109 protein-coding genes and 4 pseudogenes (1 of these 113 cut by a window edge) are annotated in these 113,938 nt (G+C 69.7%); 64 read left to right on the top strand and 49 right to left on the bottom strand.

The window, feature by feature from the left end:
* Positions 1–217, top strand: partial view of a DUF4352 domain-containing protein gene (locus CLV67_RS43560; RefSeq protein ID WP_106329518.1) — the 3' portion only. 437 nt of this gene lie to the left of the window's left edge; 217 of the gene's 654 nt are visible here — the last part of the coding sequence; the start codon falls outside the window, past its left edge; its stop codon occupies positions 215–217.
* Positions 218–373: 156 nt separating this feature from the next.
* Positions 374–1,141 (top strand): CAP domain-containing protein, encoded by a 768-nt coding sequence (locus tag CLV67_RS51455; protein ID WP_146169534.1) that lies wholly within the window; start codon positions 374–376, stop codon positions 1,139–1,141.
* A gap of 80 nt (positions 1,142–1,221) precedes the next feature.
* Here the strand turns inward: CLV67_RS51455 and CLV67_RS43545 are convergent, their stop codons facing one another.
* Both CLV67_RS43545 and CLV67_RS43540 read right to left on the bottom strand, forming a co-directional pair.
* Positions 1,222–2,556, bottom strand: a complete 1,335-nt coding sequence (locus CLV67_RS43545; RefSeq protein WP_146169533.1) for a hypothetical protein — start codon at positions 2,554–2,556, stop codon at positions 1,222–1,224.
* 58 nt (positions 2,557–2,614) lie between these two features.
* Positions 2,615–4,072 carry a cellulase family glycosylhydrolase gene (locus CLV67_RS43540; RefSeq protein ID WP_106329512.1) on the bottom strand — a complete coding sequence of 486 codons (1,458 nt, stop codon included), beginning with the start codon at positions 4,070–4,072 and terminating at the stop codon, positions 2,615–2,617.
* A 214-nt stretch (positions 4,073–4,286) separates the two neighbouring features.
* Between CLV67_RS43540 and CLV67_RS43535 the strand changes: the two genes are divergently transcribed.
* Positions 4,287–5,045 (top strand): DUF723 domain-containing protein, encoded by a 759-nt coding sequence (locus CLV67_RS43535; RefSeq protein WP_106329510.1) that lies wholly within the window; start codon positions 4,287–4,289, stop codon positions 5,043–5,045.
* 71 nt (positions 5,046–5,116) lie between these two features.
* Complete coding sequence (locus CLV67_RS43530) at positions 5,117–6,235, top strand: DUF723 domain-containing protein (protein ID WP_106329508.1); 1,119 nt, start codon at positions 5,117–5,119, stop codon at positions 6,233–6,235.
* Between the two features lie 45 nt (positions 6,236–6,280).
* Here CLV67_RS43530 and CLV67_RS43525 read toward each other — a convergent pair whose 3' ends face one another.
* Positions 6,281–6,988, bottom strand: coding sequence for a VIT1/CCC1 transporter family protein (locus tag CLV67_RS43525; RefSeq protein WP_106329506.1), 708 nt, complete (start codon positions 6,986–6,988; stop codon positions 6,281–6,283).
* Positions 6,989–7,184: 196 nt separating this feature from the next.
* Between CLV67_RS43525 and CLV67_RS43520 the strand changes: the two genes are divergently transcribed.
* Entirely contained in the window at positions 7,185–8,222 is a 1,038-nt protein-coding gene (locus CLV67_RS43520; protein WP_239166831.1) for a glycoside hydrolase family 26 protein, read from the top strand.
* Positions 8,223–8,288: 66 nt separating this feature from the next.
* Here CLV67_RS43520 and CLV67_RS43515 read toward each other — a convergent pair whose 3' ends face one another.
* On the bottom strand, positions 8,289–8,663 hold the full coding sequence (locus tag CLV67_RS43515) for a nuclear transport factor 2 family protein (RefSeq protein ID WP_106329504.1): 375 nt from the start codon (positions 8,661–8,663) through the stop codon (positions 8,289–8,291).
* A 38-nt stretch (positions 8,664–8,701) separates the two neighbouring features.
* Between CLV67_RS43515 and CLV67_RS43510 the strand changes: the two genes are divergently transcribed.
* A complete protein-coding gene (locus tag CLV67_RS43510) occupies positions 8,702–9,280 on the top strand; it encodes a TetR/AcrR family transcriptional regulator (RefSeq protein ID WP_203737697.1) in 579 nt (192 codons plus the stop codon).
* 22 nt (positions 9,281–9,302) lie between these two features.
* On the opposite strand, the gene CLV67_RS43505 is transcribed toward CLV67_RS43510, so the two are convergent.
* The 3 genes from CLV67_RS43505 to CLV67_RS43495 form a co-directional block, all read right to left on the bottom strand.
* On the bottom strand, positions 9,303–10,058 hold the full coding sequence (locus CLV67_RS43505; RefSeq protein WP_106329563.1) for a class I SAM-dependent methyltransferase: 756 nt from the start codon (positions 10,056–10,058) through the stop codon (positions 9,303–9,305).
* Positions 10,059–10,078: 20 nt separating this feature from the next.
* Complete coding sequence (locus tag CLV67_RS43500; RefSeq protein WP_106329500.1) at positions 10,079–10,498, bottom strand: response regulator; 420 nt, start codon at positions 10,496–10,498, stop codon at positions 10,079–10,081.
* 163 nt (positions 10,499–10,661) lie between these two features.
* A complete protein-coding gene (locus CLV67_RS43495) occupies positions 10,662–11,201 on the bottom strand; it encodes a GNAT family N-acetyltransferase (protein WP_106329498.1) in 540 nt (179 codons plus the stop codon).
* A gap of 48 nt (positions 11,202–11,249) precedes the next feature.
* Between CLV67_RS43495 and CLV67_RS43490 the strand changes: the two genes are divergently transcribed.
* Positions 11,250–11,819: a CGNR zinc finger domain-containing protein gene (locus CLV67_RS43490; RefSeq protein WP_106329496.1), complete on the top strand. Its 570-nt coding sequence runs from the start codon at positions 11,250–11,252 to the stop codon at positions 11,817–11,819.
* 15 nt (positions 11,820–11,834) lie between these two features.
* Here the strand turns inward: CLV67_RS43490 and CLV67_RS43485 are convergent, their stop codons facing one another.
* Positions 11,835–12,029 carry an HAD family hydrolase gene (locus CLV67_RS43485; RefSeq protein ID WP_203737695.1) on the bottom strand — a complete coding sequence of 65 codons (195 nt, stop codon included), beginning with the start codon at positions 12,027–12,029 and terminating at the stop codon, positions 11,835–11,837.
* Positions 12,030–12,079: 50 nt separating this feature from the next.
* Between CLV67_RS43485 and CLV67_RS43480 the strand changes: the two genes are divergently transcribed.
* From CLV67_RS43480 to CLV67_RS43465, 4 genes are all read left to right on the top strand, one after another.
* A complete protein-coding gene (locus tag CLV67_RS43480) occupies positions 12,080–12,460 on the top strand; it encodes a hypothetical protein (protein WP_146169532.1) in 381 nt (126 codons plus the stop codon).
* Positions 12,461–12,708: 248 nt separating this feature from the next.
* On the top strand, positions 12,709–13,350 hold the full coding sequence (locus CLV67_RS43475; protein WP_106329492.1) for a DsbA family protein: 642 nt from the start codon (positions 12,709–12,711) through the stop codon (positions 13,348–13,350).
* Complete coding sequence (locus tag CLV67_RS43470) at positions 13,347–13,934, top strand: vitamin K epoxide reductase family protein (RefSeq protein ID WP_106329490.1); 588 nt, start codon at positions 13,347–13,349, stop codon at positions 13,932–13,934. Before CLV67_RS43475 ends, CLV67_RS43470 begins: the two co-directional genes overlap by 4 nt.
* A 40-nt stretch (positions 13,935–13,974) precedes the next feature.
* Positions 13,975–16,137, top strand: coding sequence for a bifunctional copper resistance protein CopD/cytochrome c oxidase assembly protein (locus CLV67_RS43465; RefSeq protein ID WP_373873209.1), 2,163 nt, complete (start codon positions 13,975–13,977; stop codon positions 16,135–16,137).
* 27 nt (positions 16,138–16,164) lie between these two features.
* On the opposite strand, the pseudogene CLV67_RS53975 reads toward CLV67_RS43465, so the two are convergent.
* The 3 genes and pseudogenes from CLV67_RS53975 to CLV67_RS43450 all read right to left on the bottom strand — a co-directional run.
* Positions 16,165–16,353: pseudogene (locus CLV67_RS53975) on the bottom strand (CCA tRNA nucleotidyltransferase); the annotation flags it as partial.
* Positions 16,354–17,250: 897 nt separating this feature from the next.
* The gene (locus CLV67_RS43455; protein ID WP_106329488.1) at positions 17,251–18,174 is read right to left on the bottom strand and encodes a cation diffusion facilitator family transporter; all 924 of its coding nucleotides are present in this window, start codon (positions 18,172–18,174) and stop codon (positions 17,251–17,253) included.
* Between the two features lie 69 nt (positions 18,175–18,243).
* A complete protein-coding gene (locus CLV67_RS43450) occupies positions 18,244–19,551 on the bottom strand; it encodes a hypothetical protein (RefSeq protein ID WP_106329486.1) in 1,308 nt (435 codons plus the stop codon).
* A 249-nt stretch (positions 19,552–19,800) separates the two neighbouring features.
* Here CLV67_RS43450 and CLV67_RS43445 point away from each other — a divergent pair, with 249 nt between their 5' ends.
* Complete coding sequence (locus CLV67_RS43445; RefSeq protein WP_203737690.1) at positions 19,801–21,342, top strand: sensor histidine kinase; 1,542 nt, start codon at positions 19,801–19,803, stop codon at positions 21,340–21,342.
* On the opposite strand, the gene CLV67_RS43440 is transcribed toward CLV67_RS43445, so the two are convergent.
* Positions 21,337–23,133: a thiamine pyrophosphate-requiring protein gene (locus CLV67_RS43440; protein ID WP_106329484.1), complete on the bottom strand. Its 1,797-nt coding sequence runs from the start codon at positions 23,131–23,133 to the stop codon at positions 21,337–21,339. The genes CLV67_RS43445 and CLV67_RS43440 overlap by 6 nt on opposite strands.
* Before the next feature lie 183 nt (positions 23,134–23,316).
* Between CLV67_RS43440 and CLV67_RS43435 the strand changes: the two genes are divergently transcribed.
* From CLV67_RS43435 to CLV67_RS43420, 4 genes are read left to right on the top strand one after another with little or no spacing between them, the layout of a single operon-like run.
* Positions 23,317–24,459, top strand: a complete 1,143-nt coding sequence (locus tag CLV67_RS43435) for a DegT/DnrJ/EryC1/StrS family aminotransferase (RefSeq protein ID WP_106329482.1) — start codon at positions 23,317–23,319, stop codon at positions 24,457–24,459.
* A complete protein-coding gene (locus tag CLV67_RS43430) occupies positions 24,456–25,103 on the top strand; it encodes a sugar transferase (RefSeq protein WP_275414975.1) in 648 nt (215 codons plus the stop codon). Before CLV67_RS43435 ends, CLV67_RS43430 begins: the two co-directional genes overlap by 4 nt.
* Entirely contained in the window at positions 25,096–25,728 is a 633-nt protein-coding gene (locus CLV67_RS43425) for an acetyltransferase (protein ID WP_106329557.1), read from the top strand. Before CLV67_RS43430 ends, CLV67_RS43425 begins: the two co-directional genes overlap by 8 nt.
* 13 nt (positions 25,729–25,741) lie before the next feature.
* Positions 25,742–27,025: a glycosyltransferase family 4 protein gene (locus tag CLV67_RS43420; protein WP_170154230.1), complete on the top strand. Its 1,284-nt coding sequence runs from the start codon at positions 25,742–25,744 to the stop codon at positions 27,023–27,025.
* On the opposite strand, the gene CLV67_RS43415 is transcribed toward CLV67_RS43420, so the two are convergent.
* From CLV67_RS43415 to CLV67_RS43405, 3 genes are read right to left on the bottom strand one after another with little or no spacing between them, the layout of a single operon-like run.
* Positions 26,944–28,137 carry an O-antigen ligase family protein gene (locus CLV67_RS43415; RefSeq protein ID WP_106329480.1) on the bottom strand — a complete coding sequence of 398 codons (1,194 nt, stop codon included), beginning with the start codon at positions 28,135–28,137 and terminating at the stop codon, positions 26,944–26,946. The two genes, CLV67_RS43420 and CLV67_RS43415, sit on opposite strands and share 82 nt — an antisense overlap.
* Complete coding sequence (locus CLV67_RS43410; RefSeq protein ID WP_106329478.1) at positions 28,134–29,423, bottom strand: lipopolysaccharide biosynthesis protein; 1,290 nt, start codon at positions 29,421–29,423, stop codon at positions 28,134–28,136. Before CLV67_RS43410 ends, CLV67_RS43415 begins: the two co-directional genes overlap by 4 nt.
* Before the next feature lie 27 nt (positions 29,424–29,450).
* Complete coding sequence (locus tag CLV67_RS43405) at positions 29,451–30,830, bottom strand: tyrosine-protein kinase domain-containing protein (protein WP_106329476.1); 1,380 nt, start codon at positions 30,828–30,830, stop codon at positions 29,451–29,453.
* A 115-nt stretch (positions 30,831–30,945) separates the two neighbouring features.
* Between CLV67_RS43405 and CLV67_RS43400 the strand changes: the two genes are divergently transcribed.
* The 7 genes from CLV67_RS43400 to CLV67_RS43370 all read left to right on the top strand — a co-directional run bounded on the left by CLV67_RS43400 (position 30,946) and on the right by CLV67_RS43370 (position 41,815).
* Complete coding sequence (locus CLV67_RS43400) at positions 30,946–32,799, top strand: polysaccharide biosynthesis protein (protein WP_106329474.1); 1,854 nt, start codon at positions 30,946–30,948, stop codon at positions 32,797–32,799.
* A gap of 29 nt (positions 32,800–32,828) precedes the next feature.
* Positions 32,829–37,676 (top strand): DUF4011 domain-containing protein, encoded by a 4,848-nt coding sequence (locus CLV67_RS43395; RefSeq protein WP_106329472.1) that lies wholly within the window; start codon positions 32,829–32,831, stop codon positions 37,674–37,676.
* 150 nt (positions 37,677–37,826) lie between these two features.
* On the top strand, positions 37,827–38,039 hold the full coding sequence (locus tag CLV67_RS53965; RefSeq protein WP_239166829.1) for a hypothetical protein: 213 nt from the start codon (positions 37,827–37,829) through the stop codon (positions 38,037–38,039).
* A gap of 873 nt (positions 38,040–38,912) precedes the next feature.
* Positions 38,913–39,284 (top strand): hypothetical protein, encoded by a 372-nt coding sequence (locus CLV67_RS43385; RefSeq protein ID WP_106329470.1) that lies wholly within the window; start codon positions 38,913–38,915, stop codon positions 39,282–39,284.
* Positions 39,274–40,488 carry a GAF domain-containing sensor histidine kinase gene (locus CLV67_RS43380; protein WP_106329468.1) on the top strand — a complete coding sequence of 405 codons (1,215 nt, stop codon included), beginning with the start codon at positions 39,274–39,276 and terminating at the stop codon, positions 40,486–40,488. Before CLV67_RS43385 ends, CLV67_RS43380 begins: the two co-directional genes overlap by 11 nt.
* Positions 40,481–41,116, top strand: coding sequence for a response regulator (locus CLV67_RS43375; protein WP_106329466.1), 636 nt, complete (start codon positions 40,481–40,483; stop codon positions 41,114–41,116). Before CLV67_RS43380 ends, CLV67_RS43375 begins: the two co-directional genes overlap by 8 nt.
* Before the next feature lie 90 nt (positions 41,117–41,206).
* A complete protein-coding gene (locus CLV67_RS43370) occupies positions 41,207–41,815 on the top strand; it encodes a SoxR reducing system RseC family protein (protein ID WP_146169530.1) in 609 nt (202 codons plus the stop codon).
* 163 nt (positions 41,816–41,978) lie between these two features.
* Here CLV67_RS43370 and CLV67_RS43365 read toward each other — a convergent pair whose 3' ends face one another.
* On the bottom strand, positions 41,979–42,593 hold the full coding sequence (locus CLV67_RS43365) for a class I SAM-dependent DNA methyltransferase (RefSeq protein ID WP_239166828.1): 615 nt from the start codon (positions 42,591–42,593) through the stop codon (positions 41,979–41,981).
* A 303-nt stretch (positions 42,594–42,896) separates the two neighbouring features.
* Here CLV67_RS43365 and CLV67_RS43360 point away from each other — a divergent pair, with 303 nt between their 5' ends.
* Positions 42,897–43,841, top strand: a complete 945-nt coding sequence (locus CLV67_RS43360) for a tyrosine-type recombinase/integrase (RefSeq protein ID WP_203737686.1) — start codon at positions 42,897–42,899, stop codon at positions 43,839–43,841.
* Between the two features lie 143 nt (positions 43,842–43,984).
* The gene (locus tag CLV67_RS54625) at positions 43,985–44,911 is read left to right on the top strand and encodes a pentapeptide repeat-containing protein (protein ID WP_106329462.1); all 927 of its coding nucleotides are present in this window, start codon (positions 43,985–43,987) and stop codon (positions 44,909–44,911) included.
* 477 nt (positions 44,912–45,388) lie between these two features.
* Here CLV67_RS54625 and CLV67_RS43350 read toward each other — a convergent pair whose 3' ends face one another.
* Positions 45,389–46,648: a hypothetical protein gene (locus tag CLV67_RS43350; protein ID WP_146169529.1), complete on the bottom strand. Its 1,260-nt coding sequence runs from the start codon at positions 46,646–46,648 to the stop codon at positions 45,389–45,391.
* A gap of 157 nt (positions 46,649–46,805) precedes the next feature.
* Between CLV67_RS43350 and CLV67_RS43345 the strand changes: the two genes are divergently transcribed.
* Positions 46,806–47,954, top strand: coding sequence for a sensor histidine kinase (locus CLV67_RS43345; protein WP_106329458.1), 1,149 nt, complete (start codon positions 46,806–46,808; stop codon positions 47,952–47,954).
* On the top strand, positions 47,951–48,616 hold the full coding sequence (locus tag CLV67_RS43340) for a response regulator (RefSeq protein ID WP_106329456.1): 666 nt from the start codon (positions 47,951–47,953) through the stop codon (positions 48,614–48,616). The genes CLV67_RS43345 and CLV67_RS43340 overlap by 4 nt, the downstream gene beginning before the upstream one ends.
* Positions 48,617–48,853: 237 nt before the next feature.
* Here CLV67_RS43340 and CLV67_RS43335 read toward each other — a convergent pair whose 3' ends face one another.
* Positions 48,854–52,762, bottom strand: a complete 3,909-nt coding sequence (locus CLV67_RS43335; RefSeq protein ID WP_170154229.1) for a tetratricopeptide repeat protein — start codon at positions 52,760–52,762, stop codon at positions 48,854–48,856.
* Positions 52,763–52,985: 223 nt separating this feature from the next.
* On the bottom strand, positions 52,986–53,756 hold the full coding sequence (locus CLV67_RS43330; RefSeq protein ID WP_146169528.1) for a CHAT domain-containing protein: 771 nt from the start codon (positions 53,754–53,756) through the stop codon (positions 52,986–52,988).
* A gap of 253 nt (positions 53,757–54,009) precedes the next feature.
* Here CLV67_RS43330 and CLV67_RS43325 point away from each other — a divergent pair, with 253 nt between their 5' ends.
* The 5 genes from CLV67_RS43325 to CLV67_RS43305 all read left to right on the top strand — a co-directional run bounded on the left by CLV67_RS43325 (position 54,010) and on the right by CLV67_RS43305 (position 60,285).
* Positions 54,010–57,213, top strand: coding sequence for a tetratricopeptide repeat protein (locus CLV67_RS43325; RefSeq protein WP_170154228.1), 3,204 nt, complete (start codon positions 54,010–54,012; stop codon positions 57,211–57,213).
* Between the two features lie 265 nt (positions 57,214–57,478).
* Entirely contained in the window at positions 57,479–57,853 is a 375-nt protein-coding gene (locus CLV67_RS43320; protein WP_106329446.1) for a hypothetical protein, read from the top strand.
* Positions 57,850–58,095: a hypothetical protein gene (locus CLV67_RS43315; RefSeq protein ID WP_106329444.1), complete on the top strand. Its 246-nt coding sequence runs from the start codon at positions 57,850–57,852 to the stop codon at positions 58,093–58,095. Before CLV67_RS43320 ends, CLV67_RS43315 begins: the two co-directional genes overlap by 4 nt.
* Positions 58,096–58,105: 10 nt before the next feature.
* A complete protein-coding gene (locus CLV67_RS43310) occupies positions 58,106–59,608 on the top strand; it encodes a sensor histidine kinase (protein ID WP_106329442.1) in 1,503 nt (500 codons plus the stop codon).
* Positions 59,605–60,285: a response regulator gene (locus CLV67_RS43305; RefSeq protein ID WP_428839499.1), complete on the top strand. Its 681-nt coding sequence runs from the start codon at positions 59,605–59,607 to the stop codon at positions 60,283–60,285. Before CLV67_RS43310 ends, CLV67_RS43305 begins: the two co-directional genes overlap by 4 nt.
* Positions 60,286–60,321: 36 nt before the next feature.
* On the opposite strand, the gene CLV67_RS43300 is transcribed toward CLV67_RS43305, so the two are convergent.
* Both CLV67_RS43300 and CLV67_RS53955 read right to left on the bottom strand, forming a co-directional pair.
* Positions 60,322–60,864 carry an RICIN domain-containing protein gene (locus CLV67_RS43300; RefSeq protein ID WP_106329438.1) on the bottom strand — a complete coding sequence of 181 codons (543 nt, stop codon included), beginning with the start codon at positions 60,862–60,864 and terminating at the stop codon, positions 60,322–60,324.
* Positions 60,865–61,070: 206 nt separating this feature from the next.
* Complete coding sequence (locus CLV67_RS53955) at positions 61,071–61,226, bottom strand: PNPOx family protein (protein WP_239166827.1); 156 nt, start codon at positions 61,224–61,226, stop codon at positions 61,071–61,073.
* A 392-nt stretch (positions 61,227–61,618) separates the two neighbouring features.
* On the opposite strand from CLV67_RS53955, the gene CLV67_RS43290 reads away from it, so the two are divergent.
* Positions 61,619–62,398 carry a S1 family peptidase gene (locus CLV67_RS43290; RefSeq protein WP_307833901.1) on the top strand — a complete coding sequence of 260 codons (780 nt, stop codon included), beginning with the start codon at positions 61,619–61,621 and terminating at the stop codon, positions 62,396–62,398.
* Positions 62,399–62,964: 566 nt separating this feature from the next.
* On the opposite strand, the gene CLV67_RS43285 is transcribed toward CLV67_RS43290, so the two are convergent.
* Genes CLV67_RS43285 through CLV67_RS43275 form a run of 3 tightly spaced genes read right to left on the bottom strand, consistent with a single transcriptional unit; the run spans position 62,965 to position 64,957 of the window.
* Positions 62,965–63,720 (bottom strand): SDR family NAD(P)-dependent oxidoreductase, encoded by a 756-nt coding sequence (locus CLV67_RS43285; protein ID WP_106329434.1) that lies wholly within the window; start codon positions 63,718–63,720, stop codon positions 62,965–62,967.
* Positions 63,721–63,722: 2 nt separating this feature from the next.
* Positions 63,723–64,652 carry an alpha/beta hydrolase gene (locus CLV67_RS43280; RefSeq protein WP_106329432.1) on the bottom strand — a complete coding sequence of 310 codons (930 nt, stop codon included), beginning with the start codon at positions 64,650–64,652 and terminating at the stop codon, positions 63,723–63,725.
* Positions 64,652–64,957: a putative quinol monooxygenase gene (locus tag CLV67_RS43275; protein ID WP_106329430.1), complete on the bottom strand. Its 306-nt coding sequence runs from the start codon at positions 64,955–64,957 to the stop codon at positions 64,652–64,654. Before CLV67_RS43275 ends, CLV67_RS43280 begins: the two co-directional genes overlap by 1 nt.
* 122 nt (positions 64,958–65,079) lie before the next feature.
* Between CLV67_RS43275 and CLV67_RS43270 the strand changes: the two genes are divergently transcribed.
* Complete coding sequence (locus CLV67_RS43270; protein WP_106329428.1) at positions 65,080–65,952, top strand: AraC family transcriptional regulator; 873 nt, start codon at positions 65,080–65,082, stop codon at positions 65,950–65,952.
* Between the two features lie 13 nt (positions 65,953–65,965).
* Here the strand turns inward: CLV67_RS43270 and CLV67_RS43265 are convergent, their stop codons facing one another.
* On the bottom strand, positions 65,966–66,877 hold the full coding sequence (locus CLV67_RS43265) for an NmrA/HSCARG family protein (protein ID WP_106329426.1): 912 nt from the start codon (positions 66,875–66,877) through the stop codon (positions 65,966–65,968).
* A 97-nt stretch (positions 66,878–66,974) separates the two neighbouring features.
* Here CLV67_RS43265 and CLV67_RS43260 point away from each other — a divergent pair, with 97 nt between their 5' ends.
* On the top strand, positions 66,975–67,547 hold the full coding sequence (locus tag CLV67_RS43260) for a TetR/AcrR family transcriptional regulator (protein ID WP_106329424.1): 573 nt from the start codon (positions 66,975–66,977) through the stop codon (positions 67,545–67,547).
* A 99-nt stretch (positions 67,548–67,646) separates the two neighbouring features.
* On the opposite strand, the gene CLV67_RS43255 is transcribed toward CLV67_RS43260, so the two are convergent.
* Positions 67,647–68,495, bottom strand: a complete 849-nt coding sequence (locus CLV67_RS43255) for a CE1 family esterase (protein ID WP_239166833.1) — start codon at positions 68,493–68,495, stop codon at positions 67,647–67,649.
* A 129-nt stretch (positions 68,496–68,624) separates the two neighbouring features.
* Here CLV67_RS43255 and CLV67_RS43250 point away from each other — a divergent pair, with 129 nt between their 5' ends.
* The 3 genes from CLV67_RS43250 to CLV67_RS43240 all read left to right on the top strand — a co-directional run bounded on the left by CLV67_RS43250 (position 68,625) and on the right by CLV67_RS43240 (position 70,845).
* Complete coding sequence (locus tag CLV67_RS43250; protein ID WP_106329548.1) at positions 68,625–69,581, top strand: ArsR family transcriptional regulator; 957 nt, start codon at positions 68,625–68,627, stop codon at positions 69,579–69,581.
* Positions 69,582–69,704: 123 nt separating this feature from the next.
* Positions 69,705–70,436, top strand: a complete 732-nt coding sequence (locus CLV67_RS43245) for an STAS domain-containing protein (protein ID WP_203737683.1) — start codon at positions 69,705–69,707, stop codon at positions 70,434–70,436.
* 64 nt (positions 70,437–70,500) lie between these two features.
* Positions 70,501–70,845 carry an STAS domain-containing protein gene (locus CLV67_RS43240; RefSeq protein ID WP_106329422.1) on the top strand — a complete coding sequence of 115 codons (345 nt, stop codon included), beginning with the start codon at positions 70,501–70,503 and terminating at the stop codon, positions 70,843–70,845.
* Between the two features lie 61 nt (positions 70,846–70,906).
* Here the strand turns inward: CLV67_RS43240 and CLV67_RS43235 are convergent, their stop codons facing one another.
* The 4 genes from CLV67_RS43235 to CLV67_RS43220 form a co-directional block, all read right to left on the bottom strand.
* A complete protein-coding gene (locus tag CLV67_RS43235) occupies positions 70,907–71,269 on the bottom strand; it encodes an ATP-binding protein (RefSeq protein ID WP_106329420.1) in 363 nt (120 codons plus the stop codon).
* Between the two features lie 31 nt (positions 71,270–71,300).
* Entirely contained in the window at positions 71,301–71,657 is a 357-nt protein-coding gene (locus tag CLV67_RS43230) for an STAS domain-containing protein (protein ID WP_106329418.1), read from the bottom strand.
* Positions 71,658–71,738: 81 nt separating this feature from the next.
* A complete protein-coding gene (locus tag CLV67_RS43225) occupies positions 71,739–73,760 on the bottom strand; it encodes a SpoIIE family protein phosphatase (RefSeq protein ID WP_106329416.1) in 2,022 nt (673 codons plus the stop codon).
* Between the two features lie 66 nt (positions 73,761–73,826).
* A complete protein-coding gene (locus CLV67_RS43220) occupies positions 73,827–76,349 on the bottom strand; it encodes a putative bifunctional diguanylate cyclase/phosphodiesterase (RefSeq protein ID WP_146169527.1) in 2,523 nt (840 codons plus the stop codon).
* 160 nt (positions 76,350–76,509) lie between these two features.
* On the opposite strand from CLV67_RS43220, the gene CLV67_RS43215 reads away from it, so the two are divergent.
* Positions 76,510–78,153, top strand: a complete 1,644-nt coding sequence (locus tag CLV67_RS43215) for a S8 family serine peptidase (RefSeq protein WP_106329412.1) — start codon at positions 76,510–76,512, stop codon at positions 78,151–78,153.
* 19 nt (positions 78,154–78,172) lie between these two features.
* On the opposite strand, the gene CLV67_RS43210 is transcribed toward CLV67_RS43215, so the two are convergent.
* On the bottom strand, positions 78,173–79,123 hold the full coding sequence (locus tag CLV67_RS43210) for an ArsR/SmtB family transcription factor (RefSeq protein WP_106329410.1): 951 nt from the start codon (positions 79,121–79,123) through the stop codon (positions 78,173–78,175).
* A 67-nt stretch (positions 79,124–79,190) separates the two neighbouring features.
* On the opposite strand from CLV67_RS43210, the gene CLV67_RS43205 reads away from it, so the two are divergent.
* The 3 genes from CLV67_RS43205 (at position 79,191) to CLV67_RS43195 (ending at position 82,325) form a co-directional block, all read left to right on the top strand.
* Positions 79,191–80,399: an MFS transporter gene (locus CLV67_RS43205; RefSeq protein WP_239166826.1), complete on the top strand. Its 1,209-nt coding sequence runs from the start codon at positions 79,191–79,193 to the stop codon at positions 80,397–80,399.
* 62 nt (positions 80,400–80,461) lie between these two features.
* Positions 80,462–81,049: an MOSC domain-containing protein gene (locus CLV67_RS43200; RefSeq protein WP_106329406.1), complete on the top strand. Its 588-nt coding sequence runs from the start codon at positions 80,462–80,464 to the stop codon at positions 81,047–81,049.
* A 67-nt stretch (positions 81,050–81,116) separates the two neighbouring features.
* A complete protein-coding gene (locus tag CLV67_RS43195; protein WP_106329404.1) occupies positions 81,117–82,325 on the top strand; it encodes a helix-turn-helix domain-containing protein in 1,209 nt (402 codons plus the stop codon).
* A gap of 33 nt (positions 82,326–82,358) precedes the next feature.
* Here the strand turns inward: CLV67_RS43195 and CLV67_RS51445 are convergent, their stop codons facing one another.
* Entirely contained in the window at positions 82,359–82,625 is a 267-nt protein-coding gene (locus CLV67_RS51445) for a hypothetical protein (protein ID WP_146169526.1), read from the bottom strand.
* Positions 82,626–82,649: 24 nt separating this feature from the next.
* A complete protein-coding gene (locus tag CLV67_RS43190) occupies positions 82,650–82,850 on the bottom strand; it encodes a hypothetical protein (protein WP_106329402.1) in 201 nt (66 codons plus the stop codon).
* Between the two features lie 141 nt (positions 82,851–82,991).
* Between CLV67_RS43190 and CLV67_RS43185 the strand changes: the two genes are divergently transcribed.
* Positions 82,992–83,912, top strand: coding sequence for an NUDIX hydrolase (locus tag CLV67_RS43185; protein ID WP_106329400.1), 921 nt, complete (start codon positions 82,992–82,994; stop codon positions 83,910–83,912).
* A gap of 7 nt (positions 83,913–83,919) precedes the next feature.
* Here the strand turns inward: CLV67_RS43185 and CLV67_RS43180 are convergent, their stop codons facing one another.
* Positions 83,920–84,270 carry a hypothetical protein gene (locus tag CLV67_RS43180; protein ID WP_106329398.1) on the bottom strand — a complete coding sequence of 117 codons (351 nt, stop codon included), beginning with the start codon at positions 84,268–84,270 and terminating at the stop codon, positions 83,920–83,922.
* A 71-nt stretch (positions 84,271–84,341) separates the two neighbouring features.
* On the bottom strand, positions 84,342–85,334 hold the full coding sequence (locus tag CLV67_RS43175) for a cellulose binding domain-containing protein (RefSeq protein ID WP_170154227.1): 993 nt from the start codon (positions 85,332–85,334) through the stop codon (positions 84,342–84,344).
* A gap of 160 nt (positions 85,335–85,494) precedes the next feature.
* Here CLV67_RS43175 and CLV67_RS43170 point away from each other — a divergent pair, with 160 nt between their 5' ends.
* Positions 85,495–85,881, top strand: a complete 387-nt coding sequence (locus CLV67_RS43170) for a VOC family protein (RefSeq protein WP_146169525.1) — start codon at positions 85,495–85,497, stop codon at positions 85,879–85,881.
* Positions 85,882–85,968: 87 nt separating this feature from the next.
* A complete protein-coding gene (locus CLV67_RS43165) occupies positions 85,969–87,111 on the top strand; it encodes a hypothetical protein (protein WP_106329392.1) in 1,143 nt (380 codons plus the stop codon).
* On the opposite strand, the gene CLV67_RS43160 is transcribed toward CLV67_RS43165, so the two are convergent.
* Both CLV67_RS43160 and CLV67_RS43155 read right to left on the bottom strand, forming a co-directional pair.
* The gene (locus CLV67_RS43160; RefSeq protein ID WP_106329390.1) at positions 87,096–88,073 is read right to left on the bottom strand and encodes a hypothetical protein; all 978 of its coding nucleotides are present in this window, start codon (positions 88,071–88,073) and stop codon (positions 87,096–87,098) included. The two genes, CLV67_RS43165 and CLV67_RS43160, sit on opposite strands and share 16 nt — an antisense overlap.
* Before the next feature lie 5 nt (positions 88,074–88,078).
* A complete protein-coding gene (locus CLV67_RS43155) occupies positions 88,079–89,716 on the bottom strand; it encodes a GGDEF domain-containing protein (RefSeq protein ID WP_170154226.1) in 1,638 nt (545 codons plus the stop codon).
* 39 nt (positions 89,717–89,755) lie between these two features.
* Between CLV67_RS43155 and CLV67_RS43150 the strand changes: the two genes are divergently transcribed.
* Positions 89,756–91,822 carry a WD40 repeat domain-containing serine/threonine protein kinase gene (locus CLV67_RS43150; RefSeq protein WP_170154225.1) on the top strand — a complete coding sequence of 689 codons (2,067 nt, stop codon included), beginning with the start codon at positions 89,756–89,758 and terminating at the stop codon, positions 91,820–91,822.
* Here CLV67_RS43150 and CLV67_RS54900 read toward each other — a convergent pair.
* Entirely contained in the window at positions 91,803–91,931 is a 129-nt protein-coding gene (locus CLV67_RS54900) for a DUF397 domain-containing protein (protein WP_170154224.1), read from the bottom strand. The genes CLV67_RS43150 and CLV67_RS54900 overlap by 20 nt on opposite strands.
* Here CLV67_RS54900 and CLV67_RS52385 point away from each other — a divergent pair.
* Positions 91,921–92,058 carry a hypothetical protein gene (locus CLV67_RS52385; RefSeq protein WP_170154223.1) on the top strand — a complete coding sequence of 46 codons (138 nt, stop codon included), beginning with the start codon at positions 91,921–91,923 and terminating at the stop codon, positions 92,056–92,058. The two genes, CLV67_RS54900 and CLV67_RS52385, sit on opposite strands and share 11 nt — an antisense overlap.
* A 194-nt stretch (positions 92,059–92,252) precedes the next feature.
* Here the strand turns inward: CLV67_RS52385 and CLV67_RS43140 are convergent, their stop codons facing one another.
* On the bottom strand, positions 92,253–92,456 hold the full coding sequence (locus tag CLV67_RS43140) for a DUF397 domain-containing protein (RefSeq protein WP_106329382.1): 204 nt from the start codon (positions 92,454–92,456) through the stop codon (positions 92,253–92,255).
* A 19-nt stretch (positions 92,457–92,475) separates the two neighbouring features.
* Positions 92,476–93,351 (bottom strand): helix-turn-helix domain-containing protein, encoded by an 876-nt coding sequence (locus tag CLV67_RS43135; RefSeq protein ID WP_106329380.1) that lies wholly within the window; start codon positions 93,349–93,351, stop codon positions 92,476–92,478.
* 279 nt (positions 93,352–93,630) lie between these two features.
* Between CLV67_RS43135 and CLV67_RS43130 the strand changes: the two genes are divergently transcribed.
* From CLV67_RS43130 to CLV67_RS52380, 3 genes are read left to right on the top strand one after another with little or no spacing between them, the layout of a single operon-like run.
* A complete protein-coding gene (locus CLV67_RS43130) occupies positions 93,631–93,876 on the top strand; it encodes a hypothetical protein (RefSeq protein ID WP_239166825.1) in 246 nt (81 codons plus the stop codon).
* 24 nt (positions 93,877–93,900) lie between these two features.
* Positions 93,901–94,101, top strand: a complete 201-nt coding sequence (locus tag CLV67_RS43125) for a DUF397 domain-containing protein (protein ID WP_249037986.1) — start codon at positions 93,901–93,903, stop codon at positions 94,099–94,101.
* Positions 94,098–94,271, top strand: coding sequence for a hypothetical protein (locus tag CLV67_RS52380; protein ID WP_170154222.1), 174 nt, complete (start codon positions 94,098–94,100; stop codon positions 94,269–94,271). Before CLV67_RS43125 ends, CLV67_RS52380 begins: the two co-directional genes overlap by 4 nt.
* A 379-nt stretch (positions 94,272–94,650) precedes the next feature.
* Here the strand turns inward: CLV67_RS52380 and CLV67_RS43120 are convergent, their stop codons facing one another.
* Together CLV67_RS43120 and CLV67_RS43115 are read right to left on the bottom strand one after the other, a co-directional pair.
* A complete protein-coding gene (locus tag CLV67_RS43120) occupies positions 94,651–95,379 on the bottom strand; it encodes an ATP-binding protein (RefSeq protein ID WP_106329378.1) in 729 nt (242 codons plus the stop codon).
* A gap of 47 nt (positions 95,380–95,426) precedes the next feature.
* Positions 95,427–95,735, bottom strand: a complete 309-nt coding sequence (locus CLV67_RS43115) for a hypothetical protein (RefSeq protein ID WP_106329376.1) — start codon at positions 95,733–95,735, stop codon at positions 95,427–95,429.
* 99 nt (positions 95,736–95,834) lie between these two features.
* Here CLV67_RS43115 and CLV67_RS43110 point away from each other — a divergent pair, with 99 nt between their 5' ends.
* Positions 95,835–97,088 (top strand): PP2C family protein-serine/threonine phosphatase, encoded by a 1,254-nt coding sequence (locus CLV67_RS43110; RefSeq protein ID WP_106329375.1) that lies wholly within the window; start codon positions 95,835–95,837, stop codon positions 97,086–97,088.
* A gap of 14 nt (positions 97,089–97,102) precedes the next feature.
* Here CLV67_RS43110 and CLV67_RS43105 read toward each other — a convergent pair whose 3' ends face one another.
* Positions 97,103–97,456 (bottom strand): STAS domain-containing protein, encoded by a 354-nt coding sequence (locus CLV67_RS43105; RefSeq protein WP_106329373.1) that lies wholly within the window; start codon positions 97,454–97,456, stop codon positions 97,103–97,105.
* A gap of 167 nt (positions 97,457–97,623) precedes the next feature.
* Positions 97,624–98,016: a MerR family transcriptional regulator gene (locus tag CLV67_RS43100; protein ID WP_203737679.1), complete on the bottom strand. Its 393-nt coding sequence runs from the start codon at positions 98,014–98,016 to the stop codon at positions 97,624–97,626.
* Between the two features lie 158 nt (positions 98,017–98,174).
* Here CLV67_RS43100 and CLV67_RS43095 point away from each other — a divergent pair, with 158 nt between their 5' ends.
* The 5 genes from CLV67_RS43095 to CLV67_RS52375 all read left to right on the top strand — a co-directional run bounded on the left by CLV67_RS43095 (position 98,175) and on the right by CLV67_RS52375 (position 102,526).
* Positions 98,175–99,539 (top strand): hemolysin family protein, encoded by a 1,365-nt coding sequence (locus tag CLV67_RS43095; RefSeq protein ID WP_106329371.1) that lies wholly within the window; start codon positions 98,175–98,177, stop codon positions 99,537–99,539.
* A complete protein-coding gene (locus tag CLV67_RS43090; protein ID WP_106329369.1) occupies positions 99,536–100,612 on the top strand; it encodes a hemolysin family protein in 1,077 nt (358 codons plus the stop codon). The genes CLV67_RS43095 and CLV67_RS43090 overlap by 4 nt, the downstream gene beginning before the upstream one ends.
* Before the next feature lie 55 nt (positions 100,613–100,667).
* Positions 100,668–101,453, top strand: coding sequence for a sporulation protein (locus tag CLV67_RS43085; protein WP_307833900.1), 786 nt, complete (start codon positions 100,668–100,670; stop codon positions 101,451–101,453).
* A 61-nt stretch (positions 101,454–101,514) separates the two neighbouring features.
* A complete protein-coding gene (locus tag CLV67_RS43080) occupies positions 101,515–102,243 on the top strand; it encodes a hypothetical protein (RefSeq protein ID WP_106329365.1) in 729 nt (242 codons plus the stop codon).
* A 106-nt stretch (positions 102,244–102,349) separates the two neighbouring features.
* Positions 102,350–102,526 carry a hypothetical protein gene (locus CLV67_RS52375; RefSeq protein ID WP_170154221.1) on the top strand — a complete coding sequence of 59 codons (177 nt, stop codon included), beginning with the start codon at positions 102,350–102,352 and terminating at the stop codon, positions 102,524–102,526.
* A 78-nt stretch (positions 102,527–102,604) separates the two neighbouring features.
* Here CLV67_RS52375 and CLV67_RS43075 read toward each other — a convergent pair whose 3' ends face one another.
* Complete coding sequence (locus CLV67_RS43075; protein WP_239166824.1) at positions 102,605–103,894, bottom strand: serine hydrolase domain-containing protein; 1,290 nt, start codon at positions 103,892–103,894, stop codon at positions 102,605–102,607.
* A 245-nt stretch (positions 103,895–104,139) separates the two neighbouring features.
* Between CLV67_RS43075 and CLV67_RS43070 the strand changes: the two genes are divergently transcribed.
* The 4 genes and pseudogenes from CLV67_RS43070 to CLV67_RS53950 all read left to right on the top strand — a co-directional run.
* On the top strand, positions 104,140–104,649 hold the full coding sequence (locus CLV67_RS43070) for a Chromate resistance protein ChrB (RefSeq protein ID WP_203737678.1): 510 nt from the start codon (positions 104,140–104,142) through the stop codon (positions 104,647–104,649).
* Positions 104,646–105,077, top strand: coding sequence for a chromate resistance protein ChrB domain-containing protein (locus CLV67_RS43065; RefSeq protein ID WP_106329361.1), 432 nt, complete (start codon positions 104,646–104,648; stop codon positions 105,075–105,077). Before CLV67_RS43070 ends, CLV67_RS43065 begins: the two co-directional genes overlap by 4 nt.
* 19 nt (positions 105,078–105,096) lie before the next feature.
* Positions 105,097–106,473, top strand: a complete 1,377-nt coding sequence (chrA, locus tag CLV67_RS43060) for a chromate efflux transporter (RefSeq protein ID WP_106329359.1) — start codon at positions 105,097–105,099, stop codon at positions 106,471–106,473.
* A 124-nt stretch (positions 106,474–106,597) separates the two neighbouring features.
* Positions 106,598–106,756 (top strand): annotated as a pseudogene (locus CLV67_RS53950) (PadR family transcriptional regulator); the annotation flags it as partial.
* Between the two features lie 299 nt (positions 106,757–107,055).
* Here the strand turns inward: CLV67_RS53950 and CLV67_RS43050 are convergent.
* Positions 107,056–107,940, bottom strand: coding sequence for a phosphatidylinositol mannoside acyltransferase (locus CLV67_RS43050; RefSeq protein WP_203737677.1), 885 nt, complete (start codon positions 107,938–107,940; stop codon positions 107,056–107,058).
* A 151-nt stretch (positions 107,941–108,091) separates the two neighbouring features.
* On the opposite strand from CLV67_RS43050, the gene CLV67_RS43045 reads away from it, so the two are divergent.
* The gene (locus tag CLV67_RS43045; protein WP_106329355.1) at positions 108,092–110,188 is read left to right on the top strand and encodes a glycoside hydrolase family 99 protein; all 2,097 of its coding nucleotides are present in this window, start codon (positions 108,092–108,094) and stop codon (positions 110,186–110,188) included.
* A gap of 89 nt (positions 110,189–110,277) precedes the next feature.
* Here CLV67_RS43045 and CLV67_RS43040 read toward each other — a convergent pair whose 3' ends face one another.
* The gene (locus CLV67_RS43040; RefSeq protein ID WP_170154219.1) at positions 110,278–111,216 is read right to left on the bottom strand and encodes a hypothetical protein; all 939 of its coding nucleotides are present in this window, start codon (positions 111,214–111,216) and stop codon (positions 110,278–110,280) included.
* Between CLV67_RS43040 and CLV67_RS54895 the strand changes: the two genes are divergently transcribed.
* On the top strand, positions 111,100–111,348 hold the full coding sequence (locus tag CLV67_RS54895) for an HNH endonuclease (RefSeq protein ID WP_373873208.1): 249 nt from the start codon (positions 111,100–111,102) through the stop codon (positions 111,346–111,348). The two genes, CLV67_RS43040 and CLV67_RS54895, sit on opposite strands and share 117 nt — an antisense overlap.
* Before the next feature lie 350 nt (positions 111,349–111,698).
* On the top strand, positions 111,699–112,370 hold the full coding sequence (locus tag CLV67_RS51440; RefSeq protein WP_146169522.1) for a hypothetical protein: 672 nt from the start codon (positions 111,699–111,701) through the stop codon (positions 112,368–112,370).
* A 158-nt stretch (positions 112,371–112,528) separates the two neighbouring features.
* Here CLV67_RS51440 and CLV67_RS43030 read toward each other — a convergent pair.
* Positions 112,529–112,813 (bottom strand): annotated as a pseudogene (locus CLV67_RS43030) (IS701 family transposase); the annotation flags it as partial.
* Positions 112,814–113,309: 496 nt separating this feature from the next.
* Here CLV67_RS43030 and CLV67_RS43025 point away from each other — a divergent pair.
* Complete coding sequence (locus CLV67_RS43025) at positions 113,310–113,846, top strand: hypothetical protein (RefSeq protein WP_146169521.1); 537 nt, start codon at positions 113,310–113,312, stop codon at positions 113,844–113,846.
* 7 nt (positions 113,847–113,853) lie between these two features.
* Here CLV67_RS43025 and CLV67_RS43020 read toward each other — a convergent pair.
* Positions 113,854–113,938 (bottom strand): annotated as a pseudogene (locus CLV67_RS43020) (IS5/IS1182 family transposase); the annotation flags it as partial.

Here is a 113,938-nt window from a genome sequence, read left to right as displayed (position 1 = left end):
CACCTCCGGTGCCACCTACGACAGCGACGAACTGGCCGGCCTGTACGTCAACGGCGGCGCCGAAGCGTTCCTGCAGAAACTCGGCCCCGGCGAGAAGGTGTCCGGCAAGCTCGTCTTCGACGTGCCCGAGCGGGTACAACTGGACAGTCTCGAGCTTCACGACTCGCCGCTGTCCGGCGGCGTGAAGGCTCCGCTCCGGGACCGCCACGGCCGTTGAGAGCGCGGACCGTTAGCTTTGGCTGAGTCGAGCCTTAAGGCTTCCTTAGAAAAGATCTTTCGTCGCGGTGGGCATGAATAGTGAGTCGGCTGGAACTTTCGGAACCCGGGAGTCCGGCGCGATCGCTGTCAGACGAGTCGACGAGGTGAATAGTTCGTGCCGAGCCCTTCCAACCGGCGGACCCGCTACATCCTGACGACCATCGGGGCCCTGGGGCTGATCGGAGCCGGCTCGGCGACGATCATTGCGGGCACCGGCTCCGGGGACCGGGAGATCAGTCTCGCCTCGACCACCCCCGACACCAGCATCACGGCCGACGCCGTCACGGACGCCGACACCACCGACACGTCGGCGACCGAGTCGCCGTCCGCCCCGACATCGCCCTCGGCCAGCGCATCGGCATCAGCGTCACCGAAAGCGAGCGCCACCCCGAGCCGTACGCAGTCGAAGCCGGCCTCGTCGACGGCCAAGCGGCGCACCACCGCGCCGACCAGGACCACCCAGGCGCCGTCCGGTGGCGGTTCCACTCCCGGCTCGTCCACGGCTGCCGGTGAGGTGCTGCGACTGGTCAACGTCGAACGGGCGAAGGCCGGCTGCTCGGCGCTCAGCAGCGAGTCGAATCTCGTGGAGGCGGCGCAGAAGCACACCGACCTGCAGGCGGACCAGAACACCATGTCGCACCAGCTGCCCGGCGAGGCGAGCATGGGTGACCGGGTCACCGCGGCGGGCTACAAGTGGCGGGGGCTCGGTGAGAACGTCGCCGCCGGCTACACCAGCGCGGCCAGTGTCATGGACGGCTGGATGAACAGCCCCGGCCACAAGGCCAACATCCTCAACTGCGGCTTCGAGGAGATCGGCGTCGGTATCGCCAAGTCGTCCTCGGGCACCCAGTACTGGACCCAGGTGTTCGCCACCCCCGCCTGACATTCACGGACCGCAAAACGGCCCGGTGGTGCGGCGATTCGCCGTACGACCGGGCCGTTCTGCTTCGGTCCTTGGTCTTGTCAGTCCGGGAACGAGTCGGGGTCGACTTCGGACGATCGCACGTTCCCGCCGAGGCGCGTCTTCAGGCCGATCTCCCAGATCGTGTACTGCCGGGATGTGGTGGTGAACTTCATGTTCGAGTCGAACTTGCTGAACTGGCAGTTGCGTGCGAACCGCTTGCCGTCCCAGTCGGCGCCCGACGAGGTGAACACCTGGTAGGTGCCGTCCTTGATGCGGCCGGTCGTGACCTTCTTGGTGCCTCGCACGTAGACCGAGACCGCCGGCTTCTTGGACCCCACCTTCACCAGCTTGACCACGGTGTCGACGTTGTTGCCGTTGTCGATCTTGAGCTGGCCGCTGCCGCCGGTCGTGCGGGTGATGTAGCTGCCGTTGGCCTTGCGGCGGTTCTGGTCCTTGGTCGGCCCCGGAAGGAACGACCCGAACTTGAACTTCGCGGCCGGGTCGGCGGCGGCGAGTGCCCCGATCGCGGTCCGCAGATCGGCGGCGCCCTCGGTCCGGCTGAGTTCGGCGCTCGCGGAGCCACCGGTGCAGACGTTGCGGCTGTCGGCGGAGCTGGACACCGCCGTCATGTCGTCCTCGAAGGCAGACAGGGCGTCGACGAGGTCGCGGTGCGCCGTGGCGGCGCCCTCCGGCGGCGTCATCGCCGACAGCGACGACGCCTGGGAGCTGACCGTGAGGGCGAGGTCGTCGGCGGCAGCGGACACCGCCTTGGGCGTGGTGGCCTGCCGCAGCTTGTTGATGCCGTCGGTCAGCTGCTGGTTGGCCGCGTCGAGCGCGCTCTGGAACGACGCCGGATCCAGCGGTGGGCTGGTGACGACGGCCTCCGCGGTCGGATCGGCCGCGGCCGTGGTCGTCGTGGTGCTGCTCCCGGTGGTCTTGGCGTCGCTGCCCCGGAACAGGGTCGGCACCAGGCACAGGCCGCCGATGAGGACGATGCCCAGAGCACCGGCGATGACCCGGGCGCGGGTGCCGAACCGCGGCTGGGCGGGCGCGGCGAAGCCGGGCGGGGGATAGCCGGGCTGGGCGTAGCCGGGCGGCGCATATCCGGGAGGACCGGGCGGCGGGCCGTACGGCGGGAGCGGACCGCCGGGAACGACCCGGATCAACACCGACACGGTCCGGGTGGTCGCCGATCCGGTGGCCGGGTCGACCCACGGCAGGTCGACGTTCTGCACCATGCCGTCCTGGGCGCCCGGCGGGAAATAGATCATGACGGGCTCGCCGTTCGGCGGCGTGATCGTCTTTGGAGTACCGGACGCGGCTTCGGCTGCGGTCAGCTCGACGACGACATCCGCGGGTCCCTCGGCGGAGCTACCCCCCGTATTCACATCCATCCCTAGAGTATTGGATGGCAGCGCAAGTTAGTCTATCAATAATGATCAACTGAGATCATCACGAGATCGCGACGTCGTCGAAGTAGACGGTCCCGGTGTTGTCGCCCGACTTCAGGTGCAGTTGGACACTCGTCGCCGTGGCCGGGGCGACGGCGTCCACCGACAACAGGGTCCAGCTCGAGTTCCCGACCGGCAGGCGGTTCGAGGTGTTCTGGCTGATCCAGGCGCCGTTGATGTCGAACCAGCTCAGCGCGATCTCGGTGATCCCGGTGGCGGAGACCCCGCGGGCGTACGCCTCCGCGTGCCACTGATGACCGCCCTGAACCGGCGTGACCGGCGAGGTGAGCAGTGACGGCAGGTTGCTGCCGTTACGGGTCGTGCCGTGGAACCGGGCCGACTTGCTGCCGGTACGCGACGACTCCGACGTGATCGCGGCGGTGCCTGCGGCAGGCTGGTAGTTGCGCCACGGCGAGTCGATCAGCGGCAACTCGAAGCCCAGGTTCAGCACGCTGTTCGAGGTGGTCCCGGTCGTCCACGCGGTACCGGTGACCGACGCGCTGCTCTTCGCGGTCGTGTCGGTGCGGTACAGGCCGAACTTGTACTGGGCGGGCATGGTGGACACCGCCGAGTTCGGCGGGATCGCGCCCGCGGCGAAGTCGTTGAGCGTCCACGGCGCCACCGAGCCGACACCGGCCTCGAAGGACGCGCGGAACACCCGGGCCAGATAGGCGGACTGTTCGCCCTCGGTGCCGGTGTGGGTGCTGACGCCGGTCTCACCGATCACGATCGGGTCGGGGGCCACCGCGTTCTGGGCGCGGCGGATCTCGGCCAGGGAGCGTTCCGAGGCGCCGTAGAAGTGGAAGTCGTAGTAGTCCAGCGGAGTGGTGGCCAGCTGCGACCTGATGCTCGCCATCCCGGTGGCGCCGGTGCCTCCGTCGACGGACAGGGTCAACGGCATGGCAGGAGCGACGGTACGGATCGCCGGGATGACCTGACGGACCCAGGTGACCGCGGCGGCGTCACCGGGCTGGAACTCGTTCTTCACCTCGACGGCGATCACGCGCGGATCCGTGGCGTACGGCGTCACCAGGGACTGCGCCCAGGTGATGCTGTTCGCCACGTCGGAGTAGCCGGACCACCAGTCGAACAGCGTCAGCTTGACGCTCAGGCCGTGCGTGTCCGCGATGCCGATGAACTGGCTGAGCTTCTGGGCGTACGCCGGAGCCGGTGTGGGATATCCGAAGGTCTGCGGGAAGATGATCGCCCGCACGTTGGTGGCGCCGAGCGCGGCGGCCCTGGTCAGGTCCGCGTCGATGCGGACCGGGTCGAAATTGGTCCACATGAACGTCCACCCGGCGTTGGACGGGTAGTAGTTGATCGTCTTCGCGGACTGGACCGCGGCCATCCGGCTCGCCATGGTCGGCGGGGTGGCGTGGGCGGGGGAGACCGGCGGCAGCACCATGCTCAGCAGCAGGGAACCGGCCAGGACGAGGGCGCGCAGGGGGAGACGGCGCATGGGGGACCAGGCCTTCCAGGGGGATCATCTCGGAGGGCTTCGCGGTGTGGTCACGCGGAAGCATCTATCGATGACGGTATGTCGCTGATGGCCGGTCGACAACGGTTGCGATGTGCCACACATCGTCCCGCCCGTGGCTCCTGTGCCCGGTTCTGGGGCTTCACCGGCGGTCACCGGTCATGACCGCCGGGCCCGGGGTCCGTACGGTGGTGCGGTGGCGCAACGACTCACCGCTGTCGAGTTCGTCGCCCGGGCCCGGGAGAGGCACGGCGACCGGTACGACTACTCGCAGACCCTCTATGTGAACAGCCAGGTCAAGGTGACGATCATCTGCCCTGAACACGGCGGCTTCCAGCAGACACCGGCTAAACACCTGTTCGGCCAGGGCTGCGCCTCCTGCGGTGGCCGGGTGAGGCTGACCAGCGACCTCTTCATCGACAGGTCCCGCCGGGTCCACGGCGACCGGTACGACTACTCAAGGGTCGAATACGTCAACAACCGGACCGGCGTCACGATCGTCTGCGGCGATCACGGGCCGTTCCTCCAGGTGCCCGACGGCCACATGTCCGGGGCAGGGTGTCCGCGATGCGCTGACCGGGAACGAGGTCTCGCTCGCAGGGGAAGTACGGACGAGTTCCTCGCCGCGGCGGCCGAGGCGCACGGTGACCGCTACTCGTACGCCGAAGTCCGGTACGTCGACAGTCAGACCGATGTGACGATCGTCTGCGGGGACCACGGGCCGTTCGAGCAGCTTCCCGGTAGCCACCTCAGAGGCTCCGGCTGCCCGGCGTGCGCCAACGTGGCGCGCTCCCGGAGCCACACCAGCTCGACCGGGGAGTTCGTGCGCAAGGCCAGGACGGTTCACGGCGACACCTACGACTACTCGATGGTCGAGTATGTGCGGGCGCAGCGTGAGGTGGTGATCGTCTGTCCCGCCCACGGCGGGTTCCGCAGACGCCGAACGGTCATCTGAACGGTCAGGGCTGTCCTGATTGCGCGCGGGAGAGCAACGCCCGCGGGCGCGCCGACACCGTCGAGGCGTTCATGACGAAGGCGCTACGCGTGCACGGCGAACGGTACGACTACTCGCGGGTCGAGTACCACCGCAGCCAGAACAAGGTGACGATCGTCTGCACCGAGCACGGGCCGTTCGAGCAGGTCCCGTCCAGCCACCTGGCCGGGTGCGGCTGCCCGGTCTGCGGTAACCGCGCCATCGGCGAATCCAAAGCGGGCACGACGGCGTCGTTCGTGGGCAAGGCCCGCGACGTGCACGGTGACACGTACGACTACTCACGGGTCGACTACACGCGCAGCCATGTCGCGGTCACGATCGTCTGCACCGAGCACGGCCCGTTCCGCCAGGCTCCCAACGCGCATCTGGGCGGTCAGGGTTGTCCCGAGTGCGGATTCCGCCGCATCTCCGTCGCGCGGGCAGGGAACCTCGAGGCCTTCCTCGAACGAGCCTTCGTCGTTCACGGCAGCAGGTTCGACTACGGCGGCACGGTGTTCGCCGGGTCGCATGTCAAGGTGACGATCCTCTGCCGGGAACACGGTGAGTTCCAGCAGACGCCGGCCAGCCACCTCAACGGATCCGGTTGCCCGTCGTGTGGGGTGCAGGCACGACGGATCGCGATCGCCGGCACCACGGATCTGTTCGTCACCCGGTCTCGTGTCGTGCACGGAGACACCTACGACTATTCGAGCGTCGACTACCGCAACGCGATGACGCGGGTCGCCATCGGCTGCCCCCGGCACGGCCGGTTCCTTCAGGTTCCACCCGTGCATCTCGCCGGCAGCGGATGCCCACGTTGCTCGACCTCGAAAGGCGAGAGCGCGGTCGCCCGTCATCTGAGCGCGCTCGGCCTGCGCTACGAGCATCAGTGGCGGGACCACGACTGCCGGGACATCCGGCCTCTGGCGTTCGACTTCGCGCTCGTCGAGCAACGCCTGCTCATCGAGTTCGACGGCATTCAGCACAGCCGCCCGGTCAGGTGGGGATCGATGTCGCAGGAGGTGGCCGACGCGCTGTTCGACGGGGTACGGCGTCGCGACCGGATCAAGGACGAATGGGCGGCGAGGAACGGCTGGACGCTGCTCCGCCTGACCGATGCCACCACCATCGAGGAGAGGCTGCTCGCCGTGGTGACGGGCCAGAGCGACTGAGCCGGGGGCACGAGGCGAGCTCGCCAACCGGCGAACGACGTCCGCTCACATGGCCGTGCTGCCGACCAGCGCGCCGACGCCGAAGGTCACCGCCATGGCCAGCGCGCCTCCGCACACCAGGCGCAGCACCGCCCGCAGCGGGCGGGCCCCGCCGAGGCGGGCGCTGAGATATCCGGTCCCGGCCAGCGCGGCGACCACCACGGCGAACGTCACGGGCACCCGCAGGCCCGTTGGCGGCATCAGGATCGCCACCAGTGGGAGCAGCGCACCCGTGGTGAACGCGATCGCCGACGCGATCGCGGCCTGCCAGGGGCTGGTCAGCTCGTCCGGCGTCAGGTGCAGCTCGGCGTCGGCGTGTGCGGCGAAGGCGTCGCGGGCGGTCAGCTCGATCGCCACCTGCCGGGCGGTGCCGGGACTCAGGCCCTTCTGCTCGTACAGCGCGATGAGTTCCTCGAGCTCCTGTTCGGGGAACTCGGCCAGCTCGCGGCGCTCCTTGTCCAGCAGTGCCTTCTCGGTGTCGCGCTGGCTGCTCACCGACACGTACTCGCCGAGCGCCATCGACACCGCACCGGCGACCAGGCCCGCGATGCCGGCGGTCAGGATCGGGCCGGCCGCGGTGGTGGCGCCGGCGACGCCGACGACCAGGCCGGCGGTCGACACGATGCCGTCGTTCGCGCCCAGTACCCCGGCGCGCAACCAGTTCAGGCGTCCGGCGACGGATTCGTCGTGCGGCTCGTCCGGGTGCGTGGCCATGCTGCCTCCTCGCGCTTCCACAAGACCGTAAACCCCGCCTTCAGGTGGCCGATCACCCGTGGCGAGTCGCTCGCCCCGGGGGCTGGAAACGCGCAACCGTGCGGCACCGGCACGGGCACTGGTCCCGCACCCCACGACCTGGAATCTCTTTCCCATGCCCGGCGGACATGCGCCGGACAAACCGGGGGAGAGTTTTTTGCGACGTGCCAAGCTGCCGATGTTCCTGACAGCTCTGACCGCCGTAATCGCGGGTATCACCAACGTTGTGGCGCCGACCGCGGCCGCCGCAGCAGCAGGATCCTGCACCACCGATGCCAAGCTCGTGCCGTCCTGTGGCGTGATGTGGGGTGGCGCCGCTGGTGGCTTCACCAGCAAGCCGCGCGACGTGGAGCACAAGAACTGGGAGAAGCTGAGCGGCCGGACCGCGACGATCTTCCACACGTACCACAAGGGTGACGAGCCGTTCCCGACCAAGGCCGAGATCGCCATGACCAAGGACCCGGCCAAGCCCCGGGTGCTGCTGCTCAACTGGAAGATCGCGTACGGCTCGAACTGGGCCAAGGTCGCCAAGGGTGAGCAGAACAGGCGCATCGACGCCTTCGCTCAGCGCATCAAGGCGTACGACAAGAAGGTCTTCCTGGTTCTCAACCACGAGCCGGAGAACGATGTCGTGGCCAAGCGCGGCTCCGGCTGGGAGGCGAAGGACTTCGCCGCCATGTACCGGCACACGATCAAGCGGCTGCGGGCCCAGGGCGCCGGCAACGTCGTGAACGTCATGGCCTACATGGGCAACGAGAAGTGGATGGCGCAGTCCTGGTGGAAGGACCTCTACCCGGGCGACGACGTCGTGGACTGGATCGGCCTGGACTCGTACGTCTCGGTCGAGAAGGGTTACTACCACTACGGCACCTTCGGTGACCTGCTGGACCGTAAGCCCAAGGGCGGCGGCCTCGGCTTCTACGAGTGGGCGACCACCAAGCACGCCGGCAAGCCGATCATGATCGCCGAGTGGGGCGGTTACCACCGCATCGGCCGGACCACCGACAAGTCCGCGGTGTACAACAGCGTCATCCCGCAGCTGACCAAGCGGCCCGCGATCAAGGCGATCGTGCACTTCGACACGAAGAACGACGACGAGGGCAACCGGGACATCAGCATCGACAGCACCAAGGCCGGCCTGGCCGCGTTCCGCAAGCTGGCCGCCAACCCGATCTTCAACGTGAAGCTCGGCTGACCCACCGGCACCGTACGTGAGCCGCCATCCCATCGGGGTGGCGGCTCACTCGTCGTCGCCGGTGAGTCACTCGGCCGGGAGTGCCCGCGTCGCCTGCACCGCACGGCGCAACCGGCCGTCCGCGGCCATCTCTCCGAACATGTAGATCTCCGTGGCGATCGTCCGCCCGTTGCGCATCTGCGCGACGAGCCGGGTACGGGCGGCGACCTGGTCACCGTCGACCAGTGCCTGATCCACCTCGACGCGGACGGCGGCAACCCGCTTGCGGGTCGGGGTGATGTGGTCGAGCAGCCGCTGCCGGTCCAGCAGCACGCCATCGTTGATCAGCTCGAAGTCCGGCGTGTGGTAACGGTCCAGAACGGCGGCCGGCTCCTCGTCGGTGAGCCCGGCCTCCTGCGGATAGCGCACCAGAATGTCCATCAGGCGATCTATCTTTGACATGCTGTCAAGGATAACGGCCGCCATGTAAATTGGACAACGTGTCAGAGGTAAGGCGGCGGCGCCGATCGGACGCCGAACGAAGCGCCGCCGCGGTGCTGGAGGCCGCGGTGCGGGTGCTCGGCCGCCATCCGGAGGCGACGGTGGAGGAGGTCGCCGCAGCGGCGGGCGTCACCCGGCAGACCGTGTACGCGCACTACCCGTCTCGTCCGCTGCTGGTCGCCGCCGTCATCGACCGCATCACCGCCGAAGCCGTCGCCGCCCTGGACGCCGCCGTCGCCGGAAGCGACACCGTCACCGACGCGCTGCTCTCGTGGCTGGACGTCACGTGGCAACTGTCCGACCGCTACCCGCTGACGCGGCACCCATCGGCCGCCGTCGCGGGCCCGGCCGACTCCGAACGGCAGCACGAGCCGGTCGTCGCACGCCTGGAGCCGCTGATCCGGCGCGGCCAGGACGCCGGCGAGATCGACGACACCGTCAGCGCGGCGTGGCTGGTGTCGGCAACCGTCGCCCTCGGCCACGCGGCCGCCGCGGAGGTCACGGCCGGCCGCATGACCGGCGACGCCGCGGCCGCCGTACTGCGGCACAGCATCCTGCGCCTGCTCGGCCGCCCTTGAGGGGAGCCGGGACCCGTACGTCCTAGACGCGCCCGGCCGCCGCCCACGCCGCGGCGGTGACATCGAACGGCCCCCGTACGCCGAAGGCCGCCGCGCACCGGTCGCGCAACGCCTCCCGGCGGGCCGGGTCGAGGCCGCGAACGTAGTCACCGGCCGGACCGACGCCGAACGTGTACGGCTCCCACCATTCCTCGAAGCCGGCGAACCGGGTGGTGACCGTCAGCACGGTGGAGGTCACGTCGCGCAGCCCGGCGGCGGTCAACAGCTCGTTGAGCTCGCCCTGACGGGTGCCGGCCAGCCGTGACTCGTCGCGGGCATCCGGGTCGAGGTCGCGGACGGCCCGCCAGAACGGCGACAGCGGACCGTGGCCGCCGGCGTGGTCCCATACGCAGGCGGCCACCGTACCGCCGGGTCGGGTGACCCTGGCCATCTCGCGGAGTCCCGCCACCGGGTCGGTCATGAAGTGCACCACGAGCTGCGCCAGCGCGCAGTCGAAGGCGTCGTCGCCGAACGGCAGGTCCTCCGCCGAGCCGAGCCGGATGTCGACGCCGGGGAACCGTGCCCGGCTCGCCGCGACGAACGCCTCCGAGGGATCGATCCCCGTGACAGTCCCGCCCCGCCGGATCAGTTCCGCCGTCAGCGCTCCCGGTCCACAGCCGACATCGAGCGCCCGTCGTGCCGGGCCGATGCCGGCGAGATCGGCGAACGTCGCGGCCAGCGGTTCGGAGAAGCGGCCCATGAACTTCCCGTACGCCTCAGCGGCGACCTCGAAACCCATGGTGGCGAGCGTAGCCTCGGTCAGATCGTGGCGGCGTCCTTGCCGCAGACGCACGGCGCCTGCCCGGGCTCATGACCGTCGGCAAGAGCCGCGCGGAGGCATCGCAGGAGTTCGGCCGACCGGAACGGTTTCGGCAGCAGGGCGGTTGCCTGCACCTGCTGTGGTCGCTGGTCACCCGGCATGAGGCTGCCGCTCACCAGGATCACCGGCAGGCACGATCGCTCCCGGTCGGCTCGGATGCTGCGGCACAGCTCCAGGCCTGACATCTGTGGCATGTCGATGTCCGTCACGACGGCGTCGACGCCGGGCCGCGCCAGAATCTCCCGCAGCGCCGTCTCGCCGTTGTCGGCGGCGATCACGGTGTGGCCGTCGCGCCGGAGCAGGCGCGACAGCACCTCCCGGATGTCGGTGTCGTCGTCAGCCACTACGAGCAATGCCATGACCATCTCCCTGCAACGGGCCTCAGCCTCGCCGGCAACCGGAACGTCGCATGCTGGATCGGCCACGTCGCCCCACCGCTTAGCGCCAGGACGCCACTGGTGTTCAAGGCAACGAACCGCCTGTCACCCGGTACCTCGCGGGTGGGACTTTTCGCTGCGCCCGTCAGCTCGTGGGCCGATCCGTCCGGTAGACGTAATGGCGCCGGTCGTCGATCGGGTTGTCCGGGGCGATCTCGCCGTGGGCGACGCGGGTCAGGCCCGCCTTCTCCAGCGCCCGCCACGACCGGGGGTTGTCGGCGTGCACCGCCACGATCACACACTCGGCGTCCTTGTGGTCGGCCCAGATCTGTTCGAGCGCCGAGCGGATCATCCGGGTGCCGATGCCGCGGCCGATGTCTGCCGCGTCGCCGATCAGATAGTCGATCGTCATCGCGCGGGGCGGCACCGCGGTGAGCGGCGCCAAGTCGTCGAGGTACTCGGGATAGTCGTGCAGGAACGAGCGTTGCAGCAGTCCGACCGGTATGCCGCCGAGAAACGCGAGAAGGTCCTCGTTCGGTTCCTCGCGGCGGGCGGAGGGCCCGAAGTCGCGTTCCACGGCGGCCGCGGACGTCTCGTGGTTCCACCAGCGGGCCACGTGTGGCTGCGCCAGCCAGCGCGCGAGCAGCGGGAAGTCGTCGGGGGTGACGTGTCGCCAGGCCATCATGCGGCTGACGGTAACATGCCCCTCATACCGTCAGCATAGAATAAGCGGGTGGATGACGTAGAGCTGCCGATCCTGGGCACCGAACCGCTGGTCGTGGAGTTCGCCAACACGCTGTACGGCGGCGAGGACCTCCTCGGCACGACCGAACTGGCCACACTGTGGTTCACCACGGCCGGCACGCACCCGGCGCGGGACACGGCGGCGGCCAGGACCTTGCGCGACAGCGTCCACAACCTGTTCACGGCGACTGTCGCCGGCACAGAGCCACCCGCGGCCGCGATCATGCACGTCAACGAGGTTGCCGCAGAGGCGCCGACGTCCCCGCAGATGATCTGGCGGTCCACCGGGGCGCTCGCCGCGGACAGCCGCAGAGGCACCGCAACCGGTGACGCCGCGCTCCTCGGGGGCCTGGCCTCCGCCTGCATCGAACTGCTCACCGAGGGCCAGGCGCGATTGCTCCGCCGCTGCGAGGCCCCCGACTGCTGCCTGTTCTTCGTGCAGCACCATCCGCGCCGACGGTACTGTCACGAGTCCTGCGCCCACCGCGACCGCCAGGCCAGGTACTACCGCCGACGTGTCACGGCCGCGGCATCGGCTACCCGGCCGGCGCGCGGATGATGTCGTTCAGGCCGGTCAGAGTCTTGATCCGATAGGTGGCCGGTGAGAAGTCCTGGGCCAGGTGCCCGACCCGTCGGTCATGTCCCGCAGGTGCCGCTCCCTGTCCAGGGTGAAGCCGATGTCCGCCAGGGCGCGCTCGCCGGCCTTGAAGTACCAGAACTCGGTGTCCACCAGAACGCCGCCATGATCGAAGAGGATGTACCTCTTCACTCCCGGGATCCTTCCCCGTGGCGACGGCGGCCGGGTTGTAGTCTTCCAGCATGCCCGCGCGTCCACATCGCCCCGGCCACCGGCCGTCCGCGATCGTGGCCGCGGTCATGGCGGTGTTCCTGCTCGCGGTGAGCCTGCTGTCGCCGCCCGGCAACTTCGGCGCTGACGTCGAGAGCCCGGTCGTCGCCGTCATGCAGGCTTCGTGCGGGCATGGCCATCCGGTTGATCCGGCACCCTCGCACGAGCAGCGCCAAGGTGACACCTGGACCACGGCCGCGCAGCCGCGGCTGCGTCCGCCCGTCGAGATGACCGGTTTCATCCTGCCCGTCGTGCTGACCGCACCGGGTCTCGTCGCCGTGCCGCTCCCGGCCGCCGACTGTGTCACCGCCACCGATGCGGTGCCTGCCCGGCCGGGCGTTCTGCGCATATAGCAAACCTCTGATCCGGCACCGCACGCCGCACCGCGTCTGTTCGCGGGCGGCCTGAACCTGTCGCCGGAATCTGCCTGGGCGGAAGTCCGCACCGGAACATCAACGCATCTCGATCACCTTGTGATCCCCTCAAGGACTTTGTCATCCCCTCAAGGAAGGAAGGACCAGCCATGTCGTCGAGCAGGACCGGAACGAAACCGTCGCGGAGGGCGGGCAAGGCCGCCCGGCAGCTGACCAGGAGACCGGGCATGAGCACCAACCTGAAGGTCACCCTGAGCGTGCTCGGCGCCGCCCTCGCCGTGCTGCTGCTGATCGTGGCCGTCGACCTCACCGAACCGAAACCGCCGGCAGGTGCCGCCGAGGTCGTGCGCGAGGACAGCCACCGGCTCTCCACCGCGGCCGACGGCAAGGTAACCGTCGTCGAGTTCCTCGACTTCGAGTGCGAGGCCTGCGGCGCGGCGTACCCCGGCGTGGAGAAGCTGCGGGCCGAGTACGGCGACCGGATCACCTACGTGGTGCGATACTTCCCGATCGCGAGCCACCCCAACGCCTACAACTCCGCGCATGCCGCCGAGGCCGCCGCGCGGCAGGGCAAATTCGAGCAGATGTACGTCAAACTCTTCGACAACCAGGCGGCGTGGGGCCACACCGAGGAGTCCCGGGCGCCGGTCTTCGAGGGATACGCCGCCGAGCTCGGGCTGGACATGGCGAAGTTCAAGGTCGACGTGGCCAGCGCGGAGGTCGCCGAGCGGGTCAGGTCGGACGCCGCCGACGGTGCCGCGCTCGGGGTGCAGGGCACGCCGACGTTCTTCGTCAACGGCGAGCGGTTCACCGACGCGCCCACCTACGAGGCGCTCAAGGCGGCCGTCGACAAGGGGCTCGGCGAATGAGGCCGGTCCTCTCCGACCGGCTGATCGGCTGGATCCTCACCGTCGGTGGGCTGATCGGGGCGCTGGCCGCTTTCGTGCTGACGGTCGAGAAGATCGCGCTGCTCAAGGATCCGTCCTACACGCCGTCGTGCTCGATCAACCCGATCCTGTCCTGCGGTTCGGTCATGACGACCGCGCAGGCGGAGGTGTTCGGCTTTCCGAATCCGCTGATCGGTGTGGCCGCGTTCCCGGTGGTCGCGGCGACCGGTGTCGCCGTCCTGGCCGGGGCTCGGCTGCCGCGCTGGTGGTGGCTGTCACTGCAGGCCGGGGCGCTGTTCGGGGTCGTCTTCGTGCACTGGCTGTTCGTGCAGAGCCTTTACCGGATCGGTGCGCTCTGCCCGTACTGCATGGTGGTGTGGGTAGTCATGATCTTGATTTTCTCGTATCTGACGCTGCACAACGCCGAACGTGGACACCTGCCGGCGCCGCGCCGTCTCACCGGCTTGCTGCTGGCGGTGCACAGCACCGTACCGCTGGTCTGGTTGCTGATTCTGATCAGTCTCATCGGCGTCCAGTTCCGGGACTACTGGAGCACCCTGATCTGAGTCGCGGGAACTTTCCCGGCTCGTGGAACGACGATCTGGAGTGATATCTGTGAGCGGGACACTGCCGCGGCGCTTGGCGACGGTCGCGGTCCTCGCGGCCGTCGCCGTCGGTCTGCTGATAATTCTCCTGTGGTACGGCGGAGGCGCGACCAGCGAAGTCATCCCGGGACTGCCCGATCCGGGATGGACGACCTGGTTGCTGCCGACCGCCGAGCTGATCGGTGAGCTGTCCGCGATCGGCACCGTCGGACTGCTGCTGGCCGCCGTGGCGTTGTCGCCCCGGCACGGCCGGCAGCTGTCCGCCGACGCCTACCGTCGCATCCGCGCGGCCCGCCGGACGGCGCTGCTGTGGGCGGCGGCCACCGTGGCACAGATCTGCCTGACCGTTTCGGATCTGCTCGGCAGGCCGGTCGCGGAGATCGTGACACCGACGACCGTCGGCAACTTCGTCACTTCGCTGACCCTCGGTCAGGCGCTGCTGCTCACCACGGTGCTGGCAGGCGTCACCGCGGTGATCTGCCTGCGGACGCTGACGTACGGCGGAAGCGTCCTCGCCCTGATCGCGGCGGTCCTCGCGGTCGTGCCGCCGATCTTCACCGGCCACGCGGCCGCCGGCGGCAATCACCAGGTCGCCGTCTCGGGCCTGCTGATCCACGTCCTCGCGGTCGTGCTGTGGGCCGGCGGGCTCGGCGCGCTGCTGCTCAGCGGCCGGACGCCGGCGGTCGCGGTGCGCCGGTTCTCGCCGCTGGCCACCTGGTGTGCCGTCGCCGTGATCGGGTCCGGCCTGATCTCCGCCTGGATCCGCGTGCCCGGCCCCGGCGCTCTCGTGACCAGCGGCTACGGGCAGTTGATGCTGTTCAAGGCGGTCGTCCTGGCCGGGCTCGTGTTGCTCGGCCTGCTGCAGCGGCGGCTCGCCATGCCGGCCCTCGAGCGCGGTGACCGCCGCCGTTTCGCGCTGGTGGCCACGGGAGAGATCCTGCTGTTCGCCGTGGCGATGGGCGCCGCCGTGGCGCTGTCCCGGACCCCGCCGGCGATCATCGAGCAGGAGGAGACCCCGGCGCAGGCGCTGCTCGGCTTCCCGATGCCCGGGCCGGTCAGCGCCGGGGCGTTTTTCGGCGACTGGCTGCCCGAGCCGCTGTACCTGAGCGTCGCCATGGTCGCTGCCGGGCTCTACCTGGCCGGTGCCGTCCGGCTGCACCGTCGTGGGGACGCGTGGCCCGTACACCGCATCCTGCTCTTTCTCGCCGGATGCGCCGTGCTGGCGGTGGCCACCAGCAGTGGGCTGGCCCGATATGCGCCGGTGCTGTTCAGCGTCCACATGTTCCAGCATCTGCTGCTCAACATGGTCGTGCCGATCCTGCTGGTGCTGGCCGCACCCGTCACCCTCGCCCTGCGCGCGCTGCGCCCGGCCGCCGACCCGGCCTGGCCCGGCCCCCGCGAATGGCTGCTCGCGGCCCTGCACTCGCGGCCCGCGCGGATCGTCGCGCATCCGCTGGTCGTGTTCGTGCTCTACGTCGGCAGCATGTACGCGATGTACTTCACCGGCCTGTACGAGCTGGCGCTGCGCTCGCACGCCGCCCACCTGGCGATGGTCGGCCATTTCCTCGCCACCGGGTTCCTGTTCTTCTCCTGCGTCATCGGCGTCGACCCCGGCCCGCGCCGCCCGATCCACCCGCTGCGCGTCGTGATGGTGTTCGCGGCCATGGCGCTGCACGCCTTCCTCGGCATCGCGCTGATGTCGACGACCCGGCTGCTGGCCGCCGACTGGTACGACTCGCTGGCCCGCCCCTGGGGTGTGTCACCGCTCGCCGACCAGCACACCGGCGGCGGCATCGCCTGGTCGTTCGGGGAACTGCCGATGGCCGTCGTGCTCGGTGCGCTGCTGGTGCAGTGGATGCGCGCCGACGACCGTGAGGCCCGCCGCCGTGACCGGGCAGCCGACCGTGCCGAGGCGGCCGGTGGTGAGGATCCCGAGCTGGCCGCCTACAACGCCATGCTCGCGGAACTCGCCCGGCGCTCAGGCGTCGTCGACGTGCCCCGTGGCGGGGTCGACGGCGGCCAGGAAGGCGCGGATGCTCGCCCGGTGCCCGTCGACGGTCAGGCCGGTGGTGGCGGCACTGCTGGTGAACCCGTAGCCGGGGTCGGGTCCGTCGAGCCACGTGTAGTCGGTACCGCCGGAGGCGTTCGCGCGGACGGCGAATAGGTGCCCGTCGACGTCGAGCGTCCGGCGGATGCCCTGCTCGAAGGCCCATTCGCGCAGCTCGGACTCGGCCTCCTCGCGGGGGAGTGGGCCGCGTTCGAGGCGCAGTTGCCGTAACCGGCGGGTCGCCGCGCCGACCGACGGCCCGGGCGGGATGTCCAGCAGTGCCATGATCGCCCGGCCGTCGAGGTCGGCGGGAGTTCGTGCCAGCTCGCGTTCCCGGGCCTGTGCCTCGAGGTGTTCCGGTGTCAGACCGGCACGGGCGTAGGCCAGCCAATCGGCCACGTCCCGCTCGATGCCGAGGCCGACCTGGTCGAAAAGGTCCCTGGGCCCGCCGCTGGGCCGCACCCCGAGTTGTGCGAGAGCGGCGTTGATCGGCCACTGCTCCCGCGGACCGTCGAACCTGTCGTCGACGACGGGGCCCCAGGCCAATGCTCCGTCGCGCCACACCGTCGCCGTCTGGTGCCCGTCGCCGCCGAAGAAGTCGGCCTCCACGAAGGCGAGCACGCCGGCCGTGGACCATTCGGCCAGCCGCTCTTCGACGAGCGCGCGGTCCGGTTCGTTCACCGGCACCATGGCCAGGCCGCATCGCAGGACGGCGAGCACTCCGTGGCTCAGTTCGGTCACGCGTTCCCGGAGCAGGCCGGCTTCGGCGATGACAGCGGTCAGCCGATACACGCGCAGCAGTTTAATCCCGGTGCGGTCCCGGCATGGCGCGAGAGTTCAGTCAAGATCATGGGCCGATTGCCTGCTGACACGGCAGCGGCGAGCGCACATGCAGCGGCCAGCGGTGCTTGCGGCCGTCGCACTCGCAGCGACCGGCTCACACACAGCGGCACCGTTTGCTCCGATCGTCGCCAGGACGACCATGCGCGTCCACGGATCCGCAGCGTGTGCTCCCGCCGTCGCCGCCCACGACTGAACAGTCGCCGCCACGACGTCACACGCACATGGAAAGCGCCCGCGTGCGCCCAACGGCGCGGAAGGCCCGACGGCGCAGGAAAGCCCGACGACACCCGGTAAGCCGGCAGCGTCGGCAGCGCACCCGGCGATCGCACGACCGGCCATCACAGCCTCCGGGTCCAGCATGATCACGAACGACGGCGCCGGCGGAACCTAGCCGTGAGTGGCGTGCTCGTGCCCCGCGTGGCCGGCCGGCTCCAGCTGGAACGTGGAGTGCTCGACGTCGAAGTGCCCGGCCAGGCACGCCTGGAGGGCGTCGAGCAGCTGCGGCGCGTGCCCGTCGTGGAAGCAGGAGTCGTCGACCACGACGTGCGCGGTCAGCACCGGCAGGCCCGAGGTGACGGTGTAGACGTGTAGGTCGTGGACCCCGGACACGTGGTCGAGGCCGGTGATGTGCCGCCGCACGTTCTCGAGGTCGACGTCCTCGGGGGCGGCTTCGAGCAGGACGTTGACCGCCTCACGCAGCAGCCGGACCGCGCGCGGGGCGATGACCAGGCCGATCAGGATCGACACGATCGCGTCGGCGCGGGTGTAACCGGTCAGCGCGATCACCGCGGCGGCGGCCAGGACGCCCACCGACGTGACGGCGTCGGTGGCGACCTCCAGGAACGCGCCGCGCATGTTGAGGCTGGCCTCGCGGGCCCGGTAGAGCAGCGCCACACCGATCAGGTTGCCGACCAGGCCGATCACACCGAACACGGCCATCCCGCCGGCGTCGACGTGGGCGGGTTCGAACAGCCGCCGGATGCCCTCGACGAAGACGTAGACGCCCATGCCGGACAGGATCAGGCCGTTGACGGCGGCGGCCAGGATCTCCGCGCGGGCCCAGCCGAAGGTGTGCCGGCCGGACGCGGGCCGGGCGGCCAGCAGGGTGGCGCCCAGGGCGAGCGCGACGCCGCCCGCGTCGGCGAGAACGTGCCCGGCGTCGGCGAGCAGGGCGAGGCTGCCGGTGATCAGGGCGCCGGCCACCTCGATCAGGAAGATGGCCACCGAGATCGCCAGGGTGCCGATGAGCACGCCGCGGTGCCGCCCGGTCGCCGTGGCGGGGCCGTGGTCGTGGCTGTGTCCGTGTCCCATCGGCTGTTCTCTCCCCGTCGGCCATCCCATGCATACATGCGCACAGTAGCATGTGTTGTGCACGCCGGGTCAGGCGCCGGAGTGAGTGATCCAGACCTGGGGGGCGGAGTCCGCGTTCAGCCAGCGGAGCATGTCGTCGGCGAGTCGGCGCAGCTCGTGCGGGTCGAACTCGTCGGCCGGCACGCCGAACACCTCGTGGACGATGGCCAGCACCCGCCACGGCAGGCCGGTTCCGGAACGGCGGACCAGCGCCAGCTCGCCGCCGTCGCCGAGTGCCCACACGGTTCCGGGGGCCTGGGCGATGACGACCTCACCGATGTACGCGGTGACGAGCTCGACCGTAACCCGGTACCACGGATCGCGGGGAGCGGCGGCCGCGTTGGTGCCACCGGCGAGGACGCCGTAGGACGACATCGGGAGCGCCGGTCGCGTGTCGGCGAACGCGGCCCGGAGCTGCTCGCGCGCATCGCGCAGCCACGCCCAGAGTTCGTCGAGCGATCCCCGCGTCCCGTCCAGGCGCAGGCCGCTGAGCTGCCGCAACCGGTCGGTCAGCGGCAGCGTGCTGGTGTGCCACGCGGCCAGCGTCGCCGCCTCACCGACGCTCAGCCGCGGATCCGCTGCCGTGGTCAGCGGCGGCACCCCCAGGTCGGCGAGACTCCGCAGCAGGTACGGGCGATGGCGCGGCTGGGTCCGGTCGAACTCGATCTGATACACGTCGCGGGCCTCGTCGAGACGCCCCAGCGACACCAGGACACGGCCGCGCAACTGGATCTCCGGCAGCTTCCGGGTTCCCCACCGATCCAGCAGCGCGTCCACCGACGTCAGCGGTTCAAGAGCGGGCAGCACCCGGCCGGTGACGGCCTCGCGGAGCTGCCCGGCGTCGCCCAGGTCACCGACGTGACGCAGGACCTCGTGGTGATGACGATCGGGGAGCGCCAGCCGGACGTACGCCGTGATCGTGACGGAATGCTCGCCGGGTTCGCGGCCGAACCCGTGGTCGAGCGTGATGAGGTGGCTCAGCCCGTCGTCGACGACCCGGGTCAGCTGCCAGCCGTCGCGTTCGAAGCCGGTGAGCTCCCACACCGTCCGGGCCGCGCGGTCCATCGCGGCCATCCACGCCGGCCGCTGCTTCCTGGCCTTCTCCCACCGGCGGCGTACGAGCGCCGACAGCCGACCGGCCGGTACGCCCTCGGCCGTGATCAGCACGGCCTCGCGGTCGGCGTGCTCGACCGCGGTCACACCCCGCACCGTGCGCAGGAACTCGACGATCCCGGCGACCAGGTCCTCGCGTTCGCCGGCGACCTCCTCGACGAAGACCAGCTCGTGCGTGAACCCGTGCCCGTACCCGGTCGGCCCGAGCCGCCATTCGTCATCCACGGCGGTCAGTATGCCGACCGGTAGCTCACTCGGCGAGGACGTCGTGCGTCGAGAGCGACCTCGCCCTGGTCGACGAGATGCAGGACGAGGATCGCGGTGTAGACCTTGGTCAAAGATCTCCTGGGCCTTGCGAATCTGTTCCATCGCGGCGCTGATCGTGAACGCTCGACCAGGTCGAGGGTCAAGCCGCCGGAACCGCGGCGTGAACGGTGAAGCGAATCTGTCTGACCGATCGCGTACGGTGCCCCTGTGACATCGAGCAACCTCACCCGGCGGTGGACGAGTCAGACGTGGTTCGGCTGCGTCCTGGCCGGCATGGTCGTGCTGATCCTGGCCGGCGCCGGACTGGGGACGCAGGTCCTGGCCGACACCACCGCGGTGTCGAATCGCCTCAACGATCACATCTCCCCGGCGAGGACCACGGTCGTGCAGCTGGACGGCGCTCTCGGCGATCAGGTCTCGGGCCTGCGCGCCTTCGCGGTCAGCGGGCGGCCGGAGCTGCTCGAGCCGTATCGCACCGGCATCACCGGCGAACTGGCGGCCACCGCGCGGCTGCACGAGTTGCTCGCCGACGAGGCCGGGCTGCTGGCGGAGCTCGACGAACTGGAACGGCTCGCGGCACAGTGGCGGCGTGACTCCGCCGAGCCGTTGATCGCCGCCCGGCAGATCTCCCCGGCCGTTTCTCAACCTTCGGACGCTTTCGCGGCGGTACGGGCACAGCTGACCGATTTCGACGCGGCGCTGCTCGACGAGCGCACGCGGGGCCGGCAGGCGCTCGACGACTCCCGGCAGGTCCGCAACATCGTCTTCCTCGGCCTCGCCGCCCTGCTGCTCGCGGCCGTCGCCGCGATCGCGGTCCTGCTGCGTCTGATCGTGCTGCGCCCGCTGACACGGCTCAGCGCCGCGGTCCGGACCGTCGCCGCCGGCGACTTCGGCCACCGCCTGTCCCCGCACGGACCGAGCGACATCGCCGCCCTCGGCCACGACGTGGACGCCATGCGGGAACGGCTCGTGCAGGCTCTGGTCGCCGCGAGCGAGACCCGTGACGCGCTGGCCCGCTCCAACGCCGACCTCGAGCAGTTCGCCTATGTCGCCTCCCACGACCTGCAGGAACCACTGCGCAAGGTGGCGTCGTTCTGCCAGATGCTCCAGCGCCGCTACGCCGGCTCCCTCGACGACCGCGCCCAGCAGTACATCGCCTTCGCCGTCGACGGCGCCACCCGCATGCAGCGTCTGATCACCGACCTGCTGACGTTCTCCCGGATCGGCCGCGTCTACGACAGCAGCAAGCCGGTCGACCTCGGCAGCCTTGTGGACCAGGTCGAACAGACGCTCGCCGCCACGATCGAGGAGACCGGCGCCCGCATCGACCGGCCCGACCTGCCGACCGTGCAGGGCGACGCCACCCTGCTGGCGATGCTGTGGCAGAACCTGATCGGCAACGCCCTCAAGTTCCGGCACCCCGACCGGCCGCCGCACGTGACGATCAGCGCCGCCTCCGTGGCAGACGAGTGGAGCTTCACCGTCAGCGACAACGGCATCGGTGTCGACGCCGAGTTCGCCGACAAGATCTTCGTCATCTTCCAGCGGCTGCATCCGCGCGAGAAGTACTCCGGCACCGGCATCGGCCTGGCCATCTGCAAGCGTGTCGTCGAGCACCACGGCGGCGCCATCAGCGTCGACACCACCCGGACCGACGGCACCACGTTCGCCTTCACCATCGCCAAGCACATCCGCCGCCTCACCCCGGAGGCACCGGATGTGAGCGACCGGGCCCTCGTGGCGTCATAGCCCCGGGTCGTCGTAGCCCTCGTCGGCTCGTTCGCGGCGCAGGTGGGCCTCGGCTCGGCGGGCCAGGTCGCCGGGTTCGGCGGCCAGGCCCTCGTACATGCCCTTCACCTGCTCGTACGGGCGGCCGGGCGGCAGCAGCGGGATCGCCGGGTCGGTCAGCGCCTCGATCAGGACCGGCCGGTCGGCGGCCAGCGCCGTTTCCCACGCCTTCGCCATCTCGTCCGGATCCGTGACGCGCATTCCCTGCAGACCCAGAAGTTCGGCATACCGGGCGTACGGCACGTCGGGCAGATCCTGCGACGTCGCGAACCGCGGCTCGCCCTCGGACTCTCGCTGCTCCCAGCTGACTTCGGCGAGGTCGCGGTTGTTGAGCACGCAGATCACGAACCTCGGGTCGGCCCAGTCGCGCCAGCGGGCCGCCACCGTGACGAGTTCCGCCAGGCCGGTCATCTGCATGGCACCGTCGCCGGTGAGCACCACGACCGGACGCCGCGGTGCGGCGAGTTTCGCGGCCAGCCCGTACGGCAGCCCGCACCCCATCGACGCCAGGGTGCTGGACAGATGGGCGGGGACTCCGGACGGCAGGCGCAGGTGCCGGGCGTACCAGTAGACGACCGAGCCGACGTCGACGGCGACCTGCGCGTCGCCGGGCAGCCGGCCGTTCAGGGACCGGACCACGTGCTGGGGGTTGAGCGGCTCGGCGGGCGCGGCCGCGCGGGCCTCCGCGATGCCGTGCCAGCGCCGGACCGAGTCCTCGACCTGCCCGCTCCACGCGGTGCCCGGCCGGTCCGGGATGAGTTCCAGCAGCTCCCGCAGCGTTTCGGCGGCATCACCGAGCAGCGGCACTTCCACCGGATAACGTACGCCCAGACGCCTGCCGTCGATGTCGATCTGCACGGCCCGCGCCTGTCCGGGTTTCGGATAGAACTCGGTCCACGGGTCGTTCGTGCCGACCAGCAGCAGGGTGTCGCAGTCGCGCATCAACTCCTCGCTGGCCGTCGTGCCCAGGTGGCCCATGACGCCGGTGTGGCGGGGGAGTGTCTCGTCGAGCACCGGCTTGCCGAGCAGGGACGCGGTGATGCCCGCGCCGAGGCGTTCGGCCAAATCACGGATCTCCTGCCGGGCCCCGTAGGCGCCCTGCCCGACCATGATGGCCACGCGCTCGCCGGCGGTCAGGACGCCGGCGGCCTCGCGCAGGTCCTCGGGGCGCGGCACGAGCCGGGCGGGACGCAGTCCGGGGCTGGTCACCAGCACGCCGTGCTTCTGCTCGGCCGGGTCGGGAGCGGGCGCCGACTGCACGTCGTGCGGCAGGATCACGCAGGTGGGGCTGCGGGTCGCCAGGGCGGTCCGGAAGGCGCGGTCGAGCAGCATGGGCACCTGCTCGGGGGTGTACGCGGCCTGCACGAACTGGGCGCAGACGTCGGCGAACAGCCGTACCAGATCGATCTCCTGTTGATAGGCACTGCCCAGCACGGTGGTCATCTGCTGTCCGACGATCGCGACGACCGGCTGGGAGTCCAGTTTCGCGTCGTAGAGACCGTTGAGCAGGTGCACCGCGCCGGGGCCCTGGGTCGACAGGCAGACACCGGCGCGGCCGGTGTACTTGGCGTGCCCGACCGCCATGAACGCCGCCGCCTCCTCGTGCCGGGCCTGCACGAACGCGGGCTCACCGGATCGGCGCAGCGCGCCCATCACGCCGTCGATGCCGTCACCGGAGTACCCGAAGACGCGGTCGGTTCCCCAGGCGAGGATCCGTTCCACCACCAGATCCGAAACTGTCCGCTCGGTCATTGCAGTCCTCTCGGTCGATCTGGCGGTGACTACCCGCGCCCTGGTGGCTCAACCTCCGGCTCGAGTGCTCGTCATGCGGTTGCCGGAGTTGCCTCCGCGGCAACCGGCGCGGGCTAGCATGGCGGGCGAAAGGTCTTGCCGATCAATCCCCCCTCGGCGCCGGTCCCGGATGGGTGGTGGGGGATGCACGTCGACGATCAGGCCGTTCTGCTGTCCGCTCCCGACATCGGCGATCTGGAGCAGGAGTACGTGCTGGCGGCGCTGCGCTCGGGCTGGGTCGCGCCGGCCGGACCCGATCTGGACCTGTTCGAGCGGGAGATCGCCGCCCGGGCCGGGGTGCCGCACGCGGTCGCGGTGAGCTCCGGGACCGCCGCGTTGCACCTGGCCATGCTCGGTGTCGGTGCCGCCACGGGCGACGTGGTCATCGTGCCCACACTCACGTTCGCGGCCACGGCGAACGCCGTCGTGTACACCGGCGCGACGCCGATCTTCGTCGACGGTGACGCGGCCACCGGCAACATCGACCCGGACCTGCTGTCCGGACTGCTCGCCGACCTGGACGCCGAGGGCGTGCGGGCCCGGGCTGTGGCGACGGTCGACGTCTATGGAGCGTGCGCCGACTACGGGCGGATCCTGCCGCTGTGCGAGCGGTACGGCGTTCCCGTCGTCGAGGACGCCGCCGAAGCGCTCGGTTCGGCGTACGCCGGCCGGCCCGCGGGCTCGTTCGGGCTGGCTGCGGCGTTCTCGTTCAACGGCAACAAGATCCTGACGACGTCGGGTGGCGGCATGCTGGTCACCGCCGACGCGGGCCTGGCCGATCGGGCCCGGTATCTGGCCGGTCAGGCGCGGCTGCCGGCGGAGCATTACGAGCACACCGACGTCGGCTACAACTACCGGCTGAGCAACGTGCTGGCCGCGCTGGGCCGCGCTCAGCTGTGCCGGCTGGACGAGATGATCGAACGCCGCCGGGCGGTCCGCGACGGCTACGCCAAGGTCTTCGCCCGTCTCGACGGGGTACGTCTGCTCGGTGGCGACGACATGGCGGCCAACTGCTGGCTGACCGCTGTCGTGGTCGAAGCGGAGCGGACCGGCTGGCGGGCCCGTGATCTGGCCGCGTACCTGGCGGCGCGTCACGTGGAGACCCGGCCGGTGTTCAAGCCCATGCATCGGCAGCCCGTCTTCGCGGGAGCCCGCGCCGTGCTCAACGGCACCGCGGACCGCCTGTTCGCCGACGGTCTCGTCCTGCCCAGCGGGTCGGTCATCGGCGACGACCGGATGCGCCGGGTCTTCGACGACATCGCCGCGTTCCTGGACGACCCGCGGTGAGGCGGTCGGCGCGGGTCACCGATGTGGTGCAGCGGGCGATCGACGTCGTCGTCGCCGGTGGGGCACTGGCCGCCGGTTCGCCGTTGATCGCCGGGGTCGCCGTGGCGGTCGGGGCCGGGCTGGGCCGGCCGGTGTTGTTCCGTCAGCAGCGGCCCGGCCTGAACGGGCGGCCGTTCACCCTGATCAAGTTCCGCACGATGCGGGACGTGGACGAGAGGGGTGGCCTCGTGACCGACGCGCAACGGCTCACCGGTCTGGGCCGGGCACTGCGTGCCTGGAGCCTGGACGAGTTGCCGACGCTGTGGAACGTGCTGCGCGGCGACATGAGCCTGGTCGGGCCGCGTCCGCTGCTCATGCAGTACCTCGACGTGTACACCCCGGAACAGGCGCGCCGTCACCTGGTCCGGCCGGGGATCACCGGGCTGTCCCAGGTGAGCGGCCGCAACGGGCAGACCTGGGAGGAGCGGCTGGCGATGGACGTCTGGTACGTCGATCACCGCTCGCTGGCGCTGAACGCGCGGATCCTGCTGCGCACGCTGCTGACGCTGCTGCGGCGCGACGGGATCTCAGCGCCCGGGGAGTCGACGATGCCGCTGTTCACCGGCTCGCCGCGAGCTCGGCCGGAGGCCGGTGGCGATGCCTGAGCCGATCGTCATCGTCGGGTGCGGCGGCTACGGCAGGGAGATGCTCGTCGTCATCGCCGCCGTCAACGCCGTCAGCGACTCGTGGAAGGTTACCGGCTTCCTCGACGACACCCCGGCCGAGACGAACCTGCGCCGCCTGGACCGGCTCGGCGCGGCCTGGCTCGGCCCGAACGAGACGCTGGGGCAACTGGACGCCCACTACGTCATCGGTATCGGCGACCCGCGGATCCGGGCCCTGGTCGCTGCCCGGCTGGAACCGTTCGGCCGGCCGGCGGCCACCCTCGTGCACCCGGCGGCCACGATGGGGCCGGACAACCACCTGTCCGACGGTGTGGTCCTGTGTGCCGGGGCCCAGGTCACGACGAACGTCACGCTGGGCCGGCACAGCCACCTCAATCTGAACGCGACGGTGGGTCACGACTCGGTGCTCGGCGAACATGTGCAGGTCAATCCCCTCGCTGCCGTGTCGGGTGACTGCGACATCGGGCGGGAGGTGCTGATCGGCACCGGTGCCGTGGTGCTGCAGGGCCGGTCGGTCGGCGACGGAGCGACGGTGGGTGCGAGCGCCTGCGTGGTCCGCGACGTCGACGCCGGGCGGATCGTCAAGGGTGTGCCGGCCAGATAGGGGAGGTGGCAGCGTGCGGATCACCTACATCCACCAGTACTTCAAGACTCCGGCGATGTCCGGCGGGACGCGGTCGTACGAGTTCGCGCGGCGGCTGGTCGAGCGGGGTCACGAGGTGCACATGATCACCGGTGATCCGGACGGCGTCCGGCCCAGGATCAGCAACGAGGCCGGGATCGTGGTGCATTGGCTTCCCGTGCCGTACAGCAACGCGATGTCGTACCGGCGCAGGCTCCTGGCTTTTGCCGGGTTCGTCGGCCGGTCGGCGGTGGAGGCCGGTCGTCTGCGCCACGATCTCGTTGTCGCCACCAGCACACCGCTGACGGTCGCGATCCCCGGCGCGTGGGCGGCGCTGCGCCGGCGGGTGCCGATGGTGCTGGAGGTGCGCGACGTGTGGCCCCAGCTGCCGATCGCGCTGGGTGTGCTGCGGTCGCCGTTCAGCCGGTGGGCGGCCGGGCGGCTGGAGGCGTGGGCGTACCACAGGTCGGCCCACGTCATCGCCCTGTCGCCGGGCATGGCCGCGAGCATCCGGCGGCGGTTCCCCGGCATCGCGGTCACCGTCGTGCCGAACAGCTGCGATCGGGGTCTGTTCGCCGGCGCCGCCCCTGCGGGTGCGGCGCTGCGCGCGCGCACGCCGTGGCTGGGGGACCGGCCGCTCGTGCTGTATGCGGGGGCGCTCGGCCCGGCCAACGGCGTGGATTATCTGGTACGGATGGCGGCCCGGCTCGCCGATGTCGACCCCGAGGTGCGTGTCGCGATCGTCGGTGACGGCCGGATGCGGGCGCAGGTCCGGGAGCTGGCCGCCGAGCTGGGTGTGCTGGACCGGAACCTGTTCCTGCTGGGTCCGGTCAGCAAGGCGGAGGTGGTGGCGCTGTTCGGGGCGTGCGATCTGGCGGCGTCGGTGTTCGTCGACGTCCCCGAGCTGGGCGACAACTCGCCGAACAAGGTCTTCGACGCCTTCGCCGCCGGCCGGCCGGTCGCGGTGAACCACGGCGGGTGGATCGCCGATCTGATCACGGCGAGCGGCGCCGGGCTGGTCCTGCCGGCCGACGACACCGCGGCCGCGGCCGCCGCGGTGGCCGGTTTCGTCCGCGACCAGGCGGGATGTGCGTCCGCGCGGTCGGCGGCGCACGATCTGGCCCGCGACCGGTTCGACCGTGATCTGCTGTTCGAGGACTTCGAGCGGGTCCTGAGTGCGGCGGTCGTTCCCGCCGGTCACCGCGGTGGTGTGTCCGGGTCGCGGGCGGGGCGTACCGCGGCCAGGAGCAGGAAGATCCACATCAGCCGGGCGTCGTAGTAGTCGCCGGAGAACAGGCTGGTGGCACCGATGAAGATGCCGCAGTAGGCCGCCGTGCGGGCCTCGAGGCTCCGTTCGCCCGCTGGTGTTGCCGTGTAGCCGTGCCACAGGCCCAGCCAGGCCACCAGCAGCAGCATGAGTCCGGTGAACCCGCCCTCGGCCGCGATCGACAGCGGCAGGTTGTGCACGTACTGCTCGCCGAGTCCCATGTCGTTGACGATGTTGAAGCCGTTGATGCCGGTGCCGAGGATCGGCCGCTGCAGGAAGATCCGTAACGCCATCTGGAACAGCACGTCACGCGACGACGCGTACCCCTGCCCGATGGTCGCCTCGACGAACCGTTGCTGCACGTATCCGGCGATGGACGGCCCGGCCACGATCACCAGGACGGTGCCGACGACCGCCACCAGAGCGAGCGGTTTGGCGATCCGTTCCGGGTCGATGCGGGGCCGGATGGCGAGCAGGGCGACGGCGATGGTGACGGCCAGTGCCACGATGCCGCCCCGGGAGCCGGAGGCCACCGCCCCGAACAGGAACGCCGGGATCGGCATGAGCCAGATCAGCCGCTCGCCGCTGCGGAGGTAGAGGTAGAGCGAGGTGATCACGCCGAGGATCATGATGCGGACGAAGACGTTCGGGCCGCCGCCGAGCGCCGCCCAGCGGCCGTTGGAGTAGTGGCCCTGGCCGGACGCGGCGGCCAGGAAGTAGACCCAGGCCGCGGCGTGGAACAGTTTCAGGGTCGTGGCGGTCACCCGGTCGCGGTCCCAGGCGGCCAGGTTGAAGTAGACCAGTAGCAGGCCGGCGATCGCGCACAGGTCGCCCACCGCCGGGCCGGTGACCGTGCCAGGCGGCACCCACAGCACCGACAGGCCCTGGTAGCCGAGCAGCGCCAGGATGCCGAGCAGGGCGAATCCGCCCTCGACCGGGCGCGGGCCGATGTGGTGCGCCTCGAGGACCAGGGCCAGCAGCAGTACCAGGAACAGGGGTACGCGCACGTCGTTGACGACGGGGACGTCGAGGCCGACCCGTTCCAGGGTGAAGCGGCCGGAGAGCGACACCACGAAGGCCATCAGGACGACGAGCCCCGGCCGGGGTGCTGCCGTGGTGTTCATCGCCGCTGCTGGCGCAGGGCGTACGTGCTGAGCCCCGCGGCGTTGAGTCCCAGCGTGACCGCCGCCGCCAGCAGTCCCAGCATGGCCGCGTACGGCGGGGTGAAGAACAGTGTCCCGATGCCGGTCGCGGCCAGTTCCACACCGAGGCAGGCCAGCAGCAGCCGGCTCATGACCTTGGCGTCGAGCAGGGTGTCCAGCGTCGGGCGCGCCGCGTAGAACATGGCGAGCGGGATCGACGCCAGCACGCCGAGCCGTAGTACCGGTACCGCGGCGGAGAACTCGGGGCCGAGGAATCCCCGGGTCATCGCCGGGGCGAACAGCATGATCACTATCGCGGGGACGGCGGCGGCCACGGCGGCCAGCAGGGGCAGGGTGGCGAGCAGCTGCCGTACGCCGCCCTGTTCCTCGGGCCGCTGGAACAGCCGGCTGAGCCGGGGCATCAGGACCGGCGTGAGCATGGCGAACATCGAGCAGATCAGGGTGACGGCCGAGGTGGTGAATCCGACGTATCCGGCTTCGCCGCTGCCGGGCATCGTCACGGCCACCGCCAGGGTGGGGACGGTGTAGAGCGCGGGCAGGGCCAGTTCCCCGGGCATCCTGCGTACGCCGTACGCGATCAGGGTCTTGATGCCGGGTTCCGGTACCGCGGCGGCCGTGACCGGCGCCGGCCGGACCACCAGCGTGCCCCACACGCCGACCAGTGCGGCCCCGATGCCTTGGAAGACCAGGAAGTCCTCGATCTTCTCGGTCAGCGCGAACGCGAACAGTGGGATCAGTCCGAATCCGAGCCCGAGCGCCAGGTTCGAGTCGATGACCTGCTGGCTTCCGCGCAGCGCGGCCAGCGAGACGGTGCACAGGCAGTTGCCTGCGAGCATGATCAGGACGGCGGTCACCGCGGACTGCCCACCGGGCAGTCCGAGCACCGCGGCGATGTCGTCTCCGGCCGCGATGGCGGCCAGTGTGACCGCGGTGACGGCGGCGGCCTCGATGTAGAGCGCGTGCCGGGCGAGCCGGCGGCCGGTGTGCTCGGCGCGGGGCAGGTAGCGGTACAGGCCGACGCCGAGTCCCAGCAGCAGAGCCGGCTGGAGCGTGCTCACCGCGCTGCGGGCGATCTGGTAGAACGTGAAGCCGTCGACGCTGCCGCGCCGGGCGACGAGGTGGAACAGCAGCAGTCCCACGGCGAGGACGAAGTTCTGGACGACCAGGGTGGCGACATAGTCGCGTCGCACGGCTGCGGGCACGAGTCGCAGCAGTGATCGGAGCCGGAGATGGTTACCGCCGAGCATGCGGTGGCTGGGATGGGTGGCAGGTCATCACGCGGCCTGCTGCTTCCAGCGGCCCTGGTCGCCTCGCGGCCGTTTCGGGCCCGACAGGTAGGTGTCGTAGTTGGGCACGGCGTCCGGGCCCTTGGTGGCGACCATGTTCAGCACGCAGCCCAGCAGTGTCGCGTTGACCGCGTGCAGGACCCGGGCCGCAGCGGTGACCTGCGCCGACGTCGTCTTGCGGGCTCGTACGACGAGTAGTGTGCCGTCCGTGCGGGCGGCCACGACGCCGGCGTCGGTGACGGGCAGCAGCGGCGGGCAGTCGAAGATCACCACGTCGAACTTCTTGCGCGCCTCGTCGACCAGCTCGGTCATCCGCGGTGAGCTGAGCAGCTCGCTGGGATTGGGCGGGGTCCGGCCGCTCGGCAGCAGCCACAGGCCGGCGCCCCACGGCTGCAGCACCTGCTCCAGTACCGCGGTGCCGTCCAGGATCGTGCTCAGCCCGGCCTGATCCTCCCGGCCGAGGAACGCGGCGAGCCGGGGGTGGCGCAGTTCGGCGTCGACGACGAGGACTCGCTGGCCGGCCTCGGCGAACAGCAGCGCCAGCCCGCAGGCGGTGGCCGATCTGCCCTCGCCGGGCACCGCGCTGGTCACGGCCAGGGTCTTCACCGAGCCGGCGGCGGCGGCGCACTGCACCTGGGTGCGGATACCGCGCAGCGCCTCGGTGCGTGGCGAGGCGCTCGGCGAGACGAACGGCCCGCCGGGGTCCATCGGCACCCGGGCCAGCACCGGCGCGGAGGCGAGGATCTGCAGGGCCTCCGCGGTGCGGACGGTGTGGTCGGAGATCTCCCGGCCGACCGAGCCGACGGCGCCGACGACCAGGCCGACGACCGCGGCGAGGGCGAGGTTGTTGAGCACGTTGGGTGAGACCGGATCCTCGTCGAGGGCGGGGCCGGAGACGACGGTGACCTTGACGGTCGACGGCTGGGACGGTGTGGGCCGCTCCAGTTCCTCGACGGCGGTGGTGAAGCGGCGGGCGATCCGGGTGAGCAGCAGCAGGGCCCGGTTGCGGTCCCGGTCCTCGACGCTGACCTCCATCATCACCGTGTCGGCGACCGTCTCGGCGGCGATCGCCTCGCGGACCTCCTCCGGGTTCAGGTCGACGCCGGGTGTCCCGGCGATCGGGGTGGCGACCTCGTCGCTGGTGAGCAGCTTCGCGTAGGTGGCCAGGCGGCTGACATTGAACATGCTGGCGGGGTAGAGGTCCGAGGCGCCGGCGATCGGTGTCGAGAAGAAGAACGTGACGCGGGCGGCGTACCTCGGTGTGGTGTTGAAGTTGATGATCAACGCCACGCCGAGGGCGGCCATCACGGAGGCGGCCAGCAACCACCAGTGCCGCCTGGCGACACGGAGGTATTCGCGCAGGCCCACCCAGACCTCCCCGTACCTTCACTACCGCCCAAGCTAACGGGTCAAAAAGGATGTATAGCTCGAATAGCCGAGAACACAAATTTATCATGATTTAGATTCTGATACGCTGCCTAACATGAGGGGCGCTCGCCTGCTGCCGCTACTCGTGGACGGCGCCGCCTGGGTGATTGGCCTGTTCGCCGCCGTCCTCACCAGGTATGACTTCGCCCCGGGCCACCGCCCTCTGATCGGCGCCACGGCCATGATCGGTGCCGCCGCGCTCCTGCACGCCGTCCTCGACCGTGCCCGGCAGCGCATCGTGGGGATCTACCGCTTCGCCAGCTTCGAAGAGGCCAACGCGGTCGCCATCACCACCACCATGGTCGGATGCCTGCTGACCGCCACGGTCGTGATCATGTCCCGGCCGCCGGTGCCGGTCGGTGTCCCCGCCATCGGTGCCACCGCGGCGCTGGCCCTGATGCTCGGCATCCGCTACGCCTGGCGGGCCCGCCTGATCCGCCGGCTGCGCCCGGACCACCGCACCGCCGCTCCCGTCGTCCTGTTCGGCGCGGGCTCGGCGGCGGCCGTGCTGCTCGACTCGATGCTGCACGACCCGAAAGGCCGCTACCTGCCCGCCGGGCTGCTCGACGACGACCCGGGCAAGCGCCGTCTGCGCCTGCAGGGCGTTCCCGTGCTGGGCGGCCGGGACGACATCGCTCGGGCGCTCGCCGGCACCGGCGCCGAGCTGCTGATCTTCGCGGTCGCCAACGCCGACGCGGTCCTGGTCCGCGAGATCCGTGACCTCACGCTCGCCGCCGGCGCCGCGTTCAAGGTGGTGCCGTCGGTCAGCGAGCTGATGGAGCAGCCCGTGGAGGTCGGTGACATCCGCGAGGTCCAGGTCACCGACCTGCTGGGACGCCACCAGATCGACATGGACCTGAGCACGATCGGCGGCTACCTGACCGGCAAGCGGGTCCTGGTGACCGGTGCGGGCGGATCGATCGGATCGGAACTGTGCCGGCAGATCCACCACTTCCGGCCCGCCGAACTGATGATGCTGGACCGCGACGAGACGTCCCTGCTCGCCGTGCAGCTGTCGATCGACCCGCGGGCCCGCCTGGACGACCCGTCGGTGATCCTGGCCGACGTCCGCGACGGCAGGCGCATCCGGGAGATCTTCCAGGAGCGGCGCCCGCAGGTGGTCTTCCACGCGGCCGCCCTCAAGCACCTCGCGCTGCTGCAGAAGTACCCGGCCGAGGCGGTCAAGACCAACGTGCTCGGCACGCTCAACGTCCTGGAGGCCGCCGACTCCGTGGAACGGTTCGTCAACATCTCCACCGACAAGGCGGCGGACCCGTCCAGCGTGCTCGGCTACTCCAAGCGCATCACCGAACGCCTGACGGCATGGACAGCCCGGCGCAGCGGAGGAACGTTCCTGAGTGTCCGCTTCGGCAACGTCCTGGGCAGCCGCGGCTCGGTCTTCACCACGTTCAGCAGCCAGATCGCCGACGGCGGGCCGGTCACGGTGACCCATCCCGACGTGACCCGCTACTTCATGACCACCCAGGAGGCGGTCAGCCTGGTCATCCAGGCCGCGGCCATCGGCACCGACGGCGAGGCCCTGGTCCTGGAGATGGGCGCCCCGGTCCGCATCGCCGAGGTGGCGAGGCAGATGGTCGCGCTGTCCCGTAAGTCCGTGCAGATCGTCCACACCGGTCTGCGTCAAGGCGAGAAGCTGGCCGAGACACTGTTCGGTGTCGGCGAAACCGACCGGCGGCCCTTCCATCCGCTGATCTCGCACGTGGAGGTCCCGCCGCTCGGCCCGGCCGAACTCCACCTGATCCAGCCGGCGGCCGACACCGGGGTGCTCATCAACCGCCTGGCCGAAACCTGCCACCTGCCCCCACCCGGGTATCACCGCCCGGCGAACGCCGCCACAAGGGTCCACCACGAATACGACAAAGGCGAAGAAGCCGAATCTCCAGCATGAAAGGGTTTCGTTCTGCTGCAATCAGGATCATGGGAACCCGGCGGGACGACGACCGGCCCGAGCCGGGACCGGCACGGGCCGGGGTGCACGCGGCCGTGCGGGCCTGGCGCGACAGCCTGATCGACCTCGGCGACAACAACCGGCTGATCAACTTCACCGGGGGTGGCGGCGACCTGCTCGCGATCACCTCGCCGGACGCCGACCAGGTGGTCAACGCGCTGACCCGCGGCGGCCAGTGCACCCTGACCGGCCCGGACGGCGGTGAAGGCCAGCAGGCCACCGCCTTCCGGACCGAACTTTCGCAACGCTCCCTCGGACCGCTGCTCCGGCGGATGATGCGCCGCGCGCAGCAGGAACACCTCGACCGCGGCGTCGCCGTGCTGCACCTCGCCCTCGGGCTGCTGCACTGGCGCCTCGCCGAGGACGCCGAGGACCCGGAGAGTGAGTTCGCCAGCTACGCCAGCCCGCTGCTGCTGCTTCCGGTCGAGCTCGTCACCGGCGAGCAGGGCGAGCCGCCCGAACTGCGGCTGCGCGACGCCGACCCGGTGTTCAACCCCGCCCTCGCCCTGCGGCTGCGTCAGAGCGGCATCAGCGTTCCGGCGCCGGACCCGGGCGCCGACCTCGACGTGTCCCGGTTCTGGACCGACTTCGCCGACACCGTCGCCCGCCGGCACGGATGGCACATCGAACCCGCCGTGATCCTCGCCTGCCTCACCTTCCACAAGGAGGCGATCTACCGGGACCTGCAGGACAACGAGGAACGCATCCTGGCGCACCCGGTCGTGCGCGCCCTCGCCGTCACCGACCAGCGGCGCCAGACCGGCCAGTTCCGGTTCACCCCGATCCGGCCCGAGGACGTGGACCGGCTCGCGCCACCCGAGGACGTGCCGCTGGTCCTCGACGCCGACTCGTCCCAGCGAGCCTGCGTCGCCGCGGCGCTGGCCGGGCACAGCTTCGTGATGGACGGCCCGCCCGGCACCGGCAAGTCGCAGACCGTCGCCAACATGATCGGGGCGCTGCTGCACGCCGGCAAACGGGTGCTGTTCGTCTCCGAGAAGGTGGCCGCGCTCGACGTGGTCCGCAACCGGCTCGCCGAGGTGGGACTCGACCGGTACCTGCTGGAACTGCACGGTCAGAAGGCCGGCCGGCGAGAGGTCGCGACCCTGCTGGCCGCTGCCGTCGACGAGAAACCGGTGGCCCCCGCCGCGGCGCCGGCCGTCGACCGTGTCACCCTGCGCGAGACGCGCCAGCGGCTCACCGCCTTCGCCGCCGCCATGAACGAGACCAGGCAGCCCTTCGGAGCCAGCCTCTACACGATCATCGGGCGCTGTGCCGTGCTGTCCGGTCTGCCCGCCGCACCGGTTCCCGCGATCGTCCCGGACGACCTCACCCCCGACATCGTGCACCGCATCCGCGAGGCCACCGACCAGCTGTCCCGCTCGTGGCGGGCCATGTCCGGCAGCACCGACCTGCTGTGGCGCGACGTCACCACCCGCGAGCCCCTCGACCCTGCCCTGAGCCGCGCAGAGAAGGCCCTCGCCGCACTGATCCGCACCGCCCGGACCGCCGACGCGCCCGCCAGGGTGTTCGGGCTGCACCGGCCGTCCGGCGCGGACGTCCTGGCCAGGCTCGCCGACCACGCCGGCGCCCGGCCGGCGCAGGTCCCCGACTCCTGGCTCACCGCCGCCGACCTCGACCCGATCCGCAAGGCCGCCGAACGACACGGTATCGAGCTCGCGGTCGCCGCCCGGGCCGCCACGGCGGTCAAACAGCGCGCCGGGGTGCCCTGGACCGTGCTGCCGGACCCCGGCGACCTCCCCGAGGTTCCCTCCGTGGAAGACCTGCACGCACCGGTCGACCTCGGCACCCTCACCGCCACCGACGCCGACGAGCTGGCCCGCTCCTTCACCCGGGCCGCCGAACAGCTCGAACAGCACCGCCGCGCCGTCGACCGGGTCACCACCCGGCTCGGCCTGCCCCCGGTGACCACCATCAGGGACATCTCCCGCGTCGCCACCGTCGTGGAGCTCGGCGACCGGCCGCACAAGCCCGAGCGGTTCTGGTTCCGGCCGGGCACCCTCACGGCGGTGCAGACCGGGGCCAGCGTGCTGCGCCGGGCACTGGAGGTCCTGGTCGGCGCGGAGATCCAGGCACGGCCGTACTTCTCCGAGGCGATCCTCGCGCAACCGGTCGAGGAACTCGCCGAACGGTTCACCAACGTGCACCGGGGATGGCGGAAGCTGACCGCCGCCTACCGGCACGACAAGCGGCAGGTCGCCGGATTCGTGCTGCCCAGCGCGTACCTCGGCGACGCGATCAACCGGCTCGGCACCGCCGTCGCGTGGAAAAGAGCACTGCAGGACCTCGCCGCGGCCGAGCACTCGTACGCGACATCGCTCGGCCGGTACTGGCAGGGCCGCGGCACCGACTTCGCCGCACTCGACGACGCGATCGCGGTCGCCGCCACGGCCCTCACCGCCGTCCCGCCGGGCGGGCAGGAGGCGGTGCTCGGCTACCTCTGCGCGCCCGAGAACGACCCGGCGCCGATCCAGGTGGTCACCGAGGCGCGCGACGCCCTGCTGCGCTGGCAGGCGACACTGCGCCCGGCTCCCAGCCCGGCCGCCCGGCCGGAACTCGTGACCGGGACGATCGACGACGCGGTCGCCTGGCTGACCGCGCACAGCGCGGCGCTGCACGCGGCGGCGGAGACGGTCCGCGCCTACGACGCGGCGACCGGGCGGTCTCTCGACTACGCCGAGACCGTACGGCTGGCGGAACTGCGCGCCGCGGCGCAACACGCCGAGGAGGCGGCCGCGGACCGTACCGAAGAAATGCCCGAAGTCGACCCCGCCACGCTCACCGCGACCGTCACCTGGGCCGAGACGGCTCGCGACCTCGCCGGCGGGCCGCTCACCGAGGAACAGGCCGCCGCCCTCGGCGACCTGCGGCCGATCCCGGGACTGGCCGACCGCGCCCGGGAATGGGCCGAGGCGAGCCAGGCGGTCCTCGCCGGGTTCACCGCCACCCGGCAGGCCGGCCTGCGCGAACACTTCGACGACTACCGGCGGGCCGGCGCCGTGCTGCGGCAGCTCCGCGACGACAGCAGCGGCCAGGAGGAGTGGTTCGCCTGCGTCGACGCGCGTGACGTGCTCACCACGTACGGCCTCGACGCGGCCGTCGAGTTCTGCGCCGACCAGCGCCTCGACCGGGCCGAGGTGCCCCGCGTCCTGGAGCGGGCGCTGCTGCACGGCTGGGTGGACGCGGTGGTCCGCACCGACGACCGGTTGCGCCCCTGGCGCGGCGAGGACCGCGACCGCCTGATCGCCGAGTTCCGCCAGGCCGACGAGAACCTCGCGCTGCTCGCGGCGCGCGAGATCACCGCCGCGATAGAGGCCCGCCGCCCGGCCGCCGACAGCACCGCGGCCGGCCTGCTGCGGCGCGAGGCCATGAAGTCCGACCGGCAGCTTCCGGTCCGGGACCTGATCGCCAACGCCCGCGACGCCGTGCTGTCGGTCCGCCCCTGCGTGCTCGCCTCACCTCTGACCGTCAGCCAGTCACTGCCGCCGGACGTCGTCTTCGACACCGTCATCTTCGACGAGGCCTCGCAGGTCACCCCCGCCGAGGCGGTCAACTGCATCTACCGCGGACGGTCCCTGATCACCGCCGGCGACGACCGTCAGCTGCCACCGACGTCGTTCTTCGACCGCTCCTTCTCGGCCGTCGGCCAGGACAGCGAAGTCCTCGACTACCAGTCGGTTCTCGAGCTGTCCAAGGCCTGCGGCGCCTTCCTGGGCATGAGCCTCACCTGGCACTACCGCAGCCGGCACCAGGCACTGGTCGAGTTCGCCAACGAGGCGTTCTACCAGGGCAGGCTCAACACGTTCCCCGCCCCCGTCGACGGCGGGCCCGACACCGGCGTCGAGATGTTCCCGGTCGCGGGCGTCTACCGCCGCGCCGGCGGCCGCGACAACCCGGTCGAGGCAGCACGCGTCGCCGAGCGCATCGTGCACCACTTCACCGCCCGCCCCGGCAGCACCCTCGGCGTGGTCACGTTCTCCGTCACCCAGGCCGAAGCCATCGAACGCGCCCTCGAGAAGATCACCGACCGGCCGCAGGCCCTGGAACAGGCGATCACCGACGACCGGCTGCACGGCCTGTTCGTCAAGAGCCTGGAATCCGTCCAGGGCGACGAACGCGACGTGATGATCTTCTCGATCGGTTACGGGTACGACGAGTCCGGCCGCATCAGCGCCAACTTCGGCGCCCTGAACCGGCCCAACGGCTGGCGTCGGCTCAACGTGGCCATCACCCGGGCCCGGCGCCGCGTGGAGATCGTCACGTCGATCCTGGCCCGCGACATCCCCGAGTCGGACAACGAGGGGGTACGGCAGCTCGCGGCCTACCTCGACTACGTGCAGCACGAGTCCGGCCGCGACGGCGCCGACCCGTCCGGTACGACCAGCGAGTTCGTCACCTCGGTGCTGGAGACCGTACGGTCCTGGGGCTACCCGGCACAGGCCGGCCTCGGCGCGGCCGGCGGGCGCGTCGACATCGCGGTGCGCCACCCGGACGACCCGGCCGGCGACTACCTGCTCGGCGTGCGCTGCGACGGCCCCGCCTACCGCGACTGCCCCGCGACCCGCGACCGGGACCGCCTCAACGACCAGGTGCTCATCGGCCTGGGGTGGCGGTTGCACCGGGCATGGGCGCTGGCGTGGTACCGCGATCGGGCGGTCGAGGAGCAGCGCCTGAAAGCGGCGCTGGACCGTGCCGCCGCCGCACACCGTGGCCGCACCGGCGCGGTCGAGGCGGCGACGTTCGATCGCGCACCGAACAGCCGGCCTCGAGTTTTACGCGCCGAACCGGCCCGCAAATGACCACGTGCTTCGACTCGGATTCACCCTGACCGGCCGATCCCGGATTCGCTCTCGGCAGCGATCGCGCCGGACGTCCCGGCTGTCGTACCAGGGCCGCGAGGCCGTTGATGGATCCGCCGGTCGGGCCTGCCGCCACGCTGATATCACCGGGTGATCGCGGTCGACGGCAAGACCCTGCGAGGCGCCCGCCTCGGCGACGGCCGTCAGATTCATCTGCTGTCCGCCCTCGGCACCACCACCGGGATCGCGATTGCCCAGGTCACGGTGGACAAACAGTCGAACGAGATCACGTCGTTCACACCGCTGGTCGACGCCGTGGAGAAGGTGCTCGACACCCTGATCGGGGGTGCTGATCAACGCTGACGCCCTGCACACTCGGACCGGGCACGCCGACGAGGTCACCGCCCGTGGCGCGCACCTGGTCGTGCAACAGCTTGCCTGGGCACAGATCCCAGTCGGCGACCGAACCCGCGGTCTCTGGCCGGCCGCCAGTTCGACTACGCCGGCTGCGTCACCGCACTCGCCGTCGCCCGGCTGCCACGGGTGAGGCGCTTGACGCTCGGCGTCTTCGAACCGCTCACGAACTCGCACGCCGTGTACGGACGGCTGGGCGACATCACCGGGATGTCGGCGGCGTCATCCGTCGAAGGGCTGGAGCTGTACGGGCCATTCTACGCTTTCCACGCCCCTCGACCTGCCCGCTCTACAGCGTCTGTGGGTGGTGCGCGACGACCGCATGGTCACAAGCCCGCTGACCCGGACCGCCTGGCTGATCATCGACGACTGAACGTCCGTAACGTCAGCTCCGACGTCGAAGCGGCGTTTGCGCTTCAGCCGACCAACGCCCCCCCAATCACTGATCGGGCACCCCCAACTGGCACTGTGCGCGTCCGGCGAGCACCGCCGTCACGGCTGCGGGCCAGCGTCTCGTCGTGCCGAATTGAGTGCATTGCGAGAATGATTGAAGAGCGGTTGATCCGGATCCGCGCCTGCGCGCCCGGGGCGCCACGTTACGTGCTGGTCGCCACCAGAATCAGTGGCTGACGCGTGGCCTGGATCCCACGCTCAAATCCGCACGTGCCTCCATCCGAAGGGTCACCTCGGCCGTCCGGTGACTTGACGTCCCATGAGCGTGTCCCACCAGATGAGGACATCTGCCTCGTGACCGAGGGGTCGGCGACCTCCTAGCGTCAATGCCCTCGACAGCCGACACCTGGAGGATCTCTGATGGTAACCATGACCCGGTCCACCGCGCTGAAGACCGCGGCCGTCCTGTCCGTGCTGGTGGCACTCATCGGCATCGGGTTGTACGACCTGCCCAATCTGGTGCTCGGCGCACGCGACAGCGACGGCCCGTTCGCGCTCGTGCTCGGCAGCTTCACCTCCGACGTGCTGGCGCTCGTGGCGGCGTACGGCGCCTGGCGAAGCCAGAAGTGGGGTGCGGTCCTGCTGATCGCGGTCAACGCGTTCTGGATCATCCAGGCGATCAGCTCGCTGCTCTTCGATGCGACCGTGGCGGAGCTGACTTTCGCCGCGGTGATGCTCGTGCACCACGTCGTCGTCATCACCCTGTGCCTATGGCGGGAACGGGTCGTCAGTGCGGCCTGAGCGCAGCCGATGGCTGTACCAGTTGTTCGTCCCCTTCCTGATGATCTGGTACGTTTTCGTCGTCGCCGGCCTGGTGGCGGTGGTGGTCACGTTTCCGTCCCGGCCGATCGGCTCGCTCGCCGAGATCCCATGGTGGTCGCACGCAGTCGCGTTCGCCATCGTGGTGGCGACCTGGTCGCCGGTGGCGTCACGCGTCGAACGCGGCGTTCACCAGCTTGCGTACGGGCAGCGTGACAATACGTACGAGGTCGCCGACCAGGTCTACCGGCAACTGCAGGCAGACCCGCACATCGACGGGTTGCTACCGGCGGTCGCGGCGCTGCTCGCCGACACGCTCGCCCTGCCGTACGTCGAGATCGAGGCCGACGGCCGTGTCATCACCTCGCACGGAGCGGTGCCGGAGGGCGCGGCCGTCGTCGCCATCCCACTGACGTACCACCATCTGACACTCGGCACGCTGCGGGCGAGCGCACGCCGCCGCCGGGACTGGCTGTCCGCTGCCGATGTACGTCTTCTTGAGGACCTGGCGCGCCACGTCGCGATCACCCTGCACGCCGCCCAGCTCACCGCCGCGGTGCAGCACTCACGCGAACAACTCGTCACGGCACGCGAGGAGGAACGCCGGCGCATCCGCCGCGATCTGCACGACGGCCTCGCGCCCACGCTTGCCTCACTGGGTTTGCAGCTCGGCGTCCTGCAACGCACCCTGCGAACCGACCCGGCGGCGGCCGAACTCCTGGCCGGGGAATTGCGCAGCGGCATCCGGCAGGCAACAGCGGAGATCAGACGCCTGGTGTACGCGCTGAGACCGCCGATGCTTGACGAGTTCGGCCTGGTCGACGCCCTGCGCAACCTCAATCCGACCGATGGACTGGCCCGAACGGTCTCGGTGCCGGCGCCGATGCCGGTCCTGCCCGCGGCCGTCGAGGTCGCCATCTACCGGATAGCCGCTGAGGCGCTGCACAACGCCGCCCGGCACGCCAACGCGACCCGGTGCGCGGTCGAGCTCACCACCTCCGGTGACGAGGTGGTCTTCACCGTCACCGATGACGGACGGGGACTGCCCGAGACGTACCTCGCGGGGGTCGGTCACCTCTCCATGCGTGAACGCAGCATCGAGCTGGGTGGCACGATCGACATCGGCACCGCGCCAGGCGGCGGAACCCGGGTAGCCGTCACCTTTCCGATGAGGACTCATGACTGAGCCGATCACCGTCCTGCTCGCCGACGACCACCCGATGTTCCGCAGAGGTCTGCGGGCGCTGCTGGCGACGATGCCCGGCATCGAGGTGGTCGGCGAGGCCGCCGACGGCAACGAGGCCGTACGCCTGGCGCAAAGCCTCGATCCGCGTCTGATCCTGCTGGACCTGCAGATGCCCGGCGGCGACGGCCTCACCGCCATCCGCAAGCTGACCGGCAGCGATCCACACCCGCACATCCTGGTGGTGACAATGTTCGAGGACGACGATTCGGTCTTCGCGGCCCTGCGCGCCGGCGCCCGGGGCTACGTCCTCAAGGACACCGAGGACGAAGAGATGACCAGGGCGATCCTGGCGGTGGGGCACGGCGAGGCCATCTACAGCCCCGCGATAGCCACCCGGATCATGGCATTCTTCGCCGGCCGTACGACCGAGCCGTTCCCCGCCCTGAGTGAAAGCGAGCGCAACGTCCTGCGCCTGATGACGCGCGGCCTCGCGAACGACGACATCGCCATCAGCCTGAGCCTGAGTCCCAAAACGGTGCGCAACTATGTGAGCAACGTCTTCAGCAAGCTCCACGTGGCAAGCCGGGCCCAGGCGATAGTCCGCGCCCGCGACGCCGGCATCAACTGACCCTGCCGTGTCACACGAGAAGCCATCCGGCTCACCAGCGCCGCGGGGTCATGCACGTCGCCATTCTTCAAGATGCGCCGGTAACCGGCATTGGCCTGCGACCACGGCTCGGGCTGTGATCATTCGGCTGATCCGAGGACGAGCCGGGCTGCGGATACTTCCCTGATGGCCACCGTTGATCTCATCCCCGCCCCAGCCGGCGACGCGGTGACATTCCGTCTGCGCCGGTCGCGGCTGTGGCTGCGGATGGCACTGATCTTCATTCCCGTGTTTCTGCTGGTCCGCGGGATCGTGATCGGCCTCTCGCTGGGGGAGTGGGACTTCACTGAAACGGTGATCTGGGTGCTGCTGACGGCGATCGCCGGAGCAACCGGAGCCGTCCTCGGTGCCGGCCGCAATCTCGGATGGATACGCACATCGGCCGCCGGCTTGGAGTTCGCGGCCACCCGCCGCCACCCGGTGTTCTTGCCGTGGTCGGCGGTTCAGTCGGTCGGGCTGCGCTTCACCGGCCCGTTGACCGAACTGCTGGTAACTCCCACGAGCCTGAACGCCGCTACCGTCGCCGCCGTGTCGGCGTGGACACCACGGGTACGCCGGCGCTCGGGCGCCCCCGCGTTCATCGTCGACGTCGGCCTGATGACGCCCGGACCGTCGGCGCTGCTCGCCGAGCTGAATCGACGGCTTGTCGCCCATCGTTGAGGCGGGCCACCCTGGTGTGAGATCTTCCGTGCTTCCCGCTCGGCGGCCGTCCTCTTCTGCCGCCGGTCGGGGCGGCACTTCCGTCGAGACCGGGGCTCAGTGGCTGGTTCCCGGTAACGAGATCGGTTGGCCGCAGGGGGGCGTTCGCTCTGCGAGTCGGCCGCTATCGGCCAGCGGTGGTTGCGGCGATGGCCGCGTACTTGCGGTCTGGGTGCTCCGGGAACTGTTGCCTCAAGCGCTGAAGCTCGGTGAAACCGGCTCTTGCCAGGCGGGCGGACAACTCGTCCACGGGCCAACGGTATGCCGTACAGACCTTGTGGTCGAACGCGGCGACTTCGTCGTCGCTGTCGAAGAAGCCGATCACCAGCTTCCCGGAAAATGCCAGCATCCGGCGGAACTCGATGAGTGCTGCGTCCAGCTCCGGTGGTGACAGATGGATGGTCGAGTACCAGGAGAGGATGCCGGCCACCGAATGGTCGGGAAGCTCCAGGTCGACCATCGATCCGAGCCGGAACTCTGGCCCGGGAAAGTGTGTCCGGGCATGGTCGATGAACTCAGGGACCAGGTCGACGCCGGTCACGTCTGCGCCGAGTGAATGCAGGTAGGCGCTCCAGTGCCCGGGGCCACAGCCGAGATCGAACACCGTCCCGTCCAAGCCGACAAGGTGCTCTCGGACGAGGGCCGTGTCATCCGCGTGGGCCTGCCAGTCACCATCGAATAAGGCGATGTACTGCTCCGACATGTACGAGTAAGCGTCACGGACCGGCTGGTTTCTCACCGTGCCACTCTAGATTCAGAGTCAGCCCTCGATCCGCCCCGAACAGGCGTGCAGGGCTGCATGACCACGATCACGACGACGCCGACCGAGATAGTCGCCGCATAGCGTACGGATCTGCAGCTGCGAGCGTGATGGGCGGTGGCCGTTCGAGACGACGAGGTGCCGGGCAGCGGTCATCGCTCGGGGAGAACCTCACGAAGGTGCGCCGCGGCCCGGCATCCGAATAGTAGGCGCTCGTCAGGCGCATCTCCGGTGGCGGACCTGGACCATCAGGGCGCGAACTGGCCGGTCGAAGCGTGGGGTATGACTACCTCAACAGCATCCCAGCCCAACCTCGCCACTTCTGACTCGCGCCTCCTGATGGCCGCCGTGGCCGCCTACCTCGGCCGCTACCGCGGTCAGTCCCGGCTGCACACCGATTCCGACCTGAAGGTGTTCCTGCAGTGGTCGGCTGACCAACCCTTGAACCCGCTCGCCGCGGCTCGCACGGACGTCGAGCGTTACGTGCGCTGGTTGCAGGACGTCCACTGTTACCAGCCCTCGACGGTGTCCCGGCGGCTGTCGGTCGTGATCGGCTTCTACCGCGTCTGCGTGATCGACGAGATCCTGCCGCACTCACCCGCCGACTACGTCCGCCGGCCACTGGTGCCACCCGAGTCACCCACTCTCGGCCTCAGCCATCTGCAGTTCGAGGCGATGATCACCGCAGCCCGGCTGTCGGCCAACATCAACGACTACGCACTCGTCGCGATGCTCGGACTGCTCGGATTGCGGATCTTCGAAGCCTGCGGCGCCAACATCGCCGACCTCGGCGAGGAGCACGGCCACCGCGTGCTCAAGGTCCGCGGCAAAGGCGGCAAGGTAGTCCTCGTGCCACTACCGCCAGCGGTGGCCCGAGCGATCGACCGCGCCGTCGACGACCGCGATGACGGGCCGATCCTGCGCAACGCCCGCCGCTGTCGGATGGACCGGCACGCGGCGACCCGCCGGCTCAAGCACCTGGCCGAGACCGCCGAGCTGCGGATCCCCAAGATGCACCCGCACATGCTGCGCCACACCTTCGTCACCACCATGCTCGACGCCGGCGTCAGCCTCCGCGACGTCCAGATCGCCGCACGACACACCGACCCCCGCACCACCATCCACTACGACCGCCCGCAAGAACCTCGACCGCCACCCCAACTACATCCTCGCCACCTTCATGGCCTCCGGAACGTAGCCAGCATCAACACGCGGTCGTGCCGATGAGAGTGCGGCGAAGATCAGATCCGCACCGGCCTCAAGGAACAGCGAGCGCGCGATAAACAGGTACCATCCAGGCGATCCACGCGCTCCCACCCATGTCGACGCGAGGAATATTCACAATTGCAGTGATTTGATTCGATCGGAACATGAGGAAGCAGTGGAGTCGTTTACCCGCCAAGGCGGTAGGTGTCGCCCTTACCTCGACGACGATCATCTGTAGCGCCTTCGCGATCATCTTTCTGGCCCCTGGCTTAATTGTCGATCTCGACATGGGCGACCAGCCCCTCGACGGCGTAAAGCGAATAGAAGCTACGGGGCAAGCGCGCCAAACGCTGACACAGGCAATAGCTGGCGCTGCTGTATTGCTGGGCGCTTACGCCGCCTTTCGCCGACTCCGCGTCAATGAGGCTGAACTTAGGGTCTCACGCGACGGTCAAGTGACTGAGCGATTTACGCGGGCTGTCGACCACCTAGGCGCAACCAACATGGATGTACGGATTGGCGGGATTTATGCTTTGGAGCGGATCGCCCGCAATTCTCCGGACGACTGCGACGCCGTCACGGCAATTCTCAGCGCCTTCGTCCGAGGTCATGCACCGTGGCCAGGATCATCTTCGGCAGGTGACGTACTCCCTGTTCTGCAGCAGCCGACTCTTGCAATGCGCGCCAGCGATGTCCAGAGTGCAGTCACAGTTCTCGGACGGCTTCACCGAGCTTCAAGTAGCGAGCTACCGCGCCTTACATTCGTGGACCTACGAAGGGCTCGCATGTGGGGCCTCTGCTTCGATCACGCACTCTTTGGCGTCTCTTCTCTCGCTGGTGCTCGACTCGGTGATTGTTCCCTAGTAGGCGCCGATCTTGGTGACTGCGATTTGCGTGAGGCAGATCTTTCCGGCGCTGACCTTGCGGGAGCGATGCTATGGGGGGCCGATCTTGCCGGTGCGAATCTGAATGGTGCAGTGCTGAACGGTGCGAAGTTCGATGCAAGGACCAAATGGCCCGAGGCGTTCGACCCCACAGCTCGTGGCTGCATATCGGTATCCGACCCGAAAAGCCACTACAGGCGTCGCTAAATAAAAGTTGACACTCTCACCAGCGTAGAGCGGATATCCGGATCTGCCGCGGAGAATGCTCGCTGGGAGACGTTAGGCAGACAGGTTTCGAGCCTGAGCATGTGAGGACGTCCGGGCTGCAGGGGCTGGCCCTCGGCGACGGGCCGAGGCGGCGGCCGAGCTCCAACTGTGTCCGCGCCGGCAGAGGCGGCACTCACCTGCAGGTCACGAACCATGTCGGGGAGGTGAGTCGCATTGCCGGGTTCGAGCATGCGCGCGACGACGGCACGCATGTCCTCGCTCATTCCGTGACGCGATTTGGCGCGGTCACGATCCACGCAACTTCGAAGAGATAGTGCCTTCGGGCCGCAGCGAAGGCACTATCTCGATCAGGTTGCGTAGGCGTCCGCTCGGCTGAAGCCCGATTCTGTCAACGGCACGCTCCCGCCTCGCCCTGGTCGCGATGGTGCAGGCGCATTTCTGGGGCGGCCTCCGAGGTCAGCCCACCGGAACCGCGCTGACCTCGGTGGCCGCCGGGGTTCGCAGGGTGACAGCGGCCGCCCCGAAGCCGCCCAGCAACAGCAGCGGGCCGATCACCCCGATCGGGCCGAGACCCAGCAGGAAGAACGCGGCCAAACCTGCCCCGACCAGGGCCGGCACCCACCAGCGCACCACTCGGTCGACGGCCGCGCTGGTTGCCACCACTATCAGGCCGAGCAATGCCAGCAGCATGCCGGGCAGCACCCAGCCCAGGCTGAACGTCAGGTACCCGCCCTGCGTCTCGGCCGCCTGGTCGGCGATTGTGTTGCCGAGGGACTGGCGGGCGGCCAGGTCGAGGTAGTCGCCGAACATCAGTCCGCTGAAGTTGATCAGACCGAGCACGGTCAGGCCGCTGGCGATCCGGGTGACGCGGCGTCCCGGGGCGGCCAGCGTGAGCACCGCGGGGATGAACAGCACCCACGCCAGGTGCAGGAAGAACGCGCTTGCCTGCCCGAGATCCGGGTGCTTGAGGATGGAGTCGGGCTCGGGCGAGCCGGGCGGCACGGTGGCCATGCCCACGGCGAAGCTCAGCGGGGCAGCGATCATGCACATCTGGCCCGCGCGCCGCCGGAATCTGCCGAACACGCCCGGCTCATCGCCGGCGGCGCGGAAGCCGAGCACCTGCCGGGCTGCCATGGTGTACGCAACGACGAGCGTGACCGGCCCGAGAATGCACAGCGGCAGCGGCGAGATCGCAAAGAGCAGGTAGAGCACCGTCCCGGCGAGGGCCAGGCCCGCGGTCCACCAGTTGATCACCCGGGCCCGGGCGGCGGCGATCGGGGTCAGCATCAGGGCCAGCCCCCAGCCGAGGATCCCGAGTTGCTGCCAGCCCAGCACCGCCCAGGTCTGGTCGGCCATCCGGTCGTCCCAGGCGGCCAGTTGGGCGTCGGTCACGCCGCTCTGCTGCTCGAGGCTGAGCAGGGCGAAGTCTGCCGACATGAGGGCCCCGAAGGTGACCAGGCCGACTACCGTCGCCACCCAGGCGAAGATCGCGAGCACCACGCCGCGCCGGCGGACCGGGGCGAGCAGGCCGAGAAAACCGGGGACGAACAGCGCCCAGGCCCAGTGCAGGAGCAGTGAATGCCACTGGGTGGCATCGGGATGGGCCCGGTAGACGCCGTACTCCTCCACCGTGCCCAGCGCCGGATCCACCGCCGTGGAGACGGTCAACGCGATCGGGGCGAGCACCAGGCAGGCCGCCGTAGCTTTGCGCCACATTTGCAGAGTCCTTCCTCGAAGTTCTGGCGACGGACGCTACGAAAGGCCGGCCCGGCGGTCACCCGCACGCGGACGGAACTCGGCTCCGCCGCGCGGGGGACGGCGCGTCATCCTCGGGAGGGGTTCGGTGGCGCGATTCGGGACGTACCGTCGGCGCATGATCTCCGATGGGCTGCGCGCGATCCGGCCGACGGATGTCGCCCTGGCCGGTGGCTTCGCGGCGTTCGGGCTCCTCGAGGAGTACTTCATCCGGATGCCGGGCGGCTGGTGGCCGTACGTGCTGGCCGGGGTATGCGCCCTCATCCTGGTGCGCCGCAGCATCCCGCTGCTCGCGATGCTGCCGCACGTGGTCGCGCCGATCGACATGTTCTACGTCCAGGCGACAATCGCCGGGGAGAAGACAGTCAACTTCCGGTTGTGGCAGATGGTCGCCATGATGATCGCGGCGTACACGGTGGGCCGTTGCGTTCCGCCGACGAGCCGCTGCCGGCGGACCGTGCTCGGCATCGCCCTGATACTCCTCACCACAGGCATGTACCTGTGGTTCGACGACGGCGACCCGATGGCCGCGCTGTTCTTCCCCCTGGCTCCGTACGGGCTGGGCGTGGCCGTGGCGGTGCAGGCGCGCCGTACCGACGAGGCGGCCTCGGCGCGCGCGGCGATCCGGGAGCAGCAGGCACGCGAGGCGGTCATGGAGGAGCGGGTGCGGATTGCCCGCGAGCTGCACGACATGGTGGCGCACAGCGTGACCGTGATGGTGATCCAGGCCGGCGTGGTCCGGCGGCGGCTCGACGCGGGGTTGAGCGTCGACCGGGAGTTGCTGCACAGCATCGAGGCGTCGGGGCGGGAGGCGGTCGGGGAGCTGCGCCGTACGCTCGGGTTGTTGCGGGGCGAGGACGCCGATAGCGCTCAGCCTCCCGCCGGACTGGACCGCCTTGACGAGCTGATCGCCCAGGTCCGCGAGGCGGGACTGACGGTGACCATGCGACGGCGGGGGGCGCCGGTGCCGCTGCCGCCCGCGGTCGACCTGTCCGCATACCGGATCGTCCAGGAAGCATTGACCAATGTCCTCAAGCATGCGGGCCCGGTGCGGGTCACGGTGACCGTCGGGTATCAAACCGACGGCCTGTATCTGAGCGTGCTCGACGATGGCGGCGCGGTCGTCGTGAACGTCGGCGGCCAGGGGCTGATCGGCATGCGGGAACGGGCGGCGCTGTTCGGCGGCGAGCTGAGGGTCGGCCCTCGGGCGACGGGCGGGTTCGCGGTCGAGGCCCGGCTGCCGATGCCCGCGGCGGTGGCCCGGTGAGCATCAAGGTGGTGATCGCCGACGACCAGCGGATGGTCCGGGCAGGCCTGCGCATGGTCATCGAGACCGAGCCGGACATAGTCGTGGTGGGCGAGGCGGGAGACGGGGCCGAGGCGGTGATGGTGGCTCGCCGGGTGCGGCCGGATGTCGTCCTCATGGACATCGCGATGCCCCGCCAGGACGGCCTGTCCGCCACCGGAACCCTGCTGGGCTCACCGAATCCGCCCCGGGTCATCGTGCTCACCACGTTCGACTCGGACGAGAACCTTTACCGGGCATTGCGCGCCGGGGCCAGCGGTTTCCTGCTCAAGGTCTCCTCGCCGGAGCATCTGATCACTGCGATCCGGGTGGTCGCGGCGGGCGAGGCACTGCTCGATCCGGCGATCACCACGCGGGTGATCGCGGCGTTCGCCGGCCAGCCCGGCCCGCTGCCGCCACCCGAGGTGGGCGGGTTGACACCGCGTGAGGCGGAAGTGCTGCGGCTAGTGGCGCGCGGCCTGTCGAATGCCGAGATCGCCGCGGCGCTCACCGTGGGCGAGGCCACGGTGAAGACCCACGTGGCCCGGGTGTTGATGAAGCTCAACCTGCGTGATCGCGTCCAGGCTGTCATCTTTGCGTACGAGTCGGGGCTCGTCCGCGCGGGCGGGCGCAGCCTGGAGTGACCCACGGCCTCGGCGCGCCGTGTGCACCCGGTGCGCGAACGCAGCCTCGCGCGCTGCGGCCCCACAGGGCCGGCTGCTCAGCCTTGTCGGCGTCGACCTCGGCCACTTCAAACGGATGACCTTCAGCGGTGCTGACGAGGCCACCCTCACACTCCGAACCGACATGAAGCATCGGCCGCAGATCTCCACGATCAGGGCCAGGGCCGGCCGGTCGAAGCGGGGGGTACGACTGCCGGTTCAGCTACCGAGACCGTCTGCGGAGAACTGGGTCGACCGCGTGTGGCTCAACTGCCGCAGCATCGTGGCGTAGTGTGCCCGATCCGGGTTTTCGGGCGGCGTCAGTTCGAGCACCTCACGGACGGCCGCGATGGCGCCCTCGAGATCGTCGTAGGACCCGGTCAGCATCGCTCTCGCATGCCGGTGGCGAGCCAGGTTGATCAGGGCGGTGCGCCGATGCGAATGGCCGGCGGGCATCCCGCGGGCAGCGGAGATGGAGAGCTCGATTGCCTCGTCGAGGGCAGCGCGGCCGAGGCGGTGCTCGTACGTCAGAAAGAGCGCCCGGCTGACGACCGCCTGGAGCTCAGCCTTCACCGGGTCACCGCCCGGCCACGCCTCGAGCGCCTGCCGGCCGATGTGGACGGCCTCCTCGAGATCAGCGCCGGATCGGTCGGCCTCGAACCTGTCGCAGAGCGCTTGGCAGAGGCCCCGAAGTCGATAGGCGTAGGAGCGGTGCTCACGTGCGGTGGCTGCCAGCGATTCGCGGGCAGAGTCGACCTGCTCGGCCGCGAGACGGGCATTCCCGGTCGACAAGTAGGCGGATCTCAGCGACGTCGCTAGTTTGGAGAAGCGGGCCGCGCGATTCGGGTCGTCGGCCGCGGTGAGTGCGGCCGCCTCCCGCGCCAGTTGCACGGCGTGGTCCAGGTCCCCCGACTGCCGAGTCCGCTCATAACGGGAATAGACCACATCCCAGTAGTCACTCAGCAGTTCCCCCCGCCGGGGATGGCCGCGGGGCAGGTGCCGCGCCAAGGGCGCGAACAGTGCGGCGGCCTCGTCCGGGTGCTGGTCCGCGACCGCAGCCGCGTAGTCCATGACGACATCGAGTCCCTCCGCGACCGTCGTCCGGACGACGTCGCCGACAGGCGCGTCCTCTTCGTCCAGGCGGTCCAGTGCCGCGGCGGCGTACGCGATTTCCTCGGCCTTGCCCACGCCCTCAGTCAGTTGGAATCGGAGCGCGTGGAACATGGCCAGCGTCTGAAACAGTCCGGTAGCGGCATCCGAACGGTAGTCCGCGCCGATCCTGCGTACGGTGTCCGCCTCGGCGCGCGCCTGTTCGGCCAGCAGGGGCGTGGCGTCGCCCGGCGCCTGGAGGAACGCCCCGATCCGAGCGTGCAGCCGGTCGGCCAGGTAGATCGCCTGCTCGAAATGTCCATGAGGGTCGTCATGTTCTTCCGGGTTGACTGGAGTGATCGGGCGATCGGGAGTTTCCGCGGACCGCGGCTCATCCCTCTCCCTGGCCAGGATGGGTGCGGCGTCGCTGGTCAACGCGGTGGTGATCGCGGCGTGAACGCGGCGCCCGTCCTCCATCGCCGCGCGAAACGCGGCTGATTGCAACATGGCGCGCATCCGGCGCGGATTGCCGCGTTCGTAGAAGGTGAGTGATTTCAGGTAAGTGCCGAGGCGCCGGTGCGAGGCGGCGAGTCGCTCGCCGTACCGCCGCGGATCCGCCTGGAACAGGCGCAGGAGGATCTCCGCTGATTCGGTCATCGCCGCCAGCGCCTCGTCCCGCCGATCTGTCATGGCGAGCCGCGAGCCATAGGTGTCCAGCCCGCTCGCGAGGTCATGTAGGTGCCGTACCGGGTTACGTTCGGCCAGCCGGCGTCGGAGCTGCACCGACTCGGCCGCCACGGCTGACGCCTCGGTGCGGTTCTCGCGCCCGGAGAGCACGATGCTCAGATTGCTGAGCGCCATTGCGAGAGGCTCCCGGTAGAAGTCCGGGTTGCTGCGTTCGAGTTCGCGGAACAGGGAGACTGATTCGCGGAGCAACCGCTGAGCGGTTCCGCGGCGCAGGCCGCCGGAGAATCGACGGCCGGTGGTGTGCCCGGCGAGATTGATCAGGGCGCCGGCTAGGTCCGGCCGGTACGTTTGCGGATCCCTCGCAGCCAACTCCCGATAGATGGCGACCGCCTCCGCCGCGACGGCGTGGGCCGCCGAACGCGACGCCAGGCCCGGCAGCATACCGCTCAAGTTCATCATGGTGCCGGCGAGCAGGGTCTGGACGGCCTGGTCCTGCACCCGTGAGGACCTTAACGTCTCGACGGCTCGACGCAGCGCCGTGACCGCTGCGGGCCGGTCACCGTCGTCGAAAGCTGCTCGGCTCTGGGCGGCCAGAGCAGTCGCGAGTTCCAGCGCGCCGGTACCGGGGAGGTCCTGGAGAATCGACACCGCCTCGGCCGCCGCACTGTTCGCCGCGTCGGTATGATTCGCCCTGTTCTCGGCGGCCGACAGGTTGATCAGGGCGTGGGCCAGGGCCTCCTGGTGTGCCGGGCGGGCCGGGCCTGCAACCTCGCGGAAGCCGGCGACCGCGTCGCGCGCGACAGCCAGCGCCTCGTCGAACCGTCCCGCCTGGTGCAGCCGGGGAACGAGCGCAGCGTGTAGTTCGGCCCGCTCGAGCACATCCGTCGTGGCGGCCAACCGGCGGCGCGTCAGCTCGGCCAGGACCTCTGCCGTGCCCACGTCGAGCGTCATGTGCTGGGCCGGCGGAAGGTGCGGTTCGATAGCTGCCAGCACGTCAACACCCACCGCGGGGAGCCGGGCGATGGCGGTCAGCGCTGCGCTGCCGGCTTCCACGGCGATCTCCGGCCGCTCCCTCAGAAGCGGGAAGAGACAGGTCTCGCCCACATGCGGCCACCGTTCGGCAGCCGCGGTCAGGAAGGTTGCCAACCGGGCCAGCACCGCCGGTTCGCGGCTCCGCACCACCTGGCCGACCGTCGCGACCGCCCACCTCTGGGCCGGGTAGTCGGTCTCGTGACCGGGCAGGGTCAGCGACAGGAAGTCTTCGGCGAGCCGGTCCGGGTACAGCGGTTCCAGTACGCTGCCATCCGTGGCTGCCGGATAGCAGGACAGGTGGTCGTCGAGGACCAGATCACTCGGCGGCGCCACCTGCAGGGCTTGCACCAGCGTGGTGCCGAGCGAACGGCGAACCGGGCCGCCTAGTACGGCGGTGAAGACGACGCGGTCCATCGTCGGCGGATCGAGGCGCCCGGGATCCGTGGCATGCCGATGTGCCCAGTGCGTGTGCTCCCGGTCGAGCAGATAGATCGTCAGGTCCGCCATGTCGCGCGGTGGAGGCCGCCCCCGAACGTAGGCGTCGACTGCGACGAGCGCTGCCATGTGGATGGCCAGAGTCAGACCCATGTCTTCGTCGTTCAGCGGCAGCGGGGAGTCGATCGATGCGACCTCACTCAGTCCGTAGCGGGCGCCGAAAGCGACTCGCGCGGCGGTGAACATCTCGGTCCGATTGCCGCTGCCGGCATCGTCCGGCAAGGAGGCCAGGTGTGTGCTGGATACCGAGAATTGCGCGTTGGCCAGGCTTCCGCGCACTGCCGGCCACACGTCGTTCGTGCGCGCGAGCATGAGGATGCGTGTGGGTCGTCCCACCTGATGCAACTGGGCGTTGCTCAACAGCCAGGTCAGGTGCTGGAACGGCCAGCGGTCGGCATAGTCCACGATCAGCAGCAGACCGGCTGTGCCGTCGGGGCGCAGGTCCTGGCTGCCGGGCGGGAGCAGTACGGAGCCGGGTCCGTGGGTGGCCATCGCCACCAGCCAGCCCTCGGCTGCCGACTGGGCGGCGAACTCGGCGGCCAGCCGCGACTTGCCGATACCTCCGGCGCCGTACATCCATCGCGCCGACCGTGATCGCCGATCCTCGCGCCAGGAACGAAGGTCGGCCATCTCGACATCCCGGCCGACGAACTCGACCACCGCGAATCGTGAGTTGAGCATCCGGCTGGGAACCTCGCGGAGCCACTCGCTGTCAGCAGATCGGCTCGGGACCCAACGTTCCAGGAGGTAAACGGGCGATCCATCACCGAACACATGTATGTCGGCACCGATGGCGCCGTAGGCAAAGCCGGATTCGGCGCGCACAGTCTGTCGTGTGGTCGGCTCCGCCTCCGGTGAGGACGGCTCGCTCATGCGGTCACCCCCAAGTGTTGCTGTCGTCGTTGGTTACTGACGGACAGCGATGGCGGTGAGGCGCGGACAGATGTTGTCCGGACGGGCGACCAGCAACGCCCCCTCCGGAGCGCATCGTCGTTGAAGAGAGCGCGAGAGGACCGCGTGACAGGTCGCACCGCCATTGGGACGAACGTCAGGCCATCAATGTCTCATCCGGGTCGACTCCGTGGCGGATGAGCAGCTGCGGCACGTCATGATCGGGCATCCCGTGCAGCATCAGTGCGGCGACACCCTGCTCGAATGCCTGCCGTAGGGATCGGCCGAAGCCCAGTGCGGAGTAGAAGGCCGCGGCGAAGATGGTGGCCGATCGGTCGTTGATCGGAGCTTGCATGCCGATGATGAAGTCGATGTAAGTGCCGATCGCCTGAGCCTGTACCGCCGAGTAGCAGGCGTTGAGCAGCACGACGCGGGTGTTGTCCGGGGTGGCGCGGAACACCGCGGCGAGCGCTTCAGGGCTGACCTGTTGTGGGCCGCGATCAGCTGCTGCCAGCATGATCTCGCCGGTTGTCGTTCCGTGTCCGCTGAAGTGCACGATGTGTGGCCGGTGTTCGTTGAGGGATTGCAGCAGGTCAGCTGGCCGCACCGCCCACCTGGTGATCAGGTCGAAGTCGTCGCGGTCCTGCGAGAGCCGCAATTTCTCGGTGATCTCCCGTGCTTCCTCGTCGATGGCCAGCCTGGCGCCCGGTTGCGGGTTCGCCGCCAGCATGAGAATCCGGATGCGGTGGTCGTCTGCGCCCGTTCGGCGGTTGGTTTTCAGCGGTGAGGCGATCTGGGGATGGTGGATGATGTTGCCGTGCATGGCACCGAACGCGGTGCTGCCTTGGCCCGTCGCGATGATGTTCTGGACAGACTCGGAGACGAGGTCTCGTTGCGCCGGTCCCTGAGGTAGATCGGCATCACTCACATTTGCCTCCGCAGCTACTGCGAGCCTGTCGTCGCCAAGCTATCAGCCTGCTGTCCGTCAGAACCCGTTGGACGTCCGCTGTCAGGCGGACGATGAGGAGTCGGATTGCCGCATGAATCGACAGCACATCGAGGCGCTACGGCGGTGGCGGGATACAGGCCACAGTCGTCGGCCCGGGGTTGCGAGCCGGCCGTACCGGCGGCGCAGATGATCAGGTCTGTGTGTCCAGGCAAGGATGCCGGCGGGTGATCCCGTGAGCGAGTTCGAGCAGCGGATCCGCGCCGAGCCCGGTAGCACCGTCTACGCCGTGCTCAACGGTGACATCCACGTCCGCAATGGCCACCCGGTGTACCGGTTCGAGTCGTTCGCGCTCGAGCCGAGGCCGGTCGACCCGACGCAGGCCCGACTCCAGCCGAGCCGCGTACTGGCCACGGAAAGCCGGATCGTGCCCTTCGCCGGCCGGGGCGACGAACTCGCCCGGCTCACGTCGTGGCGCGACGACCCGGAACCGGGCCTGTCGGTACTGCTCGTACATGGTCCTGGCGGTCAGGGGAAAACCCGGCTCGCCGCCCAGTTTGCGCTGGCGTCGGCCGCGAACCACTGGACGGTCTGGGCCGGACACCACAGCAGTGACCCGACTGCCACCACTGTGGTCGCTCCAGGGAAAACCGGTTCGGCTCTTGTCGTGGTGGTCGAGTACGCCGAGCGCTGGCCCGTCGATGATCTGCAGCTGTTCCTGCAGAACCCGATCTTGCGCGTTCCCCAACGGGCGCGGGTCCTGCTGGTCAGCCGCTCGGCCGGCTCCTGGTGGCCGGGCATCCGCCACCGGCTGACGAAGGCCGAGATAGCCGTCGGCGAGAGCGTCGATCTGGCACCATTGGCCGCTTCCCCTGAGCAACGCAGGGACGCGTTCATGGCGGCCGGCGATGCGTTTGCCAGGGTCTTCGGCGTACGGGCGAACTTGATACAGCTCCCGGAACGGCTTGACGGCGACGAGTTCAAGGCCGTCCTCAGCGTACACATGGCGGCGCTCGTCGCGGTCGACGCGCTGGCACACGGTAGACGAGTCCCGGCCGACCTGGTGGGGCTGTCGGCGTACCTGCTCAACCGCGAGTACGACTACTGGCAGAGCCGCTACGACCATGATGCGCAGTTCACGACCGCACCGGCCGTGCTGGCTCGCACGGTTCACACCGCGACGCTCACCCAGCGTCAGCCGCGCGCCCTCGCCGGCCGAATCCTCGCTGGCACGGGCGTGGCGGCCGAGCCGGAGGTGCTCGCCGTCGTCGACGACCATGCCGGCTGCTACCCGCCGGCGGCTGCGGGCTTCGGCCTTGAGCCCCTGTACCCGGATCGGCTGGGCGAGGACTTCCTGGCGTTGCGGATACCCGGCCATGGGCACGGCGACTACGCCCCCGACCCGTGGGCGCGCACTGCGCCGGAACGGTTGCTCGCCCTGGCCAAGGAGAGCGATTTCGCGGCCCTGACCCGGCCGGTGCTCGGCGTACTGATCGAGGCGGCGCACCGGTGGCCGCACGTCCGCGACAGTCTGCAGCCGATATTGCTGGCCGACCCACGGCTCGCCGTCGACGCGGGCGGCTTCGCCCTGGCGCGCCTCGCCGAAATCGACGGTATCGACAGCGAGCTCCTCGACGCCATCCTCCCGCTGCTGCCCATTGACCGGCACGTCGATCTCGATGTCGGCGCTGCCCGCGTCGTGCAGGTCGTCACCAGGGCGAAGCTGACCCACACCGAGGACGACGAGACCAGGGCGGGGCTCCTGGCCGCCCTCGGCGTTCGGCAACAGGCGGTCGGTCTGTACCGCGAGGCGCATCAGTGCGTGGCGGAGGCCGTCGCCATCTACCGCGGCCTAGCGGAAACGGCGCCGCAACACTTCCGCCGGCCATTGATCCGGGCGCTGCACCTCGACGCGATTGCGCTCTCGGATCTGGGCCGCACCGAGGAGGCGTTGGCACTGGCTGAGGAGCTGATTGCCCTGGAACGTCGCTACGGCGACCCCACCTCGGAGGCGGACCTCCTCTCGATGGCCAACTCGCTGCACCACCTTTCCATCTACCTGTCGGACCTCGGGCAGCTGCACGCCTCGCTCGCGCCCGCCGAAGAAGCGGTCCGCATCCTGCGGGACCTCAACGCTCGGGTGGCCGTCACCGCCCACCTGGCGGCCTTGGCCTTCTCGCTCGACGGTCTGGGCACCCGGCTCTACGAACTCGCCCGCCCACGCGACGCCCTCCCACTCATGCGGGAGGGCGTCGACATCTACCGCTCGCTCGCCGAAACCGATCCGAACTTGTATCTGCCGAGTCTGTCCGTGGCGGTGCACAACCTCGGCAATGTGCTATCGGAGCTTGGCCGGCGAGACGAAAGCCTGTTCTGCGCCCGCGAGTCGGTGCGCATCGACCGCCAGTTGGTGGCGGCGAACCCTGGCGCCTTCCTGCCGGATCTGGCGTCGTCGCTCATCAACCTGGCGATCGACCTCGGTGCGCTCGGCCAGGAGGAGAGTGCTCTGCCGTTCGCTGAGGAGTCCCTGGAGATCCGCCGACGGTTGTGCGTGACTGATCCTGGCACCTACCGGCCGGCTGTCGCCAGAACCCTGCTCAACCTGAGCGTCAATGTGTCCAATACGGGTGATCGCAAGCGGGCTTTGGACCTGACCGCCGAGGCCTTGGGAATCTTCCGCCCGCTGGCCGAGGCCAACCCGGCGATGTACGAGGAATGGCTGGCCGGCGCCCTGTCCACACTGGGCCTGCAGTCGGCCCGGATCGGCCGACGGTATGAAGCCGTAGCCGCGGCCGAGGAAGCCGTGCAGCGGTTCCGCCGGTGCGAGGACGCGTTCCCGGACAGCTTGCCGAATTCTCTCTACGGCCTCGGCGTGCGGTACGCCGAAGTCGGGCGACGTGACGAGGCGGTCGCCGTCACCGAGGAAGCAGTCGCGACCTACCGGGCTCTTGACGACCTCCAGCAGGCGGACCACCGTCAAGGGCTTGCCCGGGCGCTGAACAGCCTCGGCGAACGGATGGCCGAACTCGACCGGGACGCTGAAGCCCTGACCGCCATCACGGAGGCGATCGCCATCTTCCGATCGCTGGAGCACGACGATCCGTCCCTGGACCGGGAAGAACTGTCTCATGCACTGGCGAATCGGGCCCTGCAGGAGTCGCGGCGAGGCGCTCATCAGGACGCAGCGGTGACCGCCCGGGAGGCGGTGTCGGTATGCGAGCCCTTGGCGCGGGAACACCCGGCCTACTACCTGCCGGAATTGGCCGCTCGACTGTCCCGCCTGGCGACGGTGTTGACCGTTGGCGGGCTGGACCCGCGCGAGGCCCACGCAGCCGCACAGCAGGCCCACGAGATATACCTGCCGTTGGCCGAACAATACCCGCAGGCATTTGCCGACGGACAACGGCAGACAAACGCTCTTCTTGAGAGTGCCAACTAGCCTCGCGCCTTCGGTAAGAGTGTCTGGTGGCGCGCGTGGGGTGGTCAGTCATGCCGGCACTCGCAGGCTGACCGATCTCGCTGACAAGACAGTGTTGACCAGCGGTTTCATTCATGCGCGGCCTGCCGGTCCCGTGGCAGCGGTCGCGGCGCGTATCACTTCGGTTGACTCGTGGGGCGTTCGCGTTCCGACGTTGTGCTGACGATTCGCGCATCGATTCCCGGCAGTCTCATGGCATCGCCACGACGACGACGGAGGAATCGAAATGCGCAACGTGGTAATCGTCATCGCGATCGTTCTCGCGGTCATGTGCGGCGGCCTCGGCTGGGCCGTCTACCAGCTGTTCGACACCGGACTGGAGCTGAGCAAGGCCAGTATCACCCGCGAACAGTTCGACGCGCAGCGGGAGGGAACCCCGCAGGCCACGGTGCTGGCCGCCCTGCCCGCACCGTTGACCGGCATCGAGGACAAGGACCTGTACGGCAACGACCCGGGACGCAAGGGCGCGCCGGCCGGGGCGTCCTGCGTCTACTACGGAATCAGCCCCATCACGGGTGAGGGCCCCGAGCTGTGGCGGTTGTGTTTCGTCGACGGCAAGCTCGCCGAGAAGAGCGCCCTGACCATTCCGGACGAGAAGTGACCCCGCTGATCGCCGCCGGCCTCGTCTTCGGCGGGGCCGGGCTGGTCATGCTGATCGCCGCCCAGTATCTGGGGCATCGCGCCGTGACCGAACGAGATCCCGAGGCGGTGCGCGCCGAGGTGCACGCCACTCTGCATCGCGACGGCTGGACGGCATCGGTCAGGATCTACCGCGAGCGGACCGGTGCGGGCCTGCTCGAAGCACACGACGCGGTCCGCCGGATCGCCCGCGAAAACCGCTGAAAGGGTACGGATGATCATCGCGCGATGGCGTGAGCGGATCGCCGGGGCCGGCGCCTGGCGCCTGATCTACGAGGTCAGCCTGGTGACGCTGCTGTCGGTGGCCACCACGGTGTCGGCCGTCTCGGGGGACTGGTACCCGCTCGCGCCCTGGCTGGTCGGCATCACCACACCGATCCTGATGCTGCTGCGGCTGATCCACCCGCTCGGCGCGTACGCGGCTGCGGCGCTGGTCGGACTCGGCACCGGAGGGCAGGGCTTCGTGCTGCTCGCGGTGCTCAGCGCGTCGCTGGGCTACCGCGCCGCCCGGGCGTGGCAGGTCGTCGCCGGGCTGGTGGTCGGCTGGATCTGCTTCGTGCTCTCGGTGCTGTGGGAGATGTCGCTGACCCTGGAGTGGGCGATCCTGGTGTCGTCCTTCTTCGCCTTCCTGGCCTGCGCACCGGCCGGCGTCGCCCGGCTGGTGCGCCGCCGCCGGATCCTGCTCGCCGCCATGCACCACCGCAACGTGCAGCTGCACAGCGGGCAGGCCGAGATCGCCCGCCAGGCGCAGATCCGGGAGCGGGCCCGCATCGCCCGCGACCTGCACGACTCGCTCGGCAACCGGCTGACCCTGATCTCCCTGTACGCGGGGATGATGCGCACCGACGAGGCCGACCTCATCCGGCAGGCGTCGTCGTCGGCGATGACCGAGCTGCGGCAGATCCTCGGACTGCTCGGGCAGGACGGCACCCAGCCGCAGGTGCGGCCGCTGTCCGGCCTCGACGAGCTCGCCGAGCAGGCGCGGGCCTCCGGCGCCCGGGTGGAGATCGTCCGCGAGGGCGAACCGCGTCCCGTGCCCGCGATGACCGAGCACGCCGCCTACCGCGTCGTGCAGGAAGGCCTCACCAACGCTCTGCGGCACGCTCACGGCGGTTCCATCGAGATTCTTCTGCGGTACGAGTCAGATGCGCTGATAGCTCGCGTGACCAACACGGCCGGCCGGCCCGCCGTGCAGGAGACCTCCGGGCAGGGGCTGCTCGGCCTGACCGAACGGGTCCGCGTCGCGGGCGGCGTGCTCTTCCACGGCCCGACACCCGACGGAGGGTTCCGTCTGGCCGCCACCCTCGCCTACACCGGTGACGAACCGCCGCCGCCACCGGCCGTCGCCACCAACGGGGCGGACTTCGTGTCAGTGGTCGAGCGCCACAGCCGCCGCTCCCGGATCGTGCTGGCGACCACGGCGGTCTCCATCGCCGGGTTCCTGGTGCTGTGCGGGTCCGGCGCCTGGCTGATGACCGCCATGGTGTCCGTCGACCGGGAAACCTACGACGCGATCCGGATCGGTCAGTCCGAGACCGCCGTGCGCGCCGTGCTCCCGGAGGCCGACGTCGCCGAACCGGGCGCCCCCGCCGGCTGCGTGGACTATCCGGCGGGCCTGCTCGAACAGCTCCGGGTCGAGGACGGTGAGATGATCTACCGATTCTGTTTCCGGGACGGGACGCTGGTCGACAAGCAGGAATGGGAGAAGAAGTCGTGACGCAGGCGCTGCGGGTGCTGCTGGCCGACGACGATTCGCTGATCAGGACCGCCATCGACGCGATCCTGCGGCCGATCGACGACATCGAACTCGTCGCACAGGCCGCCGACGGCCGGACCGCGGTGGAGCTAGCCGTACGGCACCGGCCGGACGTGGCGCTGCTGGACATCCAGATGCCCGTCATGGACGGCCTGGCCGCGCTGCGGGAGATCCGCCTGACGGCGCCCGCGGTGCGGGTCGTCGTGCTGACCACGTTCGGTCAGGACGACTACGTGGCGCAGGCACTCACCGGCGGAGCGGCGGGTTTCCTGCTCAAGGAGACGGCCGCCGAGGAGCTGGCGTACGCGATCCGGGCGGCCGCCGCCGGGAACGCCTACCTGTCCCCGAAGATCACCCGCCAGGTGCTGGACCGGTTGCCGGCGTCGGCCGTACGACCGGATCGTGATCTCGCCCTGGTCGAAGGTCTCAGCGGCCGGGAACGCGAGGTGCTGATCCTGCTGGCGCAGGGGCTGTCCAACGCCGAGATCGGCCAGCAGCTGTTCGTCTCCGAAGGCACCGTGAAGACCCACGTGTACCGGGTCTTCACCAAGCTGAACTGCGAGAACCGGGTCCAGGCCGCGATGCTCGCCCAGCGCGCGGGACTGCTCAACCCGGGCGAAGGCCCGGTCCGGCAGTGATGCCGGACCGGGGCCTTCGCTGATCCGGGTGCTGCCCTAGTTGGGCAGGGAGTCGTGGAACCAGCCCTGGTCCTCGCCGAAGCCGCAGTCCCAGAGGACAGCGCGAGCTCCCAGTTCGGCGCGACCGTTGCCACCGCCTGTGATGCCCAGGCACTTGCCGGTCGCCCTGTTGCGCAACCACCATTCACGGTAGTCCTCCCGGTGGGCGGGCACCCAGCGCTGATACTGGTTCATCGGATCGAACCACCACTGGACGAGCGGTGTGCCGTTCGTGTGCGCGTTGCCCTTCACCGACAGCGCGAATTGGTTCGAGGTTCCCGCGTTGCGAATCCAGTAGCTGCCGTCGCCAGCGGGTTCGATGCTCCACATCTGATCGCCGACGCGAGCTCCGTTGGGCTTGAACGACCGCGTCCAGGCGATCACCTCGGCACCGGCCGCTTCGCCCTCGCCACCACGGATCGACAGCACCTGCGGAGCCCCGTCGGTGCCGGGGGTCCAGACATTACTGTGCAGCTCGTCCCAGGTGGCTGCGTGAGCCGCAGTGGGGGCCACCACGGCCAGTGTCACGGCGGCGACCATCGAGACAGCGAAGTGAAGCAATTTCCGCAAGATTCTCAGCTCCCAGTGATCCTGATGTATGTCACAGCAATTGCGGGAGCATGCCAGATCAGACGGCTCAGCATTGCCCCTGCGCGTCGGCGTGGAGCCGCTGCGTGCGCCGCCGGCCGGGTGGGTACTCGGCCCGTCGACCTATCCGGCCAGGTCGGATCCGAGTGAGGTGACCGTCACGGGCGGCCCTCGATGTGGGTGAGGTGGCTTTTCCAGATCTGGCCGGCGGTCGGGACGGTCGACGGGTCGGGCCACTTCTCCGGATCCCAGAGGCCCGCGCGTTTCGGGGCCTGTGTGCAGTGCAGGAACAGCTCCTCGACCTCGACGACCACGCCGAGGCCGCCGCCGGCGAAGTCCGCTTGTTGCCCGGCCGGTCCGCGAACGCCAGCGTGCTCGGGCCGAGCACGACCACGCCACCGCCGTCCGGCTCGCCGCGCGGTGAGACGTCCACACTGCCGTCCGCGCCGGTCGTGGCCAGCAGGAAGAACGTCGACTTGGCAAGGAACATCCGGGTCTGCTCGTCGATCACCGTGATGGCCTTGTCCCGGATGATCGGCTGCGGGTGGCCAGCGATCTCGCGCAGTTCCGCCTCGCTCGTAACGGCCTTCATCGGCGTGCGCTCTCCAAGATCGATCTGTTGCGGAGCATCAACCCAACTTACGGGCATGAGGTTCGGATTTGCCGACATGGGCTATAGATGGCGCTTGATCCTAAGGAGGCACTTGTGTCACGAAGGAAGACCATGATCGCCGCGGCGGCCACAGCCGTGGTCACGGTCGGTGTCACCGCGCTCGGCACCGCGCCGGCGCACGCCATCGCCAACGGGGAGCCGGTCAAGGACGGGCGGTACCGGTTCTCCACCAAGTTGACCATGACCGGTATCCCGGTGCTCGGCGGCGGCACCCGCAACAGTGCGTGTTCGGCCGCGCTCATCGCCCGACAATGGGTGATCACCGCGGGGCACTGTTTCCGGGACGAGAACGGTGTACGGGTGGAGCGTCCGGTCGCGGCGTCGACAGTGGCGACGATCGGCCGTACCGACCTGGCCACGGGCACCGGCGGGCATGACCTGGAGATCGTCGCCGTACGCCAGTCGGCCACCGCCGACGTCGCGCTCGCCAAGCTGGCGCGACCCGTCCGCGACGTGAAGCCGCTGAAGGTCAGCGACGACGCCCCCGAGGTCGGCGACGTGCTGCGCCTCACCGGGTACGGCTCGCTGACCAGCGCCAATGCGACTCCGGCGACTCGTTTGCAGACGGGGCAGCTCCAGGTCGAGTCGGTGGACGCCTCGACCCTCGGGGTGCGTGGCTATGCTCCGCGTCCGGACACCACGCCCTGCCCGTACGACTCCGGTGGCCCCTTCTTCCGGGAGTCCAAGCGGCACGCGCCGGAACTGGTGGCGGTCGTCAGTGACGGGCCGAGCTGCCCGCACACCGGTGTCGAGATCCCCGCGCGCACCGACAACATCGCCGACTGGATCCGCGACACCGTCGGCGTCGGCTGATTCACCTGGGCAGCCCAGTCCGCAGCGTGGTGACCTGCGCCCGTATGTGAGCCGCGGGTCGCCACGCGTGTGGTCGTTGGGGGTTGTGTGGTGATCTGTGCCCGTATGTGGGCCGCAGGTCGCCACGCGTGTGGCCGTTGGGGGTTGTGTGGTGATCTGTGCCCGTATGTGAGCCGCAGGTCGCCACGCGTGCGGCCGTTGGGGGTTGTGTGGTGATCTGTGTCCGTATGTGAGCCGCAGGTCGCCACGCGTGCGTTCGTTGCGGATTGTGTGGTGATCTGTGCCCGTATGTGAGCCGCAGGTCGCCACGCGTGCGGCCGTTGGAGGTTGCGTGGTGATCTGTGCCCGTATGCGAGCCGCGGGTCACCACACAGGTGACCGGGACTGCTGCTCAGGCCAGGTGACAGCGGCGGCGGACGGCGGGCAGCGGCGGCGGATAGCGGCGGCGGCGGACGGCGGGCAGCGGCGGCGGACAGCGGCGGGCGGCGGCGGGCGGCGGGCGGCGGCCCGGTGGGCATAGGTCGATTCTCGTGGCCGCCGCGCGCGGAACGGCTCCGCCGCTCGGCTCAGAGGTTGTAGCCGCCCGACACCTCGATGTCCTGCGCGGTGACCCAGGCCATGTCGGAGCTGAGCAGCGCGGCGATGGCCGCCCCGACGTCGTCGGGTTCGCCGAGGCGCCCGAGCGCGGTCCTGGCGGCCAGTCCCGGAATCACCTCCGGATAGCGCTCGAACGCGTTGTCGGCCAGCCGCGTGCGGGTGGCGCCCGGCGCGACGGAGTTGACCCGGATGCCGCGCCCGCTGAGCTCCTTCGCCAGGTAGCGGGTCAGCACCACCAGGCCACCCTTCATCGCGCCGTACACCGAATAGCCCGGCTCGGTGACGGTGGTCGCCGCGCCGCTGGTGATGTTGACGATCGCGCCGCCGTCGGCCAGCAGCGGCAGCAGTGCCTGGGTGAGGAAGTACGGCCCCTTGAGCAGCACCCGCATCAGCGTGTCGAAGGTGTCCTCGGTGGTCTCCTCGAACGGCGCGATCCGGCTGGCGCCCGCGTTGTTGACCAGGTGGTCGAAGGTGTCGCGCTGCCAGTGCTCGCGCAGCGCACCGGACACGGCGTCGCGGAAGGCCGGGAACGTCTCGGAACGACCCAGGTCCAGCGGCAGCGCGACCGCGGTGCCGCCTTCCTTCTCGATGGCGGCGACGGTGTCGAGCGCGCCGGACCGGTTGCCCTGGTAGGTGAGGATGACCCCGATGCCGCGCCGGGCGATTTGAATGGCGGCGCTCTGGCCGATGCCGGAGCTGGCGCCGGTGACGATGGCGACCTTCATGATCAACGCACCTCGCTGAGAAGTCGGGTGAGCCAGTCGGTGCGGGTCCGCCTGGCCGTGGAGGAGATCGGCGCCTCGGGGAACAGCGCGTCGAAGCCGTGGAAGCCGCCGGCCCAGATGTGCAGCTCGGCGTGGCCGCCGGCTGCCCAGATGCGCCTCGCGTAGTCGACGTCCTCGTCGCGGAACACCTCGGCGGAGCCGGCGTCGATGTAGGTGGCGGGCAAGCCGCCGAGATCAAGGGCGAGGGCGGGGGAGACGTACGGGGAGACGGTGCCGTCGTCACCGAGGACCGACCGCCAGCCGAAGTCGTTCATCTCGCGCGTCCACACTCCGGGCCCGCCGGAGAACTGCCGGCTCGACGGGCTGTCGTTGCGGTGGTCGAGCATCGGGCCGATGAGCACCTGACCGGCGATCGCCGGGGTGGCGCGGTCTCGGGCCATCAGGCTCACCCCGGCCGCGAGGCCGCCACCGGCGCTGGCGCCCGCCACGATGATGCGGCGCGGGTCGATGCCCAGCTCGGCGGCGTGCTCGGCGACCCAGGCCAGGCCGTGGTAGCAGTCGTCGACCAGGGTGGTGCCGCCGGCCTCGGGCGCGAGGCGGTAGTCGACGGAGACGACGACAGTGCCGAGCTGGTCGAGCCATTCGAGGGGGATGTCGATCTGTGAGTAGCGGTCGCCCATGACCATGCCGCCGCCGTGGATCCAGTAGACGCACGGTGCCGCGGTCACGTCGCCGGGGCTCAGGATCGTCAGCGGGATCTCGGTGCCGTCCGGGGCCGGGAAGGTGACCTCGCGCCGCTCGAAGGAACTGCTGCCGGGCAGGGGCGCGGAGGCGTACGGCCGGATCTGCTCGAGGGTTTCGGTGTCGAGTGGCGGCATCGGTGGCATGCCGGCCAGCAGATCGGACAGGTCGGGGTCGTAGGCGGGTCGCATCAGAACACGGCCTTTCCGCCGACGGGCACCTCGTCGGTGTATCTCGAGTCGCCGGTCAGCAGCGGCTCCAGTGCCGCGACCAGGGCCTGCGCCGGGCCGGTGGCGAAGAACGCCTGGTGGGCCTGCTCGCTGGTCCAGCCCTCGGTGACGTGGACGGTGTCCGGGTCGGCGGCGGACCGGCCGACGAGGAAGACGACGCAGTCGGGGTGAGGCAGGGACGGCGCGTTGAGCAGCAGCTCGACGACCTCGGCGCCCTTGCCGGGCAGGGCGGTCATCGTGGCGTGGAACCCGTGGTTCGCGGCCATTGTCAGTTCCTCTCATCGGGTGAACTCTCGACCACTCAATGAAAGCAATACGGGCTGCGAAAACGTTAGAACGATGCTCGTCAGCTCTTGCCTGATACTCCAATTCTGGAGAGGATCGGTGCATGAGTCTCGTCGAGCTCCGGGAACTGATCACCCGGCACGCGCGCGCCGATCAGAGCACCGCCATCGAGGACGTGCTGCTCTCGCGGCTCGTGGAGCCGGAGGTGTCGGAGCCGTCGATGACCGGCACGGTGCTGGCCGTCATCGCCCAGGGCGCGAAACGGCTCGCGCTGGGCAGCCGGGTGTACGAGTACTCCGCCGGCCAGTACCTGGTCGCGTCCGTCGACATGCCGGTCACCGGCAACTTCATCGGCGCCACCGACGACTGTCCCGCGCTCGGGTTCGGCCTGATCCTGCGCCCGGCCGTCGTCGCCGAGCTGCTGCTCCAGGCCGGTCCCGGCGACCTCCCGCCGCCCGCCGGGGTGCCGTCCGGCCTGGCCGTCAGCGACGCGCCCGACGAACTGCTCGACGCGGTGCTGCGGCTGGTCCGCCTGCTCGACCACCCGCGCGACGCGGCCGTGCTGGCGCCGCTGATCAAACGGGAGATCCTGTGGCGGGTCATCACCGGCGAGCAGGGCGCCGCGGTCCGCCAGCTGGGCCTCGCCGACAGCAACCTGGCGCACGTGGCGCGGGCGGTCCGGTGGATCCGCGACCACTATCCGACGGCGTTCCGGGTGGAGGAGCTGGCTCAGCTGGCCGGGATGAGCGTGTCCGCGTTCTACCGTAACTTCCAGTCGGTGACCGCGATGAGCCCGATCCAGTTCCAGAAGCAGATCCGGCTGCAGCAGGCCCGGCTCCTGCTGGCCACCCGCCCCGGCGACGTGACGGGCGTCAGCCGGCACGTCGGTTACGAGAGTCCGTCACAGTTCAGCCGGGAGTACCGCCGTCAGTTCGGTGCGCCGCCGAGCCGGGATGCCGGTCTGCTGCTGCGGTAGCGGCCGGCAGTTGTCAGCGCGTCATGTGCTTCTGCGCCCACTGCTCGAACGGCGTCAGCGGGATGCCGAGCGCACGCGCGTACTCGGGCCGGGCCGGTTGACCGGCCACGTTCATCAGCTCCATCGACAGGGTCGCGTAAGGCGGCATGCCGGCGTCGAGCGCTTCCCGCTCCGTCATGTCGGGCGCGGTCAGCGGCACGCCGAGAGCCCGCCCGAGCACCTCGGCGATCCTCGTCATCGGCAGGTGGTCGCCGGCCAGTTCGAGTTCCACCTCGTGGAACCGTTCCGGCTCGGTGAGGGCCGCGGCGGCCGCCACGCCGATGTCGTGCACCGCGACCAGTGACAGCCACGTGTCCGGCTTGAGGACGGTCGCGATGCCGCCCTCCACTCCGCGCGGCATCAGATAGGACGCCGACAACAGGAAGTTCTCCATGAAGAAGGCCGGTTTGATCAAGGTCCACGACGAGAAGCCCGCTTCGCGTACGCGTAGCTCGATGCCGTTCTTGGCGGCGTAGTAGGGCTCCATCGGCGCCCACCGTCCCGTGTCGTAGCCGGGGGCTGAGGCGAGTCGCCCGGACCCGGACACCGAGGAGTGCACGAACTGCGGCACCCCCGCGGCCCGCGCCGCAGCGATCAGGTTCTCGGCCTGCCGCAGCTCCCCGGCGAAGTCGAACGCGCCGTTCACGACCTCGGCCATCTGCACGGAGTAGATGGCCCGCACCCCGGCCGCTGCGTTCACCAGCGACGCGCGTTCCTTCAGATCCCCGGTCACGAGGCGCGCGCCGAGTGCGGCGATCGCCCGCGCCTTCTCGCTGTCCGGATCGCGGACCAGGGCGCGCACGGGTACACCCTGAGCCAGCAGTGCGCGTGCGGTCGCGCCGCCCTGCTGCCCGGTGGCGCCGGTGACCAGCACGGGATCGGACATGAGGGAACCTCCTGGCGGCGTTAAACGGCGGGGGTCGCCGTTTCGTTGGCGTTAAGATACGGCGACCCCCGCCACTTAGCAACTGCGAGGAGAAGCGATGCCCGGCCAGCGCGCGGACGCCCGCCGCAACTACGCGCTGCTGCTCGCGGTCGCCGAGAAGGCCATCGCCGAGCAGGGCGCCGACGCGTCACTGGAACAGATCGCCCGTACCGCAGGGGTCGGGTCCGGCACCGTGCGCCGGCATTTCCCCACCCGGCACGCCCTGCTCGCGGCGGTCTTCCGCCGACAAACCGAAACCTTGGCGGTACGGGCGAACGACCTCGCCGCCGCCCCGGACAGCCGCGCGGCGCTGGTGGAGTGGCTGCAGGCCGTGCTCGCCTTCGGCGTGACCACGCGAGGGCTGGCCGTTGCCCTGAGCCGGGACCGGAGCGCCGCTCCCGGCGAGGTACACGATCACTGCGCTACCGCCCGGCTGACCGAGGCGGGTGGTCCACTCGTGGACCGTGCCGCCGCCGACGGCACGCTCGCCTCGGGCGTCACGATCGCTGACCTGCTCGCGCTGGTCACCGGTATCGCCCTGTCCATGGAGCACGAACCGGACGGGGCGCTCCGGTTGCTGAACCTCACACTCGCCGGTGTATGTCCGGAACCGTTCAGGCGGTCCGCTTGATCCCGCGCCGGCCTCGTGGGCGAGGGCCGCGGCACCGTGCCGTCAGTCGTCCGGCCCGGCCGGGTTGAGCCACTCCCGTCGTGCGCCGCTCTGCCCGTGTCACTTCAGGCGGGGATGGGCGGCGAAGAAGTCCCACAGCAGGTCGGTGGCGACGATCGGCGCGCCCGGCTGGGCCAGCTCCCCGGACTGCGCGCCCGGCCACGAGTGGCCCATGTCGGTGACCACGTACACCTCGACGTCCGAGCCGTCGGCGCAGCGCGCGCTGAACCGCTCGACCCGGTCCGTGCCGGTCGGCGATGCCGGCTTCGGCGCGCATCCGAGCCGCTCGCGCCACTTCTTCAGACCGGCGTCGAAGATGTCGTAATACCTGTCCTGCCGGCCGACGATGCTCATCACCGAAACCGGCTCGGCCGGGACGTAGCCGGCGTCCTCGGTCTTGGGCCCGCCGTAGCCGCCGCTCACCGCGCCGATCGCGGCGAACACGCCGGTCGCCTCGATCGCGGCGCGGAAGCTCATGTCGGCGCCGTTGGAGATGCCGGTGGCGTAGATCCGGTCGGCGTCCACCCGCCAGCCGGTGATCAGGCGGCCGGTCAGCGCCTTGAGGAACGCGACGTCGTCCTCGGCGCCGCAGCAGATCAGCGCGTTGAAACCGCCGTCGACGCCGTCCGGGTAGGCGACCAGGAAACCGTGCTCGTCCGCCTTGGCGTCCATCTCGATCATGGCGCGCAGGCGTTCGCCGGTGCCGGGGTAGAAATGCATGGCGACAACCAGCGGCACCGGTTCGTCACCGGTCCAGCCGGGCGGCGCGTGCAGGAGGAAGGCGCGCTCCCTGCCACCGACGTCGAGGGTGAGCCGGTGGTCACCCGCGGCGGGCCGCTGCGAGGCCGGTGCCGACGGAGAGTGCGGAGCAGAACTGCAGGCGGCGAGCGCGAGGCCGCAAACCAACACCAAGATCTTTATCGTACGCCGCAAAGGTCCCTCTCCTTTTCTTGCCGACCGCCTCGGGGCAGCCTCGGCCGGCCGTTGCGCCCGGTCAACGGTTTCGGCGAGCGCCGAAACCCGTGGCAAGCTGGGCGGATGTTGCGTCTGTGGCTGGAGCACGCGGACCTGGCGCGGGTCCGGTTCACCGACCGGCTGCATCCGGCCAGCACGGTGCTGATGGCCAGCCAGGCCCTGCGGAGGCCGTCGGTCGCCGCGGCCCTGCCGGTGCTGGCGCGGCGGGTGAGCTCGGCGGAGCCGGAGCTGCGGCCGTTGCACCATCTGATTCCGGCGCAGGGTGCCGCGCCGGACTTCGTGACCCCGTGGGACGGCGTGGAAACGCTCGAGGACGGGCTGACGGTGATCCGGTCGGCGCCGATCCGGCAGGTGCGGGCGCAGGTGTCCGCGGCCTACGCCCACGCGCCGGTCAGCGCGGCCCGCCGCCGGTTCGCCGACGCCGACGCGGAGGTGCTGGACACCCTGGTGACCGCCATGCGGACGTACTTTCATCAGGTACTGGAACCCGATTGGGCCGTGTTGTCGCGCAGCCATCGGCAGCTCGTCGCCGAGGCCGCCGCCCGCTATGCCCACACCGGCGCGGAAGGCCTGCTCACCGGCCTGCATCCGGCGATCCGATGGCAGAGCCCGGTGCTGGAGGTGGACACCTGGCAGGACGGCGACGTGCGCCTCGGCGGGCACGGCCTGTACCTGTTGCCGTCACCGTTCACCGGCCCGCGGCCACGCGTGCTCATCCGTGCCGGTCGGCCCGCCCTGGTCGTCTACCCCGTCGAGGCGCCGGACGGGCTGGACGGACGGTCGGCGGCCGACCCCCTCGCGGGCCTGTTCGGCCGGACCCGCAGTGCGGTGCTGGTGCAGGTCACCCGGCCCGGACGGCACACCACCTCGTCGATCGCCCGGCATACCGGGATCAGCGTCTCGTCGTCGTCGGAGCACCTGTCCGCGTTGCGGGCCGCCGGGCTGGTGTCGAGCCGCCGCGACGGCGGCGCGATCGTGCATCGGGCCACCGCCCTCGGCCGCGGTCTGGCCGCACCCTGATCACCGGCCCGGTCCAGCGGCGCCGCGGCGGGCAGGGTGATGGTCAGGGTACCGGCGCCGGTGTCGCTGACGGTGACGGTGACGTCGGTTCTGTGCTCGCGGGTGGTGAGGGACAATGGTGGTATGCCTGATGTCCAGTGCGATATCGAGCCGGTGGGCACGCGTCTGGTGGTGCACGTGCGCGGCGAGCTGTCGGTGGCGTCGGCTCCCGCGGTGCGGGCCGCGCTGCTCAAATCCCTCGTGGAGCAGCCTGACGCGGTCGTGGTGGACCTCGCCGCGACCAGGATCGCCGAACCCGTGGCGGCGTCGGTGTTCCTGGCCGCCGCACGTCACGCCTCGCTGTGGCCGGGCACAGCGCTGCTGCTGGCCGCCCCGGATCCGCCCCTGGCGCAGCTGCTCACCAACGGCTATGGGCGACTGACGGTCTACGCGTCGGTGCGAGAAGCGCTGGACGCGCCGATCCGGGAGCAGGCGACCACCATCATGGACACTCTGCTGCCCGCGTCCGGGGCAGCCCGGCACGCCCGTGCGCTGGTCACCGAAGGTTGCCTGCGCTGGGAGCTGCCGCATCTGGCCGGCCCGGCGAGCGTGGTCGCCGGTGAGCTGGTGACCAACGCGGTGGTGCACGCTCAGACGATGATCGATTTCCGGCTCACGCTGTGTCGCCGCTATCTGATCGTGGCAGTTCGTGACGGCAGTGACGCCGTGCCGGTGCAGCCGCCGCCGGCCTCGTCCGATCCGGCCGATCTGCGTGGTCTGCTGCTGGTCGAGACCATGGCTCACCGGTGGGGAACACTTCCGGGGTACGGCGGGAAGGTCGTCTGGGCGACACTGCCCCTGCGAATCGACGTTTGATCATGTCAATCGCGGATATCCACCGGTAGTTGCGCTGCGGCAACGATCCGCCGGGAGGAGTGCGATGGTGACGCCCTTCGCCGTGACGAAGCGCGACGACGGTGCGGGGGTGCACCGGCTGATGATCGCGGGCGAGCTCGATGAGGACACCTGCGACTGCTGCGCTGACCTGATCACCAACGCGGCCGAGCATCACGACGTGGCGGAGGTCGTGGTGGACCTGCGACGGGTCACCTTCATCGCGGCCGCCGGTGTCCGGGCTCTGCTGCGCGGCCGTGTGGCCACCCAGCGGGCGGGCCGGGAGTTCCGGGTGGTCAACGCGACCGGCCTCGTCTACCAGGTGCTCCGGATCAGTGGCGTCCACAAGATGCTGGCCGTCACTGTCGAACCGGACGTCCCGGCCACCTGACGCGACGGCTCCGGCGTTCGCCGGGAGCCGAGCGGTAACCGGCCGGGGTGGCTCCGGCGTGTCAACGTCCGATCGCGAACCCGAGCCGGACGATCGTTCCCTCGTCTCCGGCGATGGCGTCGACCCGGCCGCACAACCGTTCGACGATGGCGAGACCGCGTCCCCGTTCCGCGTCCGGTGTGGGCATTCGCCGGCCGAGGGCGCGCATCGGTCCGTGGTCGATGACATCGCAGGTGACCTGGCCGTTCTCGGCCCAGATCCGGACCCGGCCGCCGCCGGACGTGTGCTGCAGGGTGTTGGTGACCAGTTCACTGACGGCGATGACCAGCGACATGACCTGGTCAGCGGTCATGCCGAGGTCCTCGGCACGCCGTTGCGCGAAGGCACGCACCCTCGGCAGGTCATCGGGCTGGTGGTAGGCCATCACCTCGACGGGAACGGTCTCTGGGCTCGGCTCAACCACGCTGATCGGCCCGTCCGGTCTCGGCGGTGTCCTCCGCTGGTGCGGGCTGTTGGAGCAGCTCGAGGATGCCGGTGATCTGCAGGACGGTTTCGACGGTGCCGGTGGCGTTGACGACGTACAGGATGCCCGAACGTTCGAGTGCGGCGTGGTGGGCGGTGACGAGCGCGTGCAGGCCGCTGGAGTCGAGGAACCGTACCCCGGCCAGATCGACCGCGACCCTGGCACTGGACCCGACCGCGTCCAGCAGGGCCGCCGTCATCTCGTCGCGGCTGCGCAGATCGCATTCGCCGGCCAGGACGACCACCAGTGTGTCGGCGTTTCGCCTCGTGTGCGTCTCGAAGTCGGACATGAGAACTGTGCGGAACCCTTCCGAGCGGACATGAAGGGCCCGTGATGCCCCGCTCAGCATGATCGGGAGGAACTTCGGGTGTCAACCGTTCTCGGGCGTGACCGGCCCTGCGCCGGTGAACTGGACGCACAGGATGACGGTGTCGTCGGTGCGCGTCCTGTCGCCGGCCATGTGGGCGAGGAGGTGACGGCAGAGCGTTGCGGCGTCCGGGCCGGGCAGGCTGCCGGCCGCGTCGGCGAGCCGCTGCATGTTCACGGCGAGCTGCTCGTCCGGGCGTTCGACGAGGCCGTCGGTGAACCAGACGAACACGGCGTCATCAGGTACGACGACCTGGCCCTGACCGCGTGTGGCGGTTCCGGCTCCGAGTGGCAGTGACCGGCCGCCCCACAGGTAGGCAGCGCCGTCGCCAGTGACCAGCAGGGGTGGCAGGTGCCCGGCACAGGCGTACCGCAGCATCCGGGTGGCAGGGTCGTAGTCGGCGTATCCGACGGTGGTCGTCTTCGCGTCGGGGATGAGGGAGCTGGCCCGGTCGAGTTCGTCGAGGACCTGCGCCGGCCCGGGCGCGGCCTGGGCCAGGATGCGCAACGCCGATTGCAGGCGCGCCATCGCCGCCGCGGCGGCCAGCTGATGGCCGACGACGTCGCCGACGGAGAAACCGATCCGTCCGTGAGGCAGGGTGAACACGTCGTACCAGTCCCCGCCGACCTGGTGGGCCACGTCGGCGGGCCGGTAGTCGGCGCTGACCTGGACGGAATCGAGCTCGCTGCCGAGCACCGGCAGCAGCGCCTGCTGAAGTTGCTGCGTGGCGTTGTGTTCGCGTTCGTAGACGTGTGCGCGGCGCAGTGCCTGCGCGGTCAGGTTCGCCAGCGTTTCGGCGAAGGCCACGACGTCGGCGTCGGCGGAGTGCTCGCGGTGGAAGCTGAAAGTCAGTGAACCCAGTGCCTGGCCGTCGTCGCCGGGAATCGGCACACTCAGACTGCTGCGGACGTCGGGGGCCTGTCCTCCGGGCCGGTCCGGCGAGGTCCACAGGACCGTCTCTCCGCCACCGGGTGGCACGACGGCGACGCTGCCGTGGTCGGCGATCATGCCGATGCCCTCCCGTACGACGGCTCGGGCTATGTCCTCGGAGGTGACGGCCTTGGCCAGGTCCGTGGTCAGCACCTGCAGGGCGTGCAGACGAAGCCGGGCGGCTCGTTCCACCGAGGTGTCCCAGCGCGCGCTATCCCGCTCGGCGACGCCGACGGCGAGGATCCACGCGCCGAGGATGGTGGTCGCCAGGAAGAGTTGCAGGCTCATGGTGATCAGCTGTTCGGAGGTCTGCAGCGCCGCCCACGGGCCGTGGCCGGTGCTGGTCATCAGGTTCGCCGTCACCGTGGTCGCCAGGCCGGCCGCGAGCGTCACCTCCAGCGTCCGGCTGAAGGCGAGCGCGAACAGGACCGGGATGGGCAGGTAGAACAGCGGCACATCGTGCGGCCAGAAGCCGATCACCGTCGCGGCCACCGCCGACCCCACGCTCACGGCCCCTCGGACGGCCCCGGGTTTCGGGTCGGGGCGGTAGCGCCAGGCCAGGAAGGTGCCGGCCACGGTCAGCACCCCGGTCGCGTCGCCGGCCCAGAAGGACACGAACGACTGCGGCCACGGCGCGCCGAGGCTCCCGGCAAGCATCGTGGCGCCGATGGTGGCGCCGGTGATCGGCCCCGCGCCCACGCAGCAGGCGAGGAACACGAGAAGGTCTCGCCGGCGTCGCAGATCCACCTCAGCCGGTAGGAACCTCCGCAGCAACAGTGCTCCGACCAGTGGTTCGGCCGTGTTCGCGAGAGCGAAGCCCGCGGCCCATCGCAGGGCCATGCCGTGCGACATGTCCACAGCGATCTCCGTGACGGCCACCGCGGCCAGGATCCAGGGCCACCTGCGGCGAGGACTGAGCACCAGCGCCGACAGGGTGACCCCCGCGGGCAGGAACAGCACCACGATCGACGGGGCGCCGAAACTCACGAAAGCCAGAGACGCGCCGGCGGCGTACGCGAGCACCACCACGGCCAGCACCCGCCACAGTGGAACACGTCGTGCCGGTGCCGAGGCGTGTCCGGTCGATGATGTCACTCAGCGAGACTAGGTGGTTGCGGCTGGCCGCGGACGTGCGGCCGGGGCGGGCCGCTGAGGAGAACGTCAGGTCTGGGCCACCGCGAGATCGCCGATGGCGGTCCGGTGGGCCGGGGTCGTGCGCAACCAGGCGGTGAACTCGTCCACCGGCAGCGGCCGGGAGACGTGGTAGCCCTGCACGACGTCGCAGCCGATTGCGGCGAGGTGGCGGTAGGTGGCCTCGTCCTCCACCCCCTCCGCGACGACCTGCAGACCGAGCGCGTGACCGAGCTGCACGATGGAGCGGGTGAACGCCTGGTCGTGGTGGTCGTGGGCCGCCTTCTGCACGAACGACTTGTCGATCTTCACCTCGTCGATGGGAAGATCGCGCAGCCGGCCCAGGGACGAGTAGCCCGTACCGAAATCGTCGATGGAGATCTTGATCCCGAGGCGGCGCAGACGTTCGAGCGTGACGAGCCCGCCGTCGGGATCGGCCATCAGGGTGCCCTCGGTGATCTCCAGGGTGAGCGCCGACGCGGGGACGCCGTTCTCGGCCAGCAGCCGGGTGATCACCTCGGGCAGCGTGTCGTCCGACAGCGTGTTCGGCGACAGGTTCACGGCGACGTGCAGATCGTGGCCGGTACGGCGCCACACCGCACAGTTGCGCAGCGCGATCTCCAGCACGTGCAGGGTCAGCGGGCGGATCAGGCCGGAGTGCTCGGCGAGCGGCACGAACAGGTCCGGAGCGATGAAGCCGTGTTCGGGGTGCTCCCACCGTGACAGGGCCTCCGCGCCGACGACCGTACCCGTTGCCGGGTCGACCTTCGGCTGGAAGACCACCAGCGTCCGGTCGGCGTCGACGGCCTCACGGAGGTCGCCGATCAGCGCCAGCCGGTGAGGGGTGTTCTGGTCGTCGGACGCCCGGTAGACGCGCACCCCGGAACGTGCCTGCTTGGCCGCGTACATCGCGACGTCCGCCCGGCGCAGCAGGGTTCCGCTGTCTCGTCCGTGCTCGGGTGCCAGCGCGATGCCGATGCTGACGCGCGCGTACAGGGTCAGGTGGTCGACGTGCACCGGCCGCTCCAGGTCGCGGGCGAGTTCCCCGCCGAGGGCGGTGGCGTCCTCCGGGGAGGTGACCTGGATCAGGACGGCGAACTCGTCGCCGCCCAGTCGGGCGACGGTGCCGCGGCCGTCCAGCCGGTCGCGCAGGCGTTCGCCCACGACGCGCAGCAGGGCGTCGCCGACCTCGTGGCCGAGCCCGTCGTTGATCTCCTTGAAGCGGTCGAGGTCCATCAGCAGGACGGCGGTGACCGTGTCCGGCTGTGCCGCGAGCGCGGCGTCGAGCAGGCGGTACACGTGCTGCCGGTTCGGCAGGCCGGTGAGCGAGTCGTGCAGCGCGAGGTGTTCCTTCTCCACGGCCTCCTCGCGGAGCCGGTCCACCAGCCGGGCGTTGGCCAGGGCGACGCCGGCGTGGTTCGCCATGGCCTGCAGCAGCCGCAGGTGCTCCGCGGTGAACGTGGCGATGTCGGCGAGGCTCTCGGTCACCAGCAGCACGCCGGTCACCTCGCCGCCCAGCGGGACGGGAACCGCCATGGCGTCGACCGGGCCGTCCGTGCGCGACGGGTCGGCGGGCAGCAGGATCAGTTCGCCGGCGCCGGCCGGTCCCCACCAGGAGTCCGGCGCGGACTCGTACATCATGGTCTGGTCGATTCGTCCTTGACCGGACAGCCGGATCCGCATGCCCGGCTGTGTGGCGTCGGGCGGCAGGATCAACTCGACGTCACTCGAGCGCAACTCGTCACGCACCTGTTCGAGGACCATCCGCGTCAGCCGGTCGGTGTCCTGCGAACTGTCCAGGACACCGGTGAACGCGTAGAGGTTCTCCACCTGCTCGTTGCCCAGGCTCTGGCGTACGTAGCCGCGGTAGGCGACATGGACCACGCCGTACAGCACCGCCAGGATCGCCACCGTGTACGGGCTGCTCTGAATGGCGATGGCGCTGATCAGAGCGATGCTCGTGGCGATCAGGACGAGCCCGAGACCCTTCATGGCCGACGGCAGGCGCCGCCACTCCGACGGGTCGTCGTGCAGGCTGATCACCGCGGTGAGCAGGATGATGGCCAGCAGGTCGGCGGCCAGCATGGCGGCGTAGGCGGCCAGCCAGTCGCGGGGGCCGTTCATCCCGTCCGCGGGGTCTCCCAGGGCGCCGAACACGGCGATGCCGACGGTGGCCTGCAGGCTGATCTGCGCGATGTTGAAGGCGAGTTTGCGCCCGCGCTGGTGTCGCAGGATCGCCAGCCCGGCGGCCGCGCCGACGGTACGGGCGAGGACCACCATCAGCGGGTTCAGCATCGTCAGCCCGATGACCATGGGGATCTCGGTGATGCTCATGGCGTGCCCGCCGCGACGCACGCGCACGTGGATGGCGAAGCCCTCGGTGAGGGCGAACATCACCAGCAGCGCCGAGGCCCAGGCCAGCGGACCGAACCCGTCGAGCAGCGGCCTGTCGTCGGCGGCCAGGAGAGCGCCGTCGAAGACCAGCGCCGTGACCCCCAACGAAACAGTGAGTGCCGCGACCTGCCAATCCGGCCGGGACCACCGTCGCGTCATCGTCACTCCGCTTCGCTGTGCAGGACAGTGCCAGCCTCATCGGTCGGCGCCGCGATCACCTGAGAATCAGCGGCCGGCATCCGTCCGGGAGATTCCTGCGGAAAGGCTCAGCTCGGGGGCGGGCCTGCCGACGTCGAGGCCACTGATCGAAGGAGAGTGGATGAGTACCGACACCCCCCGGCGCCCGGCTTCCGACAGGAGGTGGTCGGCGGCGGTGCTGTCCGCCGCACTGGCCGTGTCAGCGGGAACACTGGCCGCTCCGGCGTTCGGCAGTCCCGCGAAAGCCGCGACCGGCGAGACGGCCGCCACGCCGACGAGCACCAAGACAGCGAAGAGGTCCTGGTGGATCGACCCGTCCGTGACCACCCTGCCCGAGGTCAACGCCGTCATCGGCACACAGGCCGTGTGGGCGAGGAAGGACACTGCCGGCCGGCAACTGACCGGTAAGGGCGTCGGCGTAGCGCTGATCGACTCCGGCATCGCCCCGGTCACGGGCCTCGCTCAGCCCGGAAAGGTCGTCAACGGCCCGGACCTCTCCTTCGAATCCCAGGCCCCGAACCTCAAGAACCAGGACACCTTCGGCCACGGTACGCACATGGCCGGCATCATCGCCGGACGCGACCCCGCCGTGAAAGCGGGCGACGAGAGCAAGGGCACCGGTTTCGTCGGCGTGGCACCCGACGCCCACCTGGTCAACCTGCGCGTGGCCACCGCCGACGGCGCCGTCGACGTGTCGCAGGTCATCGCCGCGATCGAATGGGCGACAACCCACCGCAACGACCCGGGCGTCAACATCCGTGTGCTGAACCTGTCCTTCGGCACGGATTCGCTGCAGGACCCCCTTTACGATCCTTTGTCGTACGCGGTGGAAGCAGCGTGGCGCGCCGGCATCGTCGTGGTCGTCTCCGTCGGCAACGACGGCGCCACCGCGACACGGGTCGGCAACCCCGCGCTCAACCCGTACGTCATCGCGGTCGGCGGCTCGGACATCGCCGGGACCGTCGCCACCCGCAACGACGACACCATCGGCGCGTTCAGCACCAAGGGCGACACGACCCGCCACGCCGACCTCGTCGCGCCCGGCCGTTCGATCGGATCGCTGCGCGACCCCGGCTCGTTCATCGACGCCACCTATCCGGAGGGCCTGGTAGCCGACGGCACGGGCCGCTACTTCAAGGGCAGCGGCACCTCGCAGGCGGCGGCCGTGGTGTCCGGAGCGGCCGCGCTGCTGTTGCAGCAACGCCCGACGCTCACCCCCGACCAGGTCAAGAAGCTGCTGACGAGCACGGCCGTACCGATGAAGGGTGTCGACAGCATCGCGCAGGGCGCCGGCCAGCTCAACGTCAACGCCGCGATCACCGCGGCGACCCCGGCCACCGCCAAGGCGGCGCAGACGTTCCCCAAGGCTCTGGGCACCGGAACCCTCGAGGGCGCCCGCGGCACCGCCCACGTCGCCGACCCCGACTCGGGCGTCGAACTGACCGGCGAGCGCGACATCATGGGCCAGGCCTGGAACCCCAAGACCTGGACGGTGACGGCGGCGGCCGGCAAGTCCTGGACCGCCGGAACCTGGAACGGCGCCGTCTGGGCCGGGTCGGACTGGAACGGCACGTCGTGGTCGTCGAAGACGTGGAACGGCACCACCTGGACGGCACGCAGCTGGTCCGGCAGCGTCTGGACGGCCCGCTCCTGGAGTTCCGCCGCCTGGACGGCCACCGGTTGGTCCGCCCGTTCCTGGTCCGCCCGTTCCTGGTCGGCCCGCAGCTGGAGCGGCAGCTACTGGTCCTCCCGCACCTGGGCCTGACGACCCTACGGCCACCCGCCTACCCCAGGTGGGTGGCCAGGGCGTCTCCCAGCGAGGTGCGCTCGTAGTACACCGCCCGGCCGCTGCGGCGGCCCACGACCGCCCCGGCGTCACGCAGTGTCGCGAGGTGCCCCGACACGGTGCCGAGCGACACCCCGAGCAGCACCGCGAGCTGCGACGACGTCGTCGGATCCGCCAGAGCGGCCAGGATCCGTGCCCGGCCCTCACCGATCAGTTTCGCGACCCCCTCGGCGGCGACGTGCAGGTGCTCCAGCGCACCCCGCGCCGGATAGACCAGGGCGAACCGCGGCGGCGCCTCACACATCCACTGTCCGCTGGTCCCGGTGTGCGGCACCAGCACGAGTCCCTCGTCACCGATGGACAGGTCCGCGTGCGTCTGGGTGGAGAACAGGATCGCGTCCGGGCCCGCCCATCGGATCTTGCCGATCCCGTCGATGGCCTGCCGCCACCCGTGTGCCGCGAGCACGCCCGCCCGGTGCCGGATGTCGCGTTCCATCACGGCCCGCCGCCGCGGCCAGTCCGGTTCGACGAACCACTGCCAGCCGCGGGCGAACACCGCCGCGGCCGACGTGGTGACCCCGTCCGGGTCTGCCCAGGCGATGCCGCCGGGCATCCAGGCGAACCGGCGCGACTCGGCGATCGTGGCCCGCGCGACGTGGTCCGGGACGGCGCGCATCCGGGCCAGCTCGTCGTCGATCCGGGTCGTCATCGAGGACGGCGGGATGGCCACGAAGTCGGGCAGGAACTTCGTCGCGGACACCAGCCGCAGCAGGCCCGCGGCGAACGGATCGCGGTCGAGCCAACCCGCCAGGGCCTGTGCCTCCGGGCCGGGCCGCCCACGGTCGATCTCGCATCGCAGCGCGATCAGCAGGCTCAGCGTCTCGGCCAGCGGAGAGAGCGCAAACCGGCTGGCACGCAGGCCGTCGGGCCCCAGGCGGATCAGGGTCATGCCCCGACCTTGCGGCATCTGCCGCAAGAGTTCAAATCCGCTGCGGTACGCGACGACGATGACCGCCGTGACAACCGATCTCTCCGCCACTGGAGTCCGGCGACTGCTGCGCGGCCGTTTCGGGTGGTTCCTCGCCGGTCGTACGATTGACATGTTCGGAAGTTCGATGACCACGGTCGCGCTGTCGCTGGCCGTGCTCCAAGCCTCCGGCCAGGCCACCGACCTCGGCGTCGTGCTCGCCGCCAACATCGTCCCGATGCTCGCCCTGCTGCTGGTCGGCGGCGCCCTGGCCGACCGGACGAGCCGTCGTCTGCTGCTCATCGCCGCCAACACGGTCAGCGCGGCCGCCATCGGTGGTGTCGCCGTCATCCTGCTCACCGGCCGCTACCACCTGACGGTGATCGTGGTGCTCTCGCTGGTGGCCGGGGCCGCCAGCGCGTTCGCCTCGCCGGCACTGCGCGGAATCGTGCCCGACCTCGTCGCCGGCGGCGACCTGCAGCGGGCCAACGCGCTGCTGGCCAGCAGCGGCCACGCCGTACGCATCATCGCCCCGACCGTGGCCGGCCTGCTCACCGCCACGGCCGGCGGCGGCTGGGCGCTGGCCGTTGACGCGGGCAGCTATCTGCTGGCGGCGGCACTCTTCCTGCGGTTGCCCGCCGGGAGCCGGGCACCGGCCGCCGCTCCCGCGCTGGGACGCGAGCTGCTGGCCGGGTGGCGGATCTTCCGATCGATGCGCTGGGTGGTGCTGACGAGTGTGTCGTTCGCGGTGATCAACGCGGTGAACGTCGGCCCGTGGAATGTGCTCGGCCCCATGCTCGTGTCACAGCAGAGCGGCCCGCTCGGGTGGGGCGCGGTGCTTTCGATCCGCGCGGCCGGGTTGCTGCTGATGAGCGTCGTCGCGGTCCGGCTGGTGTTCCGGCGGCCGCTGCGTACCGGACGGCTGTTCGGTGTCCTGCCGGCCATCCCGCTGCTGGCGCTGGGATTCTCCGGAGAACCGTGGATCCTGGCCGCGGCGGCGTTCGCGGGTGGTCTCGGCTTCACGATCTCGGCCATCACCTGGGACACCGCCCTGCAGGCGCGGGTGCCGCGGGAGGCGCTGTCGCGGGTGTCGGCCTTCGACGACCTGCTCTCGTTCATCGCGATTCCGCTGTCGCAGCTGGCCGCCGGACCGCTCGCCGCCGCGCTGGGCGCGGGGCGGGTCGCCGGCCTGGCGGGCGTGGCCTACCTGGGCGCGGCCCTGCTGCCCCTGCTGAGCCGCGAGGTGAGACAGGGGTGATCGGTTCCGAGGCTCGGGAAACCCCGTGGACCGCGGTTGCGGTCGTTGGGCACAGTCGGGCCGTGGACGACACCATCGCGGTACGGCATCTGTCACTGGCCGAGATCCTGGAAGGACTCGACCTCGTGCGGCAGTCCCCCCGGGGCGCCGGCACCCTGGAACTGGCCGTGCGCCGGCCTTCCAGCGGCGAACGGGAAGTGCTCGCCCGGGCCGATCTGAGCCTGAAGGAGGGGCTGGTCGGCGACAGCTGGAGCCTGCGGCCAAGCTCCCGGACACCCGACAACACCCCGCATCCCGACATGCAGCTCAACGTCATCAACTCGCGGTTCGTCGAACTGATCGCCGGCCCGGACCGGGACGCCTGGGCACTCGCCGGTGACCAGCTCTATGTGGACCTCGACCTGAGCTTCGACGCTCTCCCGGCCGGTTCCCGGCTGGCGATCGGTGAGCAGGCCGTCATCGAGGTGACCGAGCAGCCGCACACCGGCTGCGCCAAGTTCGCCGCCCGATACGGGCGCGAGGCCCACAAGTTCGTCTGGACCGACGAGGCCAAGGCGCTGCGGCTGCGTGGTCTCAACGCCCGCGTGATCGTCGCCGGGACGATCGAGCCGGGCGACGCCGTACGGCTGATCGGTCGCTCGTCACGCTGACGTCGACAGTCTCGCGGTGGTACAGGGTCGGTCCACCGGGCCCGGCCGCGGGGCTACCGTCGGGCGCATGACCCCACGACGGACCCCGGACCCCGCGATCGGTGCGGAGATCCGTGCGCGCCGCCTGCTCCGCGGGTGGAGTGTGCGGTTCGCCGCCAGCAGAGCCGGTGTCTCGCATGCCACCTGGAGCCGCATCGAGCGGGGGCTGCAGACGGCCGACAACCGCTTCATGCTCGCCGGCATCGCCGGCGCGCTGGACTGCACTCCGGCCGAACTGGCCGGGGCCGTCGTGCCGGCCCCGGACCGGGCGACCGCGGCGGCCCGGGCCGGCGTGCTCGGCCTGCGTACTGCTCTGGTCGACATCGACCTGACCGAGCCGCCCGCCGGGCAGGCCGCGCCGCCGATCGCCGATCTTCGCCGGAGTGTCTCTCTGGTGGGGGCCCTGCACCGGGCGTGCGACTACGCCGGCGCGGCACGCCTGCTTCCGGATCTGCTGCGTGACCTGCACACCGAGACAGCCGGGCCGAACCATCTCGAGGCGCTGCGGCTGCTCTGCGAGGCGACCCACACCGCCTCGTCGGTGCTGCGGGGTCTCGAACATCCGTCGGACGCCTGGCTGGGCGCGCAGCGGTGCCGCGACGCGGCGGACGCGGCCGGCGACCCGGTGCTTCAGGGGCATGCGGCGTACGTGCTGGCGAGTGCGGCGATCGCATGCGGCTCGCACCAGCGTGGGCAGACGCTCGCCGAGCGGGCGGTGGACGACCTGAGCCCGCACCTTGCCCGGCCCGGCGGTCCCGAGGTGCTCGGATCACTGCATCTGGTCGCGGCGCTGGCGAGCCGGTTCCGGCAGCGGCTCGAAGACAGCCGGGACTGGCTGGCCGAGGCGTCCGGCTTGGCGCGCCGCACCGGGGAGACCAACACGATGGGCATGTTCTTCGGTCCCACCAACGTGGACATCTGGCGGATGAGCATCGAGGTCGAGGACGGTGACCCCGTCCGGGTCGTGGAGATCGCCCGGCGCACCGACCCGGCGGCGATCCCGGCCGGTGTCCGGCAGGTCTACTACTACGCCGACACCGCGCGGGCTCTGGCCCGCATCGGCGGACGCGACCGTGAGGCGACCCGCTTCCTGATCACCGCGGAACGCGTCGCGCCGCAGCATGTGCGCACGTGCCCCGAGCTGGCCGCCACCGTCCGGCTTCTGCTGGACCGTTCCCGACGCGGGACGGGCGGCACCGAGTTGCGGGCGCTCCATGAACGCATAATGCCTCAATGAAACGCTTAATTCCTCAATGAAACGCTTAATGCCTCAATGATAGGTGAACTTGAAATCGCCCGTCATGTTGATCAGTTGGCCCGCGACCCGGCTCATCCGGTCGACGCCGCCCTGATTCATCACCATCCGGGGATGGCTGCCGGCGCTATCCTGGACCGTGAAAGATGCTCCAGATTCGAGACGGTTCGAATAGCTCGGCACCGCTACGTGGAAGGGGCGCTGCTCGGTACCCCTGCCGGTGAACGTGTGCTTAGCCTTTCGGGTGCGTGAATAAATCGCGACCCAGGTGCTGCCGAACATTCTCGGCACCGGGATGCCGACGCTCTAGCTCTCCCCGGAATTGACTCGGATCCAGCCGACCGAGACGGATCCTGTGTCGGTGAAGACGCAGATCGCGACATAAATCTTGCCGCTCTCGTCAAAATTGTTGATCAGGGAAAGCTCGCGCTCGACCGGCTCGGTGAGCCACTTCGCCGCGTTGTAGCCGAACTTCCCGGCTTGATACATCGTCCATGGATCGATCATCGCGCTGATTCCGGAGCGTTCATTCTGACACCCGATCACGCTTGCCCAGCACCGGCAACCGTCTGGATGGACGGCCCCTGTCGTGGGAATTCCATTTGAGCAGTGGTCGGGTATGGTCCAGGAAATTCATCCGATCCGAGAGTGGGCGGCGAGATGATCGTTGACGACACATACTCGGTGCCTATCAGGGCCGCCGGTGCCCTCCTCTGGCAAGGCAGCGAGCGGGTTCGCGAGGTGGTGGTCGTGCACCGTCCGCGCGGAGACTGGAGCTTTCCCAAAGGCAAAGTCGATCCCGGCGAGCAACTCGTCTCGGCCGTAGTCCGGGAGGTCCGCGAGGAGACCGGATTCCGCATTCAGCTCGGCCCCTGGCTGGGGCGTACCGCCTACGTCAAGAACGGCTGGCCCAAGCAGGTCGACTATTTCTCGGGCGAGGTCCCGGCCGATTCAGGCCAGGTGAACACTTTCATCCCGTCGGACGAGATCGACGACGTGCGTTGGCTGCCTGTCCCGGTAGCGGCCGGGATGTTGAGCCGGCCCGACGACGTCCGGCTGCTCACCGAACTCGAGCATCGCGTCATGGCGAGGAGCAGCACCCTGATCCTGTTGCAGCACGGCGGCATGGCCGGCACCAAGGCCGACTGGACCGGCCGGAAGTCTGAGCGCCCGCTCGATGAATCCGGCCTGACCGCCGCACGCGGCTTCGGCTCGATGCTGGCCGCGTACGGTCCGCAGGTTCTGCACAGCGCCGACAGCCTTCGCTGCCTGCAGACAGTGGAGCCGTACGCGTCGGCCAAGGACCTGCCCGTACGTGACACGAAACGCCTGCGGGGAAAGCATTTCGACATCGACTACGCACTCCGGATCGCGGGCGAATCCCTCGACACCGGGGAGTCCGCGGTGATCTGCGCCCACACGGCGGGGCTCGAGGAACTCTTCGGTGAGCTGTGCCGCCAACGCACCGCCACCCGGCCGGCCGACACCACGATCCCCAAAGGCGGGATGGTGACACTGCACGGGACCGCCGGCAAAATCCATCACATCGAGCGGCACATGGTGCAATAGCCGCAAGTCAGAAGATCGGATCTCCGGCGATCAGCCGGGCCCGGAGGTTGGCGGCGATCGAGATTTCTTCCCGCAGGTCGGGGTCGAGGCCGTCGCGTACCTGCGGCACCGGGTCAGCGACCGCGCGAGGCGAGCCGCCCTGCCGCAGCACGAACTCCCGCCGGGCCCGGTCGTACAGCGCGACCACCGGCCCGCGCACGTGCGCCAGCAGGGCGTCCGGGCCGGCCGGCGGCTCGGCCTGGTGGCCGGCCACTTCGAACAGCCCTTCGGTCACCCCGCCGAACAGCCACTTGCCGACCTCCACCACCCCGCCGGAGTTGCCGGTCAGTTCGTCTCCCTGTGACGCGGAGATCTTCATCGCAGTGGAACTCAGGGCCACGCCTCGGCGGCGGCCGAGGCGCGTTCCCGCGCCAGGCGGCCCGCAGCCATTCAGGATCCCGATGTGGGCGGGGCTTTCGATGTGGCCGAGGCGCTGGGGCCCGGGTCGATCGAGATCATGACCTGCGTCGGGGTGGCGAGGTTGCCGGCGCCGTCGAACGCGCGAACGCTGACGAAGTGTGTCCCGAAGCCGAGCCGCACCAGTGCCGTGGTGCCGCCGACCCGGCTGACGACCGCGCCGTCCAGCGCGACCTCGTAGCCGGCGACGAACTGGTCGTCCCGGGGTGCGTCCCACTGGGCGGTGAAAAAGCCGCCGCTCGGGCTGACGAGTCGGAGGTTCGTCACCGGGCCGGGCGGGGTGACGTCCGGTGACGTGCCCAGGCCCAGGGTCGCGAACGGGGAACGGTTGCCGGCCGCGTCGACCGCCCGTACCCCGAAGGTCATCACCATCGGCGGCGGGACCGGCATGCTGTGGCTGGTGGTGGTCACCGTGGCGATCGGGCCCGAGCTGGTGCCGGTGTAGATCTCGTATCCGACGACGCCGGTGTCGTCGGTCGATGCATCCCAGTGCAGGGTGAAGGTGTTGCCCTGCGTGTCACTGCGGAGGCCGGCCGGTGTGCTGGGCGGCCGGGCGTCGCGGGCGGCCGGACTGCCGTCACACGACCCGCCGTTGAGCAGGCACGAGTGCGGTGCGCCGGGGCCGGAGGCGATCCAGCCGAAGGACGTCGACGCGCCCGGGTCGAGACTCGCGTTCCAGGAAGCACCGGTGATGACGTAGTGCGTACCGCTCCGGGTCACCACGGCGTTCCAGCTGTAGTCGAGCGTGGTGCCGGCCGGCAGGTCGAACTCCACCCGCCAGGCCGCCATGCGGTCCGCTCCGTCGTTGGTCACCGTCATCCTGCCCAGATAGCCGGTGGGCCAGGCGTTCTCCTTCAGGAACACGGCGGTCGCGGCCTGGGCGGGTCCCGCAGTGAACGTGATCGTCGCCAGTCCGGCCAGCAGCGCGGCCAGGACCGCGGACACACGCGGCGCGAATCGACTCATGTCGATGAAGTTACACACTGGATCCGAGAGCGGACGCAGCGTGTCAGGATGTGGAACGCGCTGCGGCTGACGTTTCGCCGCGGCCGACACACGAAATCTTCCGGTGTGCGGCTGCTTGCGGGGTCCTGTTGGCGCTGTGCTTCCGGCTAGCCTGCCACTCATGACCGCTATCTCCGTCATGCTCGCGGTGCCGGACGCCGCAGCAGCCTCCGCCTGGTATCAGCGCGCCCTCGGCGCCACCGAGTTGTGGAACCTCGGCTCGGTCATCGGCCTGGAGTTCCAAGGGGCGCCGTTCTTCCTCGCGGAGCCCGCGAACAACAAGTGGGAGAGTCCCTCGGTGCTCGGCAGCACCACGACACGGATCGAGGTGTTCGCCGATGATCCGGACTCCGTGATCGGTGGTGCCGCTGAGGCGGGAGCCAACTACCACGATCCGATCCGCGACCACGCCGCGCCGTGGGGAACGCATCGCCAAGGCGGGTTCTTCGATCCGTACGGTCATCTCTGGCTCGTGGGAGACAAATCACCACTACAACGTCATCGGTAAGCCGCCGGTCATCGATGTGCCATGCCGCGCCGAGCCTGACCAGCGGGGATTGCTCACCTTGAGTGGTGTTCGGTCGATGACCAGATCGTGGTGAACTACCTGCGGCACCTGAAGCCGGCTATCGCCGCGGTCACCGCCTCGGCCGTGGCCACGGCCGCGCTGCCCACCGGCGCCCTGGCGACAGGAGTCTCACGACCGGGATCCGACGGCACCGCCACGGCCCGGGCAGCGGCCCCGTACTCCGCCGCCGACATCGTCGTCAAACGGGAGACCGACCGGCACATCGTTCCCGGCGACATCGGCATCATCAGCTTCTCGCTGCGGGCGCCGTCCGACGCCCAAGCCGGGGCGGTGGGTTTCTCCGTACCGCTGACCGGGATGCCTCCGGGCTTCGAGATCTTGAAGATGAGCAACGGGATGCTCAACGAGTGCCCCGTCGACCGGCTCGCCCAACGGGCGTGGTGCCCGGACGTGGAGATGTTCGCCGGTGGCGTGGGCTGGGTGGAGCTGGCGGTGAACGTCGCCCCGAACGCGCCCCGGGATCTGGACTGGTCCGACGTGCCGGTAACCGTGAGCATGCCGGCGAGCTCAGCCGAGTCGGTCCAGGACTTCGCCTCGACGCGGCCCTGCGACGACCCTCCCGTTCCGAACCGGACCGACCTCCGGCTGGATCCTGTCGACGAGAGTGGCTACGGCCGGTTGAACGGCCGGCGGACACCGATCTGCGGGAGCCTGGCCGGCCCGACGCGGCCGGGCAAGGTGATCATCGACTTCCAGGCGGTCGGATCGACGACCTGGGAGGAACTCGCCACCATTACGACAGACGGGTACTACGACCACTTCTGCAAGGACTTCCGTCAGCGGATCAACGGCAAGGTCCGGGCGCGATTCGACGGTGACGCCGACTATCCGCCCGCCAGCGTCGAGATGCGGTTGCCTGTCGTCAACGCGGGGCTGACCGGCTGGGTCTCGAAGGGAGCCTCGAAGAAGGGGAAGACCGTCACCATGACCGCGACCGTGGTTCCCTCACCGCGGAAGGTCCTCCTGCAATGGGCCACGCAGGGATCCGGGTGGCACACCGTCAAGACGGTGACGTCGCCGGCGAACGGCCGCATCACACTGACGTGGAAGCCGGCCAAGAAGGGCAAGTACTGGCTGCGCGCCTATTTGACGGGCGACCACAAAGCGGGAAGTTCCGGCGCGTGGGTGCGCGTTCAGCACGTCACCTGACCTGCGGTCGGCGGGCACGGAGGCCGGGTCGACGCGAAGTACCATGCGGCGGCGACCAACAGCCCCACACCCCATAGCGTGTAGCCGCCCATCTCCAGCAGCAAGGGCAGGAACGCACCGCCGACGTCACCCCGGATCCACGCGATCATTCCGGCGATGCCGAAGTACGCGGTCAGACTCGCCCCGATGAACAGGCCGGTGCCGAGTACCAGCCACCGGGGCACCGGCCTGCCGCGTAGTGGCCTGACCCATGCCGGCCACAGCCGCCCCCAGCGATGCGCCAGCGCCAGAGGCAGCAGTGTGCCGGCCAGGCTCATCAGCGCCACGAATACCACCAGCGCGGTCCGCGACGGGCCGTTCGTCTGGCTCTCGGGAGTCGGCCACCGCCCGGCGATGGTGTCGACGAGCCACACACTCATCCGGGCCGCGAATCCGCAGACGGCGAGGTAGGCGCCGGCGAAGGCCCAACCGGGAGCCTGCTCCTCACGGCTCTCCGGCGACCTGCCGTGGACCCGTCCGCACGACGCACACGTATGCGCGGCCCGCCTCCTCTCGCCTGCCGCGACGACGAGGCAGAGGATGCCGCCGACGATGCCGCTGCCGGTTGCCAGCAGGCTGGCGACGGCGTCGGTTCGGAAGCCCTCGAACAGCAGGGACGCCACGACCACCGGGAACAGGAACGAATACACGCACAAGGCGGCGCCCGCAACGGCAGTGAGTACGGCGAGCGCGTAGCGACTGCTGTCGCCCACTTGGCGGCGGGTGGTGGCCGCGGCGCAAAGGCACCCCACCGCGCCGAGAACGCCGAGAACCACGGGAACCGATCCGCCCGGGAAATAGGACTCGCGACCGCTCAGGAATCGTGGCTCACCGCCGATCGCCCACCACACGTGGACCAGGGCGTAGGCGATCAGCCAAACTGCCGCGGCGATCCTGACCAGCCCGTAAGCCTTCATGTTCATGCCGCTCACGGTATGAGCGAGCGCACCCGGTCACCTCCCGCCGCGGAGGGAGTGTCCTCCCTCTCGAGAGGGACCCGCCGCGCGGTCTTGTGCCGATACATGTCGGCGTCCGCGGCCGATATCAGCCCGTCCGCACTCATGTCCTTGCCACTGCCGTACGCAACCCCGACGGTCACCCCGAATGACAGTTCGTGCCCCCGCCACACGGCCGGTGCCGACGTCGCGTCCTCGATCCTGCGCCTCAGCACGACCGGGTCACCGGCCGTCGTGCCGGTGCCCAGAATCAGGAACTCGTCGCCGCCGATCCGGGCCGCGATGTCCTCGTCCCGCAGGGTGCTGCGCAGTCGGTCGGCGAACACCCGCAGCACCTCGTCGCCCGCTTCGTGGCCGTACTGATCGTTGATCGCTTTGAATCTGTCGAGGTCGCAGTAGAGAACCGCCACCCCGGCGCCGGACCTGACCGCCTCCTCCAGCAGGGCGAAGAACCGGCGGCGGTTGACCAGCCCCGTCAACTCGTCATGGTGCGCCTGGTATCGCAGCGCCTCCTGGTCGGCGGTCCGTTCCGCCATCAGCAGCCCGATCCGCGAGACGACCAGCGGGATCACCAGCAGCGTCCCGAACGTCAGTAGCGTGTCGTCGGGAGTGCCGCCGAACAGTGCGGGAACGCTGCCGACGATCGGCACCAGCGCCAGCACCAGTCCGAGATGCGACAGCCGCACCGGCCGCAGACGGCTCCGGCGCCACCCGGCCGGCTGCGTGAACTCGGTGGAACTCGGGTGCAGCGCCGCCGCGGCCAGCCCCAGATAGCCGATCATCGCGAACAGATCCACCAGCGGCGAGTAGTAGTCACTTCCCGGCCGGGTCGACAACAACGACGAAACCACGCTGACGACGGTCGCGCCCATGCTGATGAAGAAGTAGATCAACGACGTGCGGGCGGTGCCGGCGGTCCGCGCGATCCGCAGCAGCGCGCCGAGGGTGCCCATCAGCAGCAGCATCTTGAGCAGATAGATCCCCTGGTTAGGACCCGAAACGTCCAGATCCAGCAGGTGCGGGCGCAGCACGAACTCCCACACCGGGGTGATCAGGCCGACGCCGAGCAGTGTGGCGTCGATGATGCCGCCGCGGTCGCCCTCACCGTGTTTGCGGATGACCTGCAACGCCGACAGCATGATGCTGCTGTAGGCGAAGACCTGGAGCACCAGGTTCGCCGGTCCGTCGGCACCGACCTCCCGGCCGAGACCGAGCTGCATGAACCACAGGTAGTTGAAGACCGTGAACAGCGCCGACGCGGCGAGCAACAGGTACCAGGCGGTGCGGTTGACGATCCGGTTGATCCGCATCCCGACGGCAATCCCGGCCGCCGGGAGCGCGCCGATCACCGTCACCACACCGAGTCGTACGGTCAGGTCACCGAACGCCCACGCGGCCACCGCGACGAGAGCCAGCACGACGAACCCGGCATGCACCAGGTTGCGGTGCACACTGACACCGCGCTGCCGGCCGATCCTCATGACCTGCACCATCGGCAGGCACGGCCCCGACTTGAGCAGTCGTTCGGGCGTACGGCTGGAAGCGGCCGCCGAGGGCCGGGCGGGACCGTCACCGTCGCGGCTCAGGCCGACGCGATCACGGTACGCCATGTGTCTCCATCGATCGCTTCCACAGTAGAGTCACCTGCTATGACTGCGGATGCGGCGAGGGTGGTCGCGGGCCGTTACCGGCTGATGCGGGCGGTCGGCAGAGGCGGGATGGGCGCGGTCTGGCAGGCCCACGACGAGCTGCTCGATCGTGAGGTGGCGGTCAAGCAGATCTGGATAGCAGGCGCCGACGACCTGGACGGCCCGGACGAAACGCTGGTGCGGCGCGCGCTGCGGGAGGCGCAAGCCGCTGCCCGGCTGCGGCACCCGAGCGTGGTCACCGTGCATGACGTGGTCACCGACGGGGACCGGCCGTGGTTGGTGATGGAGCTCGTCAACGGGCAATCACTGGCCCACGCGATCGCGGAGCACGGCCTGCTGACCGAACGTCGGACCGCAGAGATCGGGCTATCGGTCTTGCGGGCGCTGCGGGCCGCGCATCGGGCCGGGATCGTCCACCGGGATGTGAAACCGGCGAACATCCTGCTGGAGGACACCGGCCGGGTCGTGTTGACCGACTTCGGCATCGCCGTGATCGACGACAAGACGGCACTGACCGCAACCGGGCAACTGCTCGGCTCGCCGGCCTACCTGGCCCCGGAACGCATCAATGGCCGTCCGGCGGGCCCGGCCGGCGACCTGTGGGCGCTGGGCGTCACTCTCTATACGACGGTCACCGGCCGGTCACCTTTCCAGCGCGAGGACACTCAGGCCACGGTCGCCGCCGTGCTGACCGCTGAGCCGGTGACCCCGGCACACGCCGGCCGGCTCTGGCCGGTGATCAAAGGGCTGCTGGTCAAGGACCCCGGTCAGCGGCTGACCGCCGAACGGGCCGCCCCACTGCTGGCGAAGGTCGCCGAGCCCGAGCCCGCGCCCGCCGGCCGAGACGCCGGATCTGACCGGCCGGCGGGATCGCGGCGCCAGAAGACCGGCAGCGCCGAGGACGTACCCGCAACCCTGGACGCGCCGCCGCCCACCATCGCCGCCCCCACCGACTCCCAGCCCTCACCGCAGCCGCAGTCCGAGGCCACCCCGCCACCGCCCACACCCACCGGACCCGAGTCGGAGCTGACAATGCCGTCGCCGGCGGCGCACACGGCTGCGGCCCGGCCGTGGTGGACCCGGCGGCACCGTATCGGCGCAGCGATGGTGGCCGTCATCGTCATGACCATCGGTGTCGCGGCGTGGCAGGCGAACAAGCAGCGCAGCCCCGGCCCCGGTGCTGGTCCCACCGGCAGTGCCGAGTTTCCGGAATGGAGGATCACCCGCACCCTGACGGGCCATGCCGGCCAGGTCTACGACGTGGCATTCAGCCCCGACGGGCGGCGGCTCGCCACCGGCGGAGCCGACAGGGAGGTGCGCGTCTGGGACCTGGATACCGGAGGCTCCCGTACGCTCGTCGGCCATACCGGCGAGATTCATGAGGTGGAATACAGCGCTGACGGGCGGCATCTCGCCACCTACGGCAACGAAGACACGGTGCGCGTCTGGGACCTGGACACCGGGAAATCGCGCATCCTCGCCAACATGACCGCGGTGGCGTACAGCCCCGACGGGCGGCATCTCGCCACCACCGGCGTCGACAACACGGTGCAGGTCTGGGATCTGGACTCCGGCGACGTCCGTACGCTCACCGGCCACAACAGTGACGTGGGTGTGGTGGCGTACAGCCCCGACGGGCGACATATCGCCACCGCCGGAAGCGACGATAGGGTGCGGGTCTGGGACCTGGACACGGGAGACTTCCGTGTCCTCACCGGAAGTCTCAGCATGGGAATTTATACTCTGGCGTACCGTCCCGACGGAAAGCAGCTCGCCGCCGCCGGAACCCACGAGGCGGTGCGGTTCTGGGACCTGGACACCGGCGCCTCCCGCCCCTTCGCCGTTAACACCGGCACGGCTATCGCGGTTACGTACAGCCCTGACGGACGGCAACTCGCCACCAGCGGCTTCGCCAATGCCGTGCTCGTCTGGGACCTGGTCACCGGACGCCACCGAGCCCTCACCAGCGACATCGGCTCGGTGGACAAGGTCGCTTACAGCCCGGACGGAAAGCAGCTCGCCACCGGTGGCAACGACGGGAGGGTCCTCATCTGGGAGCACCTGTAGCTGCAGGGAACTCACCCTTGGCGACGCCGTCGAGGAAGCAGCCCCATTCGTTGGCGTCGAAGATCAGAGGCTCGCGGCTTGGGCTCTGGGAGTCCCGGATGGCAAACAATGCGGACGTACGGCTGGAAGCGGCCGCCGAGGGCCGGCCGGTGGTGCACGCCGACCCGATCCCGCAAGCTGGTCGAGGCTCACGGGGCACGATCGAGGTGGAGAGCACCGTCGGCGCCGGCACCTAGTTCACCGTCCGTCTCCTGGCGAACTCGGATTCCCCGACGCTCCGGTGAGGGCCGGGCACCCTCGGGCTTCTCCTACGAGCTCCGCACCTCGCCGTTACCAGCGACGCACGTCATAGTGGGGACGAGCCACGGGCACTGGCTCGGGACCGGCCGCCACCACACCCTCTCCGCACGGCCGATCCACTTGGCACCTGCTACTTCGTGTCGCAATCGAACTCGCCGTCCTTGACGCCGTCGATGAAGGCGCTCCACTCGGCGTGCGTGTAGATGTGCGCGGGCTTGTTGCGGTCTTTGGTGTCTCGCACTGCGACGCCCTCGTCGGTGATTGCCACCTCGACGCAGGCCCCGTTTGAGCCGCTTCGGCTGCTCTTCCTCCAGCGTGCGTTGGTGAGGTCCACGCATCGCTCCTTCCAGCTATCAGATGGCGTTAGCCGCCATTTCAATCATTTGCACTGTGTTTTGCGGGCTCGATGCTTGCGCGGCAAGCCGTTGGAAGCTGTTCCGATACCAAGCGACCTCGGACGTGGTCTCCACGACGAGGCCGCCGCCAGCGTTCTCCATGTAAACCATGGGTGGGTCTTCCGCGTGAAACTCCAGGACGTGGAACGAGCCAGGCATTCCTTGATGGGCACCTGCGGTGAACGGGATCACCTGGAGCGTGATCTTCGGGCGCTGGCTTAGGGCGACCAGGTGAAGTAGCTGCTCACGGTAGGTTTCGGGATCGCCGACTCTGCGTCGAATCGCTGCTTCATCCATGATGACCCACAAGTGCGGGCTGGTTGGACTGGTCAACACCTCTTGGCGGCGCATTCGGATTTCAAGCCGCGTCGCGACCTCTTCGTCGGAGATCTCCGGCGTCATCGCTCGGATCACGGTCTCAGCGTAGCCGTGCGTCTGAAGCAGCCCGAAGATGAACAGGCTTTCGTAGCCCGAGATCCGGGCTGCGTCCGCTTCGAAGGAGGCGAAGCTCCGGTAACTGTCGGGAAGGGTTCCGCCTTCGAACAGCTCCAGCCACTTGAGCTGGCGAGACCGTTTGCGTAGCTCGTGCATCGCGGCACGCTTGTCGGCATCGGTCACGCCGTAGTAGTCCATAAGATGGTTGAGAGTGCCGGCCTGCGGCGTGGTCTTCGCGATCTCTATCCGATGAAGAGCGCCCTGCGAAATCCCCGTATCAGCGCTGACCGCGTCACGCGTGCGGCCTGCCGTTTGACGTAGTTCCAGCATTTCAGCGGCGAGCCGGCGTCTTGCGACGGTCGGTGCTTGCCTGCGGGTGGGCATGCGGCTCGACTCCATCCTCGGCGTCCTTTCGGCAAGTTTCCCTCGCACGATGTGGTGAGCCGTGGCGGGGGATCATCTTTGATCTGTTGTAAAAGTACATGAGGTACTTGTACCGTTGCCTCTAGTCTCCGAGCCGCAACGCATTGTGATCTTGGCGCTTCGTCGAGATTCGGGCCGGGGCGATACCTGCCGATCGAGCAACCTGCCGGGAGCCGAGATGAAGCACAGGCGACAGAGGAGACTGCGGTTTGCCGAACAGCCTGCGGCCGGGCCGTACTGCCGCAGGTCGGTGGCGTGAGCGGGGCGATCGGCAGTGGGGCGGACCATCAGGCGGATCCGGCCGGCTACGACTGCCGAGCCTGTGAAAAGCCATGGCCGTGTGATCCGGCTCGGGAGTACCTGCTCTCGACGACACCGGATCCGGTGCAGCTCAACATGCGGCTGTGGCTGGAGTTGGAGACCGCGGCGGGCGTGTTGCGGCACGAGCCGCCGGCTGAGTTGTTCGAGCGCTTCCTCAAATGGGCGCGCCGCGAGCCGTGACGACTATCGATAGGGGTGTACGACGTGATCGGTGACGAGGGATGGTTCAAGTCCAGTCACAGCACCGGGACGGCCCGGTGTGTGCAGGCCCGCTTCCTGGCGGCCGGGGGAGTGGCGATCCGGCACAGCGCGGACGACCGCAGTGCCGTGTTGCGGTACACGCAGGCCGAGTGGGACGCCTTCGTCCAGGGTGTCAAGGACGGCGAATTCGACGGCCCGCGATGACCACGGCGACGGACGACACGATGATGGAGATCGCCGAGCGGACCGCGGACGCCCTGGCGGCGGCTGGGATGGTCTTCATCGAAGACGACAAGCTCGGTGCGCTGGCCGCGACACTGCGTGGATTCTTCATTGCGGCCAGGGTGGATTTCGACCGTGCCGATGCCGATTGAAACTCAACGGCGCGCGGCGGGCCTGTTCGCCGCCACAGCAGGGAAGGACCGCCAATAGCGAGTGTCGGGCGCACGCTGATGCTTTCGGTGTGCGCGTGACGTCGCGGACGGCGACGGCCGGAGCACACGCTGCGGATCCACGGACGCCCACTGTCGTCCTGGCGGCGATCGGAGCCCTCGGTGCCGCTGCGTGTGCGCCGATCGCTGCCCAATCCCGCGCCCTGGTCGCAGGCACCCACCCACCCGCCACGGGAACGACTGGCGCACCGTCGTGCACCTCAGCCAGTCGGTTTCACCCCGCCCGGCACCGGCACGCACAGGCGAGTCGAACCAGGAAACGGCTCAGATCCGCGAACGGCGGGCGCCGTACAGGAACGTCCTATGGGTGAGCGAAGCGGGCCCAGACGACTTTGCCGTCATGTCGCCGCCGGTGCCCCCATCGGTCGGCGGCATGGTCGACCAGGCGGAGACCTCGTCCGCCGATGACATCGAGACGAACTTCGGTACGGGGCAGCGGCACGGCGGGGGAGCCGTCGGCCACCGCGAGATACAGGTAGCGGGGTCGTAACGCCACCTGCAACGTCATCATGGTGCGGGCATGCATCACCACGTTCGTGACCAGCTCACTCACGACGATCGTGGCCGGGGCGACGAGCTGGGCGACATCCCACATCACGCATGCCTCGGTGACGATGTCGCGGGCTCGGCGCGCGGCACCGGACACGGGGAGCAGGACCTCCCTGAGGTCGTTGCGAACGGCCAGCGCGGACAGCGCCTTCGCCACGGTGGCGTACATCGGCGAGGGCCGCTCGGTGGCCGCCGCCTTGAGGACGGCGGCGGTGGCCGAGTCGGGCTTGCAGACCAGCACCAGGGTTCCGAGCCGGAGTTGAGGCGCGTCCAGGATTCGCGTGAGGATCGCCGCCGCCTCCGGGCTCGTTACGCCGGCATCCGACAGATCGACCACCACAGCACCGGATTCCCGGTCCAGGCACTGCGTCACAGTGCGGTACAGGGCGGCGGGTCCGGACCCGCCGTCGACCTCCCCGTTCACCGTGACGACGGTGTGACCGTCATGGAGCTCCAACTGCCAGGTCAGCGTTTCGGACACAGGCGTCAACTCCTCCACCGGGCCTTTGCCGACAAGATGGTGACCCGCTATGCGACCTCGGAATCATCCGAGTTCCCCGGGGCGGTCGTCTTATGCCCCGGCAACGACCGTTGGTGAGGCGCGGGGTCCGGGCCGGGCGGGCCCGCAAGCCGGTCGGCGCGCCGGTCGATGTCGTGCGCCTGGGCGGTGACCTGCTCACCGAGCGAATCAAGCCGGTCGGCGGTGTCGGGGTTGGGTGTCTGCGCGGCGCTGCGATGCAGGATGGCCTCCGCCACTTCCAGTTGCGCGGCCGTGTGGTGCATGGCTGCGGCGGTGCGCCCAGCATGCGACGTCTCCGTCTCCTCATGTGCAGTCACGGCCGTGATCTACCCGGCCGGATGGATCACTATGCACCCCGTCCGGCACAGTCCGGTCTCGGTTACGGCGTCCGCCTGGTACGTCCGTATGCTGCGGCTATGGATCCATCGGTCGAGATGGCGCTGTCCGGGATGCTGGCGGCCGCCGAGGACGCGACACCGGTGAACGCGGTCGAGGCCGTCACCCGCGAACTCGGTGCGGCACTGCACGCCACCAGCGTCTCCTTCCTCATCGCCGACCTCAGCGGCCGGGCTCTGGTCCGGCTGGCACACGTCCCGCTCGGGCCGGTTGACGGACGCCGCGACGGCGGCGAGGTCGCGACCGTGCTTCCGTTCGACGGCGGCCCCCAGGAGGAGGCGCTACGCACGCAGGCGGTGCAGGTGCACGGCGGCGGCCCGGAATGGACGGTGCTGGCGCCGGTCACCGAACGCGGCGAGGTCATCGGCCTGCTGGAGATCGTCGTCCCGGCCGAGCCCGCGCCCCAGGCGCTCGGGGAGATCGCCCGGACCGCACACGCGCTCGCTTTCGTGGTGATCGCCAACCGCCGCCACACCGACCTGTTCGAGTGGGGACAGCGCACCACCCCGTTCAACCTCTCCGCCGAGATCCAGCGCCGCCTGCTCCCGGGCGCCTTCACCTGTGAGGGCGGATCGTTCACGCTGTCGGGCTGGCTGGAACCGTCGGCGAGCGTCGGCGGGGACACGTTCGACTACAGCCTGGCCCGGGACACCCTGCACTTCAGCGTCACCGACGCCATGGGGCACGGGGTGAACAGCGCGCTGATCGCCACCCTCGGTGTGGGGAGCCTGCGCAACTCGCGTCGAGCCGGGCACAGCCTCATCGAGCAGGCCGACCGGGCCGGCGCCGTGGTCGCTGAGCACGCCCCGGCCCGCGGAGCCTTCATCACCGCCATTCTCGGACGCCTCGATCTGGCCACCGGCAGGTGCGATCTGGTCAACGCCGGGCACATTCCGCCGATCCTGATCCGCCGTGGCCACCCGGAGGAATTGAATCTGCCCCGCAACCTCGGCCTCGGTATGTTCCCCGATCGCAAGGTCCGTCCCGGTGCGGTGACGCTGGAACCCGGTGATCGTCTGGTCGTCGTCACCGACGGCATGCGTGAACGCCGAGCCGCCGCCCTCGATCTCCCGGCCCGGCTGCTGTCGCTCGCCGACCTGCACCCCCGCGAGGCCGCGCGTGCCCTTGCCGACGGCGTCCTCGCGGTGGCCGGCCCCACCCTGCAGGACGACGCCACCCTGTTGATCATCGACTGGCACGGGCACCACGGCCGCCAACGCCGTACCCATGCGGGCGCCGACGTGTCCGCGGCCACCTCAGCCGACCACCGCTGACCGCCGTGCTGCGCTCACGCCGTCAGCGGCGGCATGTCCGCCTCGGCCGCTCCCACCGTGTCGTAGACCTCCATCACCTGATCCAGCGCCGCGACCTGCAGCACGTAGGCGACGATCTCCTGGACCGCGGCGACGCACAGCCGGCCGCCGGCGCTGCGCAGCTCCTTGAACCACGCCAGAAGAACGCCCAGCCCGCTGGAATCCAGGAACGACACGTCGGCGAGGTCCAGAACCACCTGAAGACCGCCGTCGTCAGCGACCTGCCGGATGCATCGATCCAGTTCAGGTGCGGTAGCCATGTCGAGCTGGCCGCCGACCTTCACCACCGTGCAGGCCTTACCCGCCCGCGCTGACAACTGCAGATCCACGACAGCCTCCGGCAAACCGACGGGCCCTTTCGGATCACCCCTGGCAACCCGTGATGTCAATATCCCGCAGCGGCGCCGGCCAATCCCAGCTCCACCGCCGCTGGTTCCCAGTCTGGCCTACACGCCGTGTCCCGGCTCGGGGATCGGATGCGGCAGTTGACCGCTGGTCAGGCGAGTGGTGGGTCGGCGATGGACAGGGCCAGGTCGATCAGGGCGCGAGCGCGGGCGCTGATCAGGGTGAGAAGCGCCTGAGAGTGCGGGGCGTTCGCGGCTGCCTGCCGCAAAGCCTCCAGCCCGGCCGCCAGGTCGCTCAGCGTCGCGGTGAGGTCCGTGTCGCCCGCCCCGTTGAGTGCGGCCGCGATGGTCTGCAGGCTGACACCGTGGTCTTCGAGCTGTCTGATCGTGGCGATGGTGTCGGCGGCCGCGGGGTCGTAGAGGCGGAACCCGCCGCCGGTGCGTTCGGCGGTCCGCAGCAGGCCGAGCTGGGTGTAGTAGTCGACGGTGCGGGTGCTGACGCCTGCCTGGGCCGCGAGTTCTCCGATGCGCATCAGGTTGCTCAACCGGTCGACCTCCCGAAGATCAGCTTTCAGCAACCATACAGTTGTACGTGTTAGTTTGCGACAGTGTCAGATGGTGCTGTCGAAGGTTGTAGTACATGGCCGGGCGTGACCCGGCCCCATGTTCCCCGCGAGGGACGCCGCGAGGGCGGTGATCTCCCGTGCTGATCGCCATCGGTGTTCTCGTCATCGTCCTGCTGACCGCCGCGACCGGCTACTTCGTGGCGCAGGAGTTCGCCTACGTCGCCGTCGACCGCGAGAAGCTGCGCACGATGGCCGACGACGGCGACCCCGCGGCCGTGCGTGCTCTGCGAGTGACGCAGCGACTGTCGTTCGTGTTGTCCGGCGCGCAGGTCGGCATCACCGTCACCGCGCTGCTGGCCGGTTATGTCGCCGAGCCCTACCTGGGCCGCGGCACCGCCGACCTGCTCGGTATGGCCGGGATGTCCGAGACGGTCAGCAAGACGATCTCGATGGTGTTCGCGCTGCTGTTCGCGACCGTGGTGCAGATGGTGCTCGGCGAGCTGGCGCCGAAGAACCTCGCCATCGCCAAACCGGAGACGCTCGCGCGGGCCCTGTCGCGCTCCACGCTGATCTACCTGGCCGTGGTCGGCCCGCTGATCCGGGTGTTCGACGCCACCGCCAACCGGCTGCTGCGTGCCATCGGCATCGAACCGATCGAGGAGCTGCCGCAGGGCGCCACCACCGAGGACCTCGACCGGATCATCGCCAACGCCAGCAGCGAGGGTGACCTCGACGAGCGTGCGGCCCGGCTCCTCGACCACGGCCTGGACTTCCGGGACCGGACGGCGGCCGAGGCGATGCGTCCCCGGGTGGACGTCACCACGATCGGCGCGAGCGAGCCGGCCTCGCGGGTCGTCGAACTGCTCGACACCGGCCACTCCCGGTTCCCGGTGATCGGTTCCGGCGTCGACGACGTCATCGGCGTGGTCTCCATCGCCGACGTGGTCACCCTCGACCCGGCCGCCCGGCCCACCACCACCGTGGGATCGCTGGCCACCGCGCCGGTGGCGCTGCCCGACTCGGTACGACTGCCCGAGGTGCTGGAGGCGTTGAAGAGCGCACACCGGCAGATGGCGATCGTCGTCGACGAGTTCGGTGGCTTCGCCGGCATCATCACCCTCGAGGACGTCGCCGAGGAACTGGTCGGCGACATCCGCGACGAGGACGACCTGCCCGAGCCGGTCATCGAGGCCGACGGCGACGGCGCCTGGCTGATCCCGGGCCGCGCCCGGATCGACGAGATCGCCGACGCCACCGGCGTCCGGCTGCCCGAGCACGACATGTACGACACCGTGTCCGGCCTGATCCTGGCCCGGCTCGGCCACCTTCCGGCGGCCCGTGAGCAGGTCGACGTCCCGCTGCCGCCGGGCGTCGACGCCGACGGCCAACCCGTGTCGCGGGGCGTGGCCCGGCTGACGGTCGTGGCCGTACGCCGCCTCGTCCCCGACCGGGTCGCCCTCACCGTCGTCCACGACCACGCCGAGGGGCAGGTGTCCGCATGAGCACCACCTGGTCGCTGATCGTCTCCGTGGTGCTGCTGGCGCTCAACGGCTTCTTCGTCGCCGCCGAGTTCGCGCTGGTCGCCGCGAAGCGGCACCGGCTCGAGACCGCCGCCGGTGACGGTTCGCGGGGCGCCCGCGCGGCGCTGGCCGGGACCCGGCAGCTGTCGATGACGCTGGCCGGCGCGCAGCTCGGCATCACCCTGTGCACCCTCGGCCTGGGCGCCCTGGCCAAGCCGACCGTGGCGCATCTTCTCGAACCGGTGTTCACCGCGGTCGGCCTGCCCGGCGACGCGGCGTACGTGGTGGCGTTCATCCTCGCCGTCGCCCTGGTCGGGTTCCTGCACGTCGTCGTGGGGGAGATGGCGCCCAAGTCGTGGGCGATCAGCCACCCGGAGAGCTCGGCGCAGATCCTGGCGATCCCGTTCGTCGGGTTCACCACCGTCCTGCGGCCCGTGCTGGTCGCCCTCAACGGGCTGGCCAACGCCTGCCTGCGGCTGATCAAGGTGACCCCGCAGGACGAGCTGGCGCAGGTGCACAACGCCGACCAGTTACGCATGCTGCTGGAGACGTCGAAGGAACACGGCACCATCGAGGACGCGGAACACGAACTGCTGTCGGCGATGCTGAAGGTGCAGTCGATGACCGTACGCCAGGTGATGGTTCCGACCGCGCAGATCCTGGACGTGCCCGCCGACGCCGACGCCCGCGCTGTGGAGGTGCGCAGCACCGAGACCGGCCGATCCCGGCTGCCGGTGACCGACCGTGCCGGGACGATCGTCGGCGTCGTCCACGTCCGCGAGGCGGCCAAAGCCGTCGCCACCGGCGGATCCGTCACGGCACAGGAGCTGATGACCGCTCCGCTGCCGCTGCCGGCCGACACCAGCGTCCTGGACGCTGTCGCGGCGATGCGGCAACGACGCAGCCACCTCGCCCTGGTGTCCGACGCGACCAGCGTGATCGGCCTGGTCACGCTGGAGGACCTGCTGGAACAGGTGATCGGCCAGTTCGACGACGAGACCGACCCGGTCGTCGACGCGGCACGGCGCGCCGGCCGCACCGGAACCGCTCGCTGAGTTCCGCCAGGCCGGCGGAAACCCGGCCGGGCGGATGCAGGTCCACCCCGCTCTCATGGAGGAGAAAGACGTGGTCTTCAAGAGGATGCTCGGCGCGTTCGGCGTCGGCGGCCCCACCGTCGACACGGTGCTGTCGAACCCGGACGCCTACCCCGGTGGGCTGGTGTCCGGTGAGGTGAACCTGACCGGCGGCGGGCACGACGTGGACATCGAGCACATCACCTTGGCACTGGTGACCCGCATGGAGGTCGAGGGCGGTGAGTACGGCGAGGTGGCCACCGGTGAGTTCCACCGGGTGATCGTCAGCGGGCCGATCCGCCTGGCCGAGGGGACGGACCTGTCGGTGCCGTTCCAGCTGGAGCTGCCGTGGGAGACACCGATCACCGCCGTGTACGGCCAGCCGTTGCACGGCATGGTGATGGGCGTGAGTACCGAGGTCTCCATCGCCCGGGCCGTGGACAAGGGCGACCTCGACGCGATCATGGTCAACCCGCTGCCCGTGCAGCAGCGGATCCTGGACGCGTTCAATCAGCTCGGCTTCCGGTTCAAGAGCGCGGATCTGGAGTACGGGGAGATCGCCGGAGCCCCGCAGACGCTGCCGTTCTACCAGGAGATCGAGTACGTCGCCGCGCCCCAGTACTCGCACGCGGTCAACGAGGTCGAGCTGACGTTCGTGACCACCCCGTACACCGTCGAGGTGATCCTGGAGTTCGACAGGCGCGGCGACGGTCTCGGCCGTTACACCGTCGACCACGTCTCCAGCGACTCGATCGACTGGACGCGGCAGGTCGACGGCTGGATCCAGCAGTCCATCGGCCACCGGCAGGACCACGGCGGCTGAGCGCAGCCCCGCTCCGGCGGGGCACATCGGGGGCTCCATGTCCGCATAGAATCGGCGCGCGTTGATCCTGACGTACGGTTTCCCGCCGCGCTTCGCCACGGTGCTGCACTGGCTGCCGTCGTCGTGGGGCCTGGTCGCGGTCGAGGCCGCCGGGCGCGGCGACTGGGCGCTGGTCGCGGCCGCGCTCGGCGGGCTGGTCGTGCTGATCGCCGGTGTGCTCGTGCTCTGGGCGCGGTTGCTGGTCCGGCGTATCACCACCCGGCCGTCGCAGTGGGCGCCGAAGGGCAGCGGCGCGTCCGGGTCGGTGCTGGACCGTCTCGCCGCTCGCGGCGCGACCGGCACAGTCGCGGCGAAGGAGCTGCGCACCTGGTCGCGCGACTTGATGCGCTGCTCACCGTCTGGGGCGGACGCCGAGCCGTTCGGCGCCTGCGAGCCACCGGCCCGGAACTGCTCGCCGCCATGCGCGGCGGCGGCACGGTCACCCTGGCCTCCACCAAGCGCACGTCGACGGCGGCGAAGCTGCCCAAGGGCAAGTCGGCGCTGGTCACCGCGTTGTGGACGCTGTGCTGGATCCCTCGTCCCACTGTTCATGATCTTCAACGGCGGCGAGAGCCGGTTGTGGTTCGCCGCCGTCTACCTGAGCGACCCGTGGCGTGCCCCGGTCGCGGTGGCGTTCATCCTGCTCGGCGCCGCCATGCTGACCCTCGGCGTGACCATCCCGATCCGGCACGAACGCGCTCAGAAGACCGCAACCACCGGCCAGCCGGAACGCGTACTCGAGAACGTCTGACAGCGGATGACGGATGGCGTTCGCCGTCCGTTCCGCCTGCCGTGGCCGGCTGTGCGCCGAGCCGGGAAGGAGAAGGTCGTCGGCTCCGATCAGCGGAGGTTCCACCGTGATCGTTCTCGTGACTCTGATGATGACCCTGTTCGGCGGCACCACGTGGCTAGTCCTGCAGCGGCCACTGGCCAGCAATCCCGAACTTCATGACCGGCTGACATCGGCAGCGTTCCTGTTGTCGTTGGCCGTCGTGGCGGCTGTGCTGCATGCGGCCTTGACCACCTCGCCGTGATCGCGTCGTTTCGCCTCGAGAGCCGTGGGATAGGGCTACGGCGTACGACGGGTGTCGGCGATGTCGCTGCTCCGCCGGTCAGAGGTGTTTGGCGAGCACGTTGGCGATCTCGGCGCGCATCGGGTCGGGGTTCGCCCAGTTCCAGTTCGGATGGGCGCGGTTGGTCATCAGCGAGACGACCAGTTTGCGGCGGGGGTCGATCAGTAGGGACGTGCCGGTGAAGCCGGTGTGACCGAAGGTGGTGGGCGATGACAGCGCGCCCATGAACCACGGCTGCGCGAGCGTCACTCCGAGACCGTGGTGGGAAGGGCGGCCGGGGCGCTCCGGGTCGACGGCGGGCAGGCCGGCGTTGTGGTTGGTCAGCATCTGCTGGACGATTGTGGCCGAGAGCAGCCGCTTGCCGCTGTAGACGCCGCCGGCGAGCAGCATCTGTCCGATCAGGGCGACGTCGCGGGCGGTGCCGAACAGGCCCGCGCTGCCGATGGCTCCGCCCATCTGGGCTGCGATGTCGTCGTGGACGACGCCGCGCAGCAGGCCGCGGGAGGTGCGGGCGTCGGTGGCGGCCAGCCTGGCGGCCTGGTCGGCCTTGCTGAGCCACTTCAGCGGGGTGAACCCGGTCGTGGTCGAGCCCATCGGGGCGGTGATGCCGGTCTTGAGGGCAGCCTCGAGGCTCTGCCCGGTGACCTTCTCGACGAGCTGGGCGGCGACCATCAGCCCGACGCTCGAGTAGCGGAACGTCTTGCCGGGCACCGCGCCGCCGACCAAGGGTGTGGCCAGCACTTTCGCCCGCTGGGCGGCGGCGCTCAGGCCCTTCACCCCGGTGGCCCCGACGGGCAGGCCGCTGGTGTGGGTCAGCAGCATGCGTACGGTGACCTTGTTCTTGTTGGCGCCGGTGAAGCCGGGCAGATAGTGGACGACCGGAGCACCCAGGTTGATCTTGCCTTTGTCGACCTGTTGCAGCAGCAGCACCGATACGTAGACCTTGGTCAGCGAGGCCAGGTCGAAGATCGAGTCGGTACGCATCGCGACCCGCTTCGCCGGGGCGAGTTCGACCGGTCCGGCGCCGTAGCGCAGTGCGTGCCCGACAGCGAGGCTCGCCGTCGTCGCGTTGTTGACCATGACGACCAGGGCGGCCCCGGCGTACGTGGGATGCTTCGGGTTCGCCGTGGTCGGCTTCAGGTACTTGGTCAGCACCGCCGTGAGTGGCGCGACGTAGGCGGGTGTCGCTGCAGCGGCCACCCCGCCACCCGTACCGCCGACGGATTTGGGCTCACCTTGCCGAACGCTCACGTCGCGGTCGCATCCGGCAGCGGCGGCGGTGAGTGCGGCGGCGCCGGCGCTCAGGACATGGCGGCGAGTCATCGACATGACGGCGATCATGTCAGGATCGGTGCATTGCCGGCAGGGGCGCTCCGCTCCCGACCTTGGCGTCAAGAATCTCGGACTCGGCCAGCAGCGGCCGTGGGGCTGTCCGCCCTGGGCGGCCGCCTGCAGACGCTCGTCGGCCGGTTCCGCTTCCAGACCGCGGCCGGTCAGGTGCCGATCCGTGACCCAACCGTTTGCCACTGAACGAGTAACCGTGGTTACATTCGTGTGGCAGGGGGTGGTTGACCATGATGTCGGCGCGACGAGACGACGGAATCGGACAGTGGGTGCTGCTCGCGTACCGGATCCCACGTGAGCCGTCACGCCCGCGGATCGCCGTGTGGCGCAAGCTGGAACGCCTCGGCGTCGCCCGCCTCGGTGACGGCCTGGTCGCCCTGCCGGCGGACGCGCGCACCCGGGAGCAGTTCGACTGGATCGCCGACGAGATCACCGAAGCCGACGGCACGGCGATGGTCTGGCTCGGCAGGCCGACCACCACCGGTCAGGAGCAGCAGATCGCCACCGGCATGCGCATCGCCCGGGCCGCGGAGTATCAGGCCGTGATCGACGAAGCCGTCGGCGCGCAGGCGGGTTCCGGCGCCGAGCGGACGCGGGCGGTACGCCGGTTGCGCAGCGAGTTGCACCGCATCGGGCGCCGTGACTTCTTCCCGCCCGCGGAGCGTGACGCCGCCCGCGCGGCCGTGCAGGCGCTGGTCGGCACCGACATCCTGGACAGCGCCACCGAGGAGCGGGCATGAAGTGGGCCACCCGCGCCGGCGTGCACATCGACCGGGCCGCGTGCGCCTGGCTGATCCGTCGGCACGTCGACCCCGACGCGGTGTTCGTCTTTGTCACGGACCCGTCGGCGGTGACCGCCGACGCCACACCGTTCGACATGCGCGGTGTCGACCTCGGCCATCACGGCGGGGACTGCACGTTCGAGACCATCCTGCGCCGGTACGAACTGCATGACCCGGTGCTGTGGAAGATCGCCGAGATCGTGCACGAGGCCGACATCGACGACGAACGCTTCGACGCACCCGAGGCCCCTGGCCTGGACGTCATCCTGCGCGGCCTGTCGATGATCTGCGACGACGAGCAGACCCTGCGGCTGACCGGCCCGATGTTCGACGGCCTGTACGAGTACCACCGGCGCGCACTGCTGCTCGACCGCCCGCCCGCCTGAGCACCGGAGGAAGAACCCGATGACCACCACCGAACCGGTCCAGCGCGACGTGGTGCCGTTCCGTGACGCCGTGCGGGCCTGGTTCGCCATCAGCCTGCAGACGTTCGGCGGCCCGGCCGGGCAGATCGCCGTCATGCAACGCCACCTCGTCGACGAACGCCGCTGGATCGGGCAGAAGCGGTTCCTGCACGCGCTCAACTACTGCATGCTGTTGCCCGGTCCCGAGGCCCAGCAGCTGGCCATCTACGTCGGCTGGCTGCTCAACGGCCTGCGCGGTGGTCTCGTCGCGGGCACCCTGTTCGTGCTCCCCGGCATGATCGCGCTGCTGGCGCTGTCGGCCGTCTACGTCGGATACGGCGACACCACCGTGGTCACCGCCCTGTTCGCCGGACTCGCCCCCGCCGTGGTCGCGATCGTCGCCCAGGCGGTGTGGCGCGTCGGCAGCCGCGCCCTCAACAACAGGATCCTCATCGGGTTCGCCGTCGTGGCGTTCGTGGCGCTGGCCGTTTTCGGCGTGCCGTTCCCGATCGTCGTCGCGCTGGCCGGCGCCGCCGGATGGGCGTTGCACCGATGGCGTCCACAGCTGGTGACCAGCGGCGGCGGTCACGGCGGCGGCGGTGACGGCCCCGAGCCGCTGATCTCCGACGACGCGTTGCACCACGACCGGCCGTCGGCGAAACGGGCGGGCACCATCCTGCTGATCGGCCTGATCGCCTGGTTCGTGCCCGTCGCCCTGGTCGCCGTCACCACCGGCGTCGGCAGCGTCTACACCCAGCAGGGCCTGTTCTTCTCCGGCACCGCGGTCGTCACCTTCGGCGGCGCCTACGCCGTCCTCGCCTTCGTCGCCCAGCGGGCGGTCGAGCACTACGCCTGGCTGTCGGCCGGTGACATGGTCCGCGGCCTCGCCCTGGCCGAGACGACGCCCGGACCGCTGATCATGGTGGTCCAGTTCGTCGCGTTCCTCGGCGCCTACAACAACCCCGGCGTCCTCGACCCCTGGGTCGCCGGCGTCGTCGCCTCCCTGCTCACCACCTGGGTCACGTTCGTGCCCTGCTTCCTGTTCATCCTGCTCGGCGCCCCCTACGTCGAGAGGCTGCGCGGCAACCACGCCCTGTCCGCAGCGCTGACCGGCATCACCGCTGCCGTCGTCGGGGTCATCGCCAACCTGGGTCTGTACTTCGCTGTGCACACCCTGTTCGCCGAGGTTCGCACCGTGACGACGGGGCCGTTCGATCTGCAGGTGCCGCAGTTCGGCACCATCCGCTGGGTGCCGGTGGCCATCGCGGTCATCGCCGCCGTACTGATCTTCAAGGTGAAGTGGTCGGTCCTGCGGGTTCTCGGGGTGTGTGCGCTTCTCGGCCTGGCCGCCGGGCTGGCCGGCCTGCCCGGAACCTGACCGGGGCCGCCGTCGCGCACCCCGCAGTCGTGCTGCCGCGTTCACCGCAGCCCTGTGCCCGCCACGCGCCGCCGATGGATAGGTGGGGCTGACGTTTTATCTTCGCAGCCGATATATCGGCGGTGTGGAGACACCGCTGCGCGAACCCACGTTTCTGATCCTCACGGCCCTGGCCGCGGAGCCCCTGCACGGCTACGGGCTGATCACCGAAGTGGCCCGGCTGCCCGACGGCCGTGTGTCGCTGCGCCCCGGCACGCTGGAACGCCGCTACCTACGATTGATCCGGCTCTTCTACCCGGCCGGCTACCGCGACGAGTGGGGCGCCGAGATCGTGGACGCCTACCTCGCCCTGTCCGCGCCGGCCAGGCGGTGGCCTTCGCCCGCCGACGTCAACGACCTGATCAAAGGCGGGCTTCGCCAGCGGGTACGCGCGATCGCCGCCACCGCAGTCGCGTCAGGCGTGCCCCTGGCCGCGACGCTGGCGCTGGTGACCGCCACGGCACTCGCCGCCGGGGTGGTGCTTCTGTCGGTGACGGTGCTCGTCGCTGTGGGGCCGGCGGTGCGCAGCGGGCGCGAGCGCCGTCAGCGGGTGGGGGACGTCCAGACCGGTTGCAGCACGTGCCAGTCGTGGGGATGCCGCCGGACGGCGTCGGTGAAGACGTCGGCCAGCTCCTGCGTCATCGCCGCCACCCGGGCCCGGACGGTGCCGTCATCGCCGGGAACGATCTCGGGGTGGATGCGGACCCGCAGTTGCGGGCCGTCGTACCAGAGCGTCGCGGGCATCAGCGCGGCCCCGGTGCGCAGCGCCAGCTGAGCGGGCCCGGCCGGGAACGTCGTCGGCGCGTCGCAGAACCGGACGCCGATGCCGGCCGCGGACGTGTCCCGGTCGGCGACCAGGCACACCACCTCGCCGTCTCGCAGCCGCCGGGCGAGCGCGGTGACCGCCCGCCGGGTCTCGTCGGCGGGGAGCACCTCGATGCCGAGTGCGGCACGGTGGCTGACGAACCGCTGGTAGAGCCGCTCCGGGCGCAGGCGCTGCGCGACCGTGGTGAACGGGTGCCCGTTGAGCACCAGCGCGGCCCCGGCCAGGTCCCAGTTGCCGCTGTGCGGCAGCGCCAGCACCACGCCGCGTCCGGCGTCACGGGCGGCGGCCACCCGGTCCAGTGACTCGAAGAGCACGGTGTCGCGGATCCGGTCCCGGCTCCAGCCGGTGAGCCCGAAGAACTCCCGCCAGTAACGCAGGTAGGAGTGCGCGCCCGTCGCCGCCGCGGCGGCGACAGCGGCACTGTCCGGGGCCTGGCCGAGGACCTGGCCCAGGTTGACCCGCAGCTGTCGAACCCCGCCCGCGCCGGACCACCGCATCCCCGCGGCAATGGAGTCGAAGACGAACACGGCGACCGGGTCCGGCAATCGCGGCGTGACCCGCCAGGCGAGTCCGTAGAGCCGGCTGACCAGATCCCATCCCACGCCGGGATGATAGCGGCCGGGGCTGCGGCCCAAGTTTCCGGCTTGTGTTCGAGATATTGCAAGAAACCGTTCAACTATTGCGGTTCTGTGACCGCGACTGTCACGATGACCGTCGATCCCTTCCCCCTCTCCCGGATCGACTGGAGTTCCCATGGCAGTCACTCGGCGTAGCCTGCTGTCCTCAGCCGCCCTCGGCCCGCCGGCCGCCCTCCTCGCCGGCGCCGCACCGGCCCGCGCCGCATCACCCGTCGGTGACGTGGTCGGCAAGGTCAGCGTCGGCTACCAGGGCTGGTTCGCCTGCCCTGGCGACGGTGCGCCGATCGGCGGCTGGTGGCACTGGAGCCGCGACCGCTTCCAGCCGCCGTCACCCACCAACACCACCATCGTGTCCTGGCCAGACCTGCGCGATTTCACGCACACGTACCCGACGGCGTACCCGAACCTCGGCGACGGGCGGCCCGCCACGCTGTTCTCGTCCTACGACCAGCAGACCGTCGACACGCACTTCGACTGGATGCGGACCTACGGCATCGACACCGCCGCGCTGCAGCGGTTCAACCCGTTCGGCGACGAGGGCCCGACCCGCGACGCGATGACTCAGAAGGTGCGGGCCGCGGCCGAACGGACCGGCCGCAAGTTCTACATCATGTACGACGTCACCGGCTGGGCGAACATGCAGACCCAGACGAAGACCGACTGGACGACCAAGATGTCGGCGCACACCGCGTCCAGCGCGTACGCGAGGCAGAACGGCAAACCGGTCGTCTGCATCTGGGGCTTCGGCTTCAACGACGACGGCCGGCCGTTCACCCCGGCCCAATGCCTCGACGTCGTCAACTGGTTCAAGGCGCAGGGCTGCTACGTGATCGGCGGCGTACCCACGTACTGGCGCGAGGGAAAGAACGACAGCCGGACCGGGTTCCTCGACGTCTACCACGCCTTCAACATGCTGTCGCCGTGGATGGTCGGCCGCACCGGCGACCTCGCCGGACTCGACTGGTTCGCCACCAACGTCAACGCCGCCGACCAGGCCGACTGCAACGCGCACGGCATCGACTACCAGCCGTGCGTGCTGCCCGGCGATCTCTCGTCGGGGCACCGCAGGCACGGCGACTTCTACTGGCGCAGCGTCTACAACATGATCCGGCTGGGCGCACAGGGTCTCTACGTGTCCATGTTCGACGAGTTCAACGAGGGCAACCAGATCGCCAAGACCGCCGAGACGGCCGCGTCCGTGCCGGCCGGCACCGGGATCCGCGCGCTCGACGAGGACGGCACCTTCTGCTCCGCCGACTACTACCTGCGGATCACCACGGACGCCGGAAGAATGCTCAAAGGTCAAATTCCCCTGACTTCCGTACGCCCGACGCAGCCGACCACCGGAACCACCCCGCCCCCGCAACCCACCGGAGATCTCGCCGCCGGCAAGGCGGTGAGCGCCAGCAGCGTGAACGGTCCCTACGCCGCCGCGAACGCTGTCGACACGAGCACCGCCAGTTACTGGGAGTCCAGCGGCGCGCTCCCGCAGTGGCTCCAGGTGGACCTGGGCGGTGCCTACACCGTGAAGAGCCTGGTCATGCGCCTGCCCGCCGGATGGGAGAGGCGTACTCAGACGGTCACCGTGCAGGGCAGCACCGACGGCTCGAGCTACAGCACCCTGGCCGCCTCCGCCGGCCACGTCTTCGACCCCGGCTCCGGCAACGCGGTGACGGTGACGCTCTCCACCGCGACCGCCCGCTACGTGCGGCTCGCGTTCACGGCCAACACCGGCTGGCCGGCGGCCCAGCTGGCGCAACTGCAGGTGTACGGGGACGCGCCGACAACCCCACCGCCCGTCACCGACCTCGCGCGCGGCAAACCGGCCACGGCGAGCGGCCAGGCCCAGGCGTACGGGCCGGGCAACACCGTCGACGCGGACACGAACAGCTACTGGGAGAGCGCCAACAACGCCTTCCCGCAGTGGATCCAGGTCGACCTCGGCTCGGCCGTCGCGGTCGGCCGGGTGGTCCTGAAACTGCCGCCCTCGTGGGGTGCGCGTACCCAGACGCTCGCGATCTCCGGAAGCACCAGCGGGTCCGCGTTCACCACGCTCGCCGCGGCCGCCGGGCGGGCTTTCGATCCCGCATCCGGCAACACGGTGACGGTCAGCTTCCCGGCCGCCACCACCCGATACCTGCGGGTCACCGCGACGGCGAACTCCGGCTGGCCGGCCGGGCAGCTGTCGGCGATCGAGGCCTACGCGAGCTGACCGGACCCCGTACCTGCCGAAGTACGTCCGCGCAGATCAGGCCGTGGGCTGTGCCGGCAGCATTGCTGCCGGCACAGCCCATTCACCGGTCAGCTCGCGGCGACTCCGAAGGTGACCCCGGCGGGCAAGCCGTTGGCTCCTGCGGTCCACGTGTTTCCGGCCGTGGGGCTGTCGCTCGCGAGGCTGCTCCACGGCACCGACTGGACTGTCTGACGGGCAGGGCTCCCCACGTACAGCTGCGCCGGTGAGTTGCCGAGATAGGCGCCGATGAGTTCCTGCTTGGCAGGGGTGCCGGCCAGTGCTGCGGATTCGCGGGTCAGCGTCACCGGCGTGACCGATGCGGGGGCGGCGGGGAAGACGGCGAGCGCCCCGGCGTCGGCGTGGCCGCCGACGTCCCTACCGGGAATCCCGGCCACGCCGGTCAGCGTGGAACCTCCCAGCTGGACCTGTTCGCCGAAGTAGTCGCCGTCGTTCGGGCTGGCGTCGGTGACCGCACCGATGGCGGTCCACGACGTGGCGCTCACCGCGATGCGGAAGACCTTGCCGGCGTCGGTCTTGGTCCCGACGTCTTCGCCGGGTGCGCCGATGAGCAGCAGGGAGCCGGGTGCCCCGCTGACGGTGTACGGAGCCATTGCCAGTGATTTGCCCAGGTTGTCGCCCTGGTTGATCGCGTCGCCCAGGGTCGTTGCGTTGTCGCCCACGACACCGATGTTCTTCAGTACGGTGCCGGTGATCTCGTGAGTGAACAGGGACACCATTCCGTGCCAGGTGGCGCTGACGATCGCTTCGCCGGGTGAGCCGACGGCGAGGTGGGTCGGCGACCCTGCCAGGGAGTAGCCGACTCGGTCGTCGTTCTCCGCGGCACCGGTCACTCCGGCGCCGGTCCACATGGTGATGTTGGTGGTGCCGCGGTGGTAGTGCACGAGTCCGGCGTCGACGCCCGTGTTGACGTCTTCACCCGGCGCACCGATGATGCCCAGATCGATCACGTGCTCCCGAAGGATCTCGGCGGATGCGGCTCCTCTCATAATGGATGCGTGGCTTGCCGGTCGTGCAATAGAGATAAGACGAATGAAACGGTAGAGCAATGGGATGCGAGAACCTTGGATGAGGCGGGAATGTTGCTTGATGCTACCGGTCTAAACCTTATCAATCTGTGAAGCTGCCCGATTAAACGGTGACTGCCGCTAAGCATTTCATGTCTATTTGTAGTCGGGGTAATCGTGACAGCTGGTATCCGGCGATTTCTGGCTTGAGGCGCCAGAACTTATCCGCGTAGTAGGAGCAGTCATCGCTGCGACTCTGAGTAAGGGTCGCCCTGCGATGACTGCCTTGCTTCGTGGGAAGTTGTCGGCGTGGCCACTTGGCCCTTGGGCGATGATGTGTCCGGATCGATCTGTTACCTCCGAGTGCGTTAGAATTCCGGTGGTTGCAGACGTTGTGCAACATGCGGCGCCCTGGAGTAATGGTTTTCGAGTATTGCCACCTTCTGGAGAAAATGGAGGTCTAGTTGTCTATTGTAGATATCGGGCAACGGTTACCTACGATTGATGCACTCCTGCGGCGGGCGCGCTCTATTGCGATGATAGAGGCTGTGCTAATGCCCGACGAGGAGCGTCGTCGATATTTTTTCGCGGATGCTTGGCGTCCGGATGGTCAGCTTTTCTGGATGGACGACAATGTCGGTAATGACTTGTCGATAGCATTTGTTCCGCAGGGTGCGCTAATTAAAGGATTTCATCATGAATCGCCGCTGAGCCCTTCAGTGAATGATGATGAAGTGTGGCCCGGAATGATGGATGGAATTCCGGATTTCCTGCAAAGCGTTCTGGAGGATCCTAGCTTAATTGATGATGATGGCATTTTGTCTGCTACGTTCCTCGCATGGCGGACCCCCGAGGACCGCTTGTGGCGGCACGGGGATCTTGAGCTAGCAGAAGTGTCGTTTTCTGGTACCGACATAGACGGCTCGGGAATGCTGTTCCCCTTGATTGATGAAACCCCCTTGAGTTACTTGGAGGCGGCCGAGTCATACTACGATCGTCAGATCGCTCGTGAAGCCGCAATTGCGATCTGGCGAGGCGATCCGCTGACTGATAGCGTTATTCGTGAATTGAATGCTTCGGCAGATGTGCTGAATGCGCGGGAAGAAGCAGGGATAATCGGATATCAGGTACAGTGATCTCGAATTTCTTCCGGTTGGCGCCAAGTTTCCATTCAGTCAAATTTGCTCTTCAGCTCTGCGAATCATAAAGAGGGTGAGCTGAAGAACTGTTGGTGGGTAGAATCCGAGCCAGGTGCTGAGTTGGTATTGCAGGTGCCGTAGGACGGCGTAGAGGCTCAGGGCTGCCCTGCTGCTTTTCGGTCGGCGAGCCTCAGTTGGGTGAGGAAGAGTTGCGCGGTGGTGGTGACGTGGCGGTGCCAGCCGATCCAGAAACGGCCTTCGATATCCTCGAGGCCGAGGCCGAGGCCGAGGCCGATCTTCAATTTGCGGTAGTCATGCTCGGTGCGCCAACGGCTCTTGGCGAGGTGAACCAGGTCGGGCATGGTGGTGTCGGCGGGCAGGTCGGACAGCCAGTAGTCGCTGGGCTCCTCGTCTCCGGGTGGCCACTGCATGAGCAGCCAGTAACGCGTTGGTTTCCGGCTTAGCTCCCATGGTTTTGGCGGCGGTGCAGAGCCTGCTTGGGGAGGCCGTAGGCCGTGTTGGTGCTACCAGCGACCATGGGCTGGTGCTGGACTTCGGCCGCCCGATCCGTCGGGCGGACGAGGGCGGCGTGCAACGCGGCGAACGGCGGCTTGCCACCTACAACGCCGACTGACGGTTGAAGCTGCCGGATGGCACATTCCTCGGATCGAGGGAGCCGGCCATCGCGGCGCGGACTGTCGGAAAGCTGCCCATGGGTATGACCGTCGAGCAGATAGCGGTAGACCCAGTTTCCCTGGAGGTGTCGATTGCTCTCGGCGTAGCGGCGGTCCGAATTGTTCCGTCCGGCTACCAGCCGTCAGGGTGGCGAAGCGAGGACGGTTCCGAACCGCTGCCCTACTGGAAATTGCGGCTTCCGGAAGGTGCGGCGTTGTCCGTCGGACCTGGCCTGACCTCCCGCTGGAGCACCTCGCGTGAATGATGGTGGAAGCATTCAAGGCGGACACGACGAGTTCTTTCACCGCGTTCATGCGGCATTTGGTCGGCATTCAGGTGAAAGATGTCGTGCTCCAGGCCGGCAGCTTCGTGATCATCGATCTCGTCGGATCGGCCGAACGTCCTGCGGAACTCTTCGACGATGCTGTCCTGTGGATCTACATGGCCGCGTGGCGGTTGGACGTCGCTGGGCAGCCGATGGTGGGACACGAGGACGCCCAGCCAGACATGAGGGCGGCGGTGTCGTCGATTGTGGGACGTGCTCTCACCAGCGCGCAGGAGGATCTCGACCGTCTGGATGTGGTGTTCCATTTTGGTGATGTCTCCATAAAGGTCTTTCCGATGGACTTCGCTGTCGTCTCCGACGGTGGATCGGTCCACTGGGCGGCGTGGTCGCCCTCAGGGCAGGTGCTGATTGCTGGACCGGGCGCTCGGCGCGATGTGGAGGAGGCTGCTCGCTCGCAGCTGACTGCGGAGCTGACCTACATGAGGGACTACGAGAGCTCCGATGAACCTTGAGCCTTTTTCATCCTGCGTAGCGGTTGGCTTCGACGTGGTGCAGAACGAGGATGGCCTGCACGATCGCGGTGGCTCGGCGTGGGCAGCAGCGC

This window comes from Actinoplanes italicus (assembly GCF_003001815.1).
Taxonomy (GTDB): domain Bacteria; phylum Actinomycetota; class Actinomycetes; order Mycobacteriales; family Micromonosporaceae; genus Actinoplanes; species Actinoplanes italicus.
Note: the sequence above shows the minus strand (reverse complement) of the source record. Positions and strands in the feature narration are given on the sequence as shown.

Coding starts and splice junctions, on each gene's coding strand:
- CLV67_RS43545 (WP_146169533.1), bottom strand. CDS start 2,556: ATGGATGTGAATACGGGGGGTAGCTCCGCCGAGGGACCCGCGGATGTC.
- CLV67_RS43540 (WP_106329512.1), bottom strand. CDS start 4,072: ATGCGCCGTCTCCCCCTGCGCGCCCTCGTCCTGGCCGGTTCCCTGCTG.
- CLV67_RS43530 (WP_106329508.1), top strand. CDS start 5,117: ATGACGAAGGCGCTACGCGTGCACGGCGAACGGTACGACTACTCGCGG.
- CLV67_RS43525 (WP_106329506.1), bottom strand. CDS start 6,988: ATGGCCACGCACCCGGACGAGCCGCACGACGAATCCGTCGCCGGACGC.
- CLV67_RS43515 (WP_106329504.1), bottom strand. CDS start 8,663: ATGTCAAAGATAGATCGCCTGATGGACATTCTGGTGCGCTATCCGCAG.
- CLV67_RS43505 (WP_106329563.1), bottom strand. CDS start 10,058: ATGGGTTTCGAGGTCGCCGCTGAGGCGTACGGGAAGTTCATGGGCCGC.
- CLV67_RS43500 (WP_106329500.1), bottom strand. CDS start 10,498: ATGGCATTGCTCGTAGTGGCTGACGACGACACCGACATCCGGGAGGTG.
- CLV67_RS43495 (WP_106329498.1), bottom strand. CDS start 11,201: ATGATGGCCTGGCGACACGTCACCCCCGACGACTTCCCGCTGCTCGCG.
- CLV67_RS43480 (WP_146169532.1), top strand. CDS start 12,080: ATGCCCGCGCGTCCACATCGCCCCGGCCACCGGCCGTCCGCGATCGTG.
- CLV67_RS43475 (WP_106329492.1), top strand. CDS start 12,709: ATGAGCACCAACCTGAAGGTCACCCTGAGCGTGCTCGGCGCCGCCCTC.
- CLV67_RS43470 (WP_106329490.1), top strand. CDS start 13,347: ATGAGGCCGGTCCTCTCCGACCGGCTGATCGGCTGGATCCTCACCGTC.
- CLV67_RS43455 (WP_106329488.1), bottom strand. CDS start 18,174: ATGGGACACGGACACAGCCACGACCACGGCCCCGCCACGGCGACCGGG.
- CLV67_RS43440 (WP_106329484.1), bottom strand. CDS start 23,133: ATGACCGAGCGGACAGTTTCGGATCTGGTGGTGGAACGGATCCTCGCC.
- CLV67_RS43435 (WP_106329482.1), top strand. CDS start 23,317: ATGCACGTCGACGATCAGGCCGTTCTGCTGTCCGCTCCCGACATCGGC.
- CLV67_RS43425 (WP_106329557.1), top strand. CDS start 25,096: ATGCCTGAGCCGATCGTCATCGTCGGGTGCGGCGGCTACGGCAGGGAG.
- CLV67_RS43415 (WP_106329480.1), bottom strand. CDS start 28,137: ATGAACACCACGGCAGCACCCCGGCCGGGGCTCGTCGTCCTGATGGCC.
- CLV67_RS43410 (WP_106329478.1), bottom strand. CDS start 29,423: ATGCTCGGCGGTAACCATCTCCGGCTCCGATCACTGCTGCGACTCGTG.
- CLV67_RS43400 (WP_106329474.1), top strand. CDS start 30,946: ATGAGGGGCGCTCGCCTGCTGCCGCTACTCGTGGACGGCGCCGCCTGG.
- CLV67_RS43395 (WP_106329472.1), top strand. CDS start 32,829: ATGGGAACCCGGCGGGACGACGACCGGCCCGAGCCGGGACCGGCACGG.
- CLV67_RS43385 (WP_106329470.1), top strand. CDS start 38,913: ATGACCCGGTCCACCGCGCTGAAGACCGCGGCCGTCCTGTCCGTGCTG.
- CLV67_RS43375 (WP_106329466.1), top strand. CDS start 40,481: ATGACTGAGCCGATCACCGTCCTGCTCGCCGACGACCACCCGATGTTC.
- CLV67_RS43360 (WP_203737686.1), top strand. CDS start 42,897: ATGACTACCTCAACAGCATCCCAGCCCAACCTCGCCACTTCTGACTCG.
- CLV67_RS54625 (WP_106329462.1), top strand. CDS start 43,985: ATGAGGAAGCAGTGGAGTCGTTTACCCGCCAAGGCGGTAGGTGTCGCC.
- CLV67_RS43350 (WP_146169529.1), bottom strand. CDS start 46,648: ATGTGGCGCAAAGCTACGGCGGCCTGCCTGGTGCTCGCCCCGATCGCG.
- CLV67_RS43345 (WP_106329458.1), top strand. CDS start 46,806: ATGATCTCCGATGGGCTGCGCGCGATCCGGCCGACGGATGTCGCCCTG.
- CLV67_RS43320 (WP_106329446.1), top strand. CDS start 57,479: ATGCGCAACGTGGTAATCGTCATCGCGATCGTTCTCGCGGTCATGTGC.
- CLV67_RS43310 (WP_106329442.1), top strand. CDS start 58,106: ATGATCATCGCGCGATGGCGTGAGCGGATCGCCGGGGCCGGCGCCTGG.
- CLV67_RS43300 (WP_106329438.1), bottom strand. CDS start 60,864: ATGGTCGCCGCCGTGACACTGGCCGTGGTGGCCCCCACTGCGGCTCAC.
- CLV67_RS43285 (WP_106329434.1), bottom strand. CDS start 63,720: ATGAAGGTCGCCATCGTCACCGGCGCCAGCTCCGGCATCGGCCAGAGC.
- CLV67_RS43280 (WP_106329432.1), bottom strand. CDS start 64,652: ATGCGACCCGCCTACGACCCCGACCTGTCCGATCTGCTGGCCGGCATG.
- CLV67_RS43275 (WP_106329430.1), bottom strand. CDS start 64,957: ATGGCCGCGAACCACGGGTTCCACGCCACGATGACCGCCCTGCCCGGC.
- CLV67_RS43270 (WP_106329428.1), top strand. CDS start 65,080: ATGAGTCTCGTCGAGCTCCGGGAACTGATCACCCGGCACGCGCGCGCC.
- CLV67_RS43265 (WP_106329426.1), bottom strand. CDS start 66,877: ATGTCCGATCCCGTGCTGGTCACCGGCGCCACCGGGCAGCAGGGCGGC.
- CLV67_RS43260 (WP_106329424.1), top strand. CDS start 66,975: ATGCCCGGCCAGCGCGCGGACGCCCGCCGCAACTACGCGCTGCTGCTC.
- CLV67_RS43250 (WP_106329548.1), top strand. CDS start 68,625: ATGTTGCGTCTGTGGCTGGAGCACGCGGACCTGGCGCGGGTCCGGTTC.
- CLV67_RS43245 (WP_203737683.1), top strand. CDS start 69,705: ATGCCTGATGTCCAGTGCGATATCGAGCCGGTGGGCACGCGTCTGGTG.
- CLV67_RS43240 (WP_106329422.1), top strand. CDS start 70,501: ATGGTGACGCCCTTCGCCGTGACGAAGCGCGACGACGGTGCGGGGGTG.
- CLV67_RS43235 (WP_106329420.1), bottom strand. CDS start 71,269: ATGGCCTACCACCAGCCCGATGACCTGCCGAGGGTGCGTGCCTTCGCG.
- CLV67_RS43230 (WP_106329418.1), bottom strand. CDS start 71,657: ATGTCCGACTTCGAGACGCACACGAGGCGAAACGCCGACACACTGGTG.
- CLV67_RS43220 (WP_146169527.1), bottom strand. CDS start 76,349: ATGACGCGACGGTGGTCCCGGCCGGATTGGCAGGTCGCGGCACTCACT.
- CLV67_RS43215 (WP_106329412.1), top strand. CDS start 76,510: ATGAGTACCGACACCCCCCGGCGCCCGGCTTCCGACAGGAGGTGGTCG.
- CLV67_RS43210 (WP_106329410.1), bottom strand. CDS start 79,123: ATGACCCTGATCCGCCTGGGGCCCGACGGCCTGCGTGCCAGCCGGTTT.
- CLV67_RS43195 (WP_106329404.1), top strand. CDS start 81,117: ATGACCCCACGACGGACCCCGGACCCCGCGATCGGTGCGGAGATCCGT.
- CLV67_RS51445 (WP_146169526.1), bottom strand. CDS start 82,625: ATGTTCGGCAGCACCTGGGTCGCGATTTATTCACGCACCCGAAAGGCT.
- CLV67_RS43190 (WP_106329402.1), bottom strand. CDS start 82,850: ATGATCGATCCATGGACGATGTATCAAGCCGGGAAGTTCGGCTACAAC.
- CLV67_RS43180 (WP_106329398.1), bottom strand. CDS start 84,270: ATGAAGATCTCCGCGTCACAGGGAGACGAACTGACCGGCAACTCCGGC.
- CLV67_RS43175 (WP_170154227.1), bottom strand. CDS start 85,334: ATGAGTCGATTCGCGCCGCGTGTGTCCGCGGTCCTGGCCGCGCTGCTG.
- CLV67_RS43170 (WP_146169525.1), top strand. CDS start 85,495: ATGACCGCTATCTCCGTCATGCTCGCGGTGCCGGACGCCGCAGCAGCC.
- CLV67_RS43160 (WP_106329390.1), bottom strand. CDS start 88,073: ATGAACATGAAGGCTTACGGGCTGGTCAGGATCGCCGCGGCAGTTTGG.
- CLV67_RS43155 (WP_170154226.1), bottom strand. CDS start 89,716: ATGGCGTACCGTGATCGCGTCGGCCTGAGCCGCGACGGTGACGGTCCC.
- CLV67_RS43150 (WP_170154225.1), top strand. CDS start 89,756: ATGACTGCGGATGCGGCGAGGGTGGTCGCGGGCCGTTACCGGCTGATG.
- CLV67_RS52385 (WP_170154223.1), top strand. CDS start 91,921: ATGGCAAACAATGCGGACGTACGGCTGGAAGCGGCCGCCGAGGGCCGG.
- CLV67_RS43135 (WP_106329380.1), bottom strand. CDS start 93,351: ATGGAGTCGAGCCGCATGCCCACCCGCAGGCAAGCACCGACCGTCGCA.
- CLV67_RS52380 (WP_170154222.1), top strand. CDS start 94,098: ATGACCACGGCGACGGACGACACGATGATGGAGATCGCCGAGCGGACC.
- CLV67_RS43110 (WP_106329375.1), top strand. CDS start 95,835: ATGGATCCATCGGTCGAGATGGCGCTGTCCGGGATGCTGGCGGCCGCC.
- CLV67_RS43090 (WP_106329369.1), top strand. CDS start 99,536: ATGAGCACCACCTGGTCGCTGATCGTCTCCGTGGTGCTGCTGGCGCTC.
- CLV67_RS43085 (WP_307833900.1), top strand. CDS start 100,668: ATGGAGGAGAAAGACGTGGTCTTCAAGAGGATGCTCGGCGCGTTCGGC.
- CLV67_RS43075 (WP_239166824.1), bottom strand. CDS start 103,894: ATGTCGATGACTCGCCGCCATGTCCTGAGCGCCGGCGCCGCCGCACTC.
- CLV67_RS43070 (WP_203737678.1), top strand. CDS start 104,140: ATGATGTCGGCGCGACGAGACGACGGAATCGGACAGTGGGTGCTGCTC.
- CLV67_RS43065 (WP_106329361.1), top strand. CDS start 104,646: ATGAAGTGGGCCACCCGCGCCGGCGTGCACATCGACCGGGCCGCGTGC.
- chrA (WP_106329359.1), top strand. CDS start 105,097: ATGACCACCACCGAACCGGTCCAGCGCGACGTGGTGCCGTTCCGTGAC.
- CLV67_RS43045 (WP_106329355.1), top strand. CDS start 108,092: ATGGCAGTCACTCGGCGTAGCCTGCTGTCCTCAGCCGCCCTCGGCCCG.
- CLV67_RS43040 (WP_170154219.1), bottom strand. CDS start 111,216: ATGAGAGGAGCCGCATCCGCCGAGATCCTTCGGGAGCACGTGATCGAT.
- CLV67_RS43025 (WP_146169521.1), top strand. CDS start 113,310: ATGATGGTGGAAGCATTCAAGGCGGACACGACGAGTTCTTTCACCGCG.